At 72.6% G+C, this 114,505-nt stretch carries 107 protein-coding genes and 1 riboswitch (2 of these 108 running past the window's edge); of the genes, 66 read left to right on the top strand and 41 right to left on the bottom strand.

The features are described from left to right. The 6 genes from K6T13_RS16590 to K6T13_RS16565 form a co-directional block, all read left to right on the top strand. Positions 1–741, top strand: partial view of a flavin-containing monooxygenase gene (locus K6T13_RS16590; RefSeq protein ID WP_222895621.1) — the 3' portion only. It extends 582 nt beyond the left edge of the window; only the last 741 of its 1,323 coding nucleotides appear in the window; its start codon lies beyond the left edge, outside the window; the stop codon is at positions 739–741. Between the two features lie 50 nt (positions 742–791). Then, positions 792–1,130 carry a DUF4282 domain-containing protein gene (locus tag K6T13_RS16585; protein ID WP_222895620.1) on the top strand — a complete coding sequence of 113 codons (339 nt, stop codon included), beginning with the start codon at positions 792–794 and terminating at the stop codon, positions 1,128–1,130. A gap of 127 nt (positions 1,131–1,257) precedes the next feature. Next, positions 1,258–1,881, top strand: a complete 624-nt coding sequence (locus tag K6T13_RS16580; protein ID WP_222895619.1) for a PadR family transcriptional regulator — start codon at positions 1,258–1,260, stop codon at positions 1,879–1,881. Beyond that, entirely contained in the window at positions 1,878–2,600 is a 723-nt protein-coding gene (locus K6T13_RS16575; protein ID WP_222895618.1) for an ABC transporter ATP-binding protein, read from the top strand. The genes K6T13_RS16580 and K6T13_RS16575 overlap by 4 nt, the downstream gene beginning before the upstream one ends. Further along, the gene (locus K6T13_RS16570; RefSeq protein WP_222895617.1) at positions 2,597–5,233 is read left to right on the top strand and encodes an FtsX-like permease family protein; all 2,637 of its coding nucleotides are present in this window, start codon (positions 2,597–2,599) and stop codon (positions 5,231–5,233) included. The genes K6T13_RS16575 and K6T13_RS16570 overlap by 4 nt, the downstream gene beginning before the upstream one ends. Before the next feature lie 30 nt (positions 5,234–5,263). Beyond that, positions 5,264–7,441: an MMPL family transporter gene (locus K6T13_RS16565; RefSeq protein ID WP_222895616.1), complete on the top strand. Its 2,178-nt coding sequence runs from the start codon at positions 5,264–5,266 to the stop codon at positions 7,439–7,441. Between the two features lie 3 nt (positions 7,442–7,444). On the opposite strand, the gene K6T13_RS16560 is transcribed toward K6T13_RS16565, so the two are convergent. After that, positions 7,445–8,272 carry a DUF427 domain-containing protein gene (locus K6T13_RS16560; RefSeq protein ID WP_222895615.1) on the bottom strand — a complete coding sequence of 276 codons (828 nt, stop codon included), beginning with the start codon at positions 8,270–8,272 and terminating at the stop codon, positions 7,445–7,447. A 108-nt stretch (positions 8,273–8,380) separates the two neighbouring features. Here K6T13_RS16560 and K6T13_RS16555 point away from each other — a divergent pair, with 108 nt between their 5' ends. From K6T13_RS16555 to K6T13_RS16515, 9 genes are read left to right on the top strand one after another with little or no spacing between them, the layout of a single operon-like run. Continuing rightward, on the top strand, positions 8,381–8,989 hold the full coding sequence (locus K6T13_RS16555) for a TetR/AcrR family transcriptional regulator (RefSeq protein ID WP_249423838.1): 609 nt from the start codon (positions 8,381–8,383) through the stop codon (positions 8,987–8,989). After that, positions 8,986–9,777, top strand: a complete 792-nt coding sequence (locus K6T13_RS16550; protein WP_222895614.1) for a TIGR03084 family metal-binding protein — start codon at positions 8,986–8,988, stop codon at positions 9,775–9,777. Before K6T13_RS16555 ends, K6T13_RS16550 begins: the two co-directional genes overlap by 4 nt. Continuing rightward, positions 9,770–11,479 carry an acyclic terpene utilization AtuA family protein gene (locus K6T13_RS16545; protein ID WP_222895613.1) on the top strand — a complete coding sequence of 570 codons (1,710 nt, stop codon included), beginning with the start codon at positions 9,770–9,772 and terminating at the stop codon, positions 11,477–11,479. The genes K6T13_RS16550 and K6T13_RS16545 overlap by 8 nt, the downstream gene beginning before the upstream one ends. Further along, positions 11,476–12,660 (top strand): acyl-CoA dehydrogenase family protein, encoded by a 1,185-nt coding sequence (locus tag K6T13_RS16540; RefSeq protein WP_346729094.1) that lies wholly within the window; start codon positions 11,476–11,478, stop codon positions 12,658–12,660. Before K6T13_RS16545 ends, K6T13_RS16540 begins: the two co-directional genes overlap by 4 nt. Then, positions 12,657–13,133: an SRPBCC family protein gene (locus K6T13_RS16535; protein WP_222895612.1), complete on the top strand. Its 477-nt coding sequence runs from the start codon at positions 12,657–12,659 to the stop codon at positions 13,131–13,133. The genes K6T13_RS16540 and K6T13_RS16535 overlap by 4 nt, the downstream gene beginning before the upstream one ends. A gap of 20 nt (positions 13,134–13,153) precedes the next feature. Beyond that, a complete protein-coding gene (locus K6T13_RS16530) occupies positions 13,154–14,782 on the top strand; it encodes an acyl-CoA carboxylase subunit beta (RefSeq protein WP_222898348.1) in 1,629 nt (542 codons plus the stop codon). Then, a complete protein-coding gene (locus K6T13_RS16525) occupies positions 14,779–16,710 on the top strand; it encodes an acetyl/propionyl/methylcrotonyl-CoA carboxylase subunit alpha (RefSeq protein ID WP_222895611.1) in 1,932 nt (643 codons plus the stop codon). Before K6T13_RS16530 ends, K6T13_RS16525 begins: the two co-directional genes overlap by 4 nt. Beyond that, complete coding sequence (locus tag K6T13_RS16520) at positions 16,707–17,873, top strand: acyl-CoA dehydrogenase family protein (protein ID WP_222895610.1); 1,167 nt, start codon at positions 16,707–16,709, stop codon at positions 17,871–17,873. The genes K6T13_RS16525 and K6T13_RS16520 overlap by 4 nt, the downstream gene beginning before the upstream one ends. Before the next feature lie 36 nt (positions 17,874–17,909). Continuing rightward, a complete protein-coding gene (locus K6T13_RS16515; RefSeq protein WP_222895609.1) occupies positions 17,910–18,569 on the top strand; it encodes a pyridoxamine 5'-phosphate oxidase family protein in 660 nt (219 codons plus the stop codon). 4 nt (positions 18,570–18,573) lie between these two features. On the opposite strand, the gene K6T13_RS16510 is transcribed toward K6T13_RS16515, so the two are convergent. The 4 genes from K6T13_RS16510 to K6T13_RS16495 are packed head-to-tail and all read right to left on the bottom strand — an operon-like array spanning position 18,574 to position 20,528. Further along, a complete protein-coding gene (locus tag K6T13_RS16510; RefSeq protein ID WP_222895608.1) occupies positions 18,574–19,056 on the bottom strand; it encodes a VOC family protein in 483 nt (160 codons plus the stop codon). A 35-nt stretch (positions 19,057–19,091) separates the two neighbouring features. After that, positions 19,092–19,535: a helix-turn-helix domain-containing protein gene (locus K6T13_RS16505; protein ID WP_249423837.1), complete on the bottom strand. Its 444-nt coding sequence runs from the start codon at positions 19,533–19,535 to the stop codon at positions 19,092–19,094. Then, the gene (locus K6T13_RS16500) at positions 19,532–19,942 is read right to left on the bottom strand and encodes a VOC family protein (protein ID WP_222895607.1); all 411 of its coding nucleotides are present in this window, start codon (positions 19,940–19,942) and stop codon (positions 19,532–19,534) included. Before K6T13_RS16500 ends, K6T13_RS16505 begins: the two co-directional genes overlap by 4 nt. 34 nt (positions 19,943–19,976) lie before the next feature. Beyond that, a complete protein-coding gene (locus K6T13_RS16495) occupies positions 19,977–20,528 on the bottom strand; it encodes a protein-L-isoaspartate O-methyltransferase family protein (protein ID WP_222895606.1) in 552 nt (183 codons plus the stop codon). Between the two features lie 86 nt (positions 20,529–20,614). On the opposite strand from K6T13_RS16495, the gene K6T13_RS16490 reads away from it, so the two are divergent. Continuing rightward, entirely contained in the window at positions 20,615–21,046 is a 432-nt protein-coding gene (locus K6T13_RS16490; RefSeq protein WP_222895605.1) for a hypothetical protein, read from the top strand. Between the two features lie 38 nt (positions 21,047–21,084). Next, positions 21,085–21,459 (top strand): MmcQ/YjbR family DNA-binding protein, encoded by a 375-nt coding sequence (locus K6T13_RS16485; RefSeq protein ID WP_222895604.1) that lies wholly within the window; start codon positions 21,085–21,087, stop codon positions 21,457–21,459. Between the two features lie 71 nt (positions 21,460–21,530). Here the strand turns inward: K6T13_RS16485 and K6T13_RS16480 are convergent, their stop codons facing one another. The 8 genes from K6T13_RS16480 to K6T13_RS16445 form a co-directional block, all read right to left on the bottom strand. After that, positions 21,531–22,319 (bottom strand): DUF1295 domain-containing protein, encoded by a 789-nt coding sequence (locus K6T13_RS16480; protein WP_249423836.1) that lies wholly within the window; start codon positions 22,317–22,319, stop codon positions 21,531–21,533. Continuing rightward, positions 22,316–23,602, bottom strand: coding sequence for an SAM-dependent methyltransferase (locus K6T13_RS16475; protein ID WP_222895603.1), 1,287 nt, complete (start codon positions 23,600–23,602; stop codon positions 22,316–22,318). Before K6T13_RS16475 ends, K6T13_RS16480 begins: the two co-directional genes overlap by 4 nt. After that, the gene (locus tag K6T13_RS16470; RefSeq protein ID WP_222895602.1) at positions 23,599–24,885 is read right to left on the bottom strand and encodes an SAM-dependent methyltransferase; all 1,287 of its coding nucleotides are present in this window, start codon (positions 24,883–24,885) and stop codon (positions 23,599–23,601) included. The genes K6T13_RS16475 and K6T13_RS16470 overlap by 4 nt, the downstream gene beginning before the upstream one ends. Continuing rightward, the gene (locus K6T13_RS16465; protein ID WP_222895601.1) at positions 24,882–26,912 is read right to left on the bottom strand and encodes an FAD-dependent oxidoreductase; all 2,031 of its coding nucleotides are present in this window, start codon (positions 26,910–26,912) and stop codon (positions 24,882–24,884) included. Before K6T13_RS16465 ends, K6T13_RS16470 begins: the two co-directional genes overlap by 4 nt. After that, positions 26,912–27,634, bottom strand: a complete 723-nt coding sequence (locus K6T13_RS16460) for an anti-sigma factor (RefSeq protein ID WP_222895600.1) — start codon at positions 27,632–27,634, stop codon at positions 26,912–26,914. The genes K6T13_RS16465 and K6T13_RS16460 overlap by 1 nt, the downstream gene beginning before the upstream one ends. Next, positions 27,631–28,233 (bottom strand): ECF RNA polymerase sigma factor SigK, encoded by a 603-nt coding sequence (gene sigK / locus K6T13_RS16455; RefSeq protein WP_222895599.1) that lies wholly within the window; start codon positions 28,231–28,233, stop codon positions 27,631–27,633. Before sigK ends, K6T13_RS16460 begins: the two co-directional genes overlap by 4 nt. A 37-nt stretch (positions 28,234–28,270) precedes the next feature. Beyond that, positions 28,271–28,909 carry a fasciclin domain-containing protein gene (locus tag K6T13_RS16450; RefSeq protein WP_222895598.1) on the bottom strand — a complete coding sequence of 213 codons (639 nt, stop codon included), beginning with the start codon at positions 28,907–28,909 and terminating at the stop codon, positions 28,271–28,273. Between the two features lie 95 nt (positions 28,910–29,004). After that, positions 29,005–30,513, bottom strand: coding sequence for a molybdopterin-dependent oxidoreductase (locus K6T13_RS16445; RefSeq protein ID WP_222895597.1), 1,509 nt, complete (start codon positions 30,511–30,513; stop codon positions 29,005–29,007). A gap of 93 nt (positions 30,514–30,606) precedes the next feature. Between K6T13_RS16445 and K6T13_RS16440 the strand changes: the two genes are divergently transcribed. The 10 genes from K6T13_RS16440 to K6T13_RS16395 all read left to right on the top strand — a co-directional run bounded on the left by K6T13_RS16440 (position 30,607) and on the right by K6T13_RS16395 (position 45,044). Then, positions 30,607–31,380, top strand: coding sequence for an enoyl-CoA hydratase-related protein (locus K6T13_RS16440; RefSeq protein ID WP_222895596.1), 774 nt, complete (start codon positions 30,607–30,609; stop codon positions 31,378–31,380). A 36-nt stretch (positions 31,381–31,416) separates the two neighbouring features. Beyond that, the gene (locus K6T13_RS16435) at positions 31,417–31,953 is read left to right on the top strand and encodes a SigE family RNA polymerase sigma factor (RefSeq protein ID WP_222895595.1); all 537 of its coding nucleotides are present in this window, start codon (positions 31,417–31,419) and stop codon (positions 31,951–31,953) included. Further along, positions 31,950–33,245, top strand: coding sequence for a hypothetical protein (locus K6T13_RS16430; protein ID WP_222895594.1), 1,296 nt, complete (start codon positions 31,950–31,952; stop codon positions 33,243–33,245). Before K6T13_RS16435 ends, K6T13_RS16430 begins: the two co-directional genes overlap by 4 nt. 96 nt (positions 33,246–33,341) lie before the next feature. Beyond that, complete coding sequence (locus tag K6T13_RS16425) at positions 33,342–35,510, top strand: HelD family protein (protein WP_222895593.1); 2,169 nt, start codon at positions 33,342–33,344, stop codon at positions 35,508–35,510. A gap of 502 nt (positions 35,511–36,012) precedes the next feature. Further along, entirely contained in the window at positions 36,013–37,923 is a 1,911-nt protein-coding gene (locus K6T13_RS16420) for an anthranilate synthase family protein (RefSeq protein ID WP_249423835.1), read from the top strand. Between the two features lie 61 nt (positions 37,924–37,984). After that, a complete protein-coding gene (locus tag K6T13_RS16415; RefSeq protein WP_222895592.1) occupies positions 37,985–39,691 on the top strand; it encodes a sulfatase-like hydrolase/transferase in 1,707 nt (568 codons plus the stop codon). Positions 39,692–39,776: 85 nt separating this feature from the next. Further along, complete coding sequence (locus K6T13_RS16410) at positions 39,777–41,438, top strand: sulfatase-like hydrolase/transferase (protein WP_283247932.1); 1,662 nt, start codon at positions 39,777–39,779, stop codon at positions 41,436–41,438. Between the two features lie 48 nt (positions 41,439–41,486). Next, positions 41,487–43,199, top strand: coding sequence for a sulfatase-like hydrolase/transferase (locus K6T13_RS16405; protein ID WP_222895590.1), 1,713 nt, complete (start codon positions 41,487–41,489; stop codon positions 43,197–43,199). A 19-nt stretch (positions 43,200–43,218) separates the two neighbouring features. Continuing rightward, complete coding sequence (locus K6T13_RS16400; RefSeq protein WP_222895589.1) at positions 43,219–43,788, top strand: anthranilate synthase component II; 570 nt, start codon at positions 43,219–43,221, stop codon at positions 43,786–43,788. Further along, positions 43,785–45,044 carry an anthranilate synthase component I family protein gene (locus K6T13_RS16395; protein WP_222895588.1) on the top strand — a complete coding sequence of 420 codons (1,260 nt, stop codon included), beginning with the start codon at positions 43,785–43,787 and terminating at the stop codon, positions 45,042–45,044. Before K6T13_RS16400 ends, K6T13_RS16395 begins: the two co-directional genes overlap by 4 nt. Before the next feature lie 50 nt (positions 45,045–45,094). Here the strand turns inward: K6T13_RS16395 and K6T13_RS16390 are convergent, their stop codons facing one another. Continuing rightward, positions 45,095–46,579, bottom strand: a complete 1,485-nt coding sequence (locus K6T13_RS16390) for a multicopper oxidase family protein (RefSeq protein WP_222895587.1) — start codon at positions 46,577–46,579, stop codon at positions 45,095–45,097. Positions 46,580–46,614: 35 nt separating this feature from the next. Next, on the bottom strand, positions 46,615–47,805 hold the full coding sequence (locus K6T13_RS16385) for an FAD-dependent oxidoreductase (RefSeq protein ID WP_222895586.1): 1,191 nt from the start codon (positions 47,803–47,805) through the stop codon (positions 46,615–46,617). 84 nt (positions 47,806–47,889) lie between these two features. On the opposite strand from K6T13_RS16385, the gene K6T13_RS16380 reads away from it, so the two are divergent. After that, on the top strand, positions 47,890–48,354 hold the full coding sequence (locus K6T13_RS16380; protein WP_222895585.1) for a MarR family transcriptional regulator: 465 nt from the start codon (positions 47,890–47,892) through the stop codon (positions 48,352–48,354). A 16-nt stretch (positions 48,355–48,370) separates the two neighbouring features. Here K6T13_RS16380 and K6T13_RS16375 read toward each other — a convergent pair whose 3' ends face one another. From K6T13_RS16375 to K6T13_RS16350, 6 genes are read right to left on the bottom strand one after another with little or no spacing between them, the layout of a single operon-like run. Beyond that, on the bottom strand, positions 48,371–49,135 hold the full coding sequence (locus K6T13_RS16375; protein ID WP_222895584.1) for a class I SAM-dependent methyltransferase: 765 nt from the start codon (positions 49,133–49,135) through the stop codon (positions 48,371–48,373). Beyond that, positions 49,132–50,520, bottom strand: a complete 1,389-nt coding sequence (locus tag K6T13_RS16370; RefSeq protein ID WP_222895583.1) for a HAMP domain-containing sensor histidine kinase — start codon at positions 50,518–50,520, stop codon at positions 49,132–49,134. Before K6T13_RS16370 ends, K6T13_RS16375 begins: the two co-directional genes overlap by 4 nt. A gap of 2 nt (positions 50,521–50,522) precedes the next feature. Beyond that, on the bottom strand, positions 50,523–51,218 hold the full coding sequence (locus tag K6T13_RS16365; protein ID WP_222895582.1) for a response regulator transcription factor: 696 nt from the start codon (positions 51,216–51,218) through the stop codon (positions 50,523–50,525). A 44-nt stretch (positions 51,219–51,262) separates the two neighbouring features. After that, positions 51,263–52,129: a fructosamine kinase family protein gene (locus K6T13_RS16360; RefSeq protein ID WP_222895581.1), complete on the bottom strand. Its 867-nt coding sequence runs from the start codon at positions 52,127–52,129 to the stop codon at positions 51,263–51,265. Then, positions 52,126–52,611, bottom strand: coding sequence for a low molecular weight protein-tyrosine-phosphatase (locus tag K6T13_RS16355; RefSeq protein ID WP_222895580.1), 486 nt, complete (start codon positions 52,609–52,611; stop codon positions 52,126–52,128). The genes K6T13_RS16360 and K6T13_RS16355 overlap by 4 nt, the downstream gene beginning before the upstream one ends. Further along, the gene (locus K6T13_RS16350; protein WP_222895579.1) at positions 52,611–53,000 is read right to left on the bottom strand and encodes a phage holin family protein; all 390 of its coding nucleotides are present in this window, start codon (positions 52,998–53,000) and stop codon (positions 52,611–52,613) included. Before K6T13_RS16350 ends, K6T13_RS16355 begins: the two co-directional genes overlap by 1 nt. A gap of 80 nt (positions 53,001–53,080) precedes the next feature. Between K6T13_RS16350 and ctlX the strand changes: the two genes are divergently transcribed. The 9 genes from ctlX to K6T13_RS16305 all read left to right on the top strand — a co-directional run bounded on the left by ctlX (position 53,081) and on the right by K6T13_RS16305 (position 64,782). Beyond that, positions 53,081–54,097 (top strand): citrulline utilization hydrolase CtlX, encoded by a 1,017-nt coding sequence (gene ctlX, locus K6T13_RS16345; protein ID WP_249423834.1) that lies wholly within the window; start codon positions 53,081–53,083, stop codon positions 54,095–54,097. A 51-nt stretch (positions 54,098–54,148) separates the two neighbouring features. Continuing rightward, complete coding sequence (locus K6T13_RS16340; protein ID WP_222895577.1) at positions 54,149–54,697, top strand: VanZ family protein; 549 nt, start codon at positions 54,149–54,151, stop codon at positions 54,695–54,697. Between the two features lie 10 nt (positions 54,698–54,707). Then, the gene (gene hisC, locus K6T13_RS16335; RefSeq protein WP_222895576.1) at positions 54,708–55,790 is read left to right on the top strand and encodes a histidinol-phosphate transaminase; all 1,083 of its coding nucleotides are present in this window, start codon (positions 54,708–54,710) and stop codon (positions 55,788–55,790) included. A 29-nt stretch (positions 55,791–55,819) separates the two neighbouring features. Next, positions 55,820–56,734, top strand: coding sequence for a glutathione S-transferase family protein (locus K6T13_RS16330; protein WP_222895575.1), 915 nt, complete (start codon positions 55,820–55,822; stop codon positions 56,732–56,734). A gap of 38 nt (positions 56,735–56,772) precedes the next feature. Next, positions 56,773–57,312, top strand: a complete 540-nt coding sequence (locus tag K6T13_RS16325) for an AMP-binding protein (protein ID WP_222895574.1) — start codon at positions 56,773–56,775, stop codon at positions 57,310–57,312. Between the two features lie 155 nt (positions 57,313–57,467). Next, the gene (gene pdhA / locus K6T13_RS16320) at positions 57,468–58,619 is read left to right on the top strand and encodes a pyruvate dehydrogenase (acetyl-transferring) E1 component subunit alpha (protein ID WP_430227635.1); all 1,152 of its coding nucleotides are present in this window, start codon (positions 57,468–57,470) and stop codon (positions 58,617–58,619) included. Beyond that, positions 58,619–59,596 carry an alpha-ketoacid dehydrogenase subunit beta gene (locus K6T13_RS16315; RefSeq protein WP_222895573.1) on the top strand — a complete coding sequence of 326 codons (978 nt, stop codon included), beginning with the start codon at positions 58,619–58,621 and terminating at the stop codon, positions 59,594–59,596. Before pdhA ends, K6T13_RS16315 begins: the two co-directional genes overlap by 1 nt. 18 nt (positions 59,597–59,614) lie before the next feature. Continuing rightward, the gene (locus tag K6T13_RS16310) at positions 59,615–61,108 is read left to right on the top strand and encodes a dihydrolipoamide acetyltransferase family protein (RefSeq protein ID WP_222895572.1); all 1,494 of its coding nucleotides are present in this window, start codon (positions 59,615–59,617) and stop codon (positions 61,106–61,108) included. Between the two features lie 122 nt (positions 61,109–61,230). Next, a complete protein-coding gene (locus K6T13_RS16305) occupies positions 61,231–64,782 on the top strand; it encodes a S8 family serine peptidase (RefSeq protein WP_222895571.1) in 3,552 nt (1,183 codons plus the stop codon). A 60-nt stretch (positions 64,783–64,842) separates the two neighbouring features. Here the strand turns inward: K6T13_RS16305 and K6T13_RS16300 are convergent, their stop codons facing one another. Continuing rightward, on the bottom strand, positions 64,843–66,288 hold the full coding sequence (locus tag K6T13_RS16300) for a M1 family metallopeptidase (RefSeq protein WP_222895570.1): 1,446 nt from the start codon (positions 66,286–66,288) through the stop codon (positions 64,843–64,845). Positions 66,289–66,342: 54 nt separating this feature from the next. Here K6T13_RS16300 and paaN point away from each other — a divergent pair, with 54 nt between their 5' ends. The 4 genes from paaN (at position 66,343) to K6T13_RS16280 (ending at position 70,948) form a co-directional block, all read left to right on the top strand. Next, positions 66,343–68,007, top strand: a complete 1,665-nt coding sequence (gene paaN / locus K6T13_RS16295; RefSeq protein WP_222895569.1) for a phenylacetic acid degradation protein PaaN — start codon at positions 66,343–66,345, stop codon at positions 68,005–68,007. A 113-nt stretch (positions 68,008–68,120) separates the two neighbouring features. Further along, positions 68,121–68,516, top strand: coding sequence for a hypothetical protein (locus tag K6T13_RS16290; protein ID WP_222895568.1), 396 nt, complete (start codon positions 68,121–68,123; stop codon positions 68,514–68,516). A gap of 67 nt (positions 68,517–68,583) precedes the next feature. After that, positions 68,584–70,104: an amidohydrolase gene (locus K6T13_RS16285; protein ID WP_222895567.1), complete on the top strand. Its 1,521-nt coding sequence runs from the start codon at positions 68,584–68,586 to the stop codon at positions 70,102–70,104. A gap of 7 nt (positions 70,105–70,111) precedes the next feature. Further along, positions 70,112–70,948: a DUF72 domain-containing protein gene (locus tag K6T13_RS16280; protein ID WP_222895566.1), complete on the top strand. Its 837-nt coding sequence runs from the start codon at positions 70,112–70,114 to the stop codon at positions 70,946–70,948. Here K6T13_RS16280 and K6T13_RS16275 read toward each other — a convergent pair. Continuing rightward, positions 70,924–72,069, bottom strand: a complete 1,146-nt coding sequence (locus K6T13_RS16275; RefSeq protein ID WP_222895565.1) for a PucR family transcriptional regulator — start codon at positions 72,067–72,069, stop codon at positions 70,924–70,926. The two genes, K6T13_RS16280 and K6T13_RS16275, sit on opposite strands and share 25 nt — an antisense overlap. Before the next feature lie 83 nt (positions 72,070–72,152). Between K6T13_RS16275 and K6T13_RS16270 the strand changes: the two genes are divergently transcribed. The 3 genes from K6T13_RS16270 (at position 72,153) to K6T13_RS16260 (ending at position 76,396) form a co-directional block, all read left to right on the top strand. Further along, positions 72,153–73,289, top strand: coding sequence for a ferredoxin reductase (locus tag K6T13_RS16270; RefSeq protein WP_249423833.1), 1,137 nt, complete (start codon positions 72,153–72,155; stop codon positions 73,287–73,289). A gap of 11 nt (positions 73,290–73,300) precedes the next feature. Then, complete coding sequence (locus K6T13_RS16265) at positions 73,301–74,560, top strand: fatty acid desaturase family protein (protein WP_222895564.1); 1,260 nt, start codon at positions 73,301–73,303, stop codon at positions 74,558–74,560. A 141-nt stretch (positions 74,561–74,701) separates the two neighbouring features. Continuing rightward, complete coding sequence (locus K6T13_RS16260; RefSeq protein ID WP_222895563.1) at positions 74,702–76,396, top strand: KAP family P-loop NTPase fold protein; 1,695 nt, start codon at positions 74,702–74,704, stop codon at positions 76,394–76,396. A gap of 219 nt (positions 76,397–76,615) precedes the next feature. On the opposite strand, the gene K6T13_RS16255 is transcribed toward K6T13_RS16260, so the two are convergent. Together K6T13_RS16255 and K6T13_RS16250 are read right to left on the bottom strand one after the other, a co-directional pair. Next, positions 76,616–76,819: a hypothetical protein gene (locus tag K6T13_RS16255; RefSeq protein WP_222895562.1), complete on the bottom strand. Its 204-nt coding sequence runs from the start codon at positions 76,817–76,819 to the stop codon at positions 76,616–76,618. 80 nt (positions 76,820–76,899) lie between these two features. Continuing rightward, positions 76,900–77,073, bottom strand: a complete 174-nt coding sequence (locus K6T13_RS16250; protein WP_222895561.1) for a hypothetical protein — start codon at positions 77,071–77,073, stop codon at positions 76,900–76,902. An 87-nt stretch (positions 77,074–77,160) separates the two neighbouring features. Further along, positions 77,161–77,268, top strand: a riboswitch (TPP riboswitch). Positions 77,269–77,327: 59 nt separating this feature from the next. Between K6T13_RS16250 and K6T13_RS16245 the strand changes: the two genes are divergently transcribed. From K6T13_RS16245 to K6T13_RS16205, 9 genes are all read left to right on the top strand, one after another. After that, positions 77,328–77,975 (top strand): Ykof family thiamine-binding protein, encoded by a 648-nt coding sequence (locus K6T13_RS16245; protein ID WP_222895560.1) that lies wholly within the window; start codon positions 77,328–77,330, stop codon positions 77,973–77,975. Positions 77,976–78,192: 217 nt separating this feature from the next. Next, entirely contained in the window at positions 78,193–78,888 is a 696-nt protein-coding gene (locus K6T13_RS16240) for an AfsR/SARP family transcriptional regulator (RefSeq protein WP_222895559.1), read from the top strand. Between the two features lie 49 nt (positions 78,889–78,937). Next, entirely contained in the window at positions 78,938–79,177 is a 240-nt protein-coding gene (locus K6T13_RS16235; RefSeq protein ID WP_222895558.1) for a hypothetical protein, read from the top strand. Positions 79,178–79,186: 9 nt separating this feature from the next. Continuing rightward, entirely contained in the window at positions 79,187–79,810 is a 624-nt protein-coding gene (locus K6T13_RS16230) for a DUF2589 domain-containing protein (protein WP_222895557.1), read from the top strand. A gap of 31 nt (positions 79,811–79,841) precedes the next feature. Continuing rightward, on the top strand, positions 79,842–80,495 hold the full coding sequence (locus K6T13_RS16225) for a hypothetical protein (protein WP_222895556.1): 654 nt from the start codon (positions 79,842–79,844) through the stop codon (positions 80,493–80,495). Positions 80,496–80,499: 4 nt separating this feature from the next. After that, entirely contained in the window at positions 80,500–81,060 is a 561-nt protein-coding gene (locus K6T13_RS16220; RefSeq protein WP_222895555.1) for a DUF2589 domain-containing protein, read from the top strand. Beyond that, on the top strand, positions 81,057–81,557 hold the full coding sequence (locus K6T13_RS16215) for a hypothetical protein (RefSeq protein WP_222895554.1): 501 nt from the start codon (positions 81,057–81,059) through the stop codon (positions 81,555–81,557). The genes K6T13_RS16220 and K6T13_RS16215 overlap by 4 nt, the downstream gene beginning before the upstream one ends. After that, positions 81,554–82,273, top strand: a complete 720-nt coding sequence (locus tag K6T13_RS16210) for a peptidoglycan-binding domain-containing protein (protein ID WP_222895553.1) — start codon at positions 81,554–81,556, stop codon at positions 82,271–82,273. Before K6T13_RS16215 ends, K6T13_RS16210 begins: the two co-directional genes overlap by 4 nt. Positions 82,274–82,298: 25 nt before the next feature. After that, positions 82,299–83,405, top strand: coding sequence for a hypothetical protein (locus tag K6T13_RS16205; RefSeq protein ID WP_222895552.1), 1,107 nt, complete (start codon positions 82,299–82,301; stop codon positions 83,403–83,405). On the opposite strand, the gene K6T13_RS16200 is transcribed toward K6T13_RS16205, so the two are convergent. Further along, positions 83,402–83,614 carry a hypothetical protein gene (locus K6T13_RS16200; protein ID WP_222895551.1) on the bottom strand — a complete coding sequence of 71 codons (213 nt, stop codon included), beginning with the start codon at positions 83,612–83,614 and terminating at the stop codon, positions 83,402–83,404. The genes K6T13_RS16205 and K6T13_RS16200 overlap by 4 nt on opposite strands. A gap of 178 nt (positions 83,615–83,792) precedes the next feature. On the opposite strand from K6T13_RS16200, the gene K6T13_RS16195 reads away from it, so the two are divergent. Next, positions 83,793–84,230, top strand: coding sequence for an iron chaperone (locus K6T13_RS16195; RefSeq protein WP_222895550.1), 438 nt, complete (start codon positions 83,793–83,795; stop codon positions 84,228–84,230). Between the two features lie 35 nt (positions 84,231–84,265). After that, positions 84,266–87,598: an ATP-binding protein gene (locus K6T13_RS16190; RefSeq protein WP_222895549.1), complete on the top strand. Its 3,333-nt coding sequence runs from the start codon at positions 84,266–84,268 to the stop codon at positions 87,596–87,598. A gap of 2 nt (positions 87,599–87,600) precedes the next feature. Here the strand turns inward: K6T13_RS16190 and K6T13_RS16185 are convergent, their stop codons facing one another. The 3 genes from K6T13_RS16185 to K6T13_RS16175 all read right to left on the bottom strand — a co-directional run bounded on the left by K6T13_RS16185 (position 87,601) and on the right by K6T13_RS16175 (position 91,254). Then, positions 87,601–88,341 carry a hemerythrin domain-containing protein gene (locus K6T13_RS16185; RefSeq protein ID WP_222895548.1) on the bottom strand — a complete coding sequence of 247 codons (741 nt, stop codon included), beginning with the start codon at positions 88,339–88,341 and terminating at the stop codon, positions 87,601–87,603. Then, complete coding sequence (locus K6T13_RS16180) at positions 88,338–90,500, bottom strand: MMPL family transporter (protein WP_222895547.1); 2,163 nt, start codon at positions 90,498–90,500, stop codon at positions 88,338–88,340. Before K6T13_RS16180 ends, K6T13_RS16185 begins: the two co-directional genes overlap by 4 nt. Positions 90,501–90,597: 97 nt before the next feature. After that, complete coding sequence (locus K6T13_RS16175; RefSeq protein ID WP_249423832.1) at positions 90,598–91,254, bottom strand: TetR/AcrR family transcriptional regulator; 657 nt, start codon at positions 91,252–91,254, stop codon at positions 90,598–90,600. Positions 91,255–91,315: 61 nt separating this feature from the next. On the opposite strand from K6T13_RS16175, the gene K6T13_RS16170 reads away from it, so the two are divergent. Both K6T13_RS16170 and K6T13_RS16165 read left to right on the top strand, forming a co-directional pair. Further along, complete coding sequence (locus tag K6T13_RS16170; RefSeq protein WP_222895545.1) at positions 91,316–92,365, top strand: NAD(P)-dependent alcohol dehydrogenase; 1,050 nt, start codon at positions 91,316–91,318, stop codon at positions 92,363–92,365. A gap of 9 nt (positions 92,366–92,374) precedes the next feature. Then, on the top strand, positions 92,375–92,971 hold the full coding sequence (locus K6T13_RS16165; RefSeq protein WP_222895544.1) for a hypothetical protein: 597 nt from the start codon (positions 92,375–92,377) through the stop codon (positions 92,969–92,971). A gap of 52 nt (positions 92,972–93,023) precedes the next feature. On the opposite strand, the gene pgm is transcribed toward K6T13_RS16165, so the two are convergent. Further along, positions 93,024–94,658, bottom strand: a complete 1,635-nt coding sequence (pgm, locus tag K6T13_RS16160) for a phosphoglucomutase (alpha-D-glucose-1,6-bisphosphate-dependent) (protein WP_222895543.1) — start codon at positions 94,656–94,658, stop codon at positions 93,024–93,026. A 103-nt stretch (positions 94,659–94,761) separates the two neighbouring features. Between pgm and K6T13_RS16155 the strand changes: the two genes are divergently transcribed. The 4 genes from K6T13_RS16155 to K6T13_RS16140 are packed head-to-tail and all read left to right on the top strand — an operon-like array spanning position 94,762 to position 99,052. Beyond that, entirely contained in the window at positions 94,762–96,009 is a 1,248-nt protein-coding gene (locus K6T13_RS16155) for an Nramp family divalent metal transporter (protein WP_222898342.1), read from the top strand. Between the two features lie 19 nt (positions 96,010–96,028). Beyond that, entirely contained in the window at positions 96,029–97,057 is a 1,029-nt protein-coding gene (locus K6T13_RS16150) for an alpha/beta hydrolase (protein WP_222895542.1), read from the top strand. Further along, complete coding sequence (locus K6T13_RS16145) at positions 97,057–97,803, top strand: esterase family protein (RefSeq protein ID WP_222895541.1); 747 nt, start codon at positions 97,057–97,059, stop codon at positions 97,801–97,803. Before K6T13_RS16150 ends, K6T13_RS16145 begins: the two co-directional genes overlap by 1 nt. Positions 97,804–97,813: 10 nt before the next feature. Next, entirely contained in the window at positions 97,814–99,052 is a 1,239-nt protein-coding gene (locus tag K6T13_RS16140; RefSeq protein WP_222895540.1) for an ATP-grasp domain-containing protein, read from the top strand. A gap of 316 nt (positions 99,053–99,368) precedes the next feature. Here K6T13_RS16140 and K6T13_RS16135 read toward each other — a convergent pair whose 3' ends face one another. After that, positions 99,369–100,304: an oxidoreductase gene (locus K6T13_RS16135; RefSeq protein WP_222895539.1), complete on the bottom strand. Its 936-nt coding sequence runs from the start codon at positions 100,302–100,304 to the stop codon at positions 99,369–99,371. Then, on the bottom strand, positions 100,301–101,110 hold the full coding sequence (locus K6T13_RS16130; RefSeq protein ID WP_222895538.1) for a maleylpyruvate isomerase family mycothiol-dependent enzyme: 810 nt from the start codon (positions 101,108–101,110) through the stop codon (positions 100,301–100,303). Before K6T13_RS16130 ends, K6T13_RS16135 begins: the two co-directional genes overlap by 4 nt. Positions 101,111–101,172: 62 nt before the next feature. Here K6T13_RS16130 and K6T13_RS16125 point away from each other — a divergent pair, with 62 nt between their 5' ends. Further along, positions 101,173–102,903, top strand: coding sequence for a DEAD/DEAH box helicase (locus K6T13_RS16125; protein ID WP_222895537.1), 1,731 nt, complete (start codon positions 101,173–101,175; stop codon positions 102,901–102,903). Positions 102,904–102,913: 10 nt separating this feature from the next. On the opposite strand, the gene K6T13_RS16120 is transcribed toward K6T13_RS16125, so the two are convergent. Genes K6T13_RS16120 through K6T13_RS16105 form a run of 4 tightly spaced genes read right to left on the bottom strand, consistent with a single transcriptional unit; the run spans position 102,914 to position 105,356 of the window. After that, positions 102,914–103,768, bottom strand: coding sequence for an NAD(P)-dependent oxidoreductase (locus K6T13_RS16120; RefSeq protein WP_222895536.1), 855 nt, complete (start codon positions 103,766–103,768; stop codon positions 102,914–102,916). A 1-nt stretch (position 103,769) separates the two neighbouring features. Next, entirely contained in the window at positions 103,770–104,498 is a 729-nt protein-coding gene (locus K6T13_RS16115) for a DinB family protein (RefSeq protein ID WP_222895535.1), read from the bottom strand. Between the two features lie 39 nt (positions 104,499–104,537). Next, positions 104,538–105,137, bottom strand: a complete 600-nt coding sequence (locus K6T13_RS16110; RefSeq protein ID WP_222895534.1) for a LysE/ArgO family amino acid transporter — start codon at positions 105,135–105,137, stop codon at positions 104,538–104,540. Positions 105,138–105,143: 6 nt separating this feature from the next. Then, positions 105,144–105,356 (bottom strand): DUF6458 family protein, encoded by a 213-nt coding sequence (locus K6T13_RS16105; protein WP_222895533.1) that lies wholly within the window; start codon positions 105,354–105,356, stop codon positions 105,144–105,146. 249 nt (positions 105,357–105,605) lie between these two features. Between K6T13_RS16105 and K6T13_RS16100 the strand changes: the two genes are divergently transcribed. Continuing rightward, positions 105,606–106,709 (top strand): S1 family peptidase, encoded by a 1,104-nt coding sequence (locus tag K6T13_RS16100; RefSeq protein ID WP_249423831.1) that lies wholly within the window; start codon positions 105,606–105,608, stop codon positions 106,707–106,709. A gap of 67 nt (positions 106,710–106,776) precedes the next feature. Here K6T13_RS16100 and K6T13_RS16095 read toward each other — a convergent pair whose 3' ends face one another. Further along, positions 106,777–108,654: an acyl-CoA dehydrogenase gene (locus K6T13_RS16095; RefSeq protein WP_222895532.1), complete on the bottom strand. Its 1,878-nt coding sequence runs from the start codon at positions 108,652–108,654 to the stop codon at positions 106,777–106,779. A gap of 153 nt (positions 108,655–108,807) precedes the next feature. Here K6T13_RS16095 and K6T13_RS16090 point away from each other — a divergent pair, with 153 nt between their 5' ends. The 3 genes from K6T13_RS16090 (at position 108,808) to K6T13_RS16080 (ending at position 111,950) form a co-directional block, all read left to right on the top strand. Next, positions 108,808–109,266, top strand: a complete 459-nt coding sequence (locus K6T13_RS16090; protein WP_222895531.1) for an RrF2 family transcriptional regulator — start codon at positions 108,808–108,810, stop codon at positions 109,264–109,266. Between the two features lie 61 nt (positions 109,267–109,327). Next, complete coding sequence (locus tag K6T13_RS16085) at positions 109,328–110,989, top strand: amidohydrolase (protein ID WP_222895530.1); 1,662 nt, start codon at positions 109,328–109,330, stop codon at positions 110,987–110,989. 103 nt (positions 110,990–111,092) lie between these two features. Further along, on the top strand, positions 111,093–111,950 hold the full coding sequence (locus K6T13_RS16080; protein ID WP_222895529.1) for a nuclear transport factor 2 family protein: 858 nt from the start codon (positions 111,093–111,095) through the stop codon (positions 111,948–111,950). On the opposite strand, the gene K6T13_RS16075 is transcribed toward K6T13_RS16080, so the two are convergent. The 4 genes from K6T13_RS16075 to K6T13_RS16060 all read right to left on the bottom strand — a co-directional run. Further along, positions 111,947–112,579, bottom strand: coding sequence for a DUF2461 domain-containing protein (locus K6T13_RS16075; protein WP_222895528.1), 633 nt, complete (start codon positions 112,577–112,579; stop codon positions 111,947–111,949). The genes K6T13_RS16080 and K6T13_RS16075 overlap by 4 nt on opposite strands. 20 nt (positions 112,580–112,599) lie before the next feature. Beyond that, a complete protein-coding gene (locus tag K6T13_RS16070; RefSeq protein WP_222895527.1) occupies positions 112,600–113,292 on the bottom strand; it encodes a hypothetical protein in 693 nt (230 codons plus the stop codon). 89 nt (positions 113,293–113,381) lie between these two features. After that, entirely contained in the window at positions 113,382–113,825 is a 444-nt protein-coding gene (locus tag K6T13_RS16065; protein WP_222895526.1) for a BphX family protein, read from the bottom strand. 59 nt (positions 113,826–113,884) lie between these two features. After that, positions 113,885–114,505: the 3' portion of a hypothetical protein gene (locus K6T13_RS16060; RefSeq protein WP_222895525.1), read on the bottom strand. It continues 471 nt past the right edge of the window; only the last 621 of its 1,092 coding nucleotides appear in the window; the start codon falls outside the window, past its right edge; its stop codon occupies positions 113,885–113,887.

Raw genomic sequence — 114,505 nt, 5'->3', positions numbered from 1 at the left:
ACCGACATCGCCGTCGAGGCGTCGCGGGTCGCGTCAGGGACCTGGCTGGCCATGCGGCGCGGTGCCCACATCCTCCCGAAGTACATGTTCGGCATCCCGACCGACCACCTCACCGACAGCCCCCTCGCCTCGGCCCCCTGGCGGGTGCAGCAGGCCGCCCTGACGACCCTGCTGCGGCTGACCGTCGGCAAGGTCACCGACTACGGGCTCCCCGACCCGGGGCACGGCGTGATGGAGGCCCACCCGACGGTCAGTGACGACCTGCTCTCACGCCTCGGCCACGGCGACATCACCGTCAAGCCGGCCATCCAGCGGTTCGCGGGCAGCGAGGTCTGGTTCACCGACGGCTCGTGCGTCGACGCCGACGTGGTCGTCTACGCGACCGGCTACAAGATCTCGTTCCCCTTCCTCGACGAGAGCGTCGTCGCGCCCTCGGACAACCACGTCGAGCTCTACCGGCGGGTGGTCTCACCCGACGTGCCCGGCCTCTACTTCGTGGGGCTGCTGCAGCCGATCGGCGCGATCATGCCGCTGGCCGAGGCGCAGTCCCACTGGGTGGCCGACCTCGTCGAGGGACGGGTCGACCTGCCGCCATCGGCCGAGATGCGGCGGGAGGTGGCGGCGTACGACGCCGCCATGCGCCGCCGGTACGTCGCCTCCAAGCGGCACACCATCGAGGTCGACGTGCGCGCCTACCTGCAGGACCTGGAGCGCGAGCGCCGGACCCGCCGGATCTCCTAGGTTGGCGCGCAGGGTCCGGACCTGCCGGACCACCGACGAGGGGACTCGCCATGACCCAGGCCATGCCTCCGGCCCAGTCCGGACCCGCCGGCCAGCCGCCGACCTCGAAGGGCTTCTTCGGGGCCCTGTTCGACTTCACCTTCGAGCACTTCGTGACCCCGATGATCGTCAAGGTCGTCTACGTCCTCGCGGTGGCGGGGCTGGCCCTCGTCCTGCTCGTCTTCCTCGTCACTGCCTTCGCCCAGGGACCGGTGGAGGGGCTGGCGGTGTTGGTGCTGGGGCCCGTCATCGGCCTGCTCTACCTCGCGCTGATCCGGATGACGCTGGAGTTCTACCTCGCGGTGGTCCGGATGAGCGAGGACATCCACCGCCGGCTGCCCCAGCGCTGAGCCGCCGCCCCCTCCGCTCGCCGCGCGTGCGTGCGCCTTGACGCGAGCCCCTGCATACGTGGTATACATACCCGGTATCCACGGCCGCGGGGGGTTCGTGGGACACCGGTGAGGCGGAGGTGTGGACATGTCGGTGCGGCAGGCGCTGCTGGCACTGCTCGAGCAGGAGCCGAAGTACGGCTACCAGCTGCGGGCCGAGTTCGAGGAGCGGACGGGTTCGACCTGGCCGCTCAACGTCGGACAGGTCTACACCACCCTCGCCCGTCTGGAGCGTGACGGCCTCGTCGAGCAGGTCGCCGGGGGCGACGTCGACGAGGCCGGTCACGTGACCTACCGGATCACCGATCAGGGCCGGGCCGAGGTGTCGGCATGGTTCACCACGCCCGTCGGCCGTACCCAGCCGCCGCGCGACGAGCTGGCGATCAAGCTCGCCCTGGCGGTGACCGTCCCCGGCGTCGACGTCGCCACGGTGATCCAGCAGCAGCGGTCCGCGACCATGTCCGCGTTGCAGGACTACACCCGGCTCAAGCGGTCCGGTCGGGCGGCGGAGCCCGACGACGTGGCCGGCCTCGCATGGAGCCTGGTGCTCGACTCGCTGGTCTTCGCGGCCGAGGCCGAGATCCGCTGGCTCGACCACTGCGAGTCACGGCTGCGCCGGGCCGGTGACGTGCTCCGCAGCCCTCGCCCGACCACCACACCCACCACGGCCGGCGACCCCGCCGGCCCCCTGACTCAGGAGACCCGCCGATGAGCGCCCTGTTGCAGCTGACCGACGTCACCCGGATCCACGGTCAGGGGGCGACCGAGGTCCACGCCCTGCGCCGGGTCTCGTTCGCCGCGTACGCCGGCGAGCTGGTCGCCGTGATGGGTCCGTCGGGCTCGGGCAAGTCGACCCTCCTCACGCTGGCCGGCGGCCTCGACACCGCCACGTCAGGCAGCGTCGAGGTCGAGGGCACCGACCTCGGCGGTCTCGACAACAGGGGCCGCGCGCGGCTGCGGCGCACCTCCATCGGCTACGTCTTCCAGGACTTCAACCTGATCCCGGCGCTCACCGCCGCCGAGAACGTCGCCCTGCCGAGCGAGCTCGACGGGATGCCGGCGCGGCAAGCCGCCCGCCGCGCCCTGGCGGTGCTCGAGGAGGTCGGGATCGGTCAGCTCGCCGACCGCTTCCCCGACGAGATGTCGGGCGGCCAGCAGCAGCGCGTCGCCATCGCGCGCGCCGTCGCGGGCGAGCGTCGGCTGATCCTCGCCGACGAGCCCACCGGGGCACTCGACACCGAGACCGGCGAGGAGATCCTCACGCTGCTGCGCGCCCGCTGCGACGCCGGTGCAGCCGGCGTCCTGGTCACCCACGAGGCCCGGCACGCCGCCTGGGCCGACCGCGTCGTCTTCCTGCGCGACGGCGTGGTCGTCGACCAGTCCGCGCCGGCCCCGGTCGACGCCCTGCTCGAGCCCGGGCTCGCCCGGTGACCCCGCTGCGCCGGTGGGCGCCCGCGCTGCGGGTGGCCCGCCGCGAGGCCGGTCGTGCCAAGGGACGCAGCGCCGTCGTCCTCGCGATGATCGCGCTGCCTGTCCTCGGCGTCACCGCCGCGGACATCGTCATCCAGACCTCGGAGATCACGGGCGCCGAGGCCATCGACCGACGCATCGGCGGCGCCGACGCCCTGGTCCTGGTCCAGCCGCGCACCGCCGAGGTGGCGCAGACGGCCGACCCCGACCGGGGCACCATGACGCTGCGCGGCGGGAGGCGCGCCCAGCCGCCCGGCCTCGACGAGATCGAGGACGCGCTCGGCCGCGACATCGAAGCCGTCGAGGTCCGCGCGCAGGAGTTCGTACGGTTCGAGACCGACGCGGGTGTCGCCGACGTCGAGATCACCGAGACCGACCTCACCTCGCCGCTGACGCGGGGGCTGTTCCGGGTCGACGAGGGGCGGGTGCCGGTCGACCGGTCCGAGATCGTCATCAACCACGACCTCGCCGAGAGCGGCTTCGTCCTCGGCGACACGATGACCGTCGTCGGCGGCCCCGACCTCACGGTGGTCGGCATCGGCGACAACACCAGCTTCCGCGGCCGCGGCATGGCCGTGGCCCAGCCGGGCACCTTCGAGCTGACCGAGCGCCCCTGGAACCGGACGTGGCTGGTCGACGCCGGCGGGGCCGTCACCTGGGAGGACGTCCGCGCCCTCAACGAGGTCGGCGCGATGGCTCTCTCGCGCGCCGTGATGAAGGACCCGCCGTCCGACGCCGAGCTCCACCCCTCGATGCAGGGGATGGACGACGCACCCGTGGGCAGCGAGGACCTCGCGGTCGTCGGGCTCATCGTCGTGATGGCGCTGCTCGAGGTGGTGCTGCTGGCCGGACCCGCCTTCGCGGTGATCGCCCGCCGGCTGCAGCACTCGCTCGCCCTGATGGCCGCCTCCGGTGCGACGCCGCGGCAGGCGCGTCGAGTGGTCCTGGCCAGCGGTCTGGTCCTCGGCGTCGTGGGCACGACCCTGGGGGTCGGGCTCGGACTGCTCGTCGGCTGGCTCAGCCTGCCGCTGGTGCAGCGGTTCTCCAGCAGCTTCTTCGGCCCCTACGACGTCCCGTGGCTGCACCTGGCGGGAGTGGCCGGTTTCGGGATGCTCTCGGCGGTCCTCGCAGCCGTGGTGCCGGCGTGGATCGCCTCCCGGCAGGACGTGACCGCGGTGCTCGCCGGCCGTCGCGGCGACCGTCGCCCGTCGCGCCGCTCGCCGATCCTGGGCCTGGTGCTGCTCGGTGGCGGCGTCGCGGTGGCGGCGTACGGCGCGGTGCAGCCCGACAACGGCGAGCTCCTCATCGCGGCCTCCGCCGTGATCACGGTCCTCGGGATGATCCTGCTGGTCCCCGTCGTCGTGGCGGGCCTGGCCCGGCTGAGCGCGGTCCTGCCGCTGCCGGTGCGGTACGCCGTGCGTGACGCGGCCCGCCACCGGGCCCGCACCGTGCCGGCCGTGGCCGCGGTCGCCGCGACCGTCGTCGGTGTCGTCGCGCTCGGGATCGCCAACGCGAGCGACGCCGAGCAGTCCCGGGCCACCTACACCCCGCTCATGCCCCTCGGGACGGCTGCGGTGGCAGGGCCCGCCGACTCGGACTGGGAGGGGAGTCGGGCGGCGCTCGCCGAGAGCCTCCCCGGGGCGGAGATCTCGACCGTCGAGGGTGTCGACTCCAACGGCGTCCACCGGTGGACGGACGTGCAGTTCCGCGTGGACGGCCGTGCGGTCAGGCTCCACTCCTACGGCTCGGCCCTGGCCACGCAGGCGCCGATCGCCGACGCGATCCCGCCGCTCGTGCCCGAGCTGGGCGAGGCGGAGCGGGCAGCCGGCGACCGGATCCTGCGCGAGGGCGGCGCGGTGGTCTTCACGAGCCGCGCGCCCACCGGCGACGAGGTGACGGTCGTCGCCCGGGAGTACGGCCCCCGGGGCCGCGGCACGGTCGTCGGGCGGGCCACGGTGCCGGCCGTGATGATCCAGCTCCCGGGGCACCACAGCACGCTGCAGGCGGTGCTGTCGCCGGAGGCGGCGGCGGCTGTCGGGGCCGAACCCGTCACGGCGGGACTGGTCGTCTCCGGCGAGGAGATCACCGCCGACCAGGAGCGGACGGCGACCGAGGCCCTGGCGGCGCTCACGCCCGACCTGAGCCTCTACGTCGAGCGCGGCTACCAGAACGACGACGCCACCGTGATCGTCCTCGTGGTGCTCGGCGCCCTGGGCGGCCTGCTCATGGTCGGCGGCACCCTCACCGCGACGTTCCTGTCGCTGTCCGACGCCCGGCCCGACCTGGCGACCCTGTCGGCTGTCGGGGCGGCACCCCGGACCAGACGCGCGGTCGCGGCGTCGTACGCCGTCGTGATCGGGGTGGTGGGGGCGGTGCTCGGCGTGGTCGTCGGGTTCGTGCCCGGCATCGCGGTGACGTTCCCGCTCACCGGTGCAGACTGGTTGCAGGAGGTCGACCCGACGCTGCCCGGCCACTTCCTCGAGATCCCCTGGCTGCTGATCGGGACGATCGTCGTGGTGCTGCCGCTGCTGACCGCCCTGGTCGTGGGTGCGGCGACCCGCTCACGGTTGCCGCTGGTCGCCCGGATCGACTGACGCTTCACCCGCTCCGGCAGGATTGCGGGCATGGTGAGGGAGACGCGGGGACGACGGCTCTGGATCTGGCCGCTGCTGGTGGTGCTGCTGTGGCTCTTCGTCGGCGGGCCGCTCGGCTCCTATGCCGGGCGGCTGGCGGAGGTCCAGGAGAACGACAACGCCGCCTTCCTGCCACAGAGCGCCGAGTCGACCGAGGTGCTCGACACGATCATCGGCTTCCAGGACCAGGAGACGCTCCCGGTCACGGTCGTCTTCGAGCGTGAGGGTGGCCTGACGGCCGAGGACCAGCAGACGATCGCCGCCCTGAGCGAGGAGCTCGGCGGGGTCCGGTTCGTCGCCGAGCAGGGCGTCGGCGCGCCGATCCCTTCCGAGGACGGCGAGGCGGCGCAGGTCGTGGTCCAGGTGGCGGCCACCGACGGTGAGGACATCACCGCGTCGGTCGAGGAGATGCGCGAGGTGCTCGCCGACCCGCCCGACGGGCTCACCGCGCTGGTCGGGGGCCAGGGTGGCGTGCTCGGTGACTTCATCGAGGCCTTCGGAGCGATCGACGGCCTGCTGCTGGTGGTGGCGCTGTCGGTGGTGCTGGTGATCCTCATCGTCGTCTACCGGACACCGATCCTGCCGTTCGTCGTGCTGTTCTCGGCGATCCTCGCGCTCGGCGTCGCCTCCGCGGCCATCTACGGCCTGGCGTCGGCCGACGTCCTCGCCCTCAACGGGCAGTCCCAAGGGATCCTGTTCATCCTCGCCGTCGGAGCCGCGACCGACTACTCGCTGCTCGTCGTCGCCCGGTTCCGCGAGGAGCTGCGCGACCACGAGTCGAAGTACGACGCCATGCGGGCGGCCTACCGCGGCGCCTTCGAGCCGATCCTGGCGTCCGGGGCGACGGTCATCCTCGGCCTGCTGTGCCTGCTGCTGTCGGACCTGGCATCGCTGAGCGGGCTCGGCCCCGTGGGTGCGATCGGCATCGCCGGGGCGATGCTGAGCTCGCTGACGCTGCTGCCGGCGGCGCTGGTGCTGCTGGGTCGCGCGGCGTTCTGGCCGTTCCGGCCGGCGTACGGCTCCGAGCACACCGACACCAAGGGCCTGTGGGGTCGCCTCGCCCGGCTGATCCAGGGCCGGGCGCGGCTGGTCTGGGTGGTGACCTTTGCGGCGCTGGCGGTCTCGGCGTCGTTCGTCACCCAGCTCAACGAGGACCAGGTGCCGCAGACCGAGCTCTTCCTCACCGAGGTGGAGTCGGTCGAGGCCCAGGAGGTCATCGACGCCCACTACGAGGCCGACAACGCCTCGCCGGCCCAGGTCGTGGTTCCCGAGGATCAGCTGGCGCCGACGCTGGAGCTGCTGGCCGCCCACCCCGGTGTCGCCGGCGCAGACGCGGGCATCGACGGGCGCCCGGCGGTGTTCCCGCTGCCCTCCGAGACCGACCCGCAGCAGCCGAAGGTCGTGGACGGCGAGGCGATCGTCTTCGCCACGCTCGCGGACCCCGCCGACTCGCAGGCCGCCACCGACACGGTGCGCGACCTCCGCGACGACCTCGACGAGGTCTCCGAGGACGTGCTGGTCGGAGGCGCGACGGCGATCAACCTCGACACCCGCGACGTCACCGGCAGCGACCGCGCCAAGGTGATCCCCGCCATCCTCCTGGTGATCTTCGTCGTCCTGGCGCTGCTGCTGCGGGCGCTGCTGGCGCCGGCCCTGCTCATCGTCGCCAACGTGCTGTCCTTCGGCGCGACCCTCGGCATCTCGGCCCTGGTGTTCCAGTACGTCTTCGACTTCCCGGCCTCCGACCCGTCGACGTCCCTGATCGGCTTCGTGTTCCTCGTGGCCCTGGGCATCGACTACTCGATCTTCCTGATGACCCGGGTCCGGGAGGAGGCGATCCGGCAAGGGACCCACCCCGGCATCCTCAAGGGGCTCTCGGCGACCGGCGGCGTCATCACCTCGGCCGGGATCGTGCTCGCGGCGACGTTCGCGGCGCTCGGGGTGATCCCGATCCTCTTCCTGGCGCAGATCGGCTTCATCGTCGCCTTCGGGGTGCTGCTCGACGCGCTCGTGGTGCGGTCGCTGCTCGTGCCTGCCCTGTCCTACGACGTCGGCCCGGCGATCTGGTGGCCCTCGAAGCTGTCCCGGGAGACCGACCACGCCGACGCCGAGACGGAGGCGATGCTGCACGCCCCGGCCTCCAGGAGCGGCCCCGCCCACCGGCGCTAGCGGTCACGACCAGGGGGTGACGGCCCGGTCCTGGTCGACCCCGTCGAGACGGACGTCGAGCCGCTCGGTGAAGAAGCACACGAGGTCCTGGACCGGGACGGCGTCGTCCAGCGGGTCCTCGTAGCTCCACGCCAGGTTGGGCACCACCTCGCCGCCGACGAGGGCCGACCAGTAGCGAGCGTGACCCTTGTAGGCGCAGACGCTCGTGTGGTCAGCGGGCTCGAGCAGCTCCATGGCCACGTCCTCGCGCGGCAGGTAGTAGCGGACCGGCAGCGGGGTCTCGTAGAGCAGCGTCGGACGGCGGGAGTCCGCGAGGGTCACGCCCGCCAGCGAGATCTCGACGTGACGGCTGCTGACCAGGCAGTCGATCCGGTCGAAGGGATCGTGGGGGTGGGCCATCACGACCTGCTCCTCCTCGTACCACTGGTCGAAGGCGTCCCAGTCGAGAAGCACGTGACCGTCGAGGTCGGGATCATCGGGGGCGAAGCCGGCTCCCGGGAGGTCGCCGGCCGCGGTCCGCAGCGTCAACGAGCGGCCGGGGGTGGAGTGGACGGCGAAGGGCGTCTCCGGCGTGAGCACCGGGGGGCCGTCCCCGATGCGGACCGGGTGCTCGGGGAGCTCGGCGGGCTCCGCGTCGAGGAGCTCCGCCGCCAGGTCGGCCACCGGGACGGCGTACGTCGGTACCACCCGGCGCGGCTCCCAGACCACGTGTGCCGCACGGGTGTCGACGACGACGGTGTCGCCCACGCTCGCCCGGATCCACTTCGAGATCGGGTGGATCCGCAGCGACGCCATCGCCTCGCGGATCAGATCCTGCATCCTCGTGGCCATCGTTCCAGTGTGGGACCCGACCGCGCCGACGTCGACCGCCGCGACGTGCTGGCCCGCTATGAAACAGTCAGTCTTGACTGTTTGTTTCTGGGAGCGGACGATGGTGTCGTGACCGCGACCGCCCGGGTGCCCCAGGCCGATCGGAGCCGCGCGATGCGGACCCGGTTGCTCGAGGCGACCGTCGACCTCCTGGTCGAGCGCGGGTTCTCGGGCACCTCGACCACGCTGGTGTCCGAGCGGGCCGGCGTCTCCCGAGGGGCCCAGCTCCACCACTTCCCCACCAAGAACGACCTCGTGGTGGCGGCCGTGCGGCACCTCACCGAGCTCCGTGGCGCCGAGCTGGCCGAGGCCTTCGCGGCCGTGCCGCGCGGTGCCGGCCGCACCCGTGCCGTCGTGCGGATGCTGGGCGACCACTACAGCTCGCCGGTGTTCAGCGCCGCGCTGGAGCTGTGGGTCGCCGCCCGCACCGACCCGCAGCTGCTGGCCGCCGTCGAGCCGCTGGAGCAGGAGGTCGGCCGGGAGGCGCACCGGCTCACGGTCCGGGCGCTCGGGGTCGACGAGTCCCGTCCGGGCGTGCGGGAGCTGGTGCAGGCGACGCTCGACCTGGTGCGCGGCCTCGGGCTCGCCAGCACCATCACCGACGACGAGCGACGCCGGCGCCGGATCCTCGACGAGTGGGCGCGGACCCTGGACGCGCGGCTGCAGGAGGGCGCATGACCGACCTGCTCGACGGGGTCCTCGCCGACCTCGACGCCGAGGGCGACCGGCTGGAGAAGCTGCTGGTCGACCTCCCCGCTGACGGGTGGCGACGGGCCACCCCCGCCGCGGGCTGGGACGTCGCCACGCAGGTGGCCCACCTCGCGTGGACCGACGAGGCAGCGGTCACCGCGGCCACCGACGCCCCGGGGTGGCAGACGCTGGTCGAGGAGGCGCTCACCGACCCCGACGGGTTCGTCGACGAGGTCGCGCTCGAGGGCGGTCGGGCCGCACCCGCGGAGCTGCTGGTGCGCTGGCGGGCGGCACGGACGGCGCTGGTCGCCACGCTCCGTGCCCACCCGGCCGGGCAGCGGCTGCCGTGGTTCGGGCCGCCGATGTCGGCGACCTCGATGGCGACCGCCCGGTTCATGGAGACCTGGGCGCACTCGCGCGACGTCCACGACGCGCTCGGCGTGGAGCCGGAGGTCACCGACCGGATCCGGCACGTCGCCCACCTCGGCGTACGCACCCGCGACTTCGCCTTCCTCGCCCACGGGCTCGAGGCCCCGGGGGAGGAGTTCCGGGTCGAGCTGACGGCGCCCAGCGGCGACCTGTGGGCGTGGGGTCCGCACGAGGCACCCCAGGGGGTCCAGGGGGCCGCGCTCGACTTCTGCCTGCTGGTGACCCAGCGGATCCACCGCGACGACACCACGCTGGTCGCCCGCGGCCGCGAGGCCAACGCCTGGCTCGGCATCGCGCAGTGCTTCGCGGGCCCGCCGGGCGAGGGGCGGGAGCGCCGCGATGGCTGAACCCCTGCGCGTCGGCAACTGCTCCGGCTTCTACGGCGACCGGCACGCTGCCATGCGCGAGATGCTCGACGGCGGTCCGCTCGACGTGCTGACCGGCGACTACCTCGCCGAGCTCACGATGCTCATCCTCGGCCGCGACCTGCTCAAGGACGAGCGGCTCGGCTACGCCCGGAGCTTCGTGCGGCAGGTCGAGGAGTGCCTCGGCACCGCGCTGGAGCGCGGCGTCAGGATCGTCTCCAACGCCGGCGGTCTCAACCCGGCGGGTCTGGCCGAGCGACTGCGGGAGGTCGCGCACGGGCTGGGCCTCGACCCCGTCGTCGCCCACGTCGAGGGTGACGACCTCCGTGGACTCGGGTTCCCCGGCGCCCTCACGGCCAACGCCTACCTCGGCGGGTACGGCATCGCCGCCGCGCTGCGTGCGGGGGCCGACGTGGTCGTCACCGGCCGCGTCACCGACGCCTCGCTGGTCGTCGGTCCCGCGGCCGCCCACCACGGCTGGACCCCCGAGCAGCACGACCAGCTCGCCGGCGCCGTCGTCGCCGGGCACGTGCTCGAGTGCGGCGCCCAGGCCTGCGGAGGCAACTACAGCGGCTTCCGCGAGCTCGACCGGTCACGACCCCTCGGCTTCCCGGTGGCCGAGGTCGCCGGCGACGGCTCGAGCGTGATCACCAAGCACGAGGGCACCGGCGGAGCCGTCACGGTCGGCACCGTCACCGCCCAGCTGCTCTACGAGATCCAGTCGACCCGCTACCTCGGCCCCGACGTGACCGTCGACCTCCGCTCGATCGGGCTCGCCGACGCCGGACCCGACCGGGTCGCCGTCACCGGCGTACGCGGCGAGCCGCCGCCGCAGCAGCTGAAGGTCTGCGTCAACGAGCTCGGCGGCCACCGCAACAGCGTCGAGCTGGTGCTGACCGGGCTCGACGTGGAGGAGAAGGCGGCCTGGGTGCGCGACCAGCTGACCGCGGCGCTCGACCCGCCGCCCGCGGAGGTGGTGTGGTCGCCGGTCGCCCCCGCGCGGCCGGACGCCGACTCCGAGGAGATGGCCTCGGTGCTGCTGCGCTGCACCGTGAAGGACCCTGCGCCGGAGCCGGTCGGCCGGGCGTTCACGGCGGCGGTGGTCGAGCTCGCGCTCGCCTCCTACCCCGGCTTCACGATGACCGCCCCGCCGGCTTCGCCGACCCCGTTCGGCGTCTACCGGCCGGAGTACGTCGACCGCGTCACGGTCAGCCACACGGTGGTCCACCACGACGGCCGCCGCGAGGAGGTCCCGGACCCCTCGGTGACCGACGGGCCGGCCGAGGACCACACCGGGACCCGCCCCTCGCCGTACCCCCACCCCGCCGACACGCTGACCCGCCGGGTGCCGCTGGGCACCTTCGTGCATGCCCGGTCCGGCGACAAGGGCGGCGACGCCAACCTCGGGCTCTGGGTCGCGGCCGACGACCACCCCCGGAGGGAGGAGCGGGTGGAGTGGCTGTGCAAGTTCGTGACGCCCGAGCGGGTCCGGGAGCTGGTTCCGGAGGCGTGCGACCTCGACGTCGAGGTCTTCCTGCTGCCCAACCTCGGCGCGGTCAACGTGGTGCTCCACGGGCTGCTCGGCGACGGGGTCGCGGCCTCCACCCGCTTCGACCCCCAGGCCAAGGGCCTCGGCGAGTGGGTCCGGTCGCGGATGGTCCACATCGAGGAGGCGTTGCTGTGACCGAGCAGGAGATCGCGACGGGTGCGTCGAGATCACCGGAGGCGTCCGTGGGGCCGGAGCACCACCACGCCCTTCGCGACACCGCCACCGAGTTCGTCCGCCGCGAGGTGCTGCCCCACCTGCAGGCGTGGGAGGACGCCGGCGAGGTCCCGCGCGAGCTGCACGCAGCGGCGGCGAAGCAGGGCCTCCTCGGCATCGGCTTCCCCGAGGAGGTCGGCGGCAGCGGCGGCACGCTGATGGACAGCGTCGTCATGCAGGAGGCCTGCTTCGCCGCCGGTGCCTCCAGCGGGCTGATGGCCGCCCTGTTCACCAGCGGCATCGCCCTGCCCCACATCGCCGCCAGCGGCAACCGCGACCTCGTCGACCGGTTCGTGCGACCCACCCTCGCCGGTGAGCTGATCGGCAGCCTGGCCGTGACCGAGCCCGGGGGCGGGTCCGACGTCGCCGGGATCCGCACCACGGCCCGGCGGGACGGGGACCACTACGTCGTCGACGGCGGCAAGACCTTCATCACCTCCGGGGTCCGCGCAGACTTCGTCACCACCGCCGTGCGCACGGGGGAGCCGGGCCACACGGGACTGAGCCTGCTGGTCATCGAGAAGGGCACACCCGGCTTCACCGTGGACCGGGCGCTGTCGAAGATGGGCTGGCACTGCTCCGACACCGCCGAGCTGGGCTTCGACGCCTGCCGGGTCCCGCTCGCCAACCTCGTCGGCGAGGAGGGCTCCGGCTTCTACCAGATCGCCGAGCAGTTCGTCGTCGAGCGGATCTCCCTCGCGGTCCACGGCTACGGCATCGCCGCGCGCAGTCTCGAGCGCGCGGCGGCGTACGCCCGGCAGCGGGAGACCTTCGGGAAGCCGCTCATGGCCAACCAGGTCGTCCGCCACGCGCTGGTCGAGATGCACCGCCAGGTCGAGGTCGCGCGGGCCTACACCCACGAGGTCGTGCGGCGCCACGAGGCGGGCGAGAACGTCGTCGCCGAGGCATGCCTGGCCAAGCAGACCGCGGTCGACACGGCCGCCCACGTGTGTGACCAGGCGGTGCAGCTCCACGGTGGCACCGGCTACCTGCACGGGACCGAGGTCGAGCGGCACTACCGCGACGCCCGGATCCTGCCGATCGGAGGAGGCGCGGACGAGGTCCTCGCCGACCTCGCCGCACGACTGCTGGGGTACGCATGATCGACAAGCTGTTCCGCCCGCTGACCGGTGAGGTCACGGTCCACATGGACGCGCCACCGACGGTGGTGTGGGACCTGGTCTCCGACGTGACCCGGATCGGGGAGTTCAGCCCCGAGACCTTCGAGGCCCGCTGGATCCGCGGGTCGTCCGGTCCCGAGGTGGGCGCCCAGTTCAAGGGGCACGTACGCCGCAACGGCATCGGTCCGACGTACTGGACGCTCTGCACCGTCACCGCCTGCGAGCCCGAGCGGGTCTTCGAGTTCGCCGTCGGCAACGACGAGGTGACCGCCAACAACTGGGGCTACCGGCTGGAGCCGGAGGCCGGCGGCACGCGGGTCACCGAGTACTTCCGGGTCCAGCCCAACCTCATGATGCGCGCCTACTGGCTCGCGCTGGGCCCGCTGCGCGGCCGCACCAACGAGCGGGGGATGCGGACGACCCTGGAGCGGATGAAGGCGGTGGTGGAGTCGTGACGTCGGCCAACCGCGCGGCCATGCTCGACAAGCTCGCCGAGCTCGACGCCGAGCACGCCAGGGCGGTCGCGGGCGGTGGCGAGAAGTACGTCGAGCGCCACCACGCCCGCGGCAAGCTGCTGCCCCGCGAGCGGATCGAGCTCCTCGTCGACCCCGGGAGCGCGTTCCTCGAGCTCTCCCCCCTGGCCGGGTGGGGGTCGGACTTCACCGTCGGGGCGTCGGTGGTCACCGGCATCGGCGTCATCGAGGGCGTCGAGTGCGTGATCACCGCCAACGACCCGACCGTCAAGGGTGGCGCCTCCAACCCGTGGACGGTGAAGAAGATCTTCCGGGCCAGCCAGATCGCGGAGGAGAACGGGCTCCCGACCGTCGCGCTCGTGGAGTCGGGGGGCGCCGACCTCCCGACGCAGAAGGAGATCTTCATCCCCGGCGGCCGGCTCTTCCGCGACATCACCCGCGCCAGCGCGCGCAAGGAGCCGACGGTCGCGCTGGTCTTCGGCAACTCCACCGCAGGCGGCGCCTACGTGCCCGGCATGAGCGACTACACGGTGATGGTCAAGGAGCAGGCCAAGGTGTTCCTCGGCGGGCCGCCGCTGGTCAAGATGGCCACCGGCGAGGAGTCCGACGACGAGTCGCTCGGTGGCGCCGAGATGCACGCCCGCACCTCGGGCCTGGCCGACTACCTCGCCGAGGACGAGCACGACGCGATCCGGATCGGCCGGCGGATCGTGGCGCGGCTCAACCGTGGCCGGGGTTTCCCCGGTCGGCCGGGGAAACCGCCGCATGTCAGGCGTTGCAACACCGGACAACCGACAGGATCACCTGACAACCCCACCGCCCTGGCCGAGGCGTACGCCGAGCCGGATGCCGACCCCGACGAGCTGCTCGACCTGATCCCGAGCGACCTCAAGGAGCCCTTCGACCCGCGTGAGGTGATCGTCCGGGTCTGTGACGGCGTCTCGGCCACCAACGGCCGGGCCTTCGACGAGTTCAAGCCGCTCTACGGCAGCTCGCTGGTCACCGGGTGGGCGCGGATCCACGGCCACCCCGTCGGCATCCTCGCCAACGCCCAGGGCGTGCTGTTCAGCGAGGACGCACAGAAGGCGACCCAGTTCATCCAGCTCGCCAACCAGGTCGACACCCCGCTGCTGTTCCTGCACAACACCACCGGCTACATGGTGGGAGCGGACTACGAGCAGGGCGGGATCATCAAGCACGGCGCGATGATGATCAACGCCGTCTCCAACTCCAGCGTGCCGCACCTGAGCGTCATCATGGGCGCGTCCTACGGCGCCGGCAACTACGGGATGAACGGCCGCGCCTACGACCCGCGCTTCCTCTTCACCTGGCCGAGCGCCAAGTCGGCGGTGATGGGGCCGCAGCAGCTGGCGGGCGTCCTCAGCATCGTGGCGCGAGCGGCGGCCGAGGCCAAGGGGCAGGCCTACGACGAGGAGGGCGACGCCGGCATGCGGGCCTTCGTCGAGCAGTCGGTGGAGGAGCAGAGCCTGCCGTTCTTCCTGTCGGGGATGCTCTACGACGACGGCGTCATCGACCCGCGCGACACCCGGACCGTCCTCGGCATCTGCCTGTCCGTCATCGCCACCAAGCCGTTCACCGGCGGCGCCGGCTACGGGGTGTTCCGGCCATGATCCGCCGACTCCTGGTCGCCAACCGGGGCGAGATCGCCTCCCGGGTCTTCCGCACCTGCTACCGGCTCGGCATCGAGACCGTGGCCGTGCACTCCGACGCCGACGCCGGGCTGCCCTTCGTGCGGGAGGCCGACACCGCGGTCCGCCTGCCGGGCGACACCCCCGCCGAGACCTACCTGCGCGGCGACCTGCTCATCGAGGCTGCCCGACGTTCCGGAGCCGACGCGGTCCACCCCGGCTACGGCTTCCTCTCCGAGAACGCCGGCTTCGCCCGCGCGGTCCTCGACGCCGGCCTCACCTGGGTGGGCCCGGCCCCGGGGTCGATCGAGCAGATGGGCTCGAAGGTCGAGGCCAAGAAGCTGATGGAGGCCGCCGGCGTACCCGTCCTCGGCAACCTGTCCGCCGAGACCGCCACCGAGGCCGACCTGCCGCTGCTCGTGAAGGCCTCGGCGGGTGGTGGGGGCCGCGGCATGCGGGTCGTGCGGACGCTCGCCGACCTGCCCCGCGAGGTCGAGCAGGCCTCGGCCGAGGCCGAGTCGGCCTTCGGCGACGGCACCGTGTTCGTGGAGCCGTACGTCGAGCGCGGACGCCACGTCGAGGTGCAGGTGGTCGGGACGGCCGGAGCCGTGCTCGTCCTCGGCGAGCGGGACTGCTCCATCCAGCGGCGGCACCAGAAGGTGGTCGAGGAGGCGCCGGCGCCGGGGCTGCCCGAGGCGACCCGTGACGCCCTGCACGCGGCGGCTCGCGCCGCGGCCGAGGCGATCGACTACCTCGGTGCCGGCACCGTCGAGTTCCTCTACGACGCCGACGCCGACCGGTTCTTCTTCCTCGAGATGAACACCCGGCTGCAGGTCGAGCACCCCGTCTCCGAGCTGGTGCACGGCGTCGACCTGGTCGAGCTGCAGCTGGCCGTGGCCGAGGGACGGCCCCTGCCCGTCGAGTCCCGGGAGACCGCACCCCGGGGCCACGCGATCGAGGTGCGGCTGTACGCCGAGGACCCGGCCGCCGACTGGCAGCCCCAGAGCGGGGTGCTCACCCGCTTCGAGATCCCTTCCGGTGACGGGGTCCGGGTCGACGCCGGCTTCGAGACCGGCTCTGCGGTCACCACGCACTACGACCCGATGCTGGCCAAGGTGGTCGCCCATGCGCCCACCCGCGAGCAGGCCGCGCGCCGGCTCGCGCGCGTCCTGGCCCGGGCGCGGATCCACGGGCTGGTCACCAACCGCGACCTGCTGCTCGCGATCCTCCGCGACGAGGCCTTCCGGGCCGGCGAGGTCAGCACCGCCTTCCTCGACGAACGGGAGCTCCCGGCCCCCGCCCCGGACCCCGGTGCCCCGGTCGCGGCCGCCCTCGCGCTGGCCGAGGCGGCCGGGCAGGCCCGGACCCGCCAGCGGGGCATCCCCGTCGGCTGGCGCAACGTCGTCTCCCAGCCGCAGCGCACCACCTTCGACACCACGACCGTGGAGTGGTGGGGCGGCCGCGACGGCTACACCGTGGACGGGTTCACGGTGCTGGCGGTGGTCTCGACCGGCCCGACCACCGAGTGGGCGGTGAGCCTCGAGACCGACGGCGTGCGCTCGACGTACGTCGTGGACGTCGCCGGTGACCGGATCGACGTCGACGGTCCGCGCGGCCACACGGCACTCCGGCTGCTGCCACGGTTCACCGACCCGGACGCGACCCTCGCGCGCGGGTCCCTGCTGGCCCCGATGCCCGGCACCGTCGTGAGCGTCGCCGTCGAGGTCGGTGCCGAGGTCGCTGCCGGCCAGCCGGTGCTGGTGCTGGAGGCGATGAAGATGCAGCACACCGTCAGCGCGCCCCACGCCGGCACGGTGACCACGATCGACGTGACGCGCGGGGCGCAGGTCGCGGCCGGCGACGTCCTGGCCGTGGTGTCGACGGCGACGACCGATGAGGAGCAGGCATGACCCAGGTTGCGTTCAGCGAGTCCGAGGAGCGCCAGGCGCTGCGCCGTGAGGTGGCGAGGCTGGCCTCGCGCTACGGCCGGGAGTGGTTCACCGAGAAGGCCCGCGCCGGCGAGAAGACCACCGAGCTGTGGCTGGAGATCGGCAAGCTGGGCTACCTCGGCATCAACATCCCCGAGGAGTACGGCGGTGGTGGCGGCGGGATCGGCGACATCGCGGCCGTCTGCGAGGAGCTCGCCGCCCAGGGCTGCCCGCTGTTGCTGATGGTGGTCAGTCCCGCGATCTGCGGCACGATCATCAGCCGCTACGGCACCGAGGAGCAGAAGCGCCGCTGGCTGCCGGGGATCTGCGACGGCACCGGCACCATGGCCTTCGCGATCACGGAGCCGGACGCCGGCACCAACACCCACAACATCACCACCACTGCCCGCCGCGACGGCGACGAGTGGGTGCTCAACGGTCGCAAGATCTACATCTCCGGCGTCGACGAGGCCGACCACGTGCTGGTCGTCGCGCGCGCGGAGGACGCCCGCACCGGCAAGGTCAAGCCGGTCCTCGTCGTCGTCCCCACCGACGCCGCGGGCTTCGAGGCCCGACCCATCCCGATGGAGATCGTCAGCCTCGAGCTGCAGTTCCAGGTGTTCCTCGACGACGTGCGGCTGCCGGCTGATGCGGTCGTGGGTGACGAGGACGGTGGCCTCGTGCAGCTCTTCGCCGGGCTCAACCCCGAGCGGATCATGGCGGCGTCGTTCTCGACGGGGCTGGCGCGGTTCGCGCTGGGCCGGGCTGCGGCGTACGCCAGGGAGCGCGAGGTGTTCCAGGGCCCCATCGGCGGCCACCAGGCGATCGCCCACCCGCTCGCCCAGTCCCACATCGAGATCGAGATGGCCCGGCTGATGACGCAGAAGGCGGCGGCCCTCTACGACGCCGGCGACGACATGGCCTCCGGCGAGGCGGCCAACATGGCGAAGTACGCCGCCGCGGAGGCGGCCTGCGACGCGGCCGACCGGGCGGTGCAGACCCACGGGGGCAACGGGATCACCCAGGAGTACGGCATGGCCGGGCTGCTGGTCGCCACCCGCGCCGGCCGGATCGCCCCGGTCAGTCGCGAGATGATCCTCAACTACGTCGCCATGCACTCCCTCGGCCTGCCGAAGTCCTACTGAGGGACCAGCGGCGCCGAGCTCTGTCACCATCGGCAGGTGACGCTCCACGACCTGACCCGCATGAAGGACCGGCGCGACGGCGACCGGGCCGTCCTCGACCGGCTGCTCGACGAGGCACTGGTGGCCACGCTGGCCACCGTGTCGGAGGACGGTCGGCCGTGGGCGGTCCCGATGCTGGTGGCTCGCTCCGGTGACCGGGTGCTGCTGCACGGCTCCACCGGTGCGGGGGCGCTGCGCCGGGTGGCAGCGGGAACCGAGGCGGTGGTCGAGGTCCACGTCGTCGACGGGCTGGTGCTGGCGACGTCGATGTTCGAGCACACCGCCAACTACCGGTCCGCCGTCGTCCGCGGGCGGCTCCGCGCCCTCACCGGGGACGAGGCGGTCGCTGCCCTCGACGGGCTGTCCGACGCGCTGGTGCCCGGTCGCCGCGCAGAGGTGCGCGGCATGATGACCAAGGAGGTCAGGGCCACGGTGGTGCTCGCGCTCGACCTGACAGAGGACAACTGGATCCTCAAGGTCCGCGACGGGGACACCGACGAGGACCCGGACGAGGTGCCCGACGACGTGTGGACCGGCGTGGTCCCCCTGCACACCGTGGCCGGTGACCCGCGGCGCTCCCCGTGGCTCCCGGAGCTGCCCGTCCCGCCGTCGGTCGACGGGCTGCGGCAGCGCTTCGCCCCGCCGCCGCAGGACTAAGCCCCTACCGGTCGACGCCGGCCTCCCACCGCTGGCGGACGTCCTCGGTGATCTCGCGGGGCGCGGTGTGGGGCTGGGTGATCCGGATGTGGTTGCCGAAGGGGTCACGCACCCCGATGTCGATGCCGTAGGGCTGGTCCACCGGCTCCTGGGTGATCTCGACCTCGGCGTCACGCAGGGTCTCGAAGGTCTTCTGGCAGTCGTCGGTGTGCAGGAACATCGTCGCGCCCAGCGCCCCCTTGGTCATCAGGTCGCGCAGCTGGGCGGCGGTCTCCTCGTCGTGCTGGGGAGCGCCGGGCACCTCGAGCAGCACCTCGTGCTCGGGCTGCGAGGGCAGCGAGATGGTCAGCCACCGCATGAAGCCGAGGTCGACGTCGGAGGCGACCTCGAAGCCGAGGGTGCCGCAGTAGAAGGCCAGCGCCTCCTCCTGGTCGAGGACGTAGGCGGTCGTGAGGTGAACCCTGGAGAAGAGATGGGAGTTCGTCATGCCGACGACGCTAGACCCGAGCCGCGCCCGTCTGCTTATCCGAACCTGTCGTCCTGGGGCCGCCCCTCCCGCGGCCGCGTCCACTGCATGACGAAGCAGGTCGGTACGGCGACCGGCGGGTGCTGGGCGCGGAACTCCGTCGGGGAGCACCCGACGATGCCGGCAAAGGTGCGGCTGAAGGTGCCCAGGCTGGCGAAGCCCACGTCGAAGGAGATCTGGGTGACCGGGCGCTCGGTCTGCCGCAGCAGCGTCATCGCCCGCTCGACCCGGCGGCGCTGCAGGTAGCGGTGGGGCGTCTCGCCGAAGACCTCCTTGAACACGCGCGCGAACCGGGACGGTGACAGGTGGGCGATCCGGGCGAGCGAGGGCACGTCGAGCGGCTCGGCGTACCGCCGGTCCATCGCGTCCCGGGCCCGGAGCATGCGCCGGTTGGTGTCCTCGCGCGCGGCCTGCTGGTCGTCGGTGCCTGCGTCGGTCACGACGAGTCGCCGAGCTCCTGGAACAGCGTCAGCTGCAGGCCCGCAGGTCCCTCGAGCCGGGAGTTCAGGGAGTCCCACGGTGTCCGGGTGGGCTCGGCGACGAGCTCGGCGCCGGCGGCGACCAGCTCGTCGGTGACCACGGATGCGTCGGCGACCTCGAAGGCGACCCGCAACCGCGGGGCCACCCGGCGCCCCACCTCGACCCGGTCGATCATCGCGACCTGGGCCGGGTTCGACAGCTCCAGCGTCGCCCGCCCCACCTCGAGGATCGTCACGCTCTCGCCGTCCGGCCCGTCCACGACCAGCTCCTCGCCGGCACCGAGCACGTCGCGGTAGAAGGCCACCGCCTCCTCGTAGTCCTCGGCCTCCACGACCAGCCTCATCTGCAGCACGCGTCCCACCCGCATCTCCCTCCGCTCGGGTCTGGTGCCCAGCGTCCCACTACCGCAGGGGGACGAACCGGTAGCCGCCGTGACGTGTCACCACGGCACCGGGGTTGGTGACCCGGAGCATGGTGCCCCCGACCGGGATCACCATCACCGCCTCGTCGGCGAGCTGGTCGACGAGCTCCTGCGGCAGGTGACGGGGCTCGGCGGAGACCAGGATGCGGTCGTACGGCGCACCGGCCGGCCAGCCGAGGACGCCGGGGTCGGCGGCCCGGATCGAGGCCCACACCTGACCGGTGCGCGCGAGGTTTGCCGAGCCGAACGCCACGAGGTCCGGCTCGAGCTCCACGCCGGTCACCTCCCCACCCGGTCCGGTGAGGTGGGCCAGCAGGGCGGTGGTCCACCCCGAGCCGGAGCCGACGTCGAGCACCCGCTGCTCCCGGCGTACGTCGAGCAGGCGCAGCATCGCCTCGACCGTCCGCGGCTGCGAGTTGGTCTGACCGTGGCCGATCTCCAGCGGTCCGTCGAAGGGCGCGCGCCGGCGGAGCGCCTCGGGCAGGAACCCCTCCCGCGGCCAGGCCTCGAAGGCGTCGGCGACGGTGTCCATGCCTCGACCCTCCCTCTCCCGGCGCCCGCAGGCAATGCCGCGGAAAATGCCTCGCCCGCGGGCTGACGGGGCCCTACCCTCGCGCCGTGGACAACGCACACCGACTCCGGTCCGTCGTGGCCGTGCTGATCGTCGCCAACCTGGTGGCCGCCGTCGTCGCGGTCCTCGTCAACTGGCCCGGCCAGTTCGGGGCGGTCCGGACCGACGCGAGCGACGGCGTGGTCCTGGAGGGCACGGCGATCTCGGCGCCGCTGCTCGTCGTCGTGCTGTGGCTGCTGGCGTTCTTCCTGGTGACCCGCCGCGACGGGTGGGCGTGGGTCGGTGTCGGCGCGGCCGGCGTGTCCGCGGTCGCGGTGTGCATTGGCGGTCTCGGCGAGCTCGTCGCCGACGGCACGCCCGAGACACCCAAGACCGTGCTGGTGGCCTCCGGCATCGTCTGGACGGTCGTCGCGATCGTCCTCGCGACCCTGGTCGCAGCGGTCGTCCGCGAGCGCCGCCGCTCACCCCTCCCGGGCTGACCTCGCCGACGGTCGGGGATCCGTGGCAGGGTCGTGCCGTGACTGACCGTGCGCCCGTGCCCGAGGAGCTGGTGCGCCGTATCGGCGCGATCATCAACCCCCTGCCGGAGGCCTACGAGGAGCCGGCGTGGACCGGCACCCGGTGGCGGGTCGGGCAGGCCACGATCGCCCACGTCTTCGGGGGCGAGGACCAGCTGCTCCGGATCACCTTCCGCGCCGAGCCCGACGAGGTGATGGCCTTCGAGCACCTGGGGTCGCCGTACTTCCGGGTCTCCTGGGGGCGCAACGTCGTCGGCATGCTGCTCGACGACCACACCGACTTCGCCGAGCTGGCCGAGCTGCTGGTCGACTCCTACTGCGTGCAGGCACCGCAGCGGCTGGTCGACCGCGTCGACCGGCCAGCAGCCGGGTAACGCAACCGCGATGTCGCTCCCGGTACGTCCCAACGTCCCGGGAGCGGCACGAACGTGGCGTTACCCAGTCCTCACGACGACTGCAGGAAGGGCGGCTTCGGGAAGAACAGCGGCACGCGCGCGGCGTACTCGTCCCAGCCCGGCCGTTCCGACATGGTCTTCTCCAGCAGCCTGGCGCCGGTGACGTTGCGGATGAAGTGCGTCATCGCGATCGGTGCGACCACCGTCAGCAGGCCGGGCAGCCAGCCCGACGCGAGCCCGCCCGCCAGCCAGATGCCCCACCAGACGCAGGCGTCGCCGAAGTAGTTCGGGTGCCGGGTCCAGCCCCACAGCCCCTGGTCCATGACCGGTGGCCGATCGTCCTTCGGCCGCTCCTTGTACGCCGCGAGCTGGGCGTCGCCGACGGTCTCGAAGAAGAACCCCACGCCCCACACCGCGACGCCCGCACCCACCAGCCACCAGGTCCACACCGAGGTCGCCGCGGCCGCCTGCAGCGGCAGCGAGATCACCCAGGCCGCCAGCGCCTGCACCAGGAACACCTTGCGCACCGCCGTGCCGAAGCCACCGCCGTCGAGCAGCTCCTCGTAGCGCGGGTCCTCCTCGCCGGAGCCGGCCCGGCTGCGGATGTGCCAGGCCAGGCGCAGCCCCCACACGCCGACCAGCGCTGCCAGCAGCCAGCTGCGCAGCACGTCGTCGTCGGCCAGCAGGGCGCAGACGAGGGCAACCACGACGAAGGCGAGGCCCCAGGCGATGTCGACCACCGCCACCCGTCCGACCCGGCGCGACCACAACGCCGTGGCGGTCATGAGCAGAGCCACCGCGCCCAGCGACGCAGCGGCGACGGGCCAGAAGGCACTCACCAGCGACGCACCCGCTCCAGGGTGTGGTCGGCGCCCGGCCTCACGCAGAGCATCTGGTCGACTCCCATCCGTCCGTCCCGGAAGGTCAGCATGCCTCCGACGAGGTAGAGCCGCCAGACCCTCGCCACCTCCTCGCCGACGAGGTCGACGAAGGCGGGCAGGTTGGCCTCGAAGGTGTCCAGCCACGCGCCGACGGTCCACACGTAGTGCTCACGTATGGCGTGCACGTCGCGCACCTCGAGCCCCCCGCGCTCGAGCAGCGCCACGGTCTCGCCGACCGGCCGCATGTGCATGTCGGGGGCGATGAAGGACTCGATGAAGGGCCCACCCCCTGGCCACCGTCCCCGAGGCCGCGACATCTGCTGGACCAGCACCCGGCCGCCGGGCCGCACCGCGCGGCGCAGCACCTCGACGTACGTCGGGTAGTTTCCCTCCCCGACGTGCTCACCCATCTCCAGCGACCCGACGGCGTCGAAGTGGTCGCGCTCGGGCACGTCGCGGTAGTCCTGGAGCCGGATCTCGACCCGGTCCTCCAGCCCGCGCTCCGCGATCCGGGAGTCGATGAACCGCTTCTGCTCGGTCGCGATGGTGACCCCGGTGACGTGCGCTCCGAAGTGCTCGGCGGCGTGCAGGGACAGCGAGCCCCAGCCACAGCCGACGTCGAGCATCCTCGCGCCGGGCTGGAGGCCGAGCTTGCGGCAGACCAGGTCGAGCTTGTCGCGCTGGGCGTCGGCGACGGTGTAGCCGGGCTCCCGCGAGGTCCAGTAGCCGCACGAGTAGGCCATCGCCGGGTCGAGCAGCATCGCATAGAACTTGTTGGACAGGTCGTAGTGGTGGCTGATCGCCTCCACGTCGCGCAGCTTGCTGTGGAGGCGGCCGCGGATCCGGGCCTGGGACGCCGGGGGTGCCGGGGGCCGGCCGAGCAGCTTGAGGTCGGCCGCGGCCCGCACCGCGGCGAGCAGCGCCGAGGGCGTGGGCCGGCCACCGAGGCCCCGCTCGCGGGCGACGTCGAAGGCGTGGGTGAGCGCGGCGCCCAGGTCGCCGTGGACCTCGAGCTCGCCCGTGACGTAGGCCTGCGCGGCACCGAGCTCGCCCGGGTGCCACAGCATCCGGCGTACGGCGTCGGGGGAGCGGAGCTCGACCTCGGGCGCGTCCGCGGGACCGGCCACCGAGCCGTCCCAGGCCCGCAGCCGCACCGGCAGCTCACCACCCACGAAGGGGCGGAGCGCCGCTGCCAGGCGCCCGGCGACCCCGGTCGCGGTCTGCGTGTCGGTGGTCGTCACGCGTGGCCCTCCCGGGTCAGCACCAGCTGGTGGACGTCGAGGTAGCCCGAGGAGAACCCGGCCCGGCTGTACTCGAGGTAGAAGTGCCACATCCGGCGGAAGACCTCGTCGAAGCCGAGCCCCGTCACCTGGTCGTGGGCGGCGCGGAACCGCTGGTCCCACTGCCGCAGCGTCTCGGCGTAGTGCTTGCCGAAGGAGAAGCGGTCGGCCACGCGGAGCCCGGTCGACTCCCGGGTCACCTGCTCGATGACCTCCACCGACGGCAGGAAGCCGCCGGGGAAGATGTACTTGTTGATCCAGGTGTACTGGCCCTTGGTCGCGAGCATCCGGTCGTGGGGCATCGTGATCGCCTGGATCCCGACCCGGCCGCCCGGCGCGAGCATTTCGTCGATGGTGGAGAAGTACGACGTCCAGTACTCGTGACCGACCGCCTCGATCATCTCCACCGACACGACCGCGTCGTACTGGCGCCCCGGGTGGTGGGTCGTGACGTCGCGGTAGTCGCACAGCTCGATCTCGACGAGGTCGGAGAGGCCCTCGGCGGCGACCCGGTCGAGCGCCAGCTCCAGCTGCTCGCTGGAGAGCGTGATGGAGTGGACGTGGGCGCCGCGGCGGGCGGCGCGAAGGGCCAGCTCTCCCCAGCCGGTGCCGATCTCGAGGACCCGGCTGCCGGCGCGGACGCCGGCGACGTCGAGGAGCCGCTCGACCTTGCGGACCTGCGCCTCCTCGAGGTCGTCGTCGGCCACCGGCCGGCCGTCGTTGCCGGTCTCGAAGAGCGCCGAGGAGTAGCTCATCGTCGGGTCGAGGAAGAGTCGGAACAGGTCGTTCGACAGGTCGTAGTGGTGGGCGATGTTGCCGCGGGAGTTGCTCCGGTCGGGGCGGTGGCGGTGCGGCGTCCTCGCCACGACGAGGGCCCGGGCCCGCTGCAGCCGGTCGGGCACCAGGGTGGCGATGCGCTCGGCCAGCACGGTGAGGAACCCGCCGAGGTCGGGGGCGTCCCACGCGCCGGTCAGGTAGGCCTCGCCGAACCCGATCAGTCCGTCGCGACCGATCCGGGCGTAGAACTCCTCAGGGCGGTGGACGCGCATCACGGGCCCGCCGCGGCCGAGGATCTCGCGCCGGCCGGGGCCGGCGGTGATCTCGACGCTCACGTCGAGCCGGGAGACGGCGGCCCGGAAGAGCCGTCGGGCCACCGGCGAGGCGATCGCGTTGCGCGGGCCGCCCGGCAGCTCGAAGAGGCCGGGCCAGTTGGAGGTCTCGGGGCGGGCGGGGCTGAGCGTCATCGGGACACCCCTTCCTGGTGGTGGGCGGGACGGGGTCGGACGGGCAGGCGGCGCACCCACAGCCAGATGCCGTGGGCGCGGATGAGCAGAGAGCTGCGGAGCGCGGCCGGAGCCGCGCGCAGTGGCGAGGTGGCGGTGGCGGCGCCGGCCAGCGAGGCGCTGAAGCGGGCGCCGTCGTCGCTGTGCAGCGTCACCGCCACGTCGAGCCGGTCACCCGGCTCCGGGACGGCGAGCTCGTAGTGGCCGTCGGTGCCGTGGAACGGCGAGACGTACATCTGCTTCTCGGTGCGGGCACGCCCCTGCTCGTCGGGGTGGACGAGGTAGGCGTGGCGGTCGCCGTAGGTGTTGTGCACCTCGACGACGGTCGCGCGCGGCGCGCCGTCGGGGCCCGAGCACCAGAACACGCTGATGGGGTTGAAGCAGTAGCCGAAGGCGCGCGGCATCGCCGCCATCAGCACTCGCCCGCCGTCGAGCGAGACGCCGTGGCCGTCGAGGAACGCCTCGACGTTCTCGCGGATCGTGCGGTCGGGCTCGCCGAGGTGGTCGCGCGCCTCGAACCGGGCCAGCACGCCGTGGTCGGGAAGGTCGTCGACGTCGACCAGCCACGTGTGGGACCGGTGGGTGAAGGTACGCCGGAACGGCTGGCGCCGCGTGTGGGTGATCGTGGTCGCGTAGATGGTGCCGCCGCGCTGGTCGACCGTGTCCCCACGCTGGTCGAGCCTGTCGAGACCGCCCCCGCGCTGGTCGAGCCTGTCGAGACCACCCTCGTCCCACGAGAACCCCAGCCGCTCGGCGGCCTCCAGCCCCGATCGCGCACCGTCCTCGTGGAAGCCCCAGCCGTGGTAGGCGCCGGCGAAGGCCAGCCGGTCGGTGGAGATCTCCGGCAGCCGGGCTCGCGCCGCCACCGACGTCGGGGTGTAGAGCGGGTGGGCGTAGTCGCGGTGGGCGATCACCGAGTCGGGGTCGACGAGGTCCTCCCCGCCGAGCGTGACGAGGTAGTGCTGCTCGGTCGGCAGCCGCTGCAGCCGCGTGAGGTCGTAGGTCACGGTGACCTCGCCGGCACGCCCGGCGACGCGACGGAAGTTCCACGAGGCTCGCGCGCCCTCGGCGTCGGGCAGCAGCGAGGCGTCGGTGTGGAGCATGGCGTGGTTGCGCGAGTAGGGCAGCGCCGTGAGCAGCTCGCGCTGCAGGCCGGTCGGCTCGGCGAGCATCGCCAGGGCCTGGTCGGGGTGCGTGGCGATCACGCAGGCGTCGTACGTCGTGGTGGCGCCGTTGCCGTCGGTGATCTCGACGCCGCTGCCGGTGTCGAGCACCGAGGTCACCTTGGTGCCGAGCCGGACGTCGTCGAGCTGCGCGGCGACACGCTCCACATAGGTCCGTGAGCCGCCGGTGACCGTCCGCCAGGTGGGTGAGCCGAAGACGCTGAGCATGCCGTGGTGCTGGAGGAACGTGAACAGGTAGCGGGCGGGGTAGTCGAGCGCCACCGCCGGGTCGCAGGACCACACGGCTGCGACGAGCGGCTCCATGAAGTGCCGCTCGAAGTACGCCGAGAACCGGCCCGCGGCCAGGAAGTCGCGCAGCGTCGTCTCGTGCTCCACGGCGGTCGGGCCGGCAGCCAGCAACCGTCGGGCGCGGCGGTGGAAGCGGGGGATCTCGCCCAGCATCCGCAGGTAGCGCGGGCTGCGGAGGTTGGCCGAGGTCGGGAACAGGCCTCGTGCGCCCAGGGCGCCCGCCCACTCCAGACCGGTCTCGTCGTCGCTGACCGAGAGCGACATCTCCGACTCCTGCGTCTCCACCCCGAGCTCGGCGAAGAGCCGCAGCAGCGTCGGGTAGGTGCGCCGGTTGTGGACGATGAACCCGGTGTCGATGGCAAGCCCGTCCACGTCGTGGGTGTCGGCGTGGCCGCCCAGCCGCTCGTCGGCCTCGAGGAGCGTCACCCGGGCAGTGCGCGACGCGACGTGGGCCGCGACGAGCCCGGACACGCCCGAGCCCACCACGGCGACGTGCCGTGTCGATGAGGTGTCCATCACGCGTTCTCGAAGCTGATCGTGGTGACCGGTGGCAGGGTCGGCTCCTCCGAGCCGCCCTCGGGCTCGACGGTGATGCCGAACCCGATCGCCGTCGCCGGGTCACCGTCCAGCACGACCTCGGCCTCCCCGCCCGACATCAGGCCGGCGGCCACCATGCCGACGTCCTCGTGGTCGAGCCAGAGCTCGTAGACCTTGCCGGAGGGTGCCTGCGGCATGTCGTCGGTGATGAGGACGGCCTTGTTGAGCTCGCGGGAACGGATCACCGTCGCCGTCGCGCCGCCGTCGAGCTGCTGGGTGAAGGTCTCGGCGTCGTCGGCCTGGGCGATGCGCTCGGCAGCGGTGAGGGTCTGCTGCGTCTCGCCGCTCTCGTCGGCCCACGGCTGGACGATCGCGGCTCCCGCACCGAGGGCGATCACCACCGCTGCTGCTGCCACCAGGACGAGAGACGGGCGAAATCGACGCCTCCGGGCGGCGTCCAGCCTGGACACGACCGGCGGCAGCGGCCGGACCGTGGCGATGTCGTGGAGGACCTGGTCGCGCAGGGAGGGTGGCGGCGTCACCGCGGCCGTCGCGCCGATCAGCGACGCGGCCTCGCGGAGACCGGCCACCTCGGACTGGCAGGCGGCGCACTGGGCGAGGTGCTGCTCGAACGCGGCCCGCTCGTCGTCGTCGAGCGCGTCGACGGCGTAGGCGCCGACGAGGGCGTGTGCATCAGTCATTGGAAAGCCACCCCCATGGCGTCGCGCATCCGGATGAGTCCGTCGCGGATCCTGGTCTTGGCGGTGCCGACCGGCAGGTCCAGCATGGTCGCCACCTCCGTGTGCGTGTAGCCGCCGAAGTAGGCCAGCTCGAGAGCCTCGCGCTGGACGGCGGTCAGTTCCTTCATGGCCGAGCGGACCCGGCCTGCTTCCAGTGAGGCCTCGGCGGCCTCGGCGGTCGCGTCGTGGGCGACCTTGACGTTGTCGTGGTGGTAGGAGGTGTCGCGCCGGCTGGTGGCCTCCGCAGCCCGGACCCGGTCGACCGCCTTGCGGTGGACGATGGTCAACAGCCAGCCGACGACGCTCCCGCGCTTGTCGTCGTACCGCGATGCGGTGCGCCAGACGTCGAGGAACGCCTCCTGGGTGACTTCCTCGGCCTGGGCCGGATCGCGGACCACCCGCAGGGCGAGTCCGTAGGCCCTCGCCGACATCGCGTCGTAGAGCGAGGCGAAGGCCTGGTGGTCACCCCGGGCCGAGCGCTTGAGCAGCTCGACCAGGCGTGCGGTCTCCGGCGCCCCCGCGTGGGGGGCGCCGTCGGGCACTGGTTGCAGGTGGTCCACGATCCGATCCTTGCGTGTCAGACCTTCGGGGGGAAGGTCAGGGCATCAGGACGGTGTCGATGACGTAGACCGTGGCGTTCGCCGTCGGGATGTTCCCGCACAAGACCGCGGCCTCCTCGTCGCCGATCGTCGCCTCCTCGCCGGAGCCGTTGATGGTGATCATGTCGCCGTTCAGCGTCTCGAACTCACCGGAGAGCTGGTCGGGCGAGATCTGCTCGGGGACCACGTGGTGGGTGAGCACCTGGGTGAGCGTGTCCTTGTCCTTCAGCAGGCCGTTGAGCTCCTTCTTGCTGAAGGCCTCGAACGCCGGGTTGGCGGGCGCGAAGACCGTCAGCGCCTCGGCGGAGTTCAGCGGCTCGACCAGCTCGGCCTCGCCGACGGCGGTGACCAGCGTGGTCAGCAGCGGGTTGGCGCTCGCGGCGGAGGCGACCGGTGCGGTGGCCATGCCCTCGAACGAGCCGTCACCGTCGGTCGGCACCTGGGCGCAACCCTCGCCGTAGGTCTGGGCCTGGGCGCCCATCTCCTCGGTCTGCTCCTCCTCGGTGGGAGCCTCCGAGGTGGGCTCGGACCCGGTGTCGGCCGCCGGCTCCTCGTCGGCGCCGCAGGCTGCCAGCCCGAGCGACATGGTCAGGGCAGCGGCCGCGAGGCCGGTCATGCGGAACGTCGTGCGCTTCATCGGAGGAAACCTTCCGTCTGTGTCAGTCAGGGACGTGGGGTGTTCGGTGCTGCTACCGGGACGGATTGCCCCGATCGCCGCGTTTTGTGGGGGTTTTACGCAACACGGACGATGATCGACTGGTAGCCGCTCGAGCCGTCGGGGAACGGCTGGGCCTTGGCGGGCGTCTGGACCTCGCCCTCGCGGGTGACCGCGCGGACGGCCAGGGTGTGCTCGCCGGACTCCGCGTTCCACGGGAAGAACCACTGACGCCAGTAGTCGACGCCGGCGGAGGGGCCGAGCTCCGCCTGCTGCCACTGACCGCCGTCGATCTGCACCTCCACCGTGCCGATGCCGCGGTCCTGGGCCCAGGCGACCCCGCCGATGAAGGTCTCACCGGCGTCGATCTCCTGGAACGACTTGGGGGTGTCGATCCGGCTGGAGATCTTGATGGGGGCGTCGGTGGCCCAGCCGCGCTCGGTCCAGTACGCCTGCTGCTCGTCGTAGGTGGTCAGCGTCATCTTCGTCATCCACTTGCAGGCACTGACGAAGCCGTAGAGGCCGGGCACCACCATCCGGACCGGGAACCCGTGCTCGCGGGGGAGGGCGCCGCCGTTCATGCCGATGGCGATCATCGCGTCGCGGCCGTCGGTGGCGACCGACAGCGGGGTGCTGATGGTCATGCCATCGACGTCGGTGGCGAGGATCTGGTCGGCCGTGTCGCCCACCCCGGCCATGTCGAGCACGTCGGTGAGGCGGACCCCGAGCCAGCGCGCGCCGCCGACGTAGGGCCCCCCGACGTCGTTGGACACGCAGGTCAGGGTGATGTCCCGCTCGATGAGGTCCATCTTCGTGAGGTCCTCGAAGCTGAGGCGCAGCTCCTCCTCGACGTCACCGTCGACCACCAGCTCGTAGCCCTCGATGTCGAGAGTCGGCAGCGTCAGCCGGGTGTCGATCCGGTAGAAGTCGGCGGTCGGCGTGCGGAACGGCGAGATGCCGGGAACCTTGTCGCCGAGACCGTCCGGGAACGCGGGGGCGGGGTCGGTGGGTGCGGGCAGCGCGACCTCGGCCGGGGACGAGCGGCGCAGTCCGCCGACGAGCCACCCCGCACCACCAGCGACGGCGGCGGCGGCCGCGGCTGCGCCCGTGGCGACGAGCACGCCGCGCCGCGTCGGTCCGTCCGCCTCCCCGGAGGCCGCAGGGGAGGCGCTGCGGGTCAGCCACCACAGGGTGGCGACGCCGGCCAGTCCCGTGGCGAGCGCGGGGAGCGCGTCGGTCACGCCGGCAGTGGGCCGCAGCAGGGCCATGACGCCGGCCACGGCCACGAGCCCGACGAGCACGCCCGCGCCGAGGACGAACCGGCGGCGCGCCAGCACACCCCCGATGGCGGCCAGGAGGGCCGCCCCGGCCATCACCGAGCCGATGAGGATGGGCTTGTCCGCCGTCCCGAAGGTCTGGACGGCCCACTCCTTCACGGGCGTGGGGGTGAGGTCGATGACGGTGGAGCCCACCGCCACGACGGGGGAGGACGCGGGGTCGAGGAGCGAGGCCACGAGGTGGCCCACCGCCATGCCCACGAGTGTCGCGAGGATTCCGAAGCCGGCGTACGGCAGACGTTGTCGCATACCCGTGGTTCGTCAGCCTGCCGGTCCCGGATGGGTGACGGTGGGTCGCGCCACCCGCGTCCCGTGACCGCGGCGTGCGACAGGATGGCGGCCATGACCGACACCACCGAGCTGGTCCACCTCGACGTCAGCGACCTCGACGGGGGCGGCCTGGCCACGATCACGCTGGACTCGCCGCACAACAAGAACGCGCTGAGCCGCCAGCTCGTGAGCGAGCTGCGGGGCCACCTCGAGGCCGCCGCCGCCGACTCCGACGTCCGGGTCGTGCTGCTCCGCTCCTCCGACCGGGTCTTCTGCTCCGGCGCCGACCTGTCCGAGGCGACCGCGGACGGCATGGAGGAGGGCGCCCGCCGGATCGTCGAGCTGCAGCGGCTGATCGTCACCATGGACAAGCCCGTGGTGACCGAGGTGCTCGGCGCCGTCCGCGCCGGAGGCATCGGCATCGTCGCCGCCAGCGACGTCGCCGTCGTCGCCGAGGACGCCACCTTCGCGCTGACCGAGGTCAAGCTGGGCCTCGCCGCCGCGATCATCAGCCTCACCGTCCACCACCGGATGACTCCCCGCGCCGCGGCGCTCACCACCCTCGGCGGTGAGGTGTTCAGCGGCACCGAGGCGGCGGCCTACGGCCTGGTGACACGAGCCGTGCCGGCTGATGCCCTCGCCGACGAGGTACGCCGGGTGTGCGGCTCGCTCGCGACGGGGGCCGCCCAGGGGCTGCGCGAGTCCAAGGCCATCCTCAACCGCGACCTGGTCGCCCGGATCGACGAGCACGGCGAGGACATGGCCGCCCTCAGCGCCCGGCTCTTCGCCAGTGACGAGGCACGCGAGGCGATGACGGCGTTCCTGCAACGCAAGCGGAAGAGCTAGGCAACCATCTGCCCCGCCCGACCGGTAGGGACGGGCATGACCACCGTGACCATCTCGGGGAGGGACCGCGTGAGCAGCCCGGCCTTCGAGGAGTTCGTCGCCGCCCGCTCGGCGTCGCTGCTCCGGACCGCCTACCTGCTGACCCGTGACCACGGGCTCGCCGAGGACCTCCTCCAGACGGCTCTCACCAAGGCCTACCTCGCGTGGGGACGCATCGACGGCAACCCGGAGCCCTACGTGCGCCGGGTCCTGGTCAACACCTACGCGTCCTGGTGGCGCCGGAAGTGGCGCGGCGAGCACCCCACGAGCGAGCTGCCCGAGCAGGCCCACCACCCCGACGGCCTCGGCGAGACCGGCGACCTCTGGGACGCCCTCGGCCGGCTGCCCCGGCGGCAGCGCGCCGTCGTGGTGCTCCGCTACTTCGAGGACCTCACCGAGGCCCAGACCGCCGACCTGCTCGGGGTCACCGTCGGCACCGTCAAGAGCCAGACCAGCAAGGCCCTGGCCCGACTTCGCATCGACCCGTCCCTGACCGAGCAGACCCAGGGGCAGACCCAGGGGGAGACCCGATGAACTCGCTGCAGGACCTCCGCCGGACCCTCGTCGCCCATGCCGACACCGTGCACGACGACGGCGCTCACGCGCGCACCGCGATCGTGGGAGACCGCGCCCGCGCCGTACGCCGCAACCGCGCGGTCGCCCTTGCCGGTGCCGCCGCGGCGCTCCTGGCTGCCGTGGTCGTGCCCTCCGTCGTCCTCGACGGCGGCGACCCGGTGCCCGCCGACCGCGAGCTGATCGGCCGCGAGGCACCCGAGACACTGACGTCGCTCGGCTGGAGCTACCGCTTCACCGAGGGCGTCGAGAGCACCGCCGACGACCCGGCCCGGGTCAGGCTCGGGACGTCAGACGTCCCGCGCCTGGTCACCTGGGCCAGCGCCGCCGACGAGGTGGACGTGGCCGTCGACGTGATGGGCTACGGCGGGGTGTCGGAGGCCACCGACTTCGACGACTTCATGCTCGTGCCCGGCGTCGAGCGCGCCCGGATCACGCTGCGTGCGGGCGGTGCACCGGCGGCGCTGGCCGTCTACGAGCTCGACCGCGACGTCGTCCCCGAGGGGATCACCCGGGACGGCCTGACCTGGCGCGAGACGGTGGGCAGCGAGCAGCTGCTCGACGGCACCATCGGCGAGGTCGGCGAGGCGGAGATCACCCTCGAGGTCGAGGTCCCGGAGAGCGAGCGCATCCGCCTGGCCAAGTACTGCGAGGGCCTCTCGGTGGGCGGCGACCTGTGGGTCAACGTATCGGTCGAGGGCCGCTTCAGCGGTGCCCACGGGGGCTGCGGCGACCCCGCGCCGGACCTCGCGGGCGGCAGTGCCAGCTGGCTCGACCCCGAGCACCTGCCCGAGCCCGGCGAGACCGTGAGCATGCGGATGTGGGTGTCCCGCGAGTTCGGGAAGGGGAGCGAGCCGGTCGACGTGGATGACGTCCGGCTGGCGTTCGCCGCCTACGACATGGGCCGACCGGTGACCGACGTCGCCGGGTGGGAGGTCTTCCCGCTGATCGAGCACGAGGGGCACCGCTGGTCGCTGGTGGAGGTCGAGGAGACCACGCGCGGAGCGGGGCGGGTGACCTACACCAACACGGCCGACCACACCGTGCTCGTCGAGGCGTCGATGTCGGGAGCGGGACAGCGCACGGTGGCCTTCCGCGAGCCGCAGGACGGCGGTGAGGACCGCACCGGCTCGGGCAACGGGTCAGGCATGTTCGGGATCCTCCGCCCGGGGCAGCAGGCGTCGCTCGTCGTGCAGGGCGAGCCGAGGCCGACCACCCGGCTCGGGTTCGCGGTCTACGTACGGGCCGACTGACGGATTCCTGCGCGGGTGTCCAGACGTCCCTTGTAGGCTTGGAGACTTGCCGGATTCGGCCGGCACGCTCAGCCCACGGGGAACAGGTACCGCACAGTGACCGATCAGCTCGCCGACCGCGAGATCGAGCGCGAGCAGGCGTTCGTCGACCGCGTCTACGTCCAGCTCCAGCAGTCCACCGCCGCCGCCGCCGAGCTCGCGCGCGAGGGCTACGGCCGCGGCCGGCTCGGCCACGAGGGCGGGCTGGTCGAGCGGGACGCCATGGTCTTCCAGGCCGCCCGCCGGATCGCCCAGCTCGACGCCGCCCACGAGGGCCTGGTCTTCGGGCGCCTCGACCTGAGGGAGGACGTCGACCCCGAGCCGCGCTACATCGGCAGGATCGGGCTGCGCGACGAGAACCGCGACTCCCTGCTCATCGACTGGCGGGCGCCGGCCGCCGCCGTGTTCTACCAGGCGACCGCGGCCACGCCGCAGGCCGTCGTACGCCGCCGCGTGCTGCGGTGCACCGGTCCCCGGGTGGTCGGTGTCGAGGACGAGCTGCTCGACGACTCGGTCGAGACCGACCTGCCGATCGTCGGTGAGGGTGCGTTGATGGCGCAGCTCTCGCGAGCCCGCGACCGCACCATGCACTCCATCGTGGCCACCATCCAGGCCGAGCAGGACCGGGCGATCCGGGCCCCCGCCAAGGGCGTCGTGTCGATCTCCGGAGGCCCCGGGACCGGCAAGACCGTGGTCGCGCTGCATCGCGTGGCCTACCTGCTCTACACCGACCGCCGCCGCTACGAGGGCGGCGGCGTGCTGGTGGTGGGACCCAGTGGTGTCTTCATGCGCTACATCGAGCGGGTGCTGCCCTCCCTGGGTGAGACGGCGGTCGCGCTGCGCTCGCTCGGCGAGGTCGTCGACGGGGTGAAGGCGTCCCGCCACGACGAGCCCGCCGTGGCCGACCTGAAGGGCTCGGCGCGGATGGCCGAGCTGATGCGGCGTACCGCCCGGCACCAGGCACCCGGCAGCCCCACCGAGTTCCGCGTCTTCTGGCGTGACGACCGGATCGTGCTCGACCGCGGCATCCTCGGTCGGCTCCGCCGCCAGCTCATGGGGCACGGCCAGCGCAACCGGCAGCTGCCGCGCGTCGCCAGCACCCTGCTCGACGCGATGTGGAAGCAGGTCCGCGGCGAGCGCGGGCGCGAGCGGGGCCGGGAGGCGTTCGAGGACGAGATGCTCTCGCGCCAGGACTTCGTGGACTTCGCGGTCGCCTGGTGGCCGCCGCTGACGGCCACGGACGTCTTCGGCTGGCTGCGCGACCCCGACGTGCTGGCGCGAGTGTCCGAGGGCGTGCTGACGCCCGAGGAGCAGCGGCTGCTGGCCAAGTCGTGGGCAGGCGACGGGTCGCTGTCGGTCGAGGACGTGGCCCTGGTCGACGAGGTGCGCTACGCGCTCGGCGACGTGCCGGCGCGCCACGAGGACCACCACGAGCTCGACGACCACGTCGGTGGCGACCTGCAGGAGCTGACCACGGCCGCCGACCGCGAGTACGCACCGAGCGGTCGCGCGTGGTCGCCGCCGACCCACCGGATCGAGGACGACGGCTACGCCCACGTCCTGGTCGACGAGGCGCAGGACCTCACCCCGATGCAGTGGCGGATGGTCGGGCGGCGCGGCCGGGCGGCGACCTGGACGATCGTGGGTGACCCCGCGCAGTCGTCCTGGCCGGTCCCCGAAGAGGCGGCGGCAGCCCGCGCGTCCGCGCTCGAGGGGAAGCAGCAGCACGACTTCCACCTCTCCACCAACTACCGCAACAGCTCGGAGATCTACGAGTTCGCGGCGGCGTACGCCCAGCGGGTCGGCCTCGATGCCGACCTCCCTACCGCCGTCCGCTCCACCGGAGTCGAGCCGCGCGTCGTGGAGGGTGCGAGGGACCTCGAGGGGGCCACCCGCGAGGCCGTCACGGACGTGGCGGGCCAGGTGTCGGGCACCGTCGGCATCGTGGTCCCGGCGGCCCGTCGCTCCGAGGTCAACGCGTGGCTCGCGTCCTGGCCGGAGCTGGCCGACGACGCCCCGGGAGCCCGCGCCGCGGTCGACTCGAGCGTCACCCCGTCCGGCACCGACCGGGTCGTCGTCCTCACCGGCCTCGACACCAAGGGCCTGGAGTTCGACGGCATCGTCGTGGTGCGACCGCAGGAGATCGAGGACGAGTCGGCCACCGGCCGCGCCACGCTCTACGTGGTGCTCACCCGCGCCACCCAGCTCCTGACGACCGTCAGCTGACCCGCCCGCCCAACCTCCGGCGCTCGGTGTACGCCGGTCTGGGCTCCCGGGGGTTGAGGTGCGAGGGCCGTCACGGTCCGAGCCTCGAAACGCCCGGGGCTCACGCTGGGCACGGAGACGTTGGTTGAGCTTGTCGAGACCAGGGCCGGTGGTTTCGTGGCTCGCTGCGCTCGCACCTCAACCTCCGGCGAGCGGCGTACGCCGGTCTGGGCTCCCCGGACGTTGAGGTGCGAGGGCCGTCAAGGCCCGAGACTCGAAACGCCCGGGGTCTCCGTGCCGGCTGTCGGTCAAACGTTGGTCGAGCTTGTCGAGACCAGCGCCGGTGGTTTCGTGGCTCGCTGCGCTCGCACCTCAACCTCCGGCGCTGCGCTCGCACCTCAACCTCCGGCGCTGCGCTCGCACCTCAACCTCCGGCGTTGCGCTCGTACCTTGACCTCCGGCGCTGCGCTCGCGCCTCGACCGGCGGCGTGGAGGGAGCGGGTCGGGCCGTAGGGTTCCGCGCATGGCCGAGACGATGACCCCCCGGGCCGATGCCCGCGCCGCGATCGAGGCGGTCCAGGGGCACGAGGCCTGGGCGATCATCCGGCGCTCGACCCGCGCGGGCGACCGCGACACCGTCGGGGTCGTCGGCGGCCGGCGCCGCGTGGTCGAGTCGGTGCTCGAGGTCCCCCTGCAGGACGGCATCCCCGAGCCCGGCCACATCGCCGACACCCTGGTCGCGGTGCCGTTCCGGCAGGTCGCCGAGCGGGGCTTCGAGGCCCACGACGACGGCACCCCGCTGGTGGTGGTCGACGTCGAGACCGAGCTGGAGTTCACCGTCGACGAGGTGGTCGCGGCCATCGACGACACCGGGATCGACTTCGCCGACCGCGGCGGCTTCGACACCGACGACGCGGCGTACGCCGACGTGGTGGCCCGGATCATCGAGGACGAGATCGGTCAGGGCGAGGGCGCCAACCTCGTGGTGGGCCGCCACTACCGCGCCCAGGTCGCCGACTGGGGGGCCGACAAGGCACTGACCGTCTTCCGGCGGCTGCTCGAGCGCGAGCGCGGCGCCTACTGGACCTTCGTGTTCTTCACCGGCGACCGCTACCTGATCGGTGCGAGCCCGGAGCGCCACGTCAGCATCCACGACCAGGACGTCCGGATGAACCCCATCAGCGGCACCTTCCGGATCCCCACCGAGGGCGACGTCCGCGGCCCGCTCCTCGACTTCCTCCGCGACGAGAAGGAGGTCTACGAGCTCTTCATGGTCGTCGACGAGGAGCTCAAGATGATGTGCGACATCTGCCACGAGGGCGGTCAGGTGCTCGGACCGTTCCTCAAGCCGATGAGCCGCCTCGTCCACACCGAGTACCTCCTCGCCGGCCGCACCGACCGCGACCCGCGCCAGGTCCTGCGCGACACCATGTACGCCGCCACCGTGACCGGGTCGCCGGTGGAGAACGCCTGTCGGTTGATCAAGCGCTACGAGGACGAGGGCCGCGGCTACTACGGCGCCGCGCTGGCCCTCTTCGGCCGCGACGAGCAGGGCGGCCCGATGGTCGACAGCCCGATCGTGATCCGCACCGCCGACGTCGACCTCGACGGCCGGCTCACGGTCACCGCGGGTGCCACCCTGGTGCGCGACTCCGACCCGGCGTACGAAGTCGCGGAGACCCACGCCAAGGCCGGGGGCATCCTCGCGGCGTTCGGTCTGGTCCCGCCGGCGCCGGTGCCCCACACCGACCTGACCGAGCTGGTCAACGACGAGGACGTGCTGCTGGCCCTCAACGCCCGCAACCGGCGGCTCTCCACGTTCTGGCTCACCGACCAGGGTGACGCGCTGCCGGTTCCCGGGCTCGCGGGCAAGCGCGTGGTGGTGCTCGACGGCGAGGACGCCTTCGTCAACATGCTGCGCCACGTGCTCGGCGTGCTCGGCATGGAGGTCGACGTCCTGCGTCACGAGCAGTACGCCGACGGCGCCCTCGACGACCACGACCTCGTCATCGTCGGACCCGGTCCGGGTGACCCGCGCGACGGTGACCACCCCAAGATCGCGACGCTGCGCCGCGCGGTCGACCGGTTGCTGGAGCGACGGCAGCCCTTCCTCGCCGTCTGTCTCGGCCACCAGGCGTTGTGCCATCGGCTGGGTCTGTCCCTGGAGTACAAGGACATCGTCTTCCAGGGCACCCAGTCGCCGATCACCCTCGACGGGCGCACCGAGCGGGTCGGCTTCTACAACACCTTCGTCGCCCGGGCCCGTGGCCCGCTGCCCGACGGAGTCGAGGTGGAGGCGGACCCCGAGACCGGCGACGTCCACCTCGTGCGCGGGCCGCACTTCCGGGGCATCCAGTTCCACGCCGAGTCGATCCTCACCGAGCACGGCGCCGACCTCGTCCACGGCCTGGTCCGCGAGCTGATCGGCGCGTAGGGCAGCGACGACCGCCCCGGGCACGTCATGATGGGTGGGTCAGCAGGCCGGGGGGAGACGGATGCGGATCGCGGCACGAGTCGCGCTGGTGTGCACGGTGGTGCTGCTGGTGCTCAGCGGCAGCGCCGGTGGCGGCCGCTCGCCGGTCGACGAGCCCGCCAGCGCGCAGCCCGAGCCGCCCCCGGCCCAGGACCGTCTCGGCGGTGCCGACCTGCGTCCGGCTGACCGGCCCGACATCGTCCTGGTGCTCATGGACGACGTCTCCGTGGAGCTGGTGCGGACGATGCGCCAGGCCGCCGAGATGGCCCGCGAGGGGGCGTCCTACGAGCACTCCTACGTGGTCGACTCCCTGTGCTGCGTGTCGCGGGCCAGCCTGCTGACGGGGCAGTACCCCCACCAGACCGGGGTCCGCACCAACACCGCCAACACCCCCAACCTGGTCGGCCCGCTGGGCGGCTTCGAGGCGTTCGCGACGTACGGCAACGAGGAGCGCAGCGTCAACGTCCGGTTGCAGGACGCGGGCTACACCACCGGCTACATCGGCAAGTTCCTCAACCAGTACGACGGGTGGCCCGACGAGGTGCCGCCGGGCTGGAGCGACTGGCAGGCGGTCCACGCGAGCGCCTACGACGGCTGGGGCTTCGACATCACGGAGTCCACCGACGGTGGTGAGGCGTTCTCCACCTACGTTCCCACGCCCCCGGAGTGGACGAGCCCGGAGGAGAAGGACGCGGCCTACGTCGGCACGGTCATCGCGGACCGGGCGCTGGCCTTCATCCGCGAGCACCGCGACGACGAGGCGCCGTACTTCCTGACCGTCGCCCCGTACGCCGCGCACTCCCGGGTCGGCCCCGAGGGGGCCTATCCCGACGAGCCGGTGTTCCCGCCGGCCTTCCGCGACCGCGCGAGCGAGGGGCGCCCCGGCAACTGCGGCACCGTGCCGTGCTCCGCGCTCGGGCTGGCCGACCTGCCCGGCTACGCCGACGACCAGTCCGACAACGCACCCCGGTGGGCTGACGGGCGCAGGGCCCCGCAGTGGCGGCCGGCAGAGACGGTCCTCACCCCGCGGGGTGCCGTGGCGACGCTGCGGCGCCGGGCCCAGATGGTGCAGTCGATCGACCGGATGCTGCGCGACATCCGCCGGGCGGTGGGCCGCGACACCTACGTGGTGCTCACCTCCGACAACGGCTTCCACATCGGGCAGCACCGGCTCGAGCGGGGGAAGGGCACGCCCTTCACCTCCGACGTCCGGGTGCCGCTGCTGGTCACCGGGCCCGGCGTCGGCGCGGGGGTGCGCCGGGAGGTGGTCTCGAACCTCGACCTCGCCCCCACTGTCGAGGAGCTGGCCGGCTTGCGCCCGGCCCGCTTCCGCTCGGGGGTCTCGCTGGTCCCGACGCTGCGCGACCGGGACCTGGAACGCCGGCGCTTCACCTTCTTCGAGCACACCTGGGCCCGGTCGCTCGGCACCGACCCCGACGCCTTCTACGCCGGCGGGACCATGGACCTGATCCCGTCCTACGTCGCGGTGCGCAGTCGTGACGCACTGCTGGTCCGCTTCGACCTCGACCCGAGCTGGGACGGGGTCGAGCACGCCTACGAGCTCTACGACTACGGCGCGGTCGGGTGGGAGCGCACCAACGCCTACGCCGACCCGCGCCGCCGCGCCACCCTCGCGCTGCTCACCCGCAAGCTGGCCGCCTTCGACCGGTGCGCCACGGTCACCGGCGACACGCCCGTGCCGCCACGCTGTCGTCGTCTGACCCGCTGAGCCGGGCTGGCAGCAACCCCGCTCATCTGGGGGATGCGCCGACTTCTCCGTTCCGCCACCATGAGGACACGGGACGGGGGGAGAGATGCGGCTCCGCGGGCGGCCTTTCACGGTGCCGGCTCTCGCTGTGCTCGCCGGTGGTGTGGTTCTCGCGTTGCCCGCCTCGGCGCCGGGGCCTCCGGCAGTGGGGGAGGCACGGCGGCCTCCGCCGCCGGACATCGTCCTGGTACTGACCGACGACCTGTCGCTCGACCTCGTGCGCACGATGGCCGAGGTGCAACGCATGAGTCGCACCGGCGCGTCGTACCGTCACGCCTACGTCACCGACGCCCGGTGCTGCCCCTCGCGCGCCAGCCTGCTGACAGGTCAGTACCCCCACCAGACGGGCGTCCGGATCAACAACAGCCGGTCGGCGGCGATCCCTGGGCACCTGGGTCCGGTCGGTGGGTGGAAGGCTTTCAGGAAGTTCGGCAGCACGGCGCGCAGCGTCAACGTGCGCCTGCAGCGGGCCGGTTACACGACGGGCTACGTCGGCAAGTACCTCAACCGCTACGAGCCGGAGCTCATCGGGCGACGGATCCCACCGGGCTGGACGCAGTGGGAGGCGGTGTTCGGGACTGCGTACGACGGCTGGGACTTCGCGATGGCCGTCGATCGCGGGCGCGCGTTCGGGGTCCGCCGGGTCGAGGCGCCACCGAAGTGGGCGTCGAACCGGGTCAAGGACCGGGCCTACGTGGGCGCGGTGATCGCCCGACGTGCCTTGGCCTTCATCCGCGCCCACGCCGACCGTAGGAAGCCCTACTTCCTGGTCGTCTCGACCTTCGCGACCCATCCTCGGCTCCCCGACGACCCCGCCTACCCCGGCCTGCCTCGGTTCCCTCCTGCGTTCCGGGACCGGGCAGGGCCGGGGACCCCCGGCAACTGCGGCGCGGTCCGGTGCGACGACCTGACGGTCGACGGCATCGCCGGGTTCCGCGACGACGTGGCAGACAACGTCCCGCTACGCGCCGACGGTCGTCCGGCGCGGCAGTGGCGCACACCGGGCCGCGTGCCCTCTGACCGGCGGGCCACGCGGGTCCTGCGCACGCGTGCCCAGATGGCGCAGTCGGTCGACCGGATGCTGCGCCGGATCCGCAATGCCGTAGGGCCGGACACCTACGTGATCCTCACCTCCGACCACGGCCACCATGTGGGCCAGCACGGCCTGGGGCTCGGCAAGAACGCCCCGTTCCGCTCCGATGTCCAGGTGCCACTCGTGGTGGAAGGTCCCGGTGTCGTCCCAGGCGGTCGCGAGGAGGTCGTCTCCCTCATCGACCTCGCGCCCACCTTCGAGGCGCTGGCCGGACTGCGTCGCGCCCGGTACCGCTCCGGGCTGTCCCTGGTCCCCACCTTCACCGATCCGACGTTGAGTCGCCGCCAGTTCGCGTTCTCGGAGCACGTCGCCGATCCGGGGGCGGCCGGCGGCTCCCGGTCCCGGACCCGGCACGTGCCCTCTCACCTCGCGGTCCGTGACCGGACGGGCCTGCTCGCTCGGTTCGATCTCGACCCCCGGTGGCGCGTACGCCGCTTCGGCTGGGAGTACTACCACTACGGTCAGGTCGCGTGGGAGCAGACCAACGCCTTCGGCGACCCGTCGCACCAGGACCACATCGCAGTGCTCAAGCAGCGACTCCGGATGTTCGATCGGTGCCGGAGCGTCCGGCGCGACGAGAGGGTTCCGGCCGCGTGCCGACGGCTCACCCGTTGACGCGCTGACAGGCGGACCTGCGGGGACCGGGACGTGAAGGGGTGCAGGATGAGCGCGCGCAGGAGTGGAGGACACGTGCGGATCGCGGGACGCTGGGTGCTGGCGCTGGTCGTGCTGCTCCTGCCGGGTCTGCTCCTGCTGACCCCCGGGACACCCACGTCGCAGACCGAGGCCGCGGCCGCACCGGCCGAGCCCCGTCGCCCGAGCATCGTGCTCGTGGTCGCCGACGACATGTCGATGGATCTGCTGCGCACGATGGCCGAGGCCAGGCGGATGGCGCGGCGCGGCGCGTCCTACCGGCACTCGTTCGTGGTCGACTCCACCTGCTGTCCCTCGCGCGCGAGCCTGCTGACCGGGCAGTACCCCCACCAGACGGGGGTGCTCACCAACGTGGCGCGGCTGCCCGGCGTGCCTCGGGGCGCGGGTCCGATCGGCGGGTGGTCGGCGTTCCGCAAGTACGGCAACGTCCGCCGCAGCGTGAGCCGCCGCCTCCAGGACGCGGGCTGGACCACCGGCTACGTCGGCAAGTACCTCAACCAGTACGAGCCCCAGATCGTCAGCCGCAAGGTCCCCGACGGCTGGTCGCGCTGGGAGCCGGTCTTCGGTGACGCCTACGACGGCTGGGACTTCCGGATGGCGCGCGACCGGGGTGACCGGTGGCAGGTCAGGAAGGTGCCTGCTCCGCCGCGGTCGGCCAGCACCCGCCGGAAGGACGCCGCCTATGCCGGCACGGTGATCGCCGACCGGGCGCTGGCCTTCATCCGCGACCACCGCGACGACCCCGACCCCTACTTCCTGCTGGTCGCTCCCTACGCACCCCACGGCCGGATCAACCCCCGGACGGCGTACGCCGGTGAACCGCTGTTCCCGCCGGCGTTCCGCGACCGGTCCCGCGGCGGGCGGGCGGGCAACTGCGGCCGCGTGAGGTGCGACCGGATCGGGATCTCCGCCCTCCGTGGCTTCGGCGACAGCCAGCGCGACAACGTGCCGCGACGGGCCGACGGGTCACGGGCCCGGCAGTGGCGCACCCTCAAGCCGCTGATCCGCCGCTCGGCCGCCCGTGGCTTCCTGCGGACCCGCGCCCAGATGGTGCAGTCGATCGACCGGATGCTGCGGCGGATCCGCCGGGCCGTGGGTCCGGACACCTACGTCGTGTTCACCTCCGACAACGGCTTCCACATCGGTCAGCACGGCCTGCTGCCCGGCAAGGGCAGTCCCTTCGACTCCGACGTCCGGGTGCCGCTGCTCGTCACCGGGCCGGGGGTGCGGCCGGGTGCTCGGAAGGAGGTCGTGTCCAACCTCGACCTGGCCCCGACGCTCGAGGAGCTCGCCGGCCTCGCGCCGACGGCCTACCGCGCGGGCCGCTCCTTGGCCCCGACGTTCGGTGACCGCAGGATCGACCGGCGTCGCTTCACCTTCTTCGAGCACCTCTGGGCGGCGCCGGAGCAGGACCGGGCCGATCCGCGGGTGCTGGCGCGCGGGGGCCCCTTCGTGGTGCTGCCGTCCTACATCGCGGTCCGCAGCCGCCACGCGCTGCTGGTGCGCTGGGACCTCGACCGCAGCTGGCGGCGTCGCAGCCACGCATGGGAGTTCTACGACTACCGCCGGGTGCCCTGGGAGCGGACCAACGGCTACGGCAAGAAGCGCTACCGCGAGCAGATCGCCTCTCTCACGCGCAGGTTGCGGGCCTTCGAGCGGTGCACCGCGACCTACCGACGGGGGCAGGCGGTTCCCCAGCGCTGCCACGACCTGACCCGCTGATCGCTTGTACGTTGTCCCGGTGGCCGCCCCGGACGTCGTGGTCGTGGACCACCACGACTCCTACACGTGGAACCTGGTGCACCTCGTCGCGACCGTCACCGGCGTCCTCCCGACGGTCGTGCAGCACGACGAGGCCACGGTCGAGGAGGTGCTGGCCCACAGCCACGTGGTGCTGTCCCCGGGTCCGGGCCACCCGGGCGACCCGGTCGACTTCGCGGTCGGCCGCGAGGTGCTGCTGGCCGGGACGCGGCCGGTGCTGGGGGTCTGCCTCGGGATGCAGGGGATGGTGACGGCCTTCGGCGGCACGGTCGACCGCGACGTACCCGCCCACGGCGAGGTCTCGGAGATCGAGCACGACGGGGCGGGCGTCTTCTCTGGCCTGCCGCAGCGTTTCCGCGCGGTCCGCTACCACTCGCTGCAGGGGGTGGTGCTCCCCGACGTGCTGGTGCGCACGGCGAGCGCGGGAGGCGCGCTGATGGGGGTCCGCCACGTCGACCTCCCGCTGGAGGGCGTGCAGTTCCACCCCGAGTCGGTCCTGTCCGAGCACGGCGAGGCGCTGGTGCGCAACTTCCTCGAGGGCGCCCGATGACGGGACCGACGGACTACTTCCGCGAGGTGGCGTCGCGGCACCCGCGCTGCTTCTGGCTCGACGGCGGCGGGGCGCGCGACTGGTCCGGCCGCCGCTCGATCATCGGCCACCTCGAGGACGACGACGTGTCGCTGAGCTACGACGCCGTTCGCCGGCAGGTGACCCGCCACCTGGCCGGCCGGGCGGAGGTGGTCGGCGACGACGTCTTCGCGGTGCTGGCCGCGGAGATGGCCGCCGGCGATCCGGGGGACCAGTGGTTCGGGTGGTTCGGCTACGCGTGCCGGCCCGACCTGCCGGCGCGGACCGGTGGGCCGGTGCCGGATGCCGTGTGGCTGCGACCGCGCCACGTCCGCCTCTTCGACCACGACGGAGGCGCCCAGCCGGAGGCCCGGGGGGCGGCCGCGACGAGCCACGGGACCCCGGAACCCGCTCCGGCCGACTACACCGCCGCCTTCGACCGCGTGCAGGAGCACCTCCACGCCGGCAACACCTACGAGGTCAACCTGACCTACCGCGACACGATCAGCAGCGACCTCGACCCCGCCGAGGCCTACCTGCGGCTGCGGTCGCTCAACCCCGCGCCGTACGCCGGCTTCCTCCAGCACGACGTGCCGGGTGCCCGCGGCTGGCTGCTCAGCTCCAGCCCCGAGCGCTACGCCCTGGTGACCGCCGACCGGGTCCTGGAGACCAAGCCGATCAAGGGCACCACCCCACGCGGCGGCACGCCGGAGCAGGACGAGGAGCTCCGCCGGTCGCTGGCGACGGACCCCCGGTTCCGGGCCGAGAACCTGATGATCGTCGACCTCCTCCGCAACGACGTGTCGATGGTCAGCGAGCCGGGCTCCGTCGAGGTGCCGGCCCTGATGCAGGTCGAGTCCTACGAGAACGTCCACCAGCTCGTGAGCACGGTCCGGGGCCGGCTGCGCCCCGAGGTCACCACCCTGGCGGCCCTCCGCGCGCTCTTCCCCGCCGGCTCGATGACCGGCGCTCCCAAGCTGCGCACCATGCAGGTGATCGAGGAGGTCGAGGCCACCCCTCGCTCGGCGTACGCCGGGGCGTTCGGCTGGATCGCTGCCGACGGCCGGGCCGACCTGGGTGTGGTGATCCGCAGCCTCCTCACCGGTGGCGACGGCACCTGGACGCTGGGCACCGGCGGCGGCATCACCGTCCACTCGACCGTGACCGACGAGTGGGCCGAGTCGGTCTGGAAGGCCGACCGGCTGCGCCGGGTCTTCCGCGACCGCGGGGCGAGGTGACACCGGGTCCCGGTTCCCGATGACTGGGGCGGCGGACCCGTGGGCGCCGGTCAGTGCGCGTGCCCAGGACTCCGTGGCAGCCGGTCCGGAGCGGTGTCACCGGGCTCGGTCACCAGGAACTGCCCCATCATCCCGAGGTCCTCGTGCCGCAGCGTGTGGCAGTGGAACATGTAGGGCCACCGTGTCGAGGTGTAGTCCTCGAACCTCAGGACGATCCGCACCGTCTCCTGCGGGCGCACCCAGATCGTGTCCTTCCGTCCGGAGAGCTCGGGGGGCGGGGGCTCACCATCGACGTCCAGGACCCGGAACTGCACGTCGTGGACGTGGAAGTTGTGACTGCCGCCGTCGAGGTTCGTGACCTCCCAGATCTCGGTGTCACCGACGACGCTCCGGTGGTCGACGCGGCCCATGTCCATGCTGAGGCCGTTGATCGAGAACCCGGACAGCTCGAAGGTCCTGGTGCGTGTGGCATCGGCCTCGTCGAGGGTGGGCTGCGTGACGAGCCGCCGCGGCAGTGGTCGTGACGGGGTGAGCCTGTCGGCCGCCCGCAGCTGCAGGAGGTCGAGGCGGTCGATGCCGCCGGCCATCCGGTCACGGGTGTCGGAGGGCCCGGACCGCAGCACCCGACGTTCACCGGGCTCGAGCGCCACCACGATCTCGGCGCGCTCGCCGACGGAGAGCTGCAGCCTGGTCAGGGTCACCGGGGCCTCCAGGAGTCCACCGTCGCCGGCCACCATCTCGAAGCTGCTGCCGTCGTCGAGGGCCAGCGCGTACGGGCGGGCGTTGGAGGCGTTCACGACGCGCAGCCGCACCAGCTCGGTGGTCACGTCGAGGTAGGGCCCCACCGTGCCGTTGACCACGACCGTGTCTCCGGTGAGACCCGCCGACTGGAACACCGAGGGGTCCTCGTCGAGCGAGCCGTCGTCGTCGAGCTGCTTGTCCTGGAGGATCACCGGGACGTCGTCGACGCCGTACTCCTGCGGCAGGCCCAGGCGGAGGCTCTCCGGGTCGTCGAGGATGAACATGCCGGCCACGCCGCGGTAGACGTGCCGGGCCGTCGCGCCGTGGGGGTGCGGGTGGTACCAGAGCGTCGCGGCGGGCTGGTCGATGCGCCAGTGGGGTTCCCACGTCGCGCCCGTCCGGACCGGCTGGTGGGGCCCGCCGTCCATCTGGGCCGGGAGGTGCATGCCGTGCCAGTGGAGGCTGCTGTCCTCGGGGAGGTCGTTGTGGACCCGGACCCGGACCCGCTCCCCCCGGTGAGCCCGCAAGGTGGGTCCGAGGTAGTCGCCGTTGACTCCCCAGGTGGGGGTGCTGCCCCGGCCGAAGTCGCTCGTGCCCTCCTGGAGCCGCAGGTCGAAGACCCGCTCGCCGCCGACGACCGAGGACTCGACCAGTGGCGGAACCGCCAGGGGCCGCCGGAAGTCCACCGACCCCGCCGTGTCGACGGGCACCGTGAACCACGCCCAGGCCGCGAAGACAGCGACACCGAGAGCTCCGAGCAGTGCGAGCGCGACCAGGCGCAGGAGCCATCGCACCCACGCCGACCGTCGTCGGGGGAGTGCCTGCCGAGTCACCACGCCTGCTCCGACCGACGTGGCTCGTGGTCGTAGAGCCAGTCCTGCCGCGTGTCGCCGGCAGCCCGGCGCAGCAGCGTGGGAAGCAGTGCATCGCGCAGGGCGGCCCCGATCCGGCTGGTCGGCACCCGCTTGCGTCGGTCGATGGCCGCGGCATGGGCGACGATCGCCTCGACGCGCTCGCGCCGCCCGCGCTCGTAGGCGGTGAACGCGTCGAGTGGGCACGTCCAGTCCCTGAGGGCAGCGGCGAGCTCGCCGGCGTCCTCGAGGGCGAGCGATGCTCCCTGCCCGGCCGAGGGACTCGTGGCGTGGACGGCGTCCCCGGCCAGCACCACCCGTCCCCGCGACCAGCGCGACACCGTGTCGAGCCGGAAGATCGGGTAGGCCCGGAGCTCGGCCCGGGTGTGCGCGAGGATCTGCGGCACCGGGCAGGGGTCGTCGGCGTGCAGGTCCCGCAACCTCGACAACAACGCTGCGCTGCCGATCGCTGACTCGTCGGGCGAGGGTGGCGCGGCCGCCGACAGGTTGGCGAACCAGTAGCAGGTGGCGTCGTCGCGGACCAGGTAGCCGAAGAAGGCCCGTCTCCCGAACACCACGTGCTGACGACCCGGTGTGGGACCCAGCCCGGGGACGACCGAGAACCCGCCGGTGCCCAGCAGGCCGGTGAACGCCGGCCGCGCCTCCGGGGCCACGTAGCGGCGGGCGACGGAGCCCACCCCGTCGGCGCCGATCACGACGTCGGCCTCCTCGGTGCTCCCGTCGGCCAGCGTCACCGCCGCGACCCCTTCCCCCGCGGTCACGGACGCCACACGCTGTCCGCGACGGAGCTCGACGCCGGAGCGCTCCGCGCCCTCGTGGAGCACCCGCTGCAGCCAGCTCCGGCGTACGACGACTCCGCCGTCGGCCGGTCGCCCAGCCGGACCCGTGGGCACGACTCCCAGCTGCTTGCCGCCGCTGCCCCACATGACCAGCGACGGCGCCGGGTGGGCATCCTCGAGCAGCCGGTCCTCGAGACAGAGCATCCGCAGGATGCGGCGCCCGTTGACGGCCAGGCTGAGGAACAGGCCTTCCTCGTCCTCCGTGCCGGGGCGATCGTCCAGGACCAGTGCCTCCCACCCCGTCGCGGTCAGCAGCTGTGCGACGGCCGGGCCGGCGATGCCACCGCCGACCACCAGTGCTCTCGGCATGTCTTCCCCTAGGATCAGTGCGCGCTTCATGAGCGTCTCGTAATCAGTATCTCTCTGTTTCAGAGACAATATCAGAGGTGACCCATGCCCCACCGCCGGCAGCTGCACCAGGAGTACGCGGCCGTGATGCGTGAGCTGATGGCGAGCGCCGTCTTCTTCCAGGACGCGGTGGCTCGCGCCGCGGGCCTCAACAGCACCGATCTGCAGGCACTCGGCGTGCTGGTGCGGGAAGGCCCGCTGTCGCCCGGCGAGCTGGCGCGACGCACGGGCATCACGGCCGGCGGCGCCATCACCTTGCTGGTGGATCGCCTCGAGGCCGCTGGGTTCGCCCACCGGAGTCGGGACGACCGCGACCGGCGCAGGGTGCGGATCACCGCCGACGAGGAGCAGGTCGACCGGCGGCTGGCCCCGCTCTACGAGGGGGTGGGCCGCGAGTGGGACGACTACCTCAAGACGTTGACACCGGACGAGCTCGCGGCCGGCATCGCGCAGCTGCGTTCCGCGGTGGAGATCAACCGGGTCCAGACGCAGAAGATGGCGGGGGAGTGACGAGGTCCGGTTCGGGTCAGCCCGGTCCGACCGTCCCCACCGCGGCCCACGCCCGCGCGCTGATCTCGATCGGGCCTGCGCCGAGGTCCTCGGCGCAGGCCTGGCGCACTGCCTCGAGCTGCGTGTCGGAGAGTCCACGGATGAAGTCGCCGACCGGCCCGACCCCGTGGGTGTAGGGCTCCCACCACTCCTCGAACGTCGCGTGCGACACCGTGATGTCGAGGGCCGTCTCCTCCACCGCGTCGAGCCCGGCCTCCCGGAACAGGGACCCGAGGTCGCCCTCGTTGGCGCCGGGCACGTGGCCCTGCCTGGGGGCATCGGCGACCCGGGACGCGGATCGCGTCAGCGCCGCGAGCGGGCCGCGACCGGTGCCGTGGTCCCACACGCACGCTGCCACCACGCCTCCGGGGGCCGTCACCCGTGCCATCTCGGCGAGGCCACGGACCGGGTCGCTCATGAAGTGCACGACCAGCTGAGCCACGGCGGCCTCGAACTCCCCGTCGGCGAACGGCAGCGACTCCGCCACCCCCTCGCGCACGTCCACCGTCGGGAACCGCTCCCGGGCGGCAGCCACGAACGGCGGCGACGGGTCGACCGCAGCCACGTGTGCCTCGCCGAGCCGTGCCACCAGGACCCCGGTGAGGGCGCCCGGCCCGCAACCCACGTCCAGCACCCGCTGACCGGGCTCCACCCGGGCCAGGTCGGCGAAGAGCGGGGCGAGCGGCGCGGCGTACCGCCCCATGAAGCGGTCGTACGCCGAGGCGGCGACGTCGAAGCTCATGCCGTGACCTCCACGGGTGCGGGGTCCTCGGACGGGCTGCCGGGCAGCCGCACCACGAAGCGGGCCCCACCGCCGGGGGCGTCCCCGGCCGTGACACTACCGGAGTGGCGCTCCACCACCTGGGCGACGATCGCCAGGCCGAGGCCGGAGCCCGGTAGCGACCGGGACTCCTCGGCCCTCCAGAACCGCTCGAACACGTGGGGCAGGTCGGCGTCGGCGATGCCCGGGCCCGCGTCGTCGACGACGAGCGCGCCGTCACGCAGCCGGACGGTGACCGTGCCCTCGGGTGGGCTCCACTTCGCGGCGTTGTCGAGCAGGTTCGTGACCGCCCGCTCCAGGGCGGCCGCGTCGCCCACGACCCACCAGTGGTCGGTGTCGACGTCGAAGCCGAGACCGGGCGCGCGGCGGCGTACCCGCGCCAGCGCGCGGTCGACCACCTCGTCGAGGTCGACCCGCTCCACCACGGGGGTCAGGTGCTCGTCGCGGGCCAGCTCCACCAGGTCCCCGATCAGCGTCGTCAGCTCCTCGATCTGGGCGCGGACGTCGGCGAGCAGCTCGCCGCGCGCGGTCTCGGGCAGGTCCTGCCCGGCTTGCGCGAGCAGGTCGAGGTTGGTCCGCAGCGAGGTCAGCGGCGTCCGCAGCTCGTGGCCGGCGTCGGCGACCAGCTGGCGCTGCCGGTCGCGGGACGCGGCGAGGGCGGTGAGCAGCTCGTTGAACGCCGCCGCCAGCCGGGCGATCTCGTCGTCACCCTCCACCGGCAGGGGTCGCAGGTCCTGGGTCCGCGCGATCTCCTCGACCTCCGCGGTCAGCCGACGCACCGGGCGCAACCCGTTGCGGGCGACGGCCCAGCCGGCGGCCCCGGCCGCGATCACGCCCGCGGCTCCGAAGAAGAGCATGACGAAGCCGAGCTTGGTGAGGGTCTGCAGCTGGGGCTCCAGGGACTGCGCCAGCACCAGGGCCTGCCCCGGCGACCGGGCGGGAACGGCGACGACGCGGAAGCGCTCGCCGTCCTCCGCGACCAACGTCCGGATGCTGGTGTCGCTGTCGCGCTGCGCCACGTCGAACTCGGGTTCGCCGAGCCGGATCGGCGGGAACCGGTCGAAGGTCTGGTAGCGCTGGTCGGAGGTGATGTAGATGATCCGGATGTCGGCGGCACCCAGCGCCCACGACGGCACCTGGGCATCCAGCGGGATGCCGCTGAACGCCGCCTTCTCGGCGCGGTCGAGCAACGACTCGTCCAGGCTCGCCTGCATCTGCATCCGGGCGGTCATGAAGGCTGCGAAGGCGACGCCGGCGACGGCGAGACCCACGGCGATCGTGGTGAGCCAGATGACGCGGCTGGCCAGCGAGCGCCGGTAGTGCCAGCGAGGCTCGACGGCGCCCATGGTCACGGCGCCTTGAGGACGTAGCCGACGCCGCGGACGGTGTGGATCAGCCGCGGCTCGCCCTCCGCCTCGGTCTTGCGCCGCAGGTAGCCGACGTAGACCTCCAGCGAGTTGGCGGTGGTCGGGAAGTCGTACCCCCAGACCTCCTCGAGGATGAAGGAGCGTTCGAGGACGCGCCGCGGCCGCCGCAGGAAGAGCTCCAGCAGCGTGAACTCCGTGCGCGTCAGCTCGATGGTGCGCTCGCCACGGCGCACCTCGCGGGTCGCGATGTCCATCGACAGGTCGGCGAAGGTGAGCACCTCGTCGGGCTCGTCCTCGGGCACGACCCGGCGCAGCAGCGCGCGCAGCCGGGCCAGCAGCTCTGCCAGCGCGAACGGCTTGGTGAGGTAGTCGTCGGCGCCGGCGTCCAGCCCCTCGACGCGGTCTCCGACGGCGTCGCGCGCGGTCAGCACCAGGATCGGCAGGTCGTGCCCCACGGCCCGCATCGCGCGCGTGGCCTCGACCCCGTCGAGGCGCGGCATCATCACGTCCATGATCACGACGTCGGGCTGCGCGGTCGCGATGCCGGCCAGCGCCTCGGCGCCGTCGGCGGCCAGGGAGACGTCGAACCCGTTGAACTCCAGGGATCGCCGCAGCGACTCCCGCACCGCCTTGTCGTCGTCGACGACGAGGACGCGGGGGCGGGCGGACGGGTTCACGCGCCTACTGTGCCAGCAACGCCTGAGCGGTCACTGAGAGCAGATCACGCGAACGCGCGCGCGGCGTCGGCGGAGCGGGCGGCGTACCCGCCGCCGAAGAGGCAGGCGTGGACCAGCAGCGGGAACAGCTGGTGGAGGCCGACCCGGTCGCGCCACCCCTCGGCCAGCGGGTGAGCCTCCTCGTAGGAGTCGAGGACCCGCTGCAGGTGGGGGAGGCCGAAGAGCAGCAGCATCGCCAGGTCGGTCTCGCGGTGGCCGCCGTGGGCCGCGGGGTCGATGAGGCGGCACTCGCCGTCGAGACCCCAGAGCACGTTGCCGTTCCAGAGGTCACCGTGGACGCGCGAGGGTGGCTCCTCGGGGACGAGGTCGCCGAGCCTCCCGAGCACCCCCTCGATGGCCCGGGCGTCCTCCTCCGAGGCCGCACCCCGGTCGCGGGCGAGCTTGAGGTAGGGCAGCACGCGCCGCGTCGCGTAGAACTCCGGCCAGGTCGGCGCGGTGCGGTTGGGCAGGGGCAGCCGGCCGATGAAGCCGTCCTGCTCGGCACCGAAGCCGTCGGCGCCGGCGCGGTGCGTCGCCGCCAGCGCCTCGCCGAGCGCGGCCGCCGCGTCGACGGTGTTCTTGCCGGGCTCGACCCAGCGCAGGATCAGGCACTCGTGGTCGTGGCCGAGGACGTCGGGCACGGCGGCGCCGCCTTGCGCGCTGGCCTCTCGCAACCACGACAGCCCGCGCGCCTCGGCGTCGAAGAACCCCTCCGGGGCGTTGTGGTGGGTCTTGACGAGCGCCGTGGTGCCGTCGCTCAGCCGGATCCGGGTCGCCGTGGAGATGTCGCCACCGGCGACGGGGGCGGTCGCGATCACCGACGACCCCAGCAGCTCCTCGGCCCGTCGCGCGATCAGCGGCAGCCGGGTCATGTCGCGGCGAGCTCCTGCTCGAGAACGGACACCAGTGACGCGCTGGTGCGCTCGACCATGCGCAGCACCTCCTCGAACCCTGAGGGCCCACCGTAGTACGGGTCGGGCACCTCGGCGCCCGGCTCGACCGGATCGAGGTCGCCGAAGAGCCAGGTGCGCTCGTCGCGGCCGCCCACGTCCCGGAGGTTGGCGGCGTCCATCGCCAGCACCAGGTCGGCGGGACGGCCGGGGTCCCAGGAGCTGGCCCGGTGGGCGCTGCCGTCGTAGCCGGCGCCGGCGAGCGTGGCTGCGGCCCGCTCGTCCATGGGCTTCCCGACGTGCCAGTCACCGGTGCCGGAGCTGCTGACCTCCACCCGGTCGGTCAGACCGGCCTCGGCGAGCCGGCGCTCCAGCACGACGTGGGCCATGGGGGAGCGGCAGATGTTGCCCAGGCAGACCAGGGAGATCCGGTAGCGCCCGGGCTCGCGGGGCGGCGGCAGCATCAGGGCCGCTCCAGCACGCGGTCGACCGCCCAGTTGACGACGCTGATCACCACGGCGCCCAGCAGGGCCGCCCAGAAGAAGTCGACGACCCGGAACCCGAGCCCCAGCTCGCCGGCGAGCCAGCTGGTGAGCATCAGCATCAGGGCGTTGATCACCCACAGGAACAGCCCGAGGGTCAGCACGATGAAGGGAAGGGACAGCAGCTTGACGACGGGCTTCACGACGCTCGAGACCAGGCCGAGGATCACCCCCACGGCGACCACGGTGAGCCACTTCTCCTCGAGCTCCGCGGGCCAGTTCCGCGGCCCGGCGAAGCGGATGCCGTCCACGAGCCACGCTGCCGCCGCCACGGCCAGGACGTTGGTGACCAGCCAGGTGAGCAGCCTCATGCGCCCCACCCTAGGCCCCCCGTGAGCAGGGTCGCGCGGCTGATTTCCAGGGTGCCCGGCGGGTGTCCTACAGTCTCGTCGTGAGTGCGCAAGCCCCGTCCGCCGTGGTCCTGATCCGCGCGGACAAATTCCTGCCCAACCCCCACACCGCGGCCGACAACGCCTTCCAGAGCGACGTGCCCGCGGGGCTGGCCGACGAGCTCGTCTCCACCCGCGCGCTGGCCGAGATGGACGCCGTCGCCGAGGCCCTCCGCGAGGCCGGCGTCACCGTCCACGTCTTCGCCGACGAGGACCACACCCGCCCCGACAGCGTCTTCCCCAACAACTGGCTGTCCACCCATGCCGGCGGGTACGTCGCGGTCTACCCGATGTACGCCTCCAACCGGCGTCACGAGCGCCGCGCCGACATCCTCGAGATGCTGAAGTCGCAGTACCGGGTGCAGACGATCATCGACTACTCCGGGCTCGAGCCCGACGGCATCTTCCTCGAGGGCACCGGCGCGATGGTCCTCGACCACATGTCGCGCGTCGCCTACACGGCCGTCAGCCACCGCGCCGACACCCACGTCCTCGAGCGGTTCTGCAGCGACTTCAACTACGAGCCGATGGCCTTCGAGGCGGTCGACACCGGCGGCGTGCCGGTCTACCACACCAACGTGATGGCGTGCGTCGGCACCGACGTGGCCCTCTTCGCCCTCGACATGATCCCCGACAAGTACCGCCGCGAGCAGGTCCGCGAGCGGCTCTCGGTCAACGGACGCCGGGTCGTCGAGCTCACCGAGGAGCAGGTCCGCGAGTTCGCCGGCAACGCCGTGGAGCTCTGCGGCCGTACGCCGGAGGGGCGGCGCCGCTACGTGATGGTCATGTCGGGCCGGGCCCGCCGGAGCCTGCGCCCCGACCAGGTCGCGGCGATCGAGGAGTCCTGCGAGATCGTCGCGATCGACATCCCGACGATCGAGCTGGCCGGCGGGTCGGTCCGGTGCATGATCGCGGGCGTCCACCTCGACCGGCGGCCCGAGGAGCACGAGCTCACCCTCGCCGTCGAGGCGATCAACGAGGACCACCCGATCACCGCCGACGGGCGCGACGTGGCCTGACCCTGCGCGGGTCGACCTGCCGTACCCGGGCGGCGGCTACCCTGCGGACACGTGGACTGGGTCGGAGGCACGGAGAGCATGGTCGCGGGTGCGGCCGTGTCGTTCGTGTTCTTCGCCGCCCTGGCGGTGGCGCTCCGTCGTCGGCTCGGCTGGGTGACTGCCGCGGCCTCGTGCGGCTTCTTCTGGTGGCTCACCGTCATCGCCCTGGTGACCCTGGTGCCGCTGGCCGGCATCGACCTGGCCGTCCCCGCCGAGTCGCGGTCGGAGACCTGCTCGCTGGACTACGGCGGCCCGGCCCCGGACGGGTTCTGGATCCTCTCCGGAGGTCAGCGGCTGCTCAACACCGCGCTCTTCGTCCCGGCGGGGGCGCTGCTGGTCGTGGCGGCGGCCCGGTGGCGGATCGGCTGGGTGGCGGCACCGCTGGGGCTGATCTGGCTCGGCCTCTACTCGCTCGCGATCGAGCTGCTGCAGCTCGAGCTGGCGCGGATCGACCGGGCGTGCGACGTCACCGACCTGGTCGACAACGTGACCGGTGCGCTGCTCGGGTTCTCCGTCGGGCTGATCCTGACCGCCCTGCTGCGGCCGTGGCGGCGGCGATAGCCTCCCGGGCATGAGCGAGCGCACCCGGCCCCAGCCCCGTTCCAACGTCGCCGCCATCCCGGCGTACGTCGCCGGCAAGCCGCCGCGGCCGCGCGAGGGCCTGACGGTCTACAAGCTCTCCTCCAACGAGAACCCCTTCCCGCCGCTCCCCGGGGTGGTCGAGGCCGCCTACGCCGCGGCGTCGCGGATGAACCGCTACCCCGACATGGGCAACACCGAGCTTTACGAGGCGCTGTCGAGCCGGTTCGACGTGCCGGCGGAGCAGCTGTCGCTCGCCACCGGCTCGGTGGCGCTGATCTACCAGCTGGTGCAGGCCTACTGCGACCCCGGCGACGAGGTCGTCTACGCGTGGCGTTCCTTCGAGGCCTACCCGATCGCGGTCACGGCGGCGGGGGCGTCGTCCGTGCGGGTGCCGGTGCTCCCCGACGGGCGCCACGACCTCGACGGCATGGCGGCGGCCATCACCGACCGCACCAAGGTGGTGCTGGTCTGCACCCCCAACAACCCCACCGGTCCGGCGGTCACGCAGGCCGAGCTCGACGCGTTCCTCGCGCGGGTCCCTCCCCACGTGCTCGTGGTCGTCGACGAGGCCTACGTCGAGTTCGTCCGGATGGCCGACCCGGTCGACGGGTTGGCGACGATGCGGGGCCGCGACAACGTCCTGGTCACCCGCACCTTCTCCAAGGCCTACGGGCTGGCCGGCTTCCGGGTCGGGTACGCCGTCGGACCGGAGCCGATCGCCACCGCCTTGCGCGCCGTGTCGCTGCCCTTCGGCGTCTCCAGCGTCGCCCAGGCCGCCGCCGTCGCCTCGCTCGCCGCCGAGGACGCCCTGCTGGAGCGGGTCGACGCGCTGGTGGCAGAGCGCACGCGGGTCTTCGACGGGCTGCGGTCGCTGGGCTGGGAGGTGCCCGAGCCGCAGGGCAACTTCGTCTGGTTCGAGCTCGGCGACCGCACCCTCGACTTCGCCGCCGCTGCCGACGACCTCGGGATCGTGGTGCGGCCCTTCGCGGGCGAGGGGGCGCGGGTCTCCGTCGGTGAGACCGAGGCCAACGACCGGGTGCTGGAGCTCGCCCGCAGCTTCCCGCAGGTTTGAGATTTGGTTGAAGCGGCAACCATGTAGGTATGCCGTACGTCGAGAAGGACGACTTCAACCGCGACATGACCTACATCCCCGACCGGATCACCCAGGACGGCCAGGACGGGTGGAAGGTCGAGCCCGGGCGCTACCGGCTGGTCGCCGCCAAGGCCTGCCCCTGGGCGACGCGGGCGATCATCGTGCGCCAGCTGCTGGGCCTCGAGGAGGTCATCTCGATGGGCCTGGCGGCGCCCACCCACGGCGAGGAGAGCTGGAACTTCGGCCTCGACGAGGACGGCCGCGACCCCGTGCTGGGCGTCCACCTGCTGCGGGAGGCCTACGACGCGAGGATCCCCGACTACCCGCGCGGCATCACCGTGCCCGCGATCGTCGAGGAGACGACCGGCAAGGTCGTCACCAACGACTTCCCGTGGATCACCCACGACTTCTTCTTCGAGTGGCGCGACCACCACCGGCCCGACGCCCCCGACCTCTGGCCGGCCGAGGTCCGCGAGGAGATGGACCAGGTCATGGAGCGGGTCTTCACCGACGTCAACAACGGCGTCTACCGCTGCGGCTTCGCCGGCACCCAGGCTGCCTACGAGCGGGCCTACGACCAGCTGTGGCGGACCATGGACTGGCTGGAGGAGCGGCTCGCGGACCGGCGCTACCTCATGGGCGACGCGATCACCGAGGCCGACATCCGGCTGTTCACCACCCTCGCCCGCTTCGACGCCGTCTACCACGGCCACTTCAAGGCCAGCCGCAACAAGCTGACGGAGATGCCCAACCTCTGGGGCTACGCCCGCGACCTCTACCAGACCCCAGGGTTCGGCGAGAACACGGACTTCGCCCAGATCAAGGAGCACTACTACGTGGTGCACACCGACATCAACCCCACCGGCATCGTGCCGAAGGGTCCCGACCCGGCCGTCTGGGAGACGCCGCACGGCCGCGGGTGAGGTGCTGACGGGGGCTGGCAGGCTGGCAGGCTGGCCCCGTGGACCCCAGCTGCTTCGACGCCCTCGACCGGCACGTGATCGGGGGCGGTGCCGATCGTGTCGCCCTCGATGCACCTGGCCGCCGCTGGACCTACGCGCAGCTGCTCGAGGAGGTCGCCGCCTTCGGTGGTGTGCTCAAGCACTGCGGTGCGGGGCCGGGGCGCCGGGTCGCGGTCGCCCTCCCCGACGGCCCCGATCGCGTGGTGGCGGTGCTCGCCTGCGCCCGGATCGGCGCCACGTACGACCTCGGCGACGACCCGGGCGACGCACCGGTCGTCGTGACCGCATCCAGCCAGACCCGCACGGCCGAGGCGATCGCCGCCGCCGCGACCCCTCCCGAGGCCGTGGTCGTGCGCCACGACGAGGGCTCGGCGTGGCCGTTGAGCGGCCCCCACGACCTCGACTGGGACGTGGTGATGCGGGCGGGCCGCACCGACCCCGCACCGTGCGCGGACGGCGCCACCGTCTCGCCCTACGACGCCACGACCCGCGCGTGGTTGGAACCGCTGCTCGCCGGGGAGACCCTCACCGTGCCCTGACCAGCCTGATGCTCGGCCTGATTGGCGGCTCGGAGGCCGCCGCCGGTACGTTGGGATGCACAGGTTGTGGCCCCCGTCACAAGCGGAACCACGCCTCCGAGCACGGCCACGGCGGAGATCCCGTCCGCGCCGGTGACCTGAGAAGGAGTGTCCTGGTGACCAACGCAGGATTCGGCCCCGATCTGGTGGAGGTCTTCGGACCCTCCCAGAGCGCCGGCGGCCCGGAGCTGGTGCAGCTGCTGACGCCCGAGGGCGAGCGCGTGCACCACAACCAGTTCGACAAGGACTTCACCGCCGAGGAGCTGCGCGGGTTCTACCGCGACATGATCCTGACCCGGCGCATCGACACCGAGGCCACGGCGCTGCAGCGCCACGGCGAGCTCGGCATCTGGGCCCAGCTGCTCGGCCAGGAGGCCGCCCAGATCGGCTGCGGTCGTGCGCTGCGCCACCAGGACTACGTCTTCCCGACCTACCGCGAGCACGGCGTCGCCTACTGCAAGGGCGTCGACCCGCTGAAGCTGCTCGGCCTCTTCCGCGGTGTCGACCACGGCTCCTGGGACCCCGCCGACAACAACTTCGGCCTCTACACGATCGTCATCGGCGCCCAGGCGCTCCACGCGACCGGCTACGCCATGGGCGTCCAGCGCGACGGAGCGGTCGGCACGGGCGACCCCGAGCGCGACACCGCCGTGGTGGCCCACTTCGGTGACGGCGCCTCCAGCCAGGGCGACGTCAACGAGGCCTTCATCTTCGCCGCCTCCTACAACGCCCCGGTCGTGTTCTTCTGCCAGAACAACCAGTGGGCGATCTCCGAGCCCATCGAGCGCCAGTCGCGGATCCCGCTCTACCAGCGTGCTCTCGGCTTCGGCTTCCCGGGCGTCCGCGTCGACGGCAACGACGTGCTGGCGACGTACGCCGTCACGCAGGCCGCGCTCCAGCGGGCCCGTGACGGCCAGGGCCCGACGCTGGTCGAGGCCTACACCTACCGGATGGGTGCCCACACCACCACGGACGACCCGACCCGCTACCGGCTCAACGACGACGTCGAGAACTGGAAGCTCAAGGACCCGATCGCGCGGCTGGAGGTCTACCTGCGCCGCAACGGCCTCGTCGACGACGAGTTCATCGCCGAGGTGAAGGCCGAGGCCGACGAGCTCGGCCACCACCTGCGTGAGGGCTGCAAGGCGTTGCCCGACCCGCAGCCGATGGACATGTTCGACCACGTCTACGAGGAGGAGCCGCAGGAGCTGCGCGAGCAGCGCGAGGGCTTCGCGGCCTACCTCGAGAGCTTCGAGGGGGCCCACTGATGAGCAAGATCACGCTGGCCAAGGGCCTCAACATGGGGCTGCGCAAGGCCATGGAGGACGACCCCAAGGTGCTCGTGATGGGTGAGGACGTCGGCAAGCTCGGCGGCGTCTTCCGGATCACCGACGGGTTGCAGAAGGACTTCGGCGAGGACCGGGTGATCGACAGCCCGCTCGCGGAGTCCGGCATCGTCGGCACCGCGATCGGCATGTGCCTGCGCGGCTACCGCCCGGTCGTCGAGATCCAGTTCGACGGCTTCGTCTACCCGGCCTACGACCAGATCGTGTGCCAGGTGGCGAAGATGCACTACCGCTCCAAGGGCCGCTACAAGATCCCGATGGTGATCCGGATCCCGTTCGGCGGCGGCATCGGCGCGGTCGAGCACCACTCCGAGAGCCCGGAGGCGCAGTTCGCGCACACCCCCGGCCTCAAGGTCGTCGCCTGCTCCAACCCGATCGACGGCTACTGGATGATCCAGCAGGCCATCGCCTCCGACGACCCGGTCATCTTCCTCGAGCCCAAGCGGCAGTACCACGCCGACAAGGCCGAGCTCGACGAGGACGCCACTCCCGACCCGCTCTTCTCCAGCCGCGTGGTCCGGCAGGGGACCGACGCCACGGTGCTGGCCTACGGCCCGACCGTGAAGACCGCGTTGTCGGCAGCGGAGGCGGCCGCGACCGAGGGTCGCAGCCTCGAGGTCATCGACCTGCGGACGCTGAGCCCGCTCGACATGGACCCCGTCTACGACTCGGTGCGCCGCACCGGTCGGGTCGTGGTCACCCACGAGGCCCACGTCAACCTCGGTCTCGGCTCCGAGCTCGCAGCCCGGATCACCGAGAACTGCTTCTACTCGATGGAGGCGCCGGTGCTGCGCGTGGGCGGCATGGACACGCCCTACCCCGCCTCCCGGATCGAGGAGGACTACCTCCCCGACCTCGACCGGGTGCTCGACGCCGTCGACCGCGCCTTCGACTACTGAGGCTAGGAGAACTGAGCCATGGCCGAGTTCAAGCTGCCCGACGTCGGTGAGGGCCTCACCGAGGCCGAGATCGTCTCCTGGAAGGTCAAGGAGGGCGACACGGTCGAGATCAACGAGATCATCGTCGAGATCGAGACCGCCAAGTCCCTGGTCGAGCTGCCCTCGCCGTTCGCCGGGACCGTGCAGAAGCTGATGGTGCCCGAGGGTGAGACCGTCCCCGTCGGTACGCCGATCATCGCCATCGGCGATGCCTCGGCTGCGCCGGAGACGGCCCCCGAGCCCCCGGCGGCCGAGGAGGTCGACATCAAGGCAGCCGAGATGGAGATCGACCTCTCCAACCCGGCGGCCAGCGGCGGCGGCGAGGGCGAGAGCCTGGTCGGCCGCAACAAGGCCGACCGCGGTCCCGTACGACGGGCCCGCAAGGGCTCGGCCTCCCCCGCCTCGGAGGCAGGGGCCAACACGCAGATGCAGGTGCAGGGGGCGTTCAGCCCCGGCGGCGCGCAGAGCGACGAGGTGGTCGACACCGACGAGCCCGCCGTGCCCGCCACCTCCGCCCGGACCCAGCAGGCCGAGCCGGCCGAGGCGCTGGTCCCGTCCCGCGCGCAGTCGCCCAGCGAGGTGCGCGCGCTGGCCAAGCCGCCGGTCCGCAAGCTGGCCAAGGACCTCGGCGTCGACCTGACCACCCTCACCGGCTCCGGCCGCGACGGCGTGATCACCCGCGACGACGTGGAGGCCGCCGCCGGCGGCCAGGGCTCCGCGAGCGCGACCTCCGGGGGTGCCCCGACGGCCCGGGCGACCGGTGAGCGGGAGACGCGCGAGCCCATCAAGGGTGTCCGCAAGATGATGGCCCAGGCGATGAGCGAGTCGGCCTTCACCAGCCCGCACGTCACCGAGTGGATCACCGTCGACGCGACCCGGACCATGGAGTTCGTCGAGCGGCTCAAGGCCCGGCGCGAGTTCCGCGACGTCAAGGTCAGCCCGCTTCTGGTCCTCGCGCGGGCGGCCATCCTCGCGATGCGGCGGACGCCGGAGATCAACTCCTACTGGGACGGCGACGCCCAGGAGGTCGTCTACAAGCACTACGTCAACCTCGGCATCGCGGCGGCCACGCCACGCGGCCTGGTCGTGCCCAACGTCAAGGACGCCGACGCGCTGTCCCTCGTCGAGCTGGCTGGTGCTCTCAACCAGCTCACCGCGACCGCGCGCGACGGCAAGACCCAGCCGGCGGAGATGAGCGGCGGCACCTTCACCATCACCAACGTCGGCGTCTTCGGCGTCGACGCCGGCACGCCGATCATCAACCCGGGTGAGTCCGCGATCCTGTGCTTCGGCGCGGTCCGCAAGCAGCCGTGGGTCGTCTCCGAGAACGGCGTCGACGAGATCGTGCCGCGACAGATCACCACCCTGGCGCTGTCCTTCGACCACCGGCACATCGACGGCGAGAAGGGCTCGCGCTTCCTCGCCGACGTCGCCGGCATCCTCGAGGACCCCGCCTCGGCCCTGCTGTTCTGAGCACGGACCCACTGGACGACAGCGCTGGACGACGCCGTAACCCTCCGGGTGCGGCGTCGTTTCCTCCTCCAGTGACCTGACCCACACCCGGCGTCGGTCCCCCACTGACGCAGGAGATCCCCGTGTTCCGAACGACCTCGACCACGAAGCGACCGCTTCGTGCAGCGGCGGTGCTGCTCACCGCCCTCGCCGTCCTCGCACCGGCGGCTGCCGCCGGCTCCCAGATCGACGTGGCCACCGTGGGGGGCCAGGAGGTCAGGAAGGGCAAGGTGAAGGGCAAGCTGTCCGGGGAGGTCGATGTCCGTGGGTCGGCCCTCACGGGCGACACGCAGGCCCCGCAGCAGCCGCTCGTGGCGGACGCGGGTGACAGCTCCTACGTCGAGGCAGGAGACCGGGCCGCCCTCCTGGGGGCCGGGTTCGGCGGCACCGAGCCCTACTCGTTCAGCTGGAGCAGCACCGCCGGCGAGGTCGTGGGCTCCGACGCGCCCACGGCCGCCCTCGAGACCGCCGGCCTGGCCCCGGGCCGCTACCCGGTAACGGTCCGGGTGACCGACGCCGACGGGCGGACGGCGAGCGACGAGGTCGTCGTGGTCGTCTACGAGACCACGCAGCAGACGCTGCTGGAGGAGACGAAGAGCGACAGCACGCCCGGGGTGACGGGCACCGGCCAGGACGTGCTCTTCCCCTTCGAGGTCCCCGCCGGGGTCTCCAGCATGGCGATCGACCTGACCTGGGGAGTCCCGACCAACGACTACGACCTCGAGGTCATCGACCCGGACGGCAACGTCAAGGCGAGCTCCGGCAACGCCCCGCCCGAGTACGAGCAGACCCAGGTCAGCAAGCCCGTCGCCGGGACCTGGACGGTGCGCGCGGAGAAGTACGCGACCGTGGCCGACGACGTCACGGCCTCCGTCGTGGCGCAGACCGCAGGTGCCGACCCGCGTCCGGAGGTCAGCGCCGGCGGCCCCTACACCTTCACCCCGGAGGAGGTGCAGCAGCTCGAGGGTGACGTGACCGGTGGTGCCGCGCCTGTCACCGTGGCATGGGACCTCGACGAGGACGGCGTCTTCGAGACCGAGGGCGCCTCGCCCGTCGCGGACCTCGACGAGGGCCGCCACCTGGTGACGTTGAAGGCGACCGACGCGGACGGCCTCGAGCGGCGCCAGACCACCTCGGTCCTGGTGGCCTCGCCCGAGCGGCTCGCTGCCGACACCACCGCCGTGACGGTCGTCGGGGTGGCCGACAGCGGGATCAACCCCTACCACCTGGAGTTCTCGGCCCAGACCTACCCCGACCCGGACGTGCTGGCGCTCACCAACGACTTCACGCGCCACCCCTCCGAGTACATCCCCGGCTACCCCGCCGACGCGGAGGCGCTGCCGATCACCCTGGGCCAGGGCTACTTCCCGGCCGCTGACCGCCCCATCTGGAACGGCAACGAGACCGTCAAGCCGGGCAAGATGTACTGGATCCCGGGCACCAAGATCATCGGTGCTGTCGACGCCGGTGGGTCCACCGGCGTCACCAGCGGGGACGACGCCCACCCGATCCTCGACGACAACGGCCACGGCTCCGGCTCGGCGTCGGTCTCGACCGGCAACCGCTACGGCTACTGCCCGACCTGCCTCCTCGTCGTGGTCGAGGCGCTCGACGAGACCGTGGTCGCCGGCCTGCCCTGGGTGGACATCTCCTCCAACAGCTTCGGTTACATCGGTGGCCTGCCGATCGGCCTGGTGACCGGCGGCAGCAAGGAGACGAAGGCCGCAGCCGAGCGCGGGCAGACCACGCTCTTCGCCGCCGGCAACGGTGTGGGCAACGCCTTCGACGTACCCATCAGCACCTACGGCTCCGACCAGACCGGCCCCGACTGGAACATCACCGTGGGCGCACTGCGCCGGGACAACCAGCGCGCGATCGTCGGCGACGGGATCCCCGTCCACCTCTCGGCGTGGGGTGACGGCAACCTGCCGTCGGCCTGCCGCACCGGCACGGTCGGTCAGTGCGCGTTCGGCGGCACCTCCGCCGCCACGCCCTACACCGCCGGGGTCTTCGGCACGGTCCTCACCGAGGTGCGGCAGGCGCTGGGCGACGGCCAGTCCGGGCAGAAGCCGGGTCAGGTCGTGGCCACCGGCCTGCCGCTGGACGAGTCGGTCTACCTCGCCGACGGCGAGCTGACGCGCGCCGAGCTGCGTGAGGTGGTGCTCAAGACCGCCCAGCCGCTCAACACCGACAACGACCCCTCGCCCTACCCCTACCCGCTGACGGCTCCCTACACGGACGCCAACGTCCTGTTCGAGGGCTACGGCGCGGCGACGCCGGAGAGCGCGCAGCGCGCGACCGACGTGCTGCTCGGCCGCACCCAGCTGCCGGAGCGCGAGTTCGAGGACGAGTTCTTCGTGCTCGACCGACAGGTGCGCGACAGCCTCTACGGCGGTTACGACCGCGACGCCGACGGCACCGCCGACTCCGAGGCGCTGGCCGGGGGGCTCGGCATGGGCGTCTCCGAGGTGGCCGACGTGGCCGGGGCGCTCAAGGCGCTGGACAAGGTCGCTGCTGCCGAGGCGCCGGCCCTCACCGAGGTGCGGGGCGCCAACACGCTGACCTACTACCTGCACCGCCGGTACGCCGGCGACCCGGGCGGCGAGGCGGCCTGCGCGACCGGGAGCAACGAGCAGTCGATGTCCCGCCAGGACACCGAGGGTGACCTCGAGCCGTGCTTCGAGTCGCGCGTGACCAGCGTGGTGGCGGGCTTCCGCCCGCTGGGGATCTTCCCGAGCGAGGACGAGCTCGACACGCCGCTGCCGGCGGGCTCGACGGTGTCCGTCGACATGTACCTGGCGGCCGAGACGCCGTCGGCCGTGCGGCCCACCGGCGTCCTGATGGCCACCGACCGTGAGATCGGCACCGGTACCGGCGCCGTCCAGCCGGTCGTCGCCAGCGGCCCCGGTGGCGCGGCCTGCGAGACGATGGGGGAGGCGTGCTGGACCAGGTGGACCATCGAGTTCGAGACCACGCGGCCCGCCTTCATCGGTGAGCAGCTCACGGTCCAGATCGGGATGGTCGGGGCGCGCTCCTGGGCCTTCGGTCACGAGGGTGCCCACGCGTCCAAGGTGAGCATCGTGCCGGCCGAGGTGCCCGCGACGGGCTTCGAGTTCGGTGCGACGATCACCGAGCCCGCCGACGGTGCCACGGTGCCGGCCGGAGAGTCGCCGGTGGCCGGCGGCAGCTACGCCTTCCCCGACCGGGGCGAGGACCCGACCGGCGCGGGCGACCACCCCGTGACCGAGCGGGTCGAGGTCAGCGTGGACGACCCGTCCTTCGGGAAGCCGGTCGAGGCGGCCCTGGACCCGGAGACCGGGACCTGGTCGGCCCCGCTGGGTGACCTCGCCGAGGGCGAGCACACCGTCTACGCGCGGGCCATGGTCGACCGCACCGCCTCGGAGGTCACCACCTCCACCTTCACCGTGGCGCCGAGCTCGGTCGTCGAGTGGCAGGTGGTCAGCCGCAACTCCGCGGACGACCCCCGGGCGTGGCAGCCGGCGACCGGTGTGGAGGCGTGGTCCTACCGGTTCGACACCGCCGCCTACGGCTCCGGGCGGAAGCTGATCGTGACGCGGCTCGTCGAGGACGGCGCCGAGACGGCGCGCACGGCGGTCCGGGCCAGGTTCCGGTGAGCTCGCCGTCCGGTGCGGCCCGTCGGCCGCACCGGACGGGAGCCGCCTGACGGTCCCGCCTCAGCGGGCCGGCTGCTGCTCGGCGTACAGGTGCCGGCGGACGAGTCCGGCGAGGTCCTCGCCGGACTTTCGCTCCCACCAGGCGACGAGCTCCTCGGTGCCGAGGTTCTCATTGTCGTGCGCGGCCGGGAACTCCCTGACGAGCCGGAAGAACAGCTCGTCGCCGAGCCGGCGGCGGACCTGGTGCCACATGAGAGCGGGCAGGTAGTAGACGTTGCGCTCGGCGAAGGCGTCCTGGTCGTAGGCCCCCGGCGGGCCCGCCTCCTCGCGCATCGCCGCGGCGTCCGTGCGGATCTGCGCCATCGACCGTGCCAGCGACGGGCCACCGTGCTCGGACTCCCAGACCTTCTGCAGGTAGGTCGTCATGCCCTCGCTGATCCACAGGTCGCGCCAGTCCTCGGGCGTGACCTGGTTTCCCCACCAGTGGTGGACGACCTCGTGCACCTGCACCGGCGGCGAGGTGGTGAACTCGGTCAGCCCCAGCGTGACCATGGTCTGGGTCTCCATGCCGCTCTGCGCGTCGACGAAGACGAACCCGAGGGTGTCGAAGGGGTACGCGCCGAGCAGCTGCTCGGCCCAGTCGAGCGCGTCGACCGTGGACTGCTGCAGCCACGACCAGCGTGCCGCTCCCTCCCGCGGCAGCCAGATGCTGACCGGGACGCCGCTCGCGGCCCGCTGCTCGGTCATCACGTAGTCGTCGAACGCCACGGTGATCACGTAGGACGCCGCCGGCTCGGTCAGCGACCACTCCGTCACCGTGGTGCCCTCCACGGACTCGCGTGACACCAGCTCGCCGTTGGCGACCCCGACCATGGGGTCGGCCACCCGCAACGTGAAGTCGTAGAGCGCCTCGTCGGCGGGCTGGTCGTTGACGGCGTACCAGGTGTAGGCCCCCCAGGGCTCCTGCATCGTCCACACGGAACCGTCGTCGCCCACCGTCCAGCCGAGCCCGGCGAAGTCGCCCCGCGTCGTCGGGGCCTCGACCGGGCCGGGCTCACCGGCGTACCGGATGCGCACGGTGTAACGCTGGTCGGCGGCGACGGGGGCCTGGACCACGAGGTCCTTGCCGCGGTGCTCATGGTCCACCTCCCGGCCGTCGACGGTGACGGCGCTGACCTCAAGCTCGCCGGCGAGGTCGAGCTGGAAGAAGTCGTCGTCCTCGGTGGCGCGGAGGACGAGCTCCTCGTCGCCGGTCAGCACCCGGCTGTCCGGGTCCCAGGTGAGGTCGAGGTCGTAGTGGAGGGCGTCGACCCCGGGGTCGCCCACCTCCGGGTAGACGGAGTCCTCGACCGGCTCGCTCAGCGCGGCGTCGTACGCCGGGTCGGCGGGATCGGGGAGGTCGGTGAGCTGGTCCGTGGGCCGGTCCGCGGTCTCGGAGGTCGGGCTCGTGCACGCTCCGAGCACCAGCGCCGCGCCCGTCGCGAGCGCCACCCACCGCCGTCGCACGCGGTCACCCTACGGCGGTGTGGCCGCGGTCACCCCCTGTGGTGGGATGGGCCCATGACCAGCGACTTCCTCGCCCAGCACCGTGACCGCCTCGACGCCGCCGTCGCCGCCTCGGCCTCGCGCGAGTTCTACAGCGCGTTCGACGAGTCGCCCTCGCCCCGCGTCTACGGCGAGGAGGCCGCCGGCCACGGCAAGGCGGCCTACGAGGCGTGGCTCGGCACCGACTTCCCGCTCGACACCCCCGGTGCCGACGGCACCGTCGCGACGGAGCGGTCGCCGTTCGGCATCGACCTGGGGGTGCGCTACCCGCGGGTGACCGACGTCGACGCCCTCCTGGCGGGAGCACAGGCGCGCATGCGGGCGTGGCGCGACGCCGGGCCCGAGGGCCGCACGGGCGTGTGCCTGGAGATCCTCGACCGGCTGCACGGCCGGGTCTTCGAGCTCGCCAACGCCGTCCAGCACACCAGCGGCCAGGCCTTCGTCATGGCGTTCCAGGCCGGCGGGGCGCACGCCCTCGACCGGGCGCTGGAGGCGATCGCCTACGCGTGGGTGGAGCAGACCCGCACCCCTGCCACCGCGGTGTGGGAGAAGCCGGGCAAGGTGCCGCTGAAGATGGAGAAGACCTTCACCGTCGTGCCGCGCGGCGTCGCGCTGGTGATCGGCTGCAACACCTTCCCGACGTGGAACTCCTGGCCCGGGCTGTTCGCCTCGCTGGTCACCGGCAACCCCGTCGTGGTCAAGCCCCACCCCGGCGCGGTGCTGCCCCTCGCGATCACCGTCCAGGTCTGCCAGGAGGTGCTCGCCGAGGCCGGCTTCGACCGCCACCTCGTCACGCTCGCCGCCGAGGAGCCCGCCGACCGGCTCGCGGCGACCCTGGCCGTGCGCCCCGAGGTGCGGCTCGTCGACTTCACCGGCAGCAACGCCTTCGGTGACTGGCTGGAGGAGAACGCGCGCCAGGCGGTCGTCTTCACCGAGAAGGCGGGCGTCAACACCGTCGTGGTCGACTCCACCGACAACTTCAAGGCGATGTGCCAGAACCTGGCGTTCTCCTTCGCGCTCTACACCGGCCAGATGTGCACCGCGCCGCAGAACGTCTACCTGCCGGCCGAGGGCGTGCAGACCGACGACGGCGTGAAGACACCGGCCGAGGTCGCCGCCGGCATCGGCGGCGCGTTCGAGAAGCTGCTGGGCGACGACGCGCGGGCCGTGGAGCTGCTCGGCGGAGTGGTCAACGCCGGCGTCGTCGACCGGCTCGAGGCGGCCGGCAAGCAGGGCGAGGTGCTCGTGGAGTCCCGGGCGGTCAGCCACCCCGCGTACGCCGACGCGACGGTGCGCACGCCGGCGATCATCGGCCTCACCGCCGACGACTCCGAGGTCTACGAGAGCGAGTGCTTCGGACCGGTGGCCTACCTGATCTCGACCGCCGGCACCGACCAGTCGATCGACCTGTTCCGCGACACGGTCAAGCGGCACGGCGCCATGACCGCCGCGGTCTACTCGACCTCCGACGCCGTCGTCGACGACATGCGCGAAGCGGCGCTCGACGCCGGGGTGGCGCTCAGCGAGAACCTGCTCGGCGGCGTCTTCGTCAACCAGTCCGCGGCCTACTCCGACTTCCACGGCACGGGAGCCAACCCCGCCGCCAACGCCGCCTTCACCGACGGCGCCTACGTGGCCTCCCGCTTCCGCGTCGTCCAGTCCCGCCGCCACATCGACTGAGCCCCTCGCCGAGCCGTCACTCGTGCTGGTTCGCAACCCGCCGAGCCGTCACTCGTGCTGGTTGTGAACCCGCCGAACCGTCACTCGTGCTGGTTCGTGTCGTTGGTGGCGGCGTGACGCTCACCCTCCGCCACGTCCTCGCCGGCGCCGTCCTGCTGGTCGGCCTCGTCGTGTCCGGGATGTTCTTCCTGGTCGGCTCTCCCGTGCTCGCCGCCGGCGCCCCCGTCCGGGAGCCGGTCGACGTGGCCTGCGTCGACCCGTGGGTCGAGACGCACCCCGCGGAGCTCGAGCCGAGTGTCGACGGGGAGTGGTCGTGGTGGCCACCGGGCCTCACCTGCACCCACGCGAGCGGTGAGGTGTACGTCGAGCCGTCCGCCTCGGACGCGGTGGGGGTGGCCGCCTTCGGGCTCCTGGTGCTGGCGCTCGGCGTCGTCCCGACCGTCGCGGTCGCGCGCGGACTGTGGCGCTCCGCGCCGCCGCCCTCGCGGCTCCGGGAGACCTGCCACTAGGGCGTCGTACGGCGACACGAGGCACCCGGCGGCGGGCTCGTTGGGGTCCCCGACCTACCGTGTCGTCATGTCGAGCTTCCTGCTGCGTGGTGCGCGGCTCGTCGACGTCGACGGGACGGGCGCGCCGGACGAGCCGGTCGACGTCCGGGTCACCGCCGGGGTCGTCACCGCCGTCGGCACCGACGTGTCCGACCCCGGGCTCCCGGCGTACGACGCCGGCGGCCGCTGGTTGCTGCCCGGGCTGTGGGACCAGCACGTCCACCTCGGGCAGTGGAGCCTGGCCAGCATCCGCCTCGACCTCGGCGCCGCCCGGTCGGCCCAACAGGCGGTCGCGATGGTCTCCGCGCGCCTGGCCGAGTGGCCCGACCTGCCGGTCATCGGCTGGGGCCACCGGCCGACCGACTGGCCGGAGGACCCGGTCGTCTCGATGCTGGACGCGCTCGACACCGACCAGCCGGTCATCCTCATCGCCGGCGACGGCCACCACGCGTGGCTCAACTCGGTCGCCCTCATGGCGCTGGCGATGCCGCTGCGGGAGGGGGTGGTCGCCGAGGCCGAGTGGTTTCGCGCCTACGGCCGGCTCGCCTCGGTGCTCGGCGACGACGGCACCGGGCCCGAGGCCTACCTGCGCACCATGGAGGCCGCTGCCGCGATGGGCGTCGTCGGGCTGACCGACTTCGAGTTCAGCGGCGGGCACGAGGACTGGGCCGACCGGTTCACCGCCGGTGCGGGGCTGCTGCGGATCCGGATGGCGACGTACGCCGACGGGCTGGACGGCGTCATCGAGGCCGGCCTGCGCACCGGTGACCGGCTGCCCGGCTGCGACGACCGGGCCCGGATGGGGCCGCTGAAGATCATCAGCGACGGATCCCTCAACACCAAGACCGCCTGGTGCTGCGAGCCCTACGCCGGCCCGTCCCCGCTGGGCTTCCCGCACGGCCATCCCAACCAGACCCCCGAGGAGCTGCGCGAGCTGCTGCGCCGCGCCCACGACCACGGGCTCTCGGTCGCCGTGCACGCGATCGGCGACCGGGCGGTGGGCGACGCGCTCGACGCCTTCGAGGAGACCGGTGCCCAGGGCTCGATCGAGCACGCCCAGCTCGTGCGCCGTGAGGACGTCCGTCGGATGGCCGAGCTCGGCATCACCGCCAGCGTGCAGCCGGCCCACCTCTACGACGACCGCGACGTCACCGAGCGGCTGTGGCCCGGTCGCGGCGACCGGAGCTTCGCGCTGCGATGGATGCTGGACGACGGGGTGCGGCTGGCGATGGGCTCGGACGCACCGGTCGCCCGGCTCGACCCGTGGCTGGCGATGGCCGCCGCCGTCCACCGGTCCGCGGACGACCGGGAGGCCTGGCACCCCGAGCAGGCGATCACCCCGCAGGAGGCCCTGGCCGCCTCCACGGACGGCTGGGGCACCGTCGCCGCCGGTCACCCGGCCGACCTGGTGCTGGTCGAGGCCGATCCGCTGGCGGCGTACGACGACCCGGCGAAGGCGGCCCGGCACCTGCGTGACGTCGGCGAGCAGGTCGTGGCGACGTGGGTCGCCGGCGACCTGGTGCACGGCGACGAGTCCTTCGCCGGGTGAGACGCGCATGGCCGAGGTCCACGTCGGGGTCAGCGGCTGGAGCTACGACGGCTGGCGGGGTGACTTCTACCCCGACGACCTGCCGCGACGCCGCTGGCTCGCGTACGTCGCCGAGCGGCTGACGTCGGTGGAGCTGAACGGCTCGTTCTACTCGCTGCAGCGGCCCACGACCTACCAGCGGATCGCCGACGACACCCCCGACGGCTTCCCCGTGGCCGTGAAGGGCGGGCGGTTCATCACCCACCTGCGCCGACTGGGCGACGTGGGCCAGGGGCTCGCCAACTTCTTCGCCTCCGGCGTGCTGCTGCTCGGCGACGGGCTGGGCCCGCTGCTGTGGCAGCTGCCGGGCGACTTCTCCTTCGACGACGAGCGCGTGCGTTCATTCCTCGAGCGGCTGCCGCGCGACCACCACGCCGCCGCCCGGCTCGCCGGCCGCCACGACGACAAGGTCCCCGACGACAGGGCCGTCACGTCGTCGCGGACCGGTGCGGTCATCCGGCACGCCCTCGAGCCCCGGCACCCGTCCTTCGGGGAGCCGGAGGCCGTGGCGCTGCTGCGCGAGCAGGGTGTCGCCCTCGTCGCCTCCGACAGCCCGGGCGCCTGGCCCTGCTTCGACGAGGACACGGCCGACTTCCGCTACGTCCGGCTCCACGGGCACACCGAGCTCTACGCCAGCGGCTACTCGTCGCGGAGCCTGGACACGTGGGCGAGGAAGCTCCGCGCCTGGCGGGAGGCCGGCCAGGACGCCTACGTCTACTTCGACAACGACGCCCGCGGGCGGGCCCCGCACGACGCGGTCGCGCTGATCGAGCGGCTGGGTCAGGCCAGCGCGAGCGTGAGCTGAAGCACCGTCTCCGGGTCCTCCAGCCGGTCGCCGTAGAGCTCGCGCAGCTGGTTCATCCGGTAGCGCACGGTCTGCGGGTGGACGAACAGGTCGGCCGCCACGTCCTCGCGCCTGCCCTGGTGCAGCAACCACGAGCGGAGCGTCGCCCGCAGCTTGTCCGCCGTCGCCGGCCGCAGCGACTCCAGCGGCGCCAGCACCGTTGCCCGGAGGTCGGCCAGGGCGTCGGGATCTGCGGCCGCCACGAGGGAGGCCAGGTGGGCCTCGGTGTCGACGGTCGCCGACGTACGCCGCAGCGCGAGCCCGCGCACCGCCCGCTCGAACGACGCGCGCACCTGCGCCCACGGCCGGGCCGGCCCCACCACGGCGTGCCGGTCGTCGAGCACGCGCAGCAGCCGGGTGCGGGAGCGGCCGCCCATGTCGGGGACCAGCACGACCGCCAGCCCTTCGGGCAGGCCGTGCTCGCCCGGCGCGAGGGCGCCGTCGCCGACCAGTCCGAGGACGGGGCGTACCTGTGCCTCCGGCAGCACCACGGCCGTGAGGGTGCGCGGGGGCCGCCAGTCGGCCTTGTCGGCCGCCGCCGACACCACGTCCTCGGGCTCGCCCCGCAGCAGCGCCGCGCCGAGCCGGTCGAGGTAGCGCTGCCGCACCCGCCCCGTGGTCTCCACCTCGTCGGTGTGGCCGGCGACCGAGGCCGCCGAGAGCTCGTCGATGTAGGCGAAGACGAGCTCGGCGAAGGCGGCGATGCTCTCCGCGGAGGCCCCGGCCCGCACGGCGCTCGCCGACAGCTCCCGCCAGGCGACCCGCGCACCCACGCGGTACGCCGCCAGCAGCGCGTCGGCGGAGCGCCCCGAGCGCGCCTCGCCGCGGCCGAGCGCGTAGGCGCCCTCCAGCGTCGGTGACAGCGGCGTACCCGGGTCGCCGGAGCGGCCGGCGACCCGCAGGAAGCCGGCGAGCGCCATCTGCACCGCCTGCTCGATGCTGGCCGCCATCGCTTCGCCCAGGCCCTCGCCGTAGCCGGGCACCTCCTCGCGGACGGCGGTCACGGTGTGGACGGCGACCTCGGGGAGCGTGTGACGCAGGAGGTCGATGAGGTCCCGGTCGAGGGACGTACTGGTGCTCATTTGTCTCTCACGAACAATTCGAGGGCTTGCATTCACGCGTCCGGGTCATGCATTGAGCGTAGTGCTCAGACATGATGGTTGTCATGACGCCGCCTCCCCCCGACGGTCGTTCCCCCGGCCCCGTCTCCGGTCTGCGCACCCTGCGCGCCTGGGGCGGTCGCGTCGCGCACGCCGCCACCTCGCCGCTGGTCCCCGACGACTTCCTCGACCTCTTCGCGCCGCTGCGCGCGGGTGCGGAGCTCCGCGGCCGCATCGAGCAGGTGATCCCCGAGACGCGCGACGCCGCCACGATCGTGATCAGGCCCGGCGCCGACTGGCGCGGCCACGTCCCCGGGCAGTACCTCCGCATCGGCATCGACGTCGACGGCGTGCGTCAGTGGCGCGCCTACTCGCTGACCCACGGCCCGCGCCCCGACGGCCGGATCGCCATCACGGTCAAGGCCGTCCCCGACGGCAAGGTCAGCCACCACCTCGTGCACCGGAGCCGACCCGGCACGCTGGTCCACCTCGAGCAGGCCGCGGGCGAGTTCGTGCTCCCCCCGGAGGGCGGCCGCTTCCTCTGCGTGACAGCCGGCTCCGGCATCACCCCGGTGATCGGCATGCTGCGCAATCTGTTCCCCTCCACCGACGAGGGGGTGCTGCGGCCGGACCGCTCGTCGGCGTACGACGTCACCGTCGTGCACGTCGCCCCGAGCCGCCCCGACTCGATCTTCATCCGCGACCTGGAGGCGCTGGCTGCGGCCGGCGCGATCCGGCTCGTGGCGCGGTACGACGACGAGCACGGCGTCCTCGACGTCGAGGAGCTCCCGGCGCTGGTGCCCGACCTGGTCGACCGGCGGGTGCTGGCGTGCGGTCCCGCGCCGCTGCTGGAGGCGCTGGAGCACTACTGCGACGACAAGGGCCTGGAGCTGTTCACCGAGCAGTTCCGCACCGCTCGCGTCGAGCCCGGCGAGGGCGGCACCGTCTCCTTCGCCGACGGCCGCACCGTCGAGGCCGACGGTGCCACCCCGATCCTGGACGCCGCCGAGAACGCGGGCGTCCTCATGCCGAGCGGGTGCCGCATGGGCATCTGCTTCGGCTGCGTGCTGCCCATGACGGAGGGCAGCGTCCGAGACCTCCGCAACGGCGAGGTCACCACCGCCGTCCCCGGCGAGAGCGGCGCGATCAAGGTGCAGACCTGCATCAACGCCGCGGCCGGTCCCTGCCACCTCGAGCACTGAGGAGATCCCCCATGACTGCCATCCAGAAGAAGGACGACAACCCGATCGCCCACCTCACCCGTGAGGACATCGAGCAGATCGGCATCGAGCTCGACGCGATCCGCCAGGACGTCATCGACAGCCGGGGCGCCAGCGACGCGGCCTACATCCGGCGCGTGATCAAGACCCAGCGCAGCGTCGAGCTCGGCAGCCGGGCGGTGCTGCTGTTCAGCATCTTCCCGCCGGCCTGGCTGGTCGGCACCGCCGGCCTCAGCCTGGCCAAGATCCTCGAGAACATGGAGATCGGCCACAACATCCTCCACGGCCAGTGGGACTGGATGCGCGACCCCAAGATCCACTCGACGACGTGGGAGTGGGACCACGCCACCCCGGCCGAGCAGTGGAAGCACAGCCACAACGAGCTGCACCACACCTACACGAACGTGCTCGGCAAGGACAACGACCTCGGCTACGGCATCATGCGCGTCGACGAGGACCAGCGGTGGCACCCGATGCACCTGGGTCAGCCGTTCTGGAACTTCCTCAACGCCTGCTTCTTCGAGTACGGCATCGCGGCCTACGACCTCGAGCTCGGTGTCGCGCTGAAGAAGAAGGACGGCACCAAGGACCCGAAGTTCCGGGCCGAGGCCAAGAAGGTGCTGCGCAAGGTCCGCAAGCAGATGACCAAGGACTACGGCGTCCACCCGCTGCTGTCGCTGCCGACGGGCTCGTTCCTCACCACGCTCGCGGCGAACTTCACCGCCAACATCGTGCGCAACGTGTGGGCGCACTCGGTGATCATGTGCGGCCACTTCCCCGAGGGTGTCGAGACCTTCGAGAAGCGCTCGATCGAGGGCGAGACCAAGGGTGACTGGTACGTCCGGCAGATGCTCGGCAGCGCCAACATCTCCGGCTCGAAGCTCATGCACGTCATGACGGGCAACCTGAGCCACCAGATCGAGCACCACCTCTTCCCGGACCTGCCGTCGAACCGGTACGCCGAGATCGCCCCGCGCGTGCAGGCGCTGTTCGAGAAGTACGACCTCAACTACTGCGCCCGTCCGCTGGTCCCGCAGGTCTACTCGGCCTGGCACCGGGTCGTCAGGCTCTCGCTCCCCAACGGCTGGCTCGACAGCACCGACCGCAAGAACTTCCCGAAGCAGCTCGGCAAGCTCTGGAAGATGGCCACGGGTACGCCGCGTGAGCGCCGGCTCATCCAGGCCGACCTGACCCGGTCGGCCCGCCGCAGGAAGCTGGGCGGCGAGGCCGTCCCGTCCCGCACCGCGGCCTGACACCTCCGGTGCCGGGGGACGCCGTCGACCGCTGACGTCGTCGGACGGGGGCCACGAGCGCGTCTCGCACGGTCATCCTCTGGTCGGCGTGGCGTCGCCTCATTACTGTGGAGGGTGAGGCGAACTCTCGAGGGGGGAGCCGTGGTGTACGACGTCGCGCCGGTCGCCCACGACGCGGAGGACGGCCCACGCATCGTGCTGGACGTTCCCGCGGGTCACCCCACGTTCAACTTCGACAGGATCGCCCGGGCGCTCACCTCCATCGTCGTCAGCAGCGAACCCCGGTTCGCGGTAGGTGTCTTCGGCGGGTGGGGGTCTGGCAAGAGCACCCTGATGGAGGAGATCGAGCGACGGCTCCGTGGGACACCGGACACGCTCGTCGTGGAGTTCAACGCCTGGCGATACGAACGTGAGCCCCACCTGATCGTGCCCCTGCTCGACACGCTCCGTGAGGCGTTGAGCGATTGGGCGGCCGAGCTGCCGGCCGACACCCCGCAGCGCCGGGCTGCCACCGAGGTGGCGCGGCGCGTGGGCCGGGTGGTCCGAGCACTGGTGCGGTCCACGGCGGTCGAGATCGGAGTGCCCGGCGGGCCGAAGCTGTCCCTGGACCCCGGGAAGGCTGTCGACGCCCTCAGGGACGGTGAACAGGACGAGGGCAGCAGCCCGCAGTCGCTCTACTTCGGGGCGTTCACCGAGCTGCGGGCCGCCTTCGAACAGGTCCGCAACGCCGGTGTTGCGCGGATCGTCGTGTTCGTCGACGACCTGGACAGGTGCCTGCCCCACCAGGCGTTGACCGTCCTGGAGTCGATGAAGCTCTTCTTCGACACTCCGGGTTTCGTGTTCGTGGTCGGCCTCGATGAACGAGTGGTCCAGTCGGCCGTCCGCTCGAAGTTCGTGGGCGAGCAGCTCGCGGACGACGAGGACCAGGCCCAGCTGGAGCGTGACTACCTCAAGAAGATGTTCCAGGTTCCCTACACGTTGCCGGCCGTGGCTCCCGGCCAGGTGGACCACCTGCTGGAGTGGCTCGAGCAGTACGGGGACCTGCCGTCCTCGCAGCAGGAGGATCTGCGCAACCGGGTGCGCCGGTTCCTGATGCACGTGACACCCGAGGGTGGCATCAATCCACGCGAGGCGAAGCGCTTCATCAACGCCTACACGATCAACAAGATGATCCGACCCGATCTCGAGCCGGAGGTGTTGCTGGCGCTGCAGACGATGGACTTCCGGCCGGAGTGGGAGTCGATCTACGACAACATCGTGCTGACCGAGCCTGACACGTTCAGCGACGCCGTCCGTCGTTTCAGGGACGGCGACCGGGAGGCGTTCGAGGATCTCTGGCCCGAGATCGGTCGGGTTCCTCCCGAGCTGGGACGCTTCCTCGACTCGCCCGACGCGGTGGGTCTGGCGCGCCCGGACCTGCCGGTGTACGTCGGATTCCTCGAGTCCACCCGGACCTCGGTCTCGGGCATGGCCGAGGCCATGCGAGAGGTGGGGCTGTTGCGTCGCTACCTGCGTCAGGTCCATGACTCCGTGGCAGATCAGGCGGGCGGCCCCTCTGCCGACGTCTCCGGCACCATCGGCGCCGCGCAGGACGCCGTAGCGCGGCTGCGGAGCGTGGGCACGTTCGCCGAGGGCAAGGCGCGCAGGGCTGGCTTCGAAGGGTCTGGCTTCACGCGGGAGCTCGACAGCCTGGAGCAGCTCCTGAAGGGTCTCTCGTCGCCGGATGCCATGAACCAGGCAGCCCTGGAGCGGTCCCGCGCTGACGCCGACTCGCTGGTGGGGGCCATCCAGACCGAGCTACGACTGGTCCGTCGAGCTTCCGCGTTCTCGGGGTGACGCCGGGCTCGGGGGTCACTCCTCACCCCGGCGGTACGTCGAGGCCTGGGTGACGCGGGCGTCGACCATCCAGTGCTGGAGGGCGCTGACGTCTCCGGGTGGAAGACCGGCGACATCGCCGAGCCAGACCCAGGTCGGGCTCGTCAGAGCCCCCCGGTCTCGAACGGGAAGTGCGCAGCTCCGAGCGCCTCGCCGACGACGAGGCGCTCCTCGGCCCGACTACTTGGAGGGCTGCGGGACCTTGCAGGTGATCTTGGGGTTCACGCCCATGTAGTTGAGCGGACCGGCCACGATCGTCAGGGCCGTGTCGCCTGCGGTCTTGCAGCTGACGTCGCGGTCGTTGCCGAAGTAGCCGCGCTGGATGGCGGCGACCGTGCCGATCACGAGCCAGACGAGCACGATGACGCCGACGATGCTTCTCATGGGGGACTCCTTCTCCGGAGGCGTGGGCACCTCCGTGCCCCCCTTACCCACACCGGCGTCCCCGCAACCCTGTGGTCGACTCAGCCGGCTGCGGGCTCCGAGTCGGCCTCGGGCTGGGCGGCAGCGAGCCGGGCCAGGACGGCACGGATGAGAGCACCCGTGTCGGCCTCGTCGTGGCCGAAGCTGCGGAGGTACGCCGTCATCCCGTGGCGCGCGATCTCCAGCTCCTCGTCGGTGAGATGGACGGTGTTCATGCTTCCAATGTAGGTCGGACATCCGCGCCGGCCCTCACGCAGACCACGGTGGCTGCGCCCGGTCCGACCGGGCTGGACTACGGTGTCCGGGTACCCCCGGGGAGCGCCTGCCAGGGCGCTGAGAGTGCGGAGAGTCCGCAGACCCGAGAACCTGATCCGGCTAGCACCGGCGTAGGGAGCTGGGCACGTGCTCGGCGGACGGATCCGTCGGCGCGTCTCTCGTCGTCCTCGGGCCGTCCACCAGGAGGGCCGGCATGACGGACACCATCACACCCGACCAGCTCGGCGTCGGCATGAGGCTGAGCGTCCACCCCCACTGCGACGACTACGTCGCGGTGATCCTCGGCGCGCTCGAGGACGCGCAGCACGCCGGCGCCGGAGAGGGTCTCGAGGTCGAGACCGACGAGGTCAGCACCTACGTCGCGGCGAGGGGCGAGCACCCCGAGCAGCGGCTGGTGCAGTACGCCGCCGCCCTGGTCGCCGCGGCTCACCGTCGCAGCGACGGTGGCCACGTCGTCGCCCACGTGCTGCTCTCGCGCGGCTGCCCCGGGGAAGCCACCTGCGAGCCGACCGCGGCGCAGCTGCCGCGCGCGACGGCGATCGAGCTGCCCGGCACCGGGATCCGCGCCGCCGCCCAGTGGTCGCTCTACCCGCTGCTCGACGGCGGGCCGGACGACGCCCACATGGACCACATCGAGGCTGCGATCAAGGAGGCCCAGAGCCGCGGGACCGCGGCGGAGCCGGCCCACTACGCCACGCTGCTCACCGGTGACCTCGGCGACGTCCTGGCGACCGCTGCCGACGCGTGGGCCCGGGTCGGGCAGGAGGTGGCCCACGTCGTCACCCACCTGACGGTCTCGGTCGGGTCGCCGAGCTCGGGTTCCCACGACGTGGAGGGCTGAGGACCGGCCTCGACCGCAGCACACCATGTCCGCCTAGTCACAACGGGCTATGGCCTGACGTAGCCCCACGTTCTTTACTTTCAGGTGGAGGGAGAACAGGGGACGCTCGGGCGTTCGGGTCGCGCTGGCTCGGGGGCCTCGCCCCCTTGAGGGAGCCTGCGTGACCACCCGTGCAGTATCGCGGGAGCCGCCATCGGCGGGCGGCTCCGAGTCTCGCGTGAGCATCCACCTGCTCGGCCACTTCGCCCTCACGGTCGGCGGGACCGACGTCGACCTCGCCGCCGGCCCCCAGCGACTCGCCGCCTACCTCGCGCTCCGCGGCGTCACGACCCGCTGCCGGGTGGCCGGGGAGCTGTGGCCCGAGGCGACCCAGTCCCGGGCGATGCACAGCCTCCGCACGGCCATCTGGCGCATCAACCAGGCCACCCACGGCCTCGTCCACGCCGCCGGCGGGGCGCTCGACCTCGACCCGGCGGCCGATGTCGACGTACGACAGATGCTCCTCACCTCCACCACGCTCCTCACCACCAGCTCCCCGCCGGGCCGCGGCCTGCCTCCCGACGTCGACCTCCTCCCCATGTGGGACGACCAGTGGCTCGTCCACGACCGCGAACGGGTCCGCCAGCTCCAGCTCCACCTCCTCGAGGCCAGCGCCGACCGGCTCAGCTCCGCCGGGCAGTACGGGCTCGCGCTGGAGTGGGCCCTGGCCGCCGTGCGGGCCGACCCGCTGCGTGAGAGCGCCCACCGGTCCGTCATCCGGATCCACGTCGCCGAGGGCAACCTGGCCGAGGCGCGGCGCGCCTACGACACCTGTGCCGACCTGCTCCAGCGCGAGCTCGGTGTCCGGCCCTCGGCGAGGACGTCGGGCGTCCTCGTGTCGGCGGTCCGTGACGTCGCGGTGACGGGCGGGTGACGCGCCGGCCGTAGCGTCACAGGTCCGCCCACTCCGAAGGGGGTTCGTGATGGCCGCCAGCCAGTTCCTGCTGCTCGGTCTCGGTGACAACGCACGGATCGGCGGGAACGTCCGGGTCCTCGCGGAGGCCGACAAGGAGGCCGACGCCGTCGCCCGGCTCGACGAGCTCGACTCCTCGGTGATCGGCCACATCGCGGTCGTCGAGGTCAAGGGCCACTTCGAGCGACGGCCCGCCGTCCAGAGCACCCCGAGCGAGGAACCGCTCTTCGCTGCCGAGAAGAAGAAGTAGGAGAGACCGATGCCGGCACCTGACACCCGCGCTGTCGCCGAGCTGCAGCAGATCCCGTTCGCGCACCTCATCGGCTCCCCGCTCAAGGCCGCCGTCGAGGCGCAGGCGCTCGCCGCGCAGTCCACCATCGAGTTCATCCACAAGGTCGGCTTCAAGGAGCCCGCGACCGGCGCCACGGACCTCGTGTTCGGCAACCCTGCCGACAACGCCGACGCGGGTGAGCTCCGCTCGGTCACCTTCAGCTACCTGAAGAAGAACGAGAACGACGAGGAGCAGGAGTTCTCGCTGACGGTCCCGTTCCTCGCCATCACGCCCATCCCCTACATCCGCATCGACGAGATGACCATCGACTTCAACGCCAAGCTCACCGATGCCGTCACCCGCAACACCAGCTCCGATTTCACGCTGAGCAGCAGCGTCAGCGCCAGCTACAGCGCGTTCTGGAGCCCGGTGAAGGTCGATGCCCGCGTCAGCGCCACGTTCAACCACAAGTCGGCCACCACCCAGCACTCCCAGCGGGAGTACTCCATGCAGATCCACGTCCGGGCGGTGCAAGACGAGATGCCGTCCGGGATGTCGCGGATGCTCGACATGCTCGAGCAGGCCATCAAGGAGGTGCCGGCGACGCCGTAGACCGGCCACCGACATCAGCGAGGAGCTCCCGATGGCGCAGCTGGGCGAGGTCCTGGGCGGCATGCTCACCGACGTGGTCCGCGCGCGGATGGCGGCCGACGAGGTGACCGCGGAGGCCGTTGACGCCTACCGTGCCGACCCCACCCTGGCGAGCCTCTCGGTTCCGCGGGCGACGGTCAGCAGCCTCACGGTGCGGCTCAACTTCGCGGTCAACTCGGTCGAGCTGGCCTCGGCGGTGCCCTTCGACCTCGACGAGGTCGGGGAGAGCTGGACCAAGCGCCTGGCCGACCGGGTGCTCGAGAAGTTCCCCCCGATCCGCTCGACGGGCCGCGGCACGGACCTCAGGTCGGTGCCGGTGGTGCGCGACGACCTCGACGTCGGCCTGCGCGGCGACCTCGAGCCGCTCGTCGCCACGACCATGGGCCACCTCATGCAGGGCCGCGGTCGGGTCAGCGCCGCCGAGCGGGAGGAGCTCGCCGACCTGGTCCGCGACCAGGCCCGGCTCCTCGTCGAGGACCTGCGCCGGGTGCGGTTCGCGGACGTCGCCAAGCGGTCCACGATCGACGTGGAGGTGGGGGCGGCGGAGGTCGCGCAGTCCCCTCCCGAGACGCTCCAGTCCCTCGAGGTGACCTTCGCGGTCGACGACCTCGAGGAGATCCTGCCCGACCCGGCGCAGTGGAGGTAGCCCGATGGCCGTCACCGACATCAAGACCCTCGGGCTCGGCGAGCTGCTGGGGTCGCTGCTGACGGCGATCGTCGAGGGCCAGACGGCCGCCACCAGCAGCTCCCTGGACTTCGTCGAGCGCGTGGGTCTGTCCGACGACGCCGAGCACCCGGCGTTCCGGACCGTCACCATCCGCTACACCAAGCTCGACGAGAACCAGGAGCCGGCCGAGTTCGAGCTCGAGCTGCCGCTGCTCGCCCTGGTGACGATTCCCACCATCACCGTCAAGCAGGCCAAGGTCGCCTTCACCTACGACGTGGTGACGACCACCAAGGAGGCCACGTCGACCGAGAAGGAGGGCGACGAGCTGATCGTGGCAAACAGGTTCGAGCGCCTGCGCCGCGTCGAGCCCGTCCGGCTGGTCGGCTTCGTGACCCGGCGTACGACCACGTCCACGGACAGCACCGCCCAGACCGGCATCGACGTCGAGGTGACCGTCGAGAGCGAGGCGCTGCCCCTGGGGCTGGAACGACTGCTCGAGCTGGCCGAGCTGGCCCACTCGCGGCCCGTGGAGGATGACCAGTGACCGCGACCGCCGACACCCGGGTCGCCGACAGCGTCGAGGCAGCGATCGGCGCGCTGGAGCAGCTGGCCTCCTCGCTGCGCCGCTCGGGCTTCGAGGACGGCGCGCCCGCCTACAGCCGGATGGCCGAGGTGCTGGTCGCGCAGCGGCTCTTCCACCAGCCCGGAGGAGCAGGCGCCCCGCCGCGCTTCGACCACCTCGGCGACGTCGCGCGCGAAGTCTTCGAGCTGCTGGAGCCCTACGTCGCCGCGATGCGTCGACTCGCCACGATGGCGCCCGACCGCCTCGACGAGGCCGCCACCGAGGCCGTCCGGGCCCAGCTCGAGAAGCGCGGTCGCCGCGGGGCCACGGCCTCGGTCCTCAGCCGGTCGGCACACGTGCCGGCGCCGGTGGCCCAACGGGTGCTCGCCGCCCTGGTCGCCGACGGCAGTGTCGTCACCCGCACCGCCGGAGACGTGGTCTCCTACCGGTTGGCCGGGGCGCGGAGGTCCGGATCATGATCCACCCCCGCATCTCGGCGTCGGTCGGTGCCGGCGGGAGCAACGGCGCCCCCGACGTCCGCGTGGTCCAGGACCTGCTGAACCGCGCAGCCGACGCCGGCCTCGACGTCGACGGCGCCTGCGGGTCGCTCACGATCGGTGCGATCACCGACTACCAGCAGGGCTTCCTGCGACGGCCCGACGGTCGCGTCGACCCCGAGGGGCTCACGCTGCGCAAGCTCCGGGACGCGGCCGGGGCCCGGCCGCAGCGCCCGCCCGGCCAGGGCGGCGGCTCCTCCCCGAGCGGTGGGGCCTCCTCCGGCACCAGGCTGCAGGCACTCGGCAGCGGCAAGGGCTTCTACTCCTACGCCCGCACGGATCGACAGTTCGCCGGTGACCCGCTGCTGGGTGCGCTGCGGGACGTCGGCCACAGGCTCGCCCGGGCCGGGCTGGAGTACGGCGTCGGCGACCTGAGCTTCGAGCAGGGCGGCACCATGAGACCGCACAAGACCCACACCGCGGGGCGCCACGCCGACCTGCGGCCGATCCGCAGCGACGCGGGTCGTTCGCCCACCAACATCAACGACCCGAGCTACAGCCGTGACTCGACCCGGCTCCTCGTCGAGTCGTTGCAGGCGCAGTCGTCGATCGACCAGATCCTGTTCAACGACCGCGAGATCGCCGGGGTCAAGCAGTGGCCGGCTCATGACAACCATCTCCACGTCCGCGTCAGGTGACCGGACCCCACCTCGGGAGGCAGCGATGGCCATCCGGTCCCGGCGGCGGGACGCCGACGAGCGGGACAGACCGCGCAAGCGGGTGTGGGTGGAGCACGTCGACCCGGAGCTGGCAGCCCTGCGGATCCAGCTCGCGGCGTTGCGCACGCGCCGGCTCGACCCCGCCCAGGAGGAGATCGCCCAGGGCGTCCAGGAGCTCCTCGAGCGGGCGCAGAACGCCGTCGACCGCCGCGACCCGGCTCCCTACTACGTCCTGAACTGGTGGCGCGGCACCTTGGTCGAAGCCGCGTTCCGCAACCTGCACGCCGCCCGCGCGCTCATCGTCGAGCTCTACGACGAGGTGGAGCTCGAGGCCGAGATCGACCGGGCCGTCGCCCGGCTCAACGCCCGCCTCCACCGCAACGACCCGCGCCGGCTGGCGCTGAGAGGCATGGACCGGGAGCGCCCGGAGGTCCAACGGGCCTTCCTGCGGCGCCTGATCGAGGACACCTACGACGCCAGCGACCTCCAGCACGCGCAGCTGCGCGAGTTCCGCAACATCCTGCTGAGCGCCGCCTTCGTGGTCTCGGCGCTGCTGGGTGTGGCCGTCTTCGTGATCGCCAGGAACCCGTCGTTCGTGCCGCTGTGCTTCCCCGCGATGGACATCCCGCCGGACACCGAGGCGCGACTGCTCAACTGCCCCACGGCCGCGCGGACCCCGAGCCCGCGCAGCGCCGACGTCCTCATCGTCGGCCTGCTGGGGCTGCTCGGTGGAGCGTTGGCGACGTCCATCGCGATCCGCAAGGTCAGCCGGGCGTCGTCGTTGTCCTACGACGTGCCGGTGGCGCTGGCCTGGTTGAAGGTGCCCCTGGGCGCCTTCGTGGCGATCCTCGGACTGCTCGCGATCCAGGGCGGCTTCGTCCCCGGTCTGTCGCGGCTCGACACCCAGCAGCAGATCCTCGCCTACGCGCTGCTCTTCGGCTTCGCCCAGCAGCTGCTGACCAGCACCCTCGACTCCAAGGCCAAGTCCCTCGTCGAGGACCTCCCCCTCAAGGACGAGAGCACCGCTCGCGGCGAGTTCGACCTGAGCCGGCCCCCCGAGCCGGCCCTCCCCGGGGAGGAGACCTCCGCCCGGCGGGACGACGGCAGCTAGACCGGTGCGTCACCCTCGTCGGCGTCGGCGCGTTCCTGCTCCTCCTGCTCCAGCAGCTTCGCCAGCTCCGCCTCCTGGATCGGGCCGCCCCGGGGCAGGGCGGTCAGCCGGACGAGGAACAGGACGAGCACCAGCAGCGCGGCGAGCGGGACCGCGGTCAGGAGCATCACCACGAGCTCCCACCCTGCCGGCACCGCAGTCAGGTCCATGACACGACGGTAGGAGCCTGTCGGCCGCGTCTCCGGCATTCCCGGGCAAAGGTCACCCAACTGTGGATCAGACGTTCACCGCCTCCGCCCTCCCGTCGCCGCCCCTGGTCAGGAATCGAGAAGCACGACGGCCCGGTGCGGCCTAGCCTCGACAGCACCACCGAGAGGAGATCGACCCATGGCTGCCACCACGTCCGACGGGTTCACCGCCGAGGAGCGAGCCGCGATGAAGGAGCGCGCCGCCGAGCTGCGCGCCGAGGGCCGGAAGGGGGCGAAGAAGGCCGACGGCCTGCAGGCGGTCCTCGACAAGATCGCCGCGATGTCGCCTGCGGACCGGGCACTCGCCGAGCGGGTGCACGTCACCGTCACCGAGACCGCGCCCCAGCTGGACCCCAAGACCTGGTACGGCATGCCGGCCTACGCCGACGCCGAGGGCAAGGCGGTGGTCTTCTTCCAGGAGGCCGGCAAGTTCGGGACCCGCTACTCCACGCTCGGGTTCCAGGACAACGCCCACCTCGACGACGGCGCCATGTGGCCGGTGTCCTACGCCTTGGTGGAGTGGACCCCTGCCGTCGAGGAGAGAATCCGAGCATTGGTGAAGACCGCCGTCGGCTGACACCGGACGGCGCGCGCGGCCCTTATCCTCCGAGCGTGCAGGTCAGCGTGCTCGGCGCCACCGAGGTCTGGCGCGACGGGTTGCGGGTGGACCTCGGCACCCGCAAGCGCCGGGCGCTGGTCGCCGCCCTCGCGCTCGCCGGTGGCAGGCCGGTGTCCGTCGACGCGATCGTCGACCTGCTCTGGGCCGGCAGCCCGCCCGAGGGTGTGGCGGGCACCCTGCACGCCTACGTCTCCGGCTTGCGCCGTGCTCTCGAACCCGACCGCGCCCCCCGTGCCCCGGCGACGGTGCTCGTCACGGTCGGTTCCGGCTACGCCCTCCAGCTACCGGACGGCGCCCTCGACGCGGCCCGCTTCGACCGGGCCGTCAGCGATGCCCACCGCCGATTCGGCCAGCGGCAGCTCTCCTGGCAGCTGTCCGACCCCGGTGCGGTCGACCTGCAGGCGCTGGTGGCCGAGCTCGACGAGGCTCTCGCCCTCTGGCGCGGCACGCCGTACGCCGAGCTCGGGGACGCTCCCGGGGTGCAGCCGGAGCGCGCGCGGCTCGAGGAGCTGCGGATCGTCGCGCTGGAGGATCGTGCCCACGCCGAGCTCGCCCTCGGCCGGCAGTCCACGGTGGCCGGCGAGCTCGAGGCCCTGACCACGGCCCACCCGCTCCGCGAGCGGCTGTGGGCCCTCCGGGCGCTGGCGCTGGCCCGCGCCGGCCGCCAGGCCGACGCGCTCGGGGTCCTGCGCGAGGTCCGCGACCTCCTCGCCGACGAGCTCGGGCTCGACCCGTCGGCGGAGCTCCGGGAGCTGCAGGCTGCACTGCTCCGCCAGGACCCCGCCGTGGTCACGCCGCCGGTCGGTGAACCGCAGCCGGTGACCGCACCCCGCCCGCCCCCGGAGCCGGAGCGGTACGTGCCGGTGCTGCCGGCATGGCCGATGGTGGGGAGGAAGGTCCAGCTGCTCGCCCTGACCGACGCCCTCGACCGGGCGGGTGCCGGGGTCCCGGTCTTCGCTGCCGTCACCGGCGAGCCCGGCATCGGCAAGTCGCGGCTGTGCGCCGAGCTCGGCGGCGTCGCGGTGCGTCGCGACGCCCGACTGCTGATCGGGCGCTGCTCCCAGGACGAGGGTGCACCCCCGCTGCGACCGTGGCGACAGGTGCTCGGCTGGCTCGGCATCGACCTCGAGGAGTCCGACGTCGGGCACGAGGACACCGGCGTGGAGTTCCGCACGTGGGAGACGGTCGTCGGCCACGTGCTGGCAGCCTGCCGGGAGGAGACGCTCGTCGTCGTGCTGGACGACCTCCAGTGGGCCGACGAGCCGACGCTGAGGACGCTGCGGCTGCTCGCGGAATCGGCCGACTCCGGCCGGTTGCTGGTCATGGGCACGTGGCGCTCCCACCCGGAGCCGACGGGTGCCCTCGCCGACGTCGCCGAGGCGTTCGCCCGTCGCCACTCCGTCCGCATCGAGCTCCGTGGCCTCGACGCCACGGGCGCCGCGGCGGTCGTCGAGTCGGTGGCCGAGGTCGCCCCCGACGGCGCACAGGCGGACCTGCTGGCCAGCCGCACCGACGGCAACCCGTTCTTCCTCGTCGAGTACGCACGGCTGGCCCGTGACGGGGACCTCGAGGAGCTCGTCACCGGGGCCGACCCGCCGACGGCGGTGGCCGACGTCCTCGAACGTCGCGTGGCGCGGCTGCCGCAGGAGACCCGCGACGTCCTCCAGTGGGCGGCCGTCGTCGGTCGTTTCTTCGAGTCCTCCATGGTCAGTGAGGTCGCAGCGACGACCGAGGACGAGGTGCTCGACCTGCTGGACCCCGCGATCGACGCGGGGCTGGTCCGCGAGGACGACGTCGGCCGCTACCGCTTCGCGCACGCGCTGGTGCGTGACGACGTCTACGGGCGACTGCGGCCCACCCGGCGAGCCCGTGCCCACGCCCGCGTGGCGGAAGTCGTCGAGCAACGACCCGACCGTGAGAGCGAGGCGGCCCGTCACTGGCTCGCGGCAGGACCCGATCACGCGGGACGGGCGTGGCGCGCGGCTCGCGAGGCCGCCGCTGCGGCCCAGAGGCTCCACGCCCACAGCACCGCCGCGGAGCTGCTCGGCGCCGCGCTCGCCCGGCTGCCCGGGGACCCCGCGGCCGGTGTCGCGGAGCGCTACGACCTGCTGATGGAGCTCGCCGACGCCCACCGGTGGCGGGGGTCGTGGGCCGAGCTCCTCGACACCGTCGAACAGGCGATCACCGCGGCCGACGAGCTCGGCGACGTACGCCTGCTGGCGCGGGCCGCTGCCACGATGACGGTCGGTGCCCTTTGGCAGTCGGCAGGCCACGGCGTGGTCCACACGAGCGTGGTCGACGCGCTGCGCCGGGCGCTGGCCGGGCTGCCCGGCGAGGACGACCCACTGCGCTGCCGCGCCATGCTGGGTCTGGCGAGTGAGCTCTACTACGCCGACGCCGCGGAGGAGCGGGTCGCCCTCCTCGAGGAGGCCCTGGCCGTGGCTCGACGACTGGGCGACGAGGTGCTGCTCCTCGAGGCCTGCCACGTGGGCTACGTGGCGCAGTGGCGCCCGGCGACCGCTGAGCGGCGACTGGCCCTGGCACAGGAAGCCATGGAGATCTCCCGTCGGATCCACGACGAGCGCGGGTTCGCCGTCGCCGCCACCATGGCCGCGGTGGTCCTCGCCGAGCTGGGGCGCCCGGCCGAGATGTGGCAGCTTGCTGCGACAGCGCGCGAGGAGGCCGACCGCCTCGGTCTGTTCTACGCCCTGGTCGTGCTCGACACCGTCGAGCTCCCGTGGCACGCGATGGCCGGCAGGTTCACCGAAGCCGAGGCGAGGTTGGCCAGTCTCAGGACGATGGCAACCCGGATCCGCATGCAGCAGATCCGGGACGGGCTCGCCGGTGCGATGACGTCACTCCACCTGTGGCAGCAGCGGTACGACGAGATGCTGTCCATCGCCCTGGCCATGGAGGGCGGTCCGCTGCCGATCACCAGCACCCTGGTGGCGGCGATGCTGCGAGCGGGCCGCGTCGGCGATGCGCGCGATCACGTGCTGCGCCACCCGATCGACCTGAGCGGCGACGACTGGTTCTCGATGCTCAACTGGGCGGGTGCGGCCGAGTCCGCCCCGGGACTCGCCGACCCGGAGCTCGGCGCGGCGGCCTATGAGCTGCTGGCGCCGTACGCGGGCCGGACGGTGGTCGCCGGGTCGGGCAACGCGCTGGGGCCGGTCGACGCCTTCCTCGCCCACGCGGCGGCCGCCGTCGGCGACCTCGACCTGGCGTCTCGCCACGCCGACGAGGCGCTGCGGTTGACGGAGGAGTGGAAGATCCCGCTGGCCGCGCAGTGGCTGCGCGACCAGCGGGACCGGTACGGGTTCTGACCTCAGGCGTGGCGGAAGGCCACGCGACTCCGCCGTTCGTACGCCGGGCCGGTCAGCCACCCCACGAGCCGCAGCACGAGTCCCCCCGGCTGCCCGAGCAGCCGGCGGCGTACCTCGTCGGGGAGGCCGTCCATCACCCACGGGACCAGCGCTGCGACCTCGCGGAAGGCCAGGCCGGAGCGGAAGTGCTCCGCCTCGACCCGCTCCCACTCGGTCTGGCTGATGACCCGCTGGGCGATCGCGATCGCCTCGGTCTCCTCGTGGCGCAGGTGGTGGCCGAGCCGCTCGCGCCCTGCGACGAGCCGGACCGCCAGCGCGTGCCGGGCGTCGTCGTCGGGCTCGGTGGCCAGTCGCTCGAAACCCGCCGCGCACGCCTCGAGGATCGGGTCGATCTCGGCGTGCTCGGCCTCCATGGCCGCGAGCACCTGCCGTTCCTCGGGCGTGGCCCGCTCCTCCATCAACGGCCACAGGCCCGCGTCCTCGCCGCTGTGGTGGTGGTGCAGGGCGGCGGCGAACTGCCGCCACGCCCGCCCGAGCGCCTGCCAGGCCGGCCGGTCGGTGGCCGGAGTGGCCTCCGCGGCGACGGCGAACCGGGCGAGGTCGCGCCGGAACGCGTGGTGCATCACGTACATCATCGTCATGTCGACCGGGCCGGGGTGGGCGGCCGTCTGGCCGGGGAGCCGGACCTGGCGGGGCCACGCCGGGTCGGTCACGGTGTGCTGGGTCATCGGAGCTGGGGTCATCGGAGTGCGTCCTCTCGGGTGGTGGTGTTCGGGGTGGTGTCGGTGGTGTCGAGCAGGGCGAGGTCGGCCTCGGTGATCTCGGCGCGGACCCCGGGGAGCAGGCGGTCCAGCCACGTCGGCAGCCACCAGTTCCAGCGACCGAGCAGCGACATGGTCGCGGGCACGAGGACCATCCGGACCAGGGTCGCGTCGAGCAGGATCGCGACCGCCATCCCGACGCCGAGCATCTTCACGACGACGTCGACCTCGGTGGCGAAGCCCAGGAAGACGGCGATCATGATCGCGGCGGCGCACGAGATGACCCGGCCGGTGGCGGCGAGCCCGCGGGTGACGCTGCGATGGGCGTCGCCGGTGGCCTCCCAGTCCTCCCGGATCCGGGAGAGCAGGAACACCTCGTAGTCCATCGACAGGCCGAACAGGATGGTGAACATCAGGATCGGCACCCAGCTCGACACGGGCACGGAGTGGTCGAGGCCGAGCAGGTCGGTGCCCCAGCCCCACTGGAAGACGGCGACCATCACGCCGTACGCCGCCCCGATGCTCAGCAGGTTCATGGCCGCCGCCTTGAGCGGCACCACGACCGAGCGGAACACCATGGCCAGCAGCACGACCGAGACCGCCACCACGAAGGCGATGACCAGCCACATCCGGTCGGCCAGCAGGTCGGCGATGTCGGACATCATCGCCGTCGCCCCGGTGACCTCGACCCCGTCGGGGACCTGGTCGCGGACCGACGCGACCAGCCCCGGCATCCGCTCGTCGGTGGGCCCGAACGTCGGCACGGCGGTCAGCACCGAGATGGCGCCGTCCGGTGAGGCGAAGGGCTCGGTCACCGAGGCGATGTCGCCGCGCTCGTCCAGGCTCGTGGCGAGCGCCGCGGCCTCCCCGTCGGATACGCGCTCCCGGTCGACGACCAGCGTGAGCGGACCGTTGTGGCCGGCGCCGTACTCCGCGGCGACGAGGTCGTAGGCCTGCCGCGTGGTGAGGTCGGTCGACTGGATGCTGGCGTCCTGCGGCCAGGTGCGCATGTCGAGCACCGGCAGCGCGAGCAGCACCATCAGCAACGCGGCACCGACGGCCCAGGGGAGCGGCCGGCGCCCGACGCGAGCGGCCCAGCGGCTGGTCCACGACTCACTCGGCGCCACCGGGCGCGTCGGGGTCCTGCGGCTGCGGCGCGGCAGGATCCGCCGACCGGCCAGCCGGCACAGGGCTGGCACGAGGGTGAGGGCGGAGGCGGCGACGGCGACGACGGCGATGGCCGTGGCGAAGCCGAAGCTCTCGAAGGTGGAGAGCCCCGAGAACCGCAGGCCCATCAGCGAGACCAGCACGGTGCTCGCGGCGAACACCACCGAGCGGCCGGCGGTGGCGACCGCACGCCCGGCCGCCTCGGGCACGGCGTGGCCGGCCCGCACGTTCTCGGCGTACCGGGTCACGATGAGGAGGGCGTAGTCGATCCCGACACCGAGCCCGACCATGGTCGCGACGACCGGGGCGATGGTGCTGACATCGGTCACGGCGGCGAGCAGCAGCACGCCGCCGGCGCTGACCGCGAGCCCGCCGACCGCGACGAGCACGGGCAGCCCGGCCGCGACGACGGAGCCGAGCGCGACGACCAGGATCACGAGCGCCGTCACGATCCCGATCAGCTCGCCATAGCCCTCCATGGGCGCGGCCGCACTGCTCGGCACCTCACCGCCGAGCTCGACCTGGAGGCCGGCGTCGCGGGTGGGGGCCGCAGCGCCCTCGAGGGGCTCGAGGTCCCCCATGACGTCGGCGTGGGTGAGGGGGACGTCGTAGGCGACGTCGAGGAGCGCGGTGTCACCGTCGTCGGAGTAGCGGGCCGGGGAGACCGCCGCGACGTGCGGCAGCTCCGCGAGCCGATCGGCCAGCGCGACGATCTCGGACTCGGCCAGCCTGGCGCCGTCCCGGTCGTGCACCACGACCTGGGCGGAGGCGTAGCCGGCCTCGGGCAGGTGCTCCCGCAGCTGGTCGACGCCGACCTGGGCCGCTGCGTCGGGCACGTCGTAGTCGTCCTGTGTCGTCCCGCCGAACCCGCCGGCGAGACCGAGCACGGTGGCGGCGACGACGAGCCAGCCGGCGAGGGTCCGCCACGGGTGGGCGGCAGCGCCGCGGCCGAGGCGGTGGAGGAGGTGGGACATGACGGTCCTTCGGTGGTGGGTGGCTGTCCCGGCCACCGTCGCGCCGTCCGCTTGGGATCGTCTTGAGGTCGACTTGGGGTCGACGTGGGGTGTCCCTCTAGTACGTGTGCCGCAGCCGGTCGAGGGAGTCCAGCGTGAGCTCGAGGCCGACCTCGAAGGAGCTGCCGAAGGAGTAGCCCTCGGTGAGCACGTGCCCGCTCGCGAACTCGGCCATCCGGGGGAAGCGCGACAGGTCGAGACCTTCGACGAGGTCCGCAGGGTCGTCGTCGAGGCCGGCCTGGTCGAGCATCGCCTCCTGCACCGCGAACCCGTAGACGAAGGCGTCGAGCAGGGCGTACGCGTGGGCGGTGGCGGGCAACGAGAAGCCGGCGGTGCGCAGGATCTCCAGGCACGCCTCGTGCCCACGCAGCGTCTCCGCGCCCGGGTTGCGACGGCTCTCCAGGACCGCCAGCGCCCAGGGGTGACGCGCCAGCGCCGCGCGCATCGACCGGGACCGCTCGGCCAGCTCGTCCCGCCACGGGCGGTCGGCGCGGGGGAGGTGGACCTCGGCGTACACCGCGTCGACGATCGCGTCGAGGATCGCCTCCTTGTTGGCGATGTGGTGGTAGATCGCCATCGGCCGGGCCCCGCACTCGGCGGCCAGGGCCCGGATCGTCAGCGACCCCAGGCCGTCGCGGTCGGCGAGCCGCACCGCGTTCTCGACCACCAGCTCCCGGCTCAGCGTGTTGCGGGGAGCACGGGTGGGGGTGGACACGTGTCGAACCTTATCGTACTTTGTACCGTACAAAGTACGGAACCACTGGTCAGGAGTCCCCATGGCTGCACCCACCCAGCCGCCCACCGAGACGCCCGCGCCCACCGGGACCATGCACGCCGTGGTCCAGCGCGCGTACGGCGACGCGGGAGTCCTCGAGCTCGAGGACGTCCCCGTCCCCGTGCCGGATCGCGGTGAGGTGCTGCTGCGCGTCGAGGCTGCCGCCATCGACCGCGGTACCTGGCATCTCATGACGGGGACGCCGAGGATGCTGCGGCCCTTCGTCGGCTGGCGCGGCCCGCGCGGCACCTACGTCCCCGGGCGTGACGTCGCGGGGACCGTGGTCGCCCTCGGCGCGGGCGTGACACGGTTTCGCGTCGGCGACCGGGTCTTCGGCGCCGCTCGCGGCTCGCTTGCCGAGTACGCCACCGCGCAGGAGGCGCGGCTGGCCCACCAGCCGGCGGGAGCGACTCCGGTGCAGGCAGCCGTGCTCGCGATCTCGGGGCTCACCGCGCTGCAGGCGCTCGACGCCGCCCGGGTCGGGGCGCGTGACCGGGTCCTGGTGACCGGGGCCTCCGGCGGGGTCGGCGCCTACGCCGTGCAGCTGGCCGTCGCCCGGGGCGCCGTCGTCACGGGGGTGTGCAGCGCGGCCAAGGCCGACGCCGTCCGCCGCTGGGGCGCGTCGCGGGTCCTCGACTACGCGACCACCGACCCGACCGAGGGCGAGGAGCGCTACGACGCGATCATCGACGTCGCCGGCGGCGCCCCGCTGCACCGACTGCGTCGCGTCCTGGAGCCGCGGGGTGCGCTGGTGTTCGTCGGCAGCGAGGCCGGGGGCGAGTGGACCGGGGGCTTCGGCCGCCCGTTGCGCTGGGTCGTGCGCATGCTGCTGTCGCGCCAGCGGTTCGTGCTGCTGACCAGCCGCGAGAAGGCCGTGGCGGACCTGGAGCGACTGGCCCGGGCCGTCGAGGACGGGTCGTTGGTCCCGCCGGTGCACGGCGTGCACCCCCTCGCCGACGTCCGTGAGGCCATGGAAGAGCTCAGCGCGGGCCACGTCGTGGGCAAGGTCGCCGTCGCCGTGCGAGAGGCGGGTGACGAGGAGTCGGCCTAGGGTGCTGGGGTGGCTCCCAGTGGGACGCAGTCGCCGCAGGGGGAGATGCTCGAGGGCGGTCCCCCTCGCCCGCCCCTGCTCGACCGCATCCCCGCCCGGTGGCGGCTCCGGGGTGTCATCGCGGCGGTCTTCGTGGTCGGTACGCTCCTCGGCGGCTCCGTCATGCTGTGGGCGCAGGACGACCCGGCCGTCGAGCAGCCGGCGCCCCCCGCACCGTCAGCCGTCAACGACGTCAGGCTCGTGCTGAGCGACACTGCGAGCCCCCCGGACGGGGAAGGCCCCCTGCGCGTCGACGCGGTGCTGCTGCACAGCCGCGGATCGGGGACCGCCACCGTGACGCGGATCCACCGCCCGGGCCGGGCCCTCGACATCCGGGTCCCGGAGCTCCCGGTCGAGCTCTCGGTCAACGACTCCTTCGAGCGGGTCAGGCTGTTCATCAGCCCCCGTCACTGCGAGCTCGCGACCCGCTGGACGCCCAGCGCCCAGCCGCTCGCCCTCACCTGGCGGGACCAGCGCGGAGTGGTCCACCAGGACCTCAGCGGTGACCACGACGCGACGATGGAGCTGGCCCTCATCCGGCACATGGACGCCGCGTGCGGCCCGTGACCGGCTGGAGGCCGGCCTCGACCGCGGTCTGGTGCTCGTCGACCCGCGCGTCTCAGCCCAGCGCCGCCGCGACGACCTCGCGCGCCTCGTCCTGCACCTGAGCCAGGTGGTCGGGCCCCCGGAAGGACTCGGCGTAGATCTTGTAGACGTCCTCGGTGCCGCTCGGCCGGGCCGCGAACCACGCGCTCTCCGTGGTCACCTTCAGCCCGCCGATGGCCGCGCCGTTGCCCGGGGCCTCGGTCAGCCGCGCCGTGATCGGCTCGCCGGCGAGCTCGGTGGCGGTGACGTCGTCGGGGGAGAGCGCGGCCAGCTTGGCCTTCTGGGCGCGGTCGGCCGGGGCGTCCACCCGCGCGTACGCCGGGTCGCCGTGCTCGGCCACGAGGTCGGCGTACCGCTGCGAGGGGGTCTGCCCGGTGCGCGCCAGGATCTCCGAGGCGAGCAGCGCCAGGATGATCCCGTCCTTGTCGGTGGTCCACACCGAACCGTCGCGGCGCAGGAACGAGGCGCCGGCCGACTCCTCGCCGCCGAAGCCGAAGGAGCCGTCGATCAGGCCCGGCACGAACCACTTGAACCCGACGGGGACCTCCACCATCGGCCGGCCGATCGCGGCGGCGACCCGGTCGATCATCGAGCTCGACACGAGCGTCTTGCCGATCCGCGCCGTGTCCGGCCAGTCCGGCCGCCCGTCGCCGAACAGGTAGCCGATCGCCACCGCGAGGTAGTGGTTGGGGTTCATCAGCCCCGCGTCCGGGGTGACGATCCCGTGGCGGTCGGCATCGGCGTCGTTGCCCGTCGCGATCGCGTAGTCGTCCCGCCGCTCGATCAACGAGGCCATCGCGTGCGGGGAGGAGCAGTCCATCCGGATCTTGCCGTCCCAGTCGAGCGTCATGAACCGCCACGTCGGATCCACGTCGGGGTTGACCACGGTCAGGTCGAGCCGGTGCCGCTCGGCGATCTCGGCCCAGTAGTCGACGCTCGCCCCGCCGAGCGGGTCGGCCCCGATCCGCACGCCCGCCTCGCGGACCGCGTCGAGGTCGAGCACGGCGGGCAGGTCGTCGACGTAGGCGCCGAGGAAGTCGTAGCGCCCGACGCCGGAGATGTCGGCGGTACGCGCCACGCCCTCCAGCCCACCGCGGATCAGCTCGTTGGCGCGCGCCGCGATCGCCGAGGTGGCGTCGGAGTCGGCCGGTCCGCCGTGCGGGGGGTTGTACTTGAACCCGCCGTCGCTCGGCGGGTTGTGGGACGGCGTGACCACGATGCCGTCGGCCAGCCCGGAACCGGTGACCCGGCCGGCGTTGGCGCGCAGGATGGCGTGGGACACCGCGGGGGTGGGGGTGAACCCGTCGCGGCTGTCGACGAGCACGTCGACGTCGTTGGCGACCAGCACCTCGAGGGCCGAGACCCACGCGGGCTCGCTCAGGGCGTGGGTGTCGCGGCCGATGAACAGTGGCCCGTCGTAGCCCTGCTCCCGGCGGTAGTCGCAGATCGCCTGCGTGGTGGCCAGGATGTGGTGCTCGTTGAAGGAGGTCCGCAGCGACGTGCCGCGATGGCCGCTGGTGCCGAAGACCACCTGCTGGTCCGGGTCGTCGGGATCGGGCACGCGGTCGGCGTACGCCGCCAGCAGGTCGCTGACGTCGACGAGGTCGGAGTCGGTGGCGGGCTGACCTGCGCGGCTGTCGGCGGGCATGCCCTCATCATGGTGCGACGGACGGGGCACTGACCACCGCCGGTCCCACGGGGTAGCGTGCCCAGGACCCCGGATCTCGGCCGGAAGGACCCCTCCCGTGAGCATGGACACCGTCCCGACCACCACCCCGAAGTGGTCGCTCGTCGGACCCGGCATCGTCGTCGCCGCCACCGGCGTCGGCGCCGCCGACCTCGTCGCCACCCTCGTCGCCGGCAGCAGCTACGGCTACGCGCTCCTGTGGGCGGTGGTCCTCGGCTGCGTCATGAAGGTGGTGCTGGTCGAGGGTGCGGGCCGCTACTCGCTGGCCACCGGCCGCACGATCTACGAGGGCTGGACCAGCCTCGGGCCGTGGACGACGTGGTACTTCGGCCCCTACATCGTCGTCTGGGGGTTCGTCTACGGCGCCGCCGCCATGGCCGGCACCGGTCTCCCGCTCAACGCGCTGCTGCCGTGGCTCCCTGTCGAGGCGTGGGGCATCCTCTCCGGCCTGCTCGGGCTCGCCCTCGTGTGGTCAGGCCGCTACGGCATCTTCGAGAAGGTCTGCGCGGCCCTCGTCGGCATCATGTTCGTGGCGATGGTGATGGCGGCGGCACTGACCGTGCCCAACCTCGCCGAGGTCCTGACCGGGCTGGCCCCGATGGTCCCCGAGGGCGGCCTCATCACCACGCTCGCGGTCGCCGGCGGCGTCGGCGGGACCATCACGCTCGCGGCGTACGGCTACTGGGTGCGGGAGAAGGGCTGGACCACCGCGTCCCACATGCGCGTGATGCGCCTCGACAACGGCGTGGCCTACCTGGTGACCGGCCTCTTCGTGACCGCGACCCTGATCGTCGGGGCCGAGCTGCTCTACTCCGCAGGCATCGCCGTCGAAGCGGGTGGTGCCGGGCTGCTCGACCTCGGCGGCGTGCTGGAGGACCGCTACGGCCCGACGGCGGGCACGATCTTCCTGGTCGGTTTCTGGGCGGCGGCGATGTCGTCGCTGATCGGGGTCTGGAACGGCGTCTCCCTGATGTTCGCCGACTTCGCCGGCCACGTCCGCAAGCTGCCCGAGGGCGACCCCGAGCGAGGCTCCGGCAGCAAGGCGTACCGGGCCTACATTCTCTGGCTCACCCTGCCGCCGATCGCGCTGATCCTGGTCGGGGAGCCGATCTGGCTGATCCTCGCCTACGGCGTGCTCGGGGCCTTCTTCATGCCGTTCCTCGCGGTGACGCTGCTGTGGATCCTCAACAGCGACCGGGTCGCGGGGGAGTGGCGCAACAAGCTGGCCTCCAACGTGCTGATGGCACTCACCGCCCTCGTGTTCGTCGCCTTCGCGGCCAACGAGCTCTACGACGCGGTGGCCGGTCTCTGAGCCGCACTACGCTGCGCAGATGACCGGGTTCGTGACGGCCGTCGAGGGCGATGCCGCCGTGGTCCGGCTGCCCGGCCACGCCGACGCGGAGCAGGTCCGGCTGTGGTGCGACCTCGAGCTCGGGAACACCACCCTCGACCGGCTGGACGCCGGCTGGGAGGTGCGGCTGACCGACCTGCCGGTCGACCGGCTCGAGTACCTCCTCGACGTGGACGGCGCGATGCAGACCGACCCCACGCACGACCGCACCGTCGGCGGGCCGTTCGGCGACCACTCGTGGCTGCCGTTGCCCGCCTACGCCGAGCCCGGCTGGCTGGCCGCCGACCGGGTTGCCGCCGAGCAGGCGGGCGTGGTCTTCGAGGACACCCCGGTCGGCGACGTCGAGGTCACCGTGTGGGCGCCGGCCGACGCCGACGGCGACGAGCCGCTGCCGATGCTGCTCTGCCACGACGGACCCGAGATGGCGGCGTACGGCGGGCTGCTGGACTGGGCCTCGAGCGGCATCGCCGCCGACCGGCTGCCCCGGATGCGGGTCGGGCTGCTCGCTCCCGGGTCCCGCAACGAGCGCTACGCCGCCAACCCGGCGTACGCCGCGGCGCTGGTCGACCACGTCGTGCCGGGCCTGCGGGCCGCGTGCCCCACCGACCACCGGCCGGTGCTGGCCGGCCAGAGCCTCGGCGCCGTCGCCGCCCTCCACGCCGCGTGGACCAGTCCCGGCACCTTCGCGGGGCTGCTCCTGCAGTCGGGCTCGTTCTTCACCCCCGAGCTCGACCCGCAGGAGAGCGACTTCGAGTACTGGGACGAGGTCACCGGCTTCGTGGCCAGCCTGCTCGCCGCGACCACGGCGGCCCCGTCCGCGCCGGTGGTCGCGATGACCTGCGGGAGCGCGGAGGAGAACCACGCCAACAATCTGCAGCTGCGCGACCACCTGGCCGCCACCGGGATGACGGTGACGTGGGGAGAGGTGCGGCAGGGCCACACGTGGACCTGCTGGCGTGACAGTCTCGACCCGTCGCTGACCGACCTGCTGCGGAAGGTGTGGGGCTGATGGAACGGGTGCAGTGGGAGCTCGACGCGCCCGGCCTCGACCGGCCCGGCACCGTGATCCGCTACGGCCACTGGGGCCGGCCCGTGCTCGTGTTCCCCAGCGAGCAGGGCCGCGCCTGGGACTACGAGAACAACGGCATGGTCGCCGCCGTCGCCGACCTGGTCGAGGCCGGCCGGGCCAAGCTCTACTGCGTCGACGCCTTCGACCACGTCTCGTGGTCCGACCGCAGCCTCCCGCTGGAGGAGCGGGCGCGCCGCCACCAGGCCTACGAGGCGTGGATCCACGACCAGGTGGTGCCGCTGATCGGGGAGGACACCCCGGGCGCCACCGACGCGGTCGTCACCGGCTGCAGCCTCGGCGCCTACCACGCGGTGCAGCTGGCGCTGACCCGCGCGGACCTGTTCCCCGTCGCGATCTGTCAGTCCGGCAACTACGACCCGTCCGAGTGGCACGCGTGGGGCGAGCGGGGCGACGCGGCGTACTTCACGAACCCCACCGACTACGTCGCTCACCTCCACGGCGACCACCTCGACTGGCTGCGCAGCCGGCTCCACGTCGTCCTCGTCGTCGGCGAGGGCCCGTGGGAGACCCACCCCACCGGCTCGCTGCCGAGCGCCCACCGGCTGGCCGCGCTGCTCGCCGAGCGCGGGCTGCCCCACGAGCTCGACGTGTGGGGCCACGACTCCGCCCACGACTGGCCGTGGTGGCAACGCCAGATCGCCCACCACCTGCCGCGATTCTGCTGAGGAGGAACAGATGACCGACCACCTGATCGGGCTGCTGCTGGGGGCCGAGGACGACTGGCCGCGGGCCTTCGAGGAGATCCTGCGACGCGTCGGCCCGGTGACCGTCGACGGGACCGAGCACCGGGTGAGCAGCGAGCGGCTGACCATCGAGCCGTTCGACCTCACCGACCCGGTCCGCACCGACCTGGTGATCGACCGGCTCGCGCACTGGTACTACCACCCGCGGGAGTGGCTGAAGAAGGCGGCACTGGTCAACGGCACCTACCTGCTCAACAGCCCCTTCACCTTCCAGTCGATGGAGAAGCACAGCGCCTACTGCGCGATGCTGCGGCTCGGGCTGAAGGTGCCGCCCACGATCCTGGTCCCCTACAAGAACCCCGTCGACAACGTCCGCTGGGCCTACACCAGCGAGCGCTACAACCAGCCCTTCGACCTCGACGAGCTCGCCGAGCAGCTGGGCTACCCGCTCTACATGAAGCCCTTCGACGGAGGCGGCTGGCGCGGGGTGTCCCGCGTCGACGACCGGCGCGGGCTCCACCGCTCCTACGACGAGTCCGGCGAGATGCTCATGCACCTGCAGGCCACCGTCGACTACGAGCACTTCGCCCGGGCGCTGTCGATCGGCCCCGAGACGATGGTGATGGACTTCCGGCCCGAGCAGCCGATGCACAACCGGTACGCCGTCACCCACGGCTTCCTCAGTGAGTCGGCCGGCCACCAGACAGCCGCGATCAGCCGGATCGTCAACGCGTTCTTCGGGTGGGAGTTCAACTCCGCCGAGATGCTGGTCACCGGCGACGAGGTCTACCCGATCGACTACGCCAACGCCTGTCCCGACGTCGCCGTCACCAGCCTCCACTACTACTTCCCGTGGGCGATCACGGCGCTGGTGCGGTGGTCGGTGTTCTGCGCGGTCACCGAGCGGCGCTACCGCATCGACCTCCAGATGCAGCGCTACTTCGAGATCGCCGACTCCGAGCGGTCCTACGAGGAGAAGCTGGACGCCTACCTGGCGCTGGCCGACGCCCAGCTCGAGGCCGACCGCTACTGGTCCTTCTGCGAGGAGCACCTGTCACACCTGCCCGAGCAGGTGCACGACTGGGTCACCTCCGCCGACTTCGACCGGCTGCTGCGCGAGACCGTCGAGGCGACGTACCCCCGCCACGAGCACGAGCAGTTCCTCGCCCACTTCCGCGGCCTGCTCGGCCTCTGGGCCCAGGACCACGCCGACCCCACTCCCACCCGCTGACCCCAACCCAGACACCGCCGACCCGTCACTTGTGCTGGTTCAAAGGGTGCCGAGCCGTCACTTGTGCAGGTTCAAACACCGCTGAGCCGTCACTCGTGCAGGTTTGGGGGGTGCCGAGCCGTCACTCGTGCAGGTTTGGGGGATGCCGAGCCGTCACTCGTGCAGGTTTGGGGGATGCCGGGCGGTCAGGGGCACTCGTTCACACGCCGGCTGGCCCGCTGCCGAACCAGCTGGAGTGACGGCTCACCGCGTTCAGAACCAGCTGGAGTGACGGCTCGGCAGGGTCTGAACAAGCTGGAGTGACGGCTCGGCGGGGTCAGGGGTAGGCGAGACCGATGGCCTGTTCGCTGATCTCCCAGAGCCGACGCTGGGCGTCCTCGTCGCGGGCGAGCCTGGAGGTGCCGACGAGCCGGGGTCGGCCGCGGCCCTCGAGGATCCCGCTGGGGCCGCAGTAGCTGCCGCCGGGCAGGTCAGCCGCAGCGGCCATCAGCACCGGCAGCGCCCCGTCGGCTGCCGACTGCGACACCGCCCGGTTGGCGGCGTCGAGGATGGACGCTGCGCCGCCACGGGCGCGGCCGAACTGGCCGTTCGCGACCAGGTGGGTCCCGGCGTAGCCGGGGTGGGAGGCCAGCGCCCTCACCGGCAGGGCGGCCGCACGCAGCCGCCGGTCCAGCTCGAAGGTGAACAGCAGGTTGGCCAGCTTGGTGGCGGCGTACTGCGGCCACCGTCGGTAGCGGTCGGGTCCCTGGCGCGGGTCGTCGAGCGGCGCGTGCCGCGCGACCCGGTGCATCTGCGAGGAGACGGCGACCACCCGTCCGTCACCGCTGTCGACCAGCTGCGGCAGCAGCAGTCCGGTCAGCAGGAACGGCCCGAGGTGGTTGGTCGCCATCTGCAGCTCGAAGCCGTCGGGGGTCCGCGAGTACGGCGTGGCCATCACGCCGGCGTTGTTGACCAGGCAGTGGATCGGTCCGACGGCGGCCGCCTCGGCCGCAGCCTTGCGGACCGAGGCGAGGTCGGCCAGGTCGACCGCCAGCGGTGTCAGGTCCGGCTCGGGCACCTCTTCGCGGATCTGCTCCTCGGCCTGCTGCAGCTTGGCGGCGGTCCGTCCGGCCAGCACGACTCGACCGCCGGCGCGGGCGAGCTCCAGGCCGACGTGGTAGCCGATCCCACCGGTGGTGCAGCCGGTGACCAGCGTGGTCCGCCCGCGCTGGTCGGGCAGGTCGGCCAGGCTCCAGGACCCCGCCCAGGTCACGGGGTCACCGCCAGGTTCGCGACGATCGCGCGGCCGAGCTCCTCGTCTCCGCTGATCGAGACGGTGTCGGCGAGCTCCGGCCGACGGCCACCGGCCAGCAGCACGAACGTCTCGCGGCTCGTGGCGAGCCGGGCACGGGGCTGGTCGGGTGACTCGGGGAGCATCCGGCCGCGGCCGTCCTCACCCACCTCCGCGGCGTACGCCGGGTGGCCGGCGACCTCGAGGACGACGGTCGTGCCGGCGGGTGCCCCGACCCGCTTGGCCAGCACGAAGCCGAGGCTCTCGGCCAGGTAGTCGGCCGTGTGGACCGCCGCAGGGCTCTCCAGGTTGCCGCGGCGGTCGGTCGCCCGCCGGATGTCCTGCTCGTGCATCCACACGTCCAGCGGCCGGTTGCGCAGCAGCTGCTCGAGGTTCCAGCCGATGAGACCGAAGACGCCCGGGGCCGCGACCGTGCCATCGGTGGGGGCCTCGGCGAGGAGCTGCGTGTGCCGGGTGGTGGCGCACGACCGGGTCTCGGTGATCAGCTCGTCGGGGGTCCGGTCGCGACGGGCGACGACGCCCTGCTCGGTGAAGGTGCCCATCAGCCCCCGCACGTGCGGGGGCTCGCCGATCTCGGTCTCCTCGTGGGGGTTGCCGGCCTGCATCGCCTCGAGGTGGGCGACGTGCGCGGCGACGCAGAACACGTCCCACCCGGCGAGGTCCGTGGGCCTGCGCCAGTCCTCGGGGGAGAGCTGCTCGAGCAGGGTGGTGTAGTCGTCGATCGCCCGCCACCAGAGCGCGACGAGCGGGGGCAGGGGGTGGGCCATGTGAGGCAGCGTACGGCCACGACGAATGCGGGGTCGGGGCCGGCAACCCCTACCGTGGAACGGTGAGCACCGAACCGTCCGAACCCTCGGCCGTCACGTTCGCCGACCTGGGTGTCGGCGCGGCGGTCCTGAAGTCCCTGCACGAAGTCGGCTACGAGACGCCGTCCACCATCCAGGCCCGCACCATCCCGCCGCTGCTCGAGGGGCACGACCTCGTCGGGCTGGCGCAGACGGGCACCGGCAAGACCGCCGCCTTCGCGCTGCCGATCCTCGAGCGGCTCGACGTGAGCCAGAAGACGCCGCAGGCGCTCGTCCTGGCCCCGACCCGTGAGCTGGCGCTCCAGGTCTGCGAGGCCTTCGAGCGCTACGCCTCCCACCTCAAGGGCGTCCACGTGCTGCCTGTCTACGGCGGCCAGGGCTACGGCGTCCAGCTGTCCGCGCTCCGCCGCGGTGTGCACGTCGTGGTGGGTACGCCGGGGCGGATCATGGACCACCTCGACAAGGGCACCCTCGACCTGAGCGAGCTCCGCTTCCTCGTGCTCGACGAGGCCGACGAGATGCTCAACATGGGCTTCGCCGACGACGTCGAGCGGATCCTCGCCGACACCCCGGACACCAAGCAGGTCGCGCTCTTCTCGGCGACCATGCCGCCGACGATCCGGCGACTGGCCTCCCAGTACCTCTCCGAGCCGGTCGAGATCACCGTCAAGGGCAAGACCGCGACGTCGGCGAACATCACCCAGCGCTACCTGATCGTCAGCTACCCCCAGAAGGTCGACGCCCTGACCCGGATCCTCGAGGTGGAGAACTTCGAGGGGATGATCGTCTTCGTCCGTACCAAGAACGAGACCGAGACGCTCGCGGAGAAGCTGCGGGCCCGGGGCTTCTCCGCGCAGGCGATCAACGGCGACGTCCCGCAGCAGGTGCGGGAGCGGACCGTCAACCAGCTGAAGGCCGCCAAGCTCGACATCCTCGTCGCCACCGACGTCGCGGCCCGCGGGCTCGACGTCGACCGGATCAGCCACGTCGTCAACTACGACATCCCCACCGACACCGAGTCCTACGTGCACCGGATCGGCCGCACCGGCCGGGCCGGCCGCACCGGCGACGCGATCTCGTTCGTCACGCCGCGTGAGCGCTACCTGCTCAAGCACATCGAGAAGGCGACGCGGCAGCCGCTCACCGAGATGAGGCTGCCGACGGTCGACGACGTCAACGTCACCCGGCTGGCCCGCTTCGACGACCAGATCACCGGCGCCCTCGGCTCGGCCCAGGTCGGGTTCTTCCGGGACGTCGTGAGCCACTACGTCCGCGAGCACGACGTGCCCGAGGTGGACGTCGCCGCGGCGCTGGCCGTGGTGCTGCAGGGTGACACCCCGATGCTGCTCGAGGAGGAGCCCGTACGGCCGGCGCGGGAGCACCGCGGCAAGGAGGGCCGAGGCGCCAAGGACCGGCCGGCGCGCCGCGGTGGCGGGCGGGAGCCGTCCGGGCCGATGGCGACGTACCGCATCTCCGTGGGGAAGCGTCAGAAGGTGGAGCCCCGCCAGATCGTGGGGGCCATCGCCAATGAGGGCGGTCTCAACCGTGCCGACTTCGGGGCGATCGTGATCCGGCCCGACCACTCCCTGGTCGAGCTGCCGGCCACCCTGTCCGAGGAGTCCTGGACGGCGCTGAAGCAGACCCGGATCAGCGGCAAGCTGATCGAGCTGACCCGTGACGAGGGCCCGCCGGCGCGGCGACCCGGCAACCGGCCGCGGAGCGGCAAGAAGCCGCACGGCAAGCGCCACGGGTGAGGGCCGGGGCTCAGTCCCGCAGCCGCGCCAGCACGGTGCCGAGGTCGTCGAGGTCGGCGGCCTCCTCGGGGCTGAGGTCCGCCAGCGCCGTCCGTGACAGCCGACGGTAGACCGCGGCCATCGCGGCGAACAGCTCGGCCGACGCCCCCGCCGCTGCCTGGGTCTCGGCGATCTGCTCCATCTCGTCGGCGAACCGGGCGCTCTTGCTGGTCGCCATCGCGAGCCGCCGCGCGGCGCGGTCGACCTCGTCGGGGTACGCCGTCGCGAGGTCGTCGAGCACGACGTCGAGCACCCCGTGGGCACGTGCGGTCTCCAGCGCCTGGGTCCACACCGCCGTCGTTCCCTTGTAGACCGAGGCGGTGCACATCTTCACCGCCGAGGCGACGCCGACGGTGCTGCCCACCACCCGGGTCGTGAGCCCCGGCGCGGGCAGCGTCAGCTCCGCGGCACGGTCACCCGCGAGGTAGAGCGTGGTCTCGCCGTCCGGCGTGGGTGGCCCGCCGCTGATGGCGCCGTCGACCAGGTCGAGCCCGGCCGAGCGCGCCAGCGTCGCGAGCTCCTCGACCACGGGCGGCGCCACGGCGTTGAGCTCCCCGACCACCGGGGTCGCGCCGGTCGACGACGCGGCCTGCAGGATCGAGAAGAGGCAGGGCCCGGCCTCTCCGGGTGGACAGACGCTGACGACCACGTCGGCCGCGGCCACGACGTCCTCCAGGCCGGGCAGCAGCTCGAGCCCGTGGGCGAGGCCGCGGGTGCGTTCGCTGCGTCCCTCGACGGTCGCGACCACGCGGGCTCCACCGGAGGACCAGGCGCGGCCGAGGGCCGAGCCCATGGCGCCGGGCGAGACGATGCCGAGGGTGGTCACCTCAGCGAAGCCGCTCGAGGTCTCGCCGGATGTAGCGCAGGTGTGCCCACTCCTCCTCCAGGATCACCCGGACGCAGTCGCCGACGGTGGGGTGCCAGTCGAAGCCCCAGGGGTCGTCGCGTGTCTCCGCGAGCTGCTCGGGGGAGACGTAAGCGAGGAAGTCGGTCACCTGCTGTTGCCGCTCGGCCCGCACCGCGAGCACCTCGTCGTACGCCGGCGCCTCCGCGCGGAAGATCGACATGTCGAAACCCATCTCGGCCGCCCCCGTGAAGATCTGGCCGATCTCGTGGAAGGGCTGCTCGAGCCGCAGGATGCCGCGCCGCAGCCAGGTGTCGGTCGCCAGGACGAGGTGGCGCAGGGTCTGGGCCAGCGACCACTCGTCCTCGACGTGGGCGTCCACCAGCTCGGGTGGTGTCTCGGCCACGATCGTCGCCCACGCCGCCTGCACCGCGACCCAGCCCTCCCGCAGCCCCTCGGGTGTCTGGGCGTGCTGCAGCTCCCGGCCCGGGAACCGCCGGTTGAGCTCGGCCTCCACGAGCGGCACCACGTCCACCCCGTTGACCACGAGGGTGCCCATGGCCAGGTCGTGGCTGTCGATGTCGAGCCCGTCGACGTCGACGCTGCGCATCGTCACGCCGCTGACGTCGGAGAACCGCAGGGTGGCTCCCTTGAAGCTGGCCCTCATGAAGGTTGCGCCCTCGAACTCGTCCGTCCCCGAGTAGGTCGTCACGGGCCCATCATGACCGACGGCGGTCGCGAGGGGGAGTGGTCAGCCGAGGGCGAGCGTGACCGCGATGCCGAGCATCGTCAGTCCGATCACCACGTCGAGCACCCGCCACGACCGGGCACTGGCGAAGAGGCCGGAGGCCCGACGTGCGCCGTAGCCCAGACCGGTGAACCACACCAGGCTGCCCAGCGCTGCCCCACCTCCGAACCACCACCGCCCGTCACCGTGCTGGTTGGCGATGGAGCCGAGCAGCAGCACCGTGTCGAGGTAGACGTGCGGGTTGAGCCAGGTGAGCGCGAGCGCCGTCGCCACGGCCGTACGCCGGGAGGCCGCCGCGGTCCGGGAGGCCCGCAGGGCCTCGGGCTGCCGGGCGCGCAGCAGCGAGCTGACGCCGTACCAGCTGAGGAAGGCCACCCCGAGCCAGCGGACGACCGTGATCGCCACCGGAGCCTGCTCCACGACCGCGCCGATCCCCGCCACCCCGGCGAGGATCAGCGCCAGGTCGGAGACCGCGCAGATCGCCACCACCACGCCGACGTGGGCCCGCAGCAGCCCCTGGCGCAGGACGAACGCGTTCTGCGCGCCGATCGCGATGATGAGGGTGAGCCCGGTGACCAGACCGGCCGCAGCGGCCGTGATCACCGCCGGTCAGCCGTGGCGTCGCTCCTCGACGTGCTTGGTCCGCGTCCGCTGCTGGTTCATCACCAGCGCGAGAACGATCGCCAGGCCGCCCACGATGAGGCAGATCCAGCCGACCGTGCTGGTGTCGACCACGTCGGTGATCGCGTCGGGCAGGTCGACGGCCCCGAGGGTGAGGATCAGGCCGATGACCAGCAAGAGGATGCCTACACCGATGCCCATGCGTGTGCCTCCTGTCGAGTGAACAGTCAGGTCAGCGTAGCGAGGTCGGCACCGCGGCCGTAGACCCCCTCCCGGAGGAAGTCAACCCTTGTCCGGTTGCTCCGTTCCGGGATAGGCAGTGTCCAGCCGCACGCGTCGCCGCCGGACAGGACGTCGTCCTGACTCGTGTCCCATCGGGGGGACACTCCGCACCGGGACCCGGACGGCGGTGGATGTGCATCGGGTGCATCCACCGAAGGGAGAACCCTCGTGTCAACATCCACCCCCAAGAAGGCCCTGCTCGCCGCCACCGTGGCGCTGGGCACCTCTCTCACCATCTGGATGGCGCCGGCCGGATCGGCCTCGTCCCCGGATCCCCAGCCCGGCAAGAAGGAGGGCGCCCGCTCGGTCGCCCGCGCCGACGCCGGCGTCCGCCAGGCCGACCGGGCCACCGACGCGGCCGCGGCCATCGGTGACCGGCGCACTGCCGGGGCCTGGTACGACGCTCGCAAGGGCCGAATGGTCGTCGACGTCACGTCGGCCGCCGCGGCGCGCGAGGCCCGGGCCGACGGCTTCGCGGCCCGTCGGGTGCGGTTCAGCGCCAAGGCGCTGGACAAGGTCACCCAGACCCTCGACGACCGCGTCTCCACGGCGGGCACCGCCTGGGCGGTCGACCCGCAGAGCAACGAGGTGGTCGTCAGCCTCGACTCGACGGTCGGCCCCAAGGCCACCGCGCGGATCACCCGCATCGTCGCGTCGTTCGGCGACAAGGCGAGCGTGGAGCGCATCGAGGGCACCCTCTCCCCGACCGTCTCCGGGGGCCAGGCGATCTACGGTGGCGGCTCGCGCTGCTCGCTCGGCTTCAACGTCCGCTCCGGGAGCACCTACTACTTCCTGACCGCCGGCCACTGCACCAACCTGTCGGTCCCGTGGTACTCGAACTCCAGCCAGACCTCGAAGATGGGCGACCGGGCCGGCACCAGCTTCCCGGGCAACGACTACGGAATCGTCCGCTACACCACGAGCGCCGGGTCCGGGAACGTCTACCTCTACAACGGGACCTACCGCGACATCACCACCTCCGGCAACGCCTACGTGGGGCAGTCGGTCACCCGGAGCGGCAGCACCACCGGTGTCCGGAGCGGCACCGTGCAGGCCCTCAACAGCACCGTCAACTACGCCGAGGGCACCGTCTACGGCCTGATCAAGACCAACATCTGCGCCGAGGGTGGTGACAGCGGCGGCTCGCTGTTCGCCGGGTCCACCGCGCTCGGCCTGACCTCGGGCGGCAACGGCAACTGCACCTGGGGCGGGACGACGTACTTCCAGCCCGTCACCGAGGCGTTGAACGCCTACGGCGTGAGCGTCTACTGAGGACCGACGCCCGCACACAGCACGACGGCGCCGCACGGGACATCCCGTGCGGCGCCGTCGTCTGCTCTCAGAAGGCGGCCTCGTCGAGGTCCATCAGCGCGAGGTCGGTGCTCTCGGCGATCTTCCGCTCCGCGCGGACCTTGGGCAGGTTGTGCAGCGCGAAGAACTGCGCGGCCGCGACCTTGCCCTCGTAGAACGCCTGGTCCTTGCCGGCGGCGCCCTCGCCCAGCTTGGTGAGCGCGACCTCGGCCTGCCGCAGCAGCAGCCAGGCGCACACCACGTCGCCGAGCACCATCAGCAGGCGGGTGGTGTTGAGCCCGACCTTGTAGATGTTGCGGACGTCGCCGCCCTCGGCCGAGGCGTCGGCCGACATCAGGTCGTTGATCATGTGTCCGACCAGGGCGTTGGCGTCCTCGAGGGCCGCGGCGAGCAGCTCCCGCTCCTGCTTGAGGCGGCCGTTGCCGGCCTCGCTGGTGATGAAGGACTCGATCTCCGAGGCGAGGTGGCCCAGCGCCCGGCCCTGGTCCTTGACGATCTTGCGGAAGAAGAAGTCCTGGCCCTGGATCGCCGTGGTGCCCTCGTAGAGGGTGTCGATCTTGGCGTCGCGCACGTACTGCTCGATCGGGTACTCCTTGAGGAACCCGGAGCCACCGAGGGTCTGCAGCGACTCGGTGCCGAGCAGCACCCACGAGCGCTCCGACCCGTAGCCCTTGACGATCGGGAGCAGCAGGTCATTGACGGCCGCGGCCAGCTCGTCGGTCTCCCCGTTGTGCTCGGCGACCTGGATCCGGTCCTGCCAGCTGGCGGAGTAGAGCACCAGCGCACGCATCGCCTCGGCGAACGACTTCTGCGTCATCAGCGAGCGGCGTACGTCGGGGTGGTGGGTGATCGTCACCCGCGGGGCGGTCTTGTCGGCTGCCTGGGTCAGGTCGGCGCCCTGGACCCGCTCCTTGGCGTAGTCGAGGGCGTTGAGGTAGCCGGTGGACAGCGTGGCGATGGCCTTGGTGCCGACCATCATCCGGGCGTTCTCGATGACCTGGAACATCTGGGCGATGCCGTTGTGCACCTCACCCAGCAGCCAGCCCCTGGCGGGGGCGCCGTTGCCGATGGAGGGGTCGCCGTAGGTGAGCTCGCAGGTGTTGGACACCTTGATGCCCATCTTGTCCTCGACGTTGGTGACGAAGACGCCGTTGCGCTCACCGGTGAGCTCGCCGGTCTCGGGGTCGAAGTGGTGCTCGGGGACGATGAAGAGGCTCAGGCCCTTGGTGCCGGGGCCGCCGGCGCCCTCGACGCCGACCGGGCGCGCCAGGGTCAGGTGGACGACGTTCTCGGACAGGCCGCTGGTGGCCGAGGTGATGAAGCGCTTGACGCCCTCGATGTTCCAGGTGCCGTCGTCGTTGGGGGTGGCCTTGGTGCGCCCGGCGCCCACGTCGGAGCCGGCGTCGGGCTCGGTCAGCACCATGGTGGTGTTCCAGCCCCGGTCGATCATGATCTGGGCGATCCGCTTGTCGCGGTCGTTGCCGTTGCGGTGGACGATGCTGGCGAACGCCGGGCCGGCGGCGTACATCCACACCGGTGCGTTGGAACCGAGCACCATCTCGCCCAGCGCCCACACCAGCGACGAGGGCGCGGGGGTGCCGCCGAGCTCCTCGGGGATCTGCAGACGCCAGTACTCGGCGTCCATCCAGGCCTGGTAGCTCTTCGCGAACGACTCCGGCACGGGGGCGGTGTGGGTCTCGGGGTCGAAGACCGGCGGGTGGCGGTCGCTGTCCTCGTACGACGCCGCCAGGTCCTCGCGGGAGAGCCGGTCGACCTCGGCGAGGATGGCCCGCGCGGTGTCGGTGTCGATCTCGGCGAACGGGCCGGTGCCGAGGATCTCGTCGCGGCCGAGGACCTCGAAGAGGGTGAACTCGATGTCGCGGAGGTTGCTCCGGTAGTGGCTCACTGCTTCCACCTGTTCGTTGCTCGAAGGGGGCCTGTTTCCAGGGGATACTCGTCAGTAACAACGAGTATCCCTTGGCCCGGTCACGCACGCAAGGAAATGGGAACCGCCGACGGGGCCGGTGTGACCGAGGGCACGGGCTGACACAATCTGCGCATGCGTGTCTCCGCGAAGTCCGACTACGCCCTGCGGGCGTTGATCGAGATCGCGCGGCAGACCGACGGCTCGGCCGTGAGCGCCGAGGAGCTCGGACGGCGGCAGGAGATCCCCCACGGCTTCCTGCAGGGCATCCTCGCCGACCTGCGGCGGTCGGGCGTCGTGCTGTCCCAGCGGGGGCAGTCGGGGGGGTGGCGACTGGCGCGGCCGGCGGACGACGTGACCGTGGCCGACGTGATCCGCGCGGTGGACGGACCCCTGGTGTCGGTCTACGGGCTGCGGCCCGAGGCGGTCAGCTACAACGAGGAGGCCTCGGTCCTCCAGCACGTCTGGATCGCCGCGCGGCGCTCGCTGCGCGACGTCTTCGAGCACGTCACGATCGCGCAGCTGGCCGCGGCGGAGCTGCCGGCCGAGGTCACGACCCGCACCGCCGACGAGGACGCCTGGCAGCCGCACTAGCGCCGAGCGGGGTCGCGTAGGTTGTCGCGGGCCAGCTCCTCCTCCGACGACGGGCCCGACCGTGACCGACCTGATCTTCGCCAACGGGCGGCTCTTCGACGGGCTGGCCTACCACCACGAGCACGCGGTCGGCGTGCGCGGCCGCATGATCCATGCCGTCGGACCCCTCGACCGGGTCCGGGAGCAGATGGCCGCCCCGGACCGGCGCGTGGAGGAGGTCGACGTCGCCGGCGGGCTGGTGCTCCCGGCGTTCCACGACGCACACGTCCACCCCCTGATCGGGGGGCTGGAGCTGCGCAGCACCCTGCTCACCGACTGCGAGAGTGCGGAGGAGTGCCTGGACGCGATTGCGACCGCAGTGGGGGAGCAGGACGGTGAGGGCTGGTTCCGTGCCGGCGGCTGGTCGCTGGACCACTTCGACCAGTGGACGGGGCCGACCGCGGAGGCCCTGGACCGGGTCGTGACGCACCGCCCGGCGTTCCTGCCGAGCAACGACCACCACAACGCGTGGGTCAACACCCGGGCCCTCGAGGTCGCCGGGATCGACCGCGACACCCCGGACCCGCCGGACGGCTGGATCGAGCGCGACCGGGACGGGAACCCGACCGGCACCCTCCGCGAGGCGGCGGCGCTGCTGGTGCACCGCCACGTCGACACCACGCGTGAGGAGAAGCGCGACGCGTTGCGCGAGGCCCAGGCACACCTCCACTCCTGGGGCATCGTCGGCTGGCAGGACGCCCTGGTCGGCGGGTACGCCGGTATCGACGACCCGACGCAGGCCTACCTGGACCTCGTCGAGGCCGGGGAGCTCTCCGCCCGGGTCCGGCTCGCGCTGTGGTGGGACCGGCACCGCGGGGTGGAGCAGATCGAGGACCTGGTGGCCGAGCGGGACCGGCTCGCCGAGGCCGGGCTGGACGCAGGCTCCGCCAAGCTGATGGTCGACGGTGTCTCGGAGATCTTCACCATGGCCGTCGACGAGCCCTACCTGGGCGGTGCCCGGTGCCCCTGCCACGGCGGGGAGCGTGGTCTCACCTTCCTCGAGCCCGAGCAGCTGGAGGAGGCGGTGGTCGCGCTGGACGCGGCCGACTTCCAGGCCCACTTCCACGCCCTCGGGGACCGGGCGGTGCGGACGGCGCTGGACGCCATCGGCACGGCCCGGCGCCGCAACGGGTGGAGCAACCAGCGCCACCAGCTGGCACACCTCCAGCTGGTGGCACCCCCGGACCGCAACCGTTTCCGGCTGCTCGGCGCGATCGCCAACGTCGAGGGGATGTGGGCGAGGTCGCAGACTCCCGCCGTGCAGATGGTCGAGCCGTACCTCGACGAGGAGCGCCTCGGGTGGCAGTACCCGTTCGCCGACATCGTCGGCAGCGGCGCCCTGGTGGCGGGCGGTTCGGACTGGCCGATCAACCCGCCCGACCCGATGGAGGGCATCCACGTGCTGGTGAACCGCTCCTCGCGGAGCACCGACGAGAGCGAGGAGGAGCCCCCCATGCGGGACGAGCAGGGCCTCACCCTCACCCAGGCGCTGCAGGCCTACACGAGCGGCGCCGCGCACGCCAACCACCAGGAGGACTCGGGGAACCTGCGGGTCGGTGCCTCGGCCGACATCCTGATCCTGGACCGCGACCCGTTCGACCTACACGAGGACGAGATCGGGTCCGCCGAGCCCCTGGCCGCATGGTCCCGCGGCTCCGAGGTCATCCGCCGCGACGGGACGTGAGGTCGGGCTGCGCGGAGGGAGCACGGGCTCCACACCCGTCGACGTCGTGGCGGCGACCTGAACTAGCGTGCCCGGCACACCGCAGACGACGACGGAGGTTGTGATGAGCTCGGCAGCCGAGCGCTTCGTGGAGCGCTTCGCAGCAGGGTGGCGGAGTCCCCACCCGCACGCGTGGGACGAGATCGTGGCCGACGACGTCCGCCTCGAGCAACCGCTGCTGCCGACCCGTAGCGGGCGCCGTGCACTCGCCGAGGAGTACGGTCGCCTGCTGCGACTGGTGCCGGACCTGCGGGGAGAGGTGACGGCCTGGGGCGTCCTCGAACCTCGTGCTGGGGTCGATGTCGACGAGCGCAGCTTCGTCGTGGACATCCACCTGACGCTGCGGGGCACGATCGGCGGGTCGGGGGGCCGTGAGCTCGTCCTCTCCCTCGTCGACCGGTGCACCGTCGAGGACGGGCTGCTCACGGCCCGGCGTTCCCACTTCGACCCGGTCCCGCTGCTGCGGCTGGCCGCGCGCACCCCAACGGCCTGGCTGCCGTGGTGGACCAGTGGCGTCGGCCCGTTGCTGCACCGTCGGGTCCTGACCGACCGGCCGAGCCGCGTCGACGCCCCGACCGCGCTCGCGCTCGGCCGACTCCTCCTCGGTGTCCCCGCTTGGGTCGCGCCACGGACGGGTGCCCGTCTCTACGGCCTTCCCGCCGGTCAGCCCGACGTGCGCTACCTGACTGCCGTCTACGGTGTCCGGGCCGTGGCCCTGGCCGCGGGGTTCCTGGGTGCTGAGCCGGAAGAACGCCGTACGTGGCAGCGGCTCGGCCTGATGGTGGACATCGGCGACACCATCAGTGGCCTGCGTACCGACCTGCCCCGGCGGACCCGCCTGGTCAGCCTGGCCATCACGGGTGGGTATGCCGTCATCGGTGCTCGGTCCCTCCGTGCCCGTGGGAAGGTTCCGCGCGGCTAGGTGCGGCCGTGCTGGGCCAGCCACTCGACCATCGGCCGCAGCTGGCGCCAGTCGTCGCGGACCCGGTCGAGGAGGTCGGGCCCGATGGCGTCGGTCTCGAAGCCGTAGTGCTTCATCCCGAGCACCTGCTTGCGGCGCAGCAGGTCGATCCGCGGGTGGTCTGCCGACCAACCGCGCGGCGAGGTCTTCACCGTCTCGCCGTGGATGTCGAAGCCGTCCGCCTCCAGCTGGTGGAGGATCCGCTCGAGCTCGGGACCGGTGCGGTCGTGGGCCATCGCCTGCCGGATCGCGGCGAGCTGGGGGCTGCTCGGCCCGTAGCAGCCGGCGCCGGCCCGGGTGCCGCGCGCGGAGATCTCGACGTACCAGCCGGTGGCCGGCGCGACGGCGATGAAGGCGCCCTGGTGCGTCTTGTAGGGGGTCTTGTCCTTGGCGAAGCGCACGTCCCGGTAGGGGCGAAACACCTTCGCCTCGCCGAACTCGGGGCCGAGCGCCTCGCACAGCGCGACCATCGGCGCGCGCACCGCCTCGGTGTAGGTCGCCTTGTGCTCCCCCCAGAACGCCTTGGAGTTGTCGACCTCCAGGTCGTCGTAGAAGTCCAGGGCGGCGACGGGGAAGCCGGTGAAGGACATGCTCCGAGCCTAGGCGGCGCTCACGCAGGCACGGGGTCCGTGGGTGCGTGAGCGCGACCAGCTGCTCCGGCGTACCAGTGCTGCTCGGGGACGCGGGCGAGGAAGTAGGCGACGGCGAGCATCCACACGGCGTTGGTGCCGAACGCGAGCCACCAGGTGGGCATCACGTTGGGCGCCACTGCGGCAGGCAGCGCGAGCAGTGCCATGAAGCCGGGGAAGAGCCCCGCGCGCCAGAGCGCCACCACGGCCAGGGGCAGGGCCAGCACCGAGGTCAGGAACGCCGGGATGATGACGGCGATGAAGTAGGGGAGCGCCTCCAGCTCGGCGTCCACGAGCGCTGAGGTCTCCAGGTCGGTGGCCAGCACCGTCGCCACGCTCGTGAAGTCGAGCAGGACCAGGCCGGGCAGCGTGCTCAACCCCACGATGGCCAGGACGCCGGCGATGTTGGCCAGCCACGCGCCGCGCCCCCGGACCAGCGCCACCATCGCGTAGACGACGGGTGCCAGCAGTGCGAAGCCGTAGTGGATGAGGTTGGTGTGGAGCCCCGAGCGCGTCAGGTGCTCGGCGTAGCCCGCGACCATCTCGGTGCCGTCGGCGTCCGGCGCGGGGTCGAGGACCATCGAGACGAGGACGAGCAGGCCGGACAGCGCGGCGGCCGAGATGACGGCGAGCCGACGTGCGCGCAGCGCCGACGGGATCTCCGGGTCGGTCATGGTGGCTCCAGACGTCGCGCTCCCCCGTGGAGCGGTGGGCACCATCGTCGGGCACACCCACCCCCGATGTGGGGAGCGTCGCCGTGGCGTCAGCCGGGAGCCCGGCGGGCGAGCACCGCTCCGCTCGCGGCGATCACCAGGTGCACGACGATGAAACCGACGTAGAAGCCGACGGCGTCGGTGTAGTCGCGGGAGAGGTAGTAGAGGTCCCAGGCGACGCCGCGGGTCAGCTCGAGGGCCACGACGGCCCACGCGAGCACGACGTTCCGCCCGGCCGACCTGGACGCCCAGAGGAGCACGGCACCGATCACTGCCGTCTCCAGGCCGAAGACGAACGTCCAGTCGATGAGCGCCTCGAAGGCCACGCTGTCGCGCGGCGCGTCGAAGGCCGGCAGCAGGACGTCGAAGCGTGCCCGGTTGACCGGCGGGAGGAAGCCCAGCCCCAGCACCACGTAGAACACACCCACCGCCCGCATCCACCACGCCAGCGGCCGGTCCGGACCCGCCGCGCGAGGTGTCGTCGAGCTCGTCATCCTCACCCCCGTCGTGCTCCCGGTAGCGCCACCCTAGGCCAGGGCACGTCTCTCCGGGGTCAGTCGAGGGCCGCGGTCACCTGCTCGTCGCCGGCGGCGCTGAAGGCGCTGATGGTGAGGTGGCTGCCGCCGCACCGGGGCGCCGAGAGGAACGCCTTGCCGCGGCCGGGGGACTCGTAGACCACCTCGGTCCCACCGTCGGGGGCGACCCGCAGCAGCCGGGCGGGGTCGCCGGCGCGCTGCGGGTCGCGCACGACGTACGCCGCCGACCCGCACCAGGTCAGCGAGCCGGTCGTGCCGGGGCCGATCTCGACGGGTCCCTCGCCGGTGTCGACGAGGTAGACCGAGTCCTCGATGCGCCGCTCGCGCGGCACCACTCCCCACGCCGCGAAGGTCTCGGTCGCCACCGCCTCCCAGCCCCGGCACTCCTGCACGCCGGCGAGCGGGACGAAGTCGTCTCCCTCGACGCGGTTGAGGGTGCGGCAGGAGGGTCGGCCGTCGTCGAAGGTCATCGCGGTGATCCCCGCCGGGCTGACGTGGGCGTTGGTGATGCCGTGGCGGGGCGGTACGCACGGCCCGAGCCGGGAGCGTCCGGTGACCAGGTCGGCCACGGCCAGGCAGTAGTCGCGACCCTGCGTGGTGGCGTGGACGAGCAGTCCGGAACCCAGGGCCCAGGTGCC

The organism is Nocardioides coralli (assembly GCF_019880385.1).
GTDB classification, from domain to species: domain Bacteria; phylum Actinomycetota; class Actinomycetes; order Propionibacteriales; family Nocardioidaceae; genus Nocardioides; species Nocardioides coralli.
The sequence above is the reverse complement of the archived record's forward strand: the minus strand, read 5'-3'. Positions and strand labels throughout refer to the sequence as shown.

Coding starts and splice junctions, on each gene's coding strand:
- K6T13_RS16495 (WP_222895606.1), bottom strand. CDS start 20,528: ATGGACACCGTCGCCGACGCCTTCGAGGCCTGGCCGCGGGAGGGGTTC.
- K6T13_RS16265 (WP_222895564.1), top strand. CDS start 73,301: ATGACTGCCATCCAGAAGAAGGACGACAACCCGATCGCCCACCTCACC.
- K6T13_RS16430 (WP_222895594.1), top strand. CDS start 31,950: ATGAACTCGCTGCAGGACCTCCGCCGGACCCTCGTCGCCCATGCCGAC.
- K6T13_RS16535 (WP_222895612.1), top strand. CDS start 12,657: ATGATCGACAAGCTGTTCCGCCCGCTGACCGGTGAGGTCACGGTCCAC.
- K6T13_RS16205 (WP_222895552.1), top strand. CDS start 82,299: ATGGCCATCCGGTCCCGGCGGCGGGACGCCGACGAGCGGGACAGACCG.
- K6T13_RS16525 (WP_222895611.1), top strand. CDS start 14,779: ATGATCCGCCGACTCCTGGTCGCCAACCGGGGCGAGATCGCCTCCCGG.
- K6T13_RS16580 (WP_222895619.1), top strand. CDS start 1,258: ATGTCGGTGCGGCAGGCGCTGCTGGCACTGCTCGAGCAGGAGCCGAAG.
- K6T13_RS16285 (WP_222895567.1), top strand. CDS start 68,584: ATGTCGAGCTTCCTGCTGCGTGGTGCGCGGCTCGTCGACGTCGACGGG.
- K6T13_RS16550 (WP_222895614.1), top strand. CDS start 8,986: ATGACCGACCTGCTCGACGGGGTCCTCGCCGACCTCGACGCCGAGGGC.
- K6T13_RS16530 (WP_222898348.1), top strand. CDS start 13,154: ATGCTCGACAAGCTCGCCGAGCTCGACGCCGAGCACGCCAGGGCGGTC.
- K6T13_RS16220 (WP_222895555.1), top strand. CDS start 80,500: ATGGCCGTCACCGACATCAAGACCCTCGGGCTCGGCGAGCTGCTGGGG.
- K6T13_RS16255 (WP_222895562.1), bottom strand. CDS start 76,819: ATGAGAAGCATCGTCGGCGTCATCGTGCTCGTCTGGCTCGTGATCGGC.
- K6T13_RS16450 (WP_222895598.1), bottom strand. CDS start 28,909: ATGAAGCGCACGACGTTCCGCATGACCGGCCTCGCGGCCGCTGCCCTG.
- K6T13_RS16070 (WP_222895527.1), bottom strand. CDS start 113,292: ATGACCGACCCGGAGATCCCGTCGGCGCTGCGCGCACGTCGGCTCGCC.
- K6T13_RS16545 (WP_222895613.1), top strand. CDS start 9,770: ATGGCTGAACCCCTGCGCGTCGGCAACTGCTCCGGCTTCTACGGCGAC.
- K6T13_RS16250 (WP_222895561.1), bottom strand. CDS start 77,073: ATGAACACCGTCCATCTCACCGACGAGGAGCTGGAGATCGCGCGCCAC.
- K6T13_RS16105 (WP_222895533.1), bottom strand. CDS start 105,356: ATGGGCATCGGTGTAGGCATCCTCTTGCTGGTCATCGGCCTGATCCTC.
- K6T13_RS16415 (WP_222895592.1), top strand. CDS start 37,985: ATGCGGATCGCGGCACGAGTCGCGCTGGTGTGCACGGTGGTGCTGCTG.
- K6T13_RS16445 (WP_222895597.1), bottom strand. CDS start 30,513: ATGCGACAACGTCTGCCGTACGCCGGCTTCGGAATCCTCGCGACACTC.
- K6T13_RS16235 (WP_222895558.1), top strand. CDS start 78,938: ATGGCCGCCAGCCAGTTCCTGCTGCTCGGTCTCGGTGACAACGCACGG.
- K6T13_RS16315 (WP_222895573.1), top strand. CDS start 58,619: ATGAGCAAGATCACGCTGGCCAAGGGCCTCAACATGGGGCTGCGCAAG.
- K6T13_RS16080 (WP_222895529.1), top strand. CDS start 111,093: ATGAGCTCGGCAGCCGAGCGCTTCGTGGAGCGCTTCGCAGCAGGGTGG.
- K6T13_RS16560 (WP_222895615.1), bottom strand. CDS start 8,272: ATGGCCACGAGGATGCAGGATCTGATCCGCGAGGCGATGGCGTCGCTG.
- paaN (WP_222895569.1), top strand. CDS start 66,343: ATGACCAGCGACTTCCTCGCCCAGCACCGTGACCGCCTCGACGCCGCC.
- K6T13_RS16375 (WP_222895584.1), bottom strand. CDS start 49,135: ATGAGCTTCGACGTCGCCGCCTCGGCGTACGACCGCTTCATGGGGCGG.
- K6T13_RS16230 (WP_222895557.1), top strand. CDS start 79,187: ATGCCGGCACCTGACACCCGCGCTGTCGCCGAGCTGCAGCAGATCCCG.
- K6T13_RS16130 (WP_222895538.1), bottom strand. CDS start 101,110: ATGGCCCACCCCCTGCCCCCGCTCGTCGCGCTCTGGTGGCGGGCGATC.
- K6T13_RS16090 (WP_222895531.1), top strand. CDS start 108,808: ATGCGTGTCTCCGCGAAGTCCGACTACGCCCTGCGGGCGTTGATCGAG.
- K6T13_RS16350 (WP_222895579.1), bottom strand. CDS start 53,000: ATGAGGCTGCTCACCTGGCTGGTCACCAACGTCCTGGCCGTGGCGGCG.
- K6T13_RS16575 (WP_222895618.1), top strand. CDS start 1,878: ATGAGCGCCCTGTTGCAGCTGACCGACGTCACCCGGATCCACGGTCAG.
- K6T13_RS16145 (WP_222895541.1), top strand. CDS start 97,057: ATGGAACGGGTGCAGTGGGAGCTCGACGCGCCCGGCCTCGACCGGCCC.
- K6T13_RS16405 (WP_222895590.1), top strand. CDS start 41,487: ATGAGCGCGCGCAGGAGTGGAGGACACGTGCGGATCGCGGGACGCTGG.
- K6T13_RS16225 (WP_222895556.1), top strand. CDS start 79,842: ATGGCGCAGCTGGGCGAGGTCCTGGGCGGCATGCTCACCGACGTGGTC.
- K6T13_RS16200 (WP_222895551.1), bottom strand. CDS start 83,614: ATGGACCTGACTGCGGTGCCGGCAGGGTGGGAGCTCGTGGTGATGCTC.
- K6T13_RS16510 (WP_222895608.1), bottom strand. CDS start 19,056: ATGACGAACTCCCATCTCTTCTCCAGGGTTCACCTCACGACCGCCTAC.
- K6T13_RS16155 (WP_222898342.1), top strand. CDS start 94,762: ATGGACACCGTCCCGACCACCACCCCGAAGTGGTCGCTCGTCGGACCC.
- K6T13_RS16395 (WP_222895588.1), top strand. CDS start 43,785: ATGACGGGACCGACGGACTACTTCCGCGAGGTGGCGTCGCGGCACCCG.
- K6T13_RS16330 (WP_222895575.1), top strand. CDS start 55,820: ATGCCGTACGTCGAGAAGGACGACTTCAACCGCGACATGACCTACATC.
- K6T13_RS16270 (WP_249423833.1), top strand. CDS start 72,153: ATGACGCCGCCTCCCCCCGACGGTCGTTCCCCCGGCCCCGTCTCCGGT.
- pgm (WP_222895543.1), bottom strand. CDS start 94,658: ATGCCCGCCGACAGCCGCGCAGGTCAGCCCGCCACCGACTCCGACCTC.
- K6T13_RS16380 (WP_222895585.1), top strand. CDS start 47,890: ATGCCCCACCGCCGGCAGCTGCACCAGGAGTACGCGGCCGTGATGCGT.
- K6T13_RS16440 (WP_222895596.1), top strand. CDS start 30,607: ATGACCGACACCACCGAGCTGGTCCACCTCGACGTCAGCGACCTCGAC.
- K6T13_RS16385 (WP_222895586.1), bottom strand. CDS start 47,805: ATGCCGAGAGCACTGGTGGTCGGCGGTGGCATCGCCGGCCCGGCCGTC.
- K6T13_RS16065 (WP_222895526.1), bottom strand. CDS start 113,825: ATGACGAGCTCGACGACACCTCGCGCGGCGGGTCCGGACCGGCCGCTG.
- K6T13_RS16310 (WP_222895572.1), top strand. CDS start 59,615: ATGGCCGAGTTCAAGCTGCCCGACGTCGGTGAGGGCCTCACCGAGGCC.
- K6T13_RS16370 (WP_222895583.1), bottom strand. CDS start 50,520: ATGGGCGCCGTCGAGCCTCGCTGGCACTACCGGCGCTCGCTGGCCAGC.
- K6T13_RS16585 (WP_222895620.1), top strand. CDS start 792: ATGACCCAGGCCATGCCTCCGGCCCAGTCCGGACCCGCCGGCCAGCCG.
- K6T13_RS16355 (WP_222895580.1), bottom strand. CDS start 52,611: ATGCTGCCGCCGCCCCGCGAGCCCGGGCGCTACCGGATCTCCCTGGTC.
- K6T13_RS16420 (WP_249423835.1), top strand. CDS start 36,013: ATGGCCGAGACGATGACCCCCCGGGCCGATGCCCGCGCCGCGATCGAG.
- K6T13_RS16280 (WP_222895566.1), top strand. CDS start 70,112: ATGGCCGAGGTCCACGTCGGGGTCAGCGGCTGGAGCTACGACGGCTGG.
- K6T13_RS16565 (WP_222895616.1), top strand. CDS start 5,264: ATGGTGAGGGAGACGCGGGGACGACGGCTCTGGATCTGGCCGCTGCTG.
- K6T13_RS16245 (WP_222895560.1), top strand. CDS start 77,328: ATGACGGACACCATCACACCCGACCAGCTCGGCGTCGGCATGAGGCTG.
- K6T13_RS16180 (WP_222895547.1), bottom strand. CDS start 90,500: ATGTCCCACCTCCTCCACCGCCTCGGCCGCGGCGCTGCCGCCCACCCG.
- K6T13_RS16185 (WP_222895548.1), bottom strand. CDS start 88,341: ATGACCCCAGCTCCGATGACCCAGCACACCGTGACCGACCCGGCGTGG.
- K6T13_RS16410 (WP_283247932.1), top strand. CDS start 39,777: ATGCGGCTCCGCGGGCGGCCTTTCACGGTGCCGGCTCTCGCTGTGCTC.
- K6T13_RS16170 (WP_222895545.1), top strand. CDS start 91,316: ATGGCTGCACCCACCCAGCCGCCCACCGAGACGCCCGCGCCCACCGGG.
- K6T13_RS16460 (WP_222895600.1), bottom strand. CDS start 27,634: ATGACTGATGCACACGCCCTCGTCGGCGCCTACGCCGTCGACGCGCTC.
- K6T13_RS16520 (WP_222895610.1), top strand. CDS start 16,707: ATGACCCAGGTTGCGTTCAGCGAGTCCGAGGAGCGCCAGGCGCTGCGC.
- K6T13_RS16470 (WP_222895602.1), bottom strand. CDS start 24,885: ATGACGCTCAGCCCCGCCCGCCCCGAGACCTCCAACTGGCCCGGCCTC.
- hisC (WP_222895576.1), top strand. CDS start 54,708: ATGAGCGAGCGCACCCGGCCCCAGCCCCGTTCCAACGTCGCCGCCATC.
- K6T13_RS16210 (WP_222895553.1), top strand. CDS start 81,554: ATGATCCACCCCCGCATCTCGGCGTCGGTCGGTGCCGGCGGGAGCAAC.
- K6T13_RS16140 (WP_222895540.1), top strand. CDS start 97,814: ATGACCGACCACCTGATCGGGCTGCTGCTGGGGGCCGAGGACGACTGG.
- K6T13_RS16360 (WP_222895581.1), bottom strand. CDS start 52,129: ATGACCCGGCTGCCGCTGATCGCGCGACGGGCCGAGGAGCTGCTGGGG.
- K6T13_RS16195 (WP_222895550.1), top strand. CDS start 83,793: ATGGCTGCCACCACGTCCGACGGGTTCACCGCCGAGGAGCGAGCCGCG.
- K6T13_RS16150 (WP_222895542.1), top strand. CDS start 96,029: ATGACCGGGTTCGTGACGGCCGTCGAGGGCGATGCCGCCGTGGTCCGG.
- K6T13_RS16075 (WP_222895528.1), bottom strand. CDS start 112,579: ATGTCCTTCACCGGCTTCCCCGTCGCCGCCCTGGACTTCTACGACGAC.
- K6T13_RS16500 (WP_222895607.1), bottom strand. CDS start 19,942: ATGCGGGTGGGACGCGTGCTGCAGATGAGGCTGGTCGTGGAGGCCGAG.
- K6T13_RS16275 (WP_222895565.1), bottom strand. CDS start 72,069: ATGAGCACCAGTACGTCCCTCGACCGGGACCTCATCGACCTCCTGCGT.
- K6T13_RS16435 (WP_222895595.1), top strand. CDS start 31,417: ATGACCACCGTGACCATCTCGGGGAGGGACCGCGTGAGCAGCCCGGCC.
- K6T13_RS16465 (WP_222895601.1), bottom strand. CDS start 26,912: ATGGACACCTCATCGACACGGCACGTCGCCGTGGTGGGCTCGGGCGTG.